This is a genomic window from Aminipila butyrica, assembly GCF_010669305.1.
Classification (GTDB): domain Bacteria; phylum Bacillota; class Clostridia; order Peptostreptococcales; family Anaerovoracaceae; genus Aminipila; species Aminipila butyrica.
Map to the genome: position 1 here is coordinate 288,357 of NZ_CP048649.1, position 115,343 is coordinate 403,699.

The following is a 115,343-nucleotide window of genomic DNA, read 5'->3' on the forward strand; positions in this document are numbered from 1 at the left end:
AAAGAACTGGGCAAAAGACTCGGTTTTGACGGGTCAGATTATGGATGCCCTGGAAGCGACCGATCAAGAAGATTTCATCTACACATGTTCTGTTCAAGGTCACGGAAAATATCCGACAGAACAGGTAATTAAGGACCCAGAGATTACCGTTACTGGAGCACCGACGGAAGAACTGAGATGGCAGTACGAATATTACGCAAATCAGATACATGAGATGGACCAGTTCATCGGGCAACTGACAGACCGACTGAGCAAATATGACGAGGACGTCGTACTCGTTATCTATGGAGATCATCTGCCAGTGCTGGAAATGACCGAAGAAGATATGAAGACGGGGTCCCTGTTTGAGACTCAATATGTAGTCTGGAGCAACTTTGACATGAAGAAGCAGGACAAGCCGATGTATTCTTACCAGTTGGGTGCAGATGTGCTGAATCGGCTGGGCATACATGTAGGAGTTTTAAACAAATACCATCAGAATCATCAAGACAGCCGTACGTATAAAAGAGATTTAGAAATGCTGGAATATGATATGCTCTATGGAAAGCGGTATATCTTTGACGGCAAGAATCCATATGAGCGGGTGGATATGAAGATGGGCATCAAGCCGATTACCATCAAGGAAGTGGTGCAAATTGGCAACAAGTTCTATCTAAAAGGAGAAAACTTTACGGAATACAGTAAGATTTCTCTGGATGGAGAAATCCTGAAGACCATTTTCCTGGGATCCTCGATCTTGGGATTGCAGGAAGAGGTGGATCCAGATGCTGTCAGCCGCATGAAGGTCAGTCAGGTAGAAAAGAATAATGACGAGATATTGAGTACCACAGAATAGTGCAGCATAACATCTACCTTGTCAGGGACAGAGCTGACAGAGAGTGTTTAACGTTTATGATTCACATAAGGAGGGAGATTCAATGAAAATTCTGGAAACCGAGAGATTACGCCTCAGGCCATTTGAGCTGGGAGATGCAGAGGGGCTGTATGCCTACGCTAAAAATCCCAACGTCGGACCTCACGCAGGCTGGAAGCCTCATGCCGATGTGGCAGAATCCCGTCAGATTATTGAGGACCTTTTTATGGTGAATCAAGCTTGGGTCATCGTCCAAAAAGAAACAGGCCGCTTGGTAGGCAGCATCGCTTTAGAGCCGGACAAACGCAGACCGGAAGTAGCCAGCAGAGAGCTGGGATATTCTCTTGCGGAGGACTGCTGGGGTCAGGGGTTGATGACGGAGGCGGCTCAAGAGGCTATCCGCTTCGGCTTTGAGGAGCTGAAATTAGAAATTATCGCCATTTGCACCGGTCCCACCAATGAGCGTTCAGCAAGAGTTATTGAGAAATGTGGATTTCAGTATGAAGGAATTACCCGGCATTGCTATAAAATTTATGACGGCAGTGTGCGGGATTCCAGATGTTATTCTCTGCTGAAGTCCGAGTGGGAAGCTCAGCGGTAAGACCATGGGCGGGAAGATAAAGGGGCTGGCAGTCATTCGGGACCGGGACAGAGCGGTGTCGACTTTGGCTGCGGCTTTTGCGGACTATCCGCAGCTTAAGTCTGCTTTTCCAGACAGAAGTCGGCGATTGGCAGTTACAGAAGCCGTGCTGCGCTTTCAGGTAAATCTCAGTATGCGGTATGGAGGCGTTTATGCGCTGACCAGGGAATGCCAGGAAGTGGCTTTGGTCCTGCCGTCTTCCCGCAAAAAGGTCTCTCGGCTCCGATTGCTCTTAGCAGGCAACGAGGCAGGCCGATATCGACAGGCCCTGGAGCGGCTGACCGAGCAGGAGCGTCGCACAAAAAAAGAGATTTTTTCAGAAATGGGCCAGATGGAATCGGAGATTGAGTTTCCCTCTAGATACCTATATATCAGCTATATGGGGGTCCATGGAGACTATCAGAAACAGGGGAGAGGCCGCCGTCTCATGGAAAAGATTTTAGCTCATGGGGAAAGAAAAGGACTACCCTTGGTGCTTTCTACCAGCAAGCCGGAGCAAGTAGCGTTTTTTCAAGGCTTGGGCTTTCAGGTCATGGGAATAACCAGTTCCCGGCACTTTCAATTTATTAATATTTATCTTATTAAATCGTAAAAACTGCCAATCTTGTTATAATCGGGAGTAATAGCTATGCCAGAATTCGTGGTGTTTATCATCTGCATCTTAATCATAACCGTATTCTTTATCATCGAATTAAGTTCGTCGGAACGGAAACCAGAGTCGCCAAAGGAAGAGGTGGTCATTCCAAGTTCGATACAAGAGGCTTTCAGCTCTTTTACGGAGGCGCTGCTGTCTCAGAAGGGGATACTGGTGGAATCCGCTCAGATTACGGACTGGTCACCTTTGGAGGAAGTGGCTTATAGGGAAGGTATCTTTTACTGCTATAAGGTGGATTACAGTGTCACCACAGAGACGCCCGTGGGAACTGCTCAAGGCATGATTTTAAACTCCCGGGAGATTTTTGAAAAGTTTGGTCTTGGGGGAGAGCTGACGGTGGTGTTCTATGAGGAGAAGGAGCAGATTTCGGAGGTGACTTTTCAGCCAGCGGAACAGATTGCCCTGACTGGAGGATGCAAGTCTTACGTGGAAAAGCGTTACAGCACCCCTAAAGAGTGGCAGCCTCGGCCAGAGTACAGTGTGTATCTGGATGGAATATCTTTGTCTCTGTGGGAAAATATTGCGGGAAAGACGCTGCCAGAGGGGCTTATCAGGAACAGAACTTTGGCGGAAGGGCATATCGCTGATCGAGCCCAGTATGTAGACACTTTGGAAAACGATCACATTAAGGTGGATTCCTGTATTCAGTTCGGCGGCAAACAGGAACGCGTCTTCCGTATAGAGGTTCGAGGAACTATGGTGGAGAACCGGCGGGGGATTCACATTGGCAGCACGGTTCAGGAACTGAAAGAGGCCTATCCGGAGGGCCTGGCTTATGAGGAAAACTGGCAGGAGCAGGGCGCACATTACGGATACATCGCTGAAGACGAAAGCACCTGTTACATAGCATTTAAGGTAGAGGATGGAGTAATCAGCCAGATTCTCTTGACTGACGGATTTGGGCAACGGCCCTTTACTCCTTATGACGGGTATGTGGACCCGGATATTCGCTGGGTGGAAGTGGAGAACCCAGAGCAGCTGTCAGAAAAATATGCGAGAGAGTTATATTTGGGTCAGCACAAGTTGGACTCCGAGCCGGAGCAGGTAGTGACTCAGTTTCTGGCCCGAAGCATGGAGGGCTATACCGTTATTAAGAAAGGCTTGCTGCGTGAGGAAGACCGTGGACAGATACAAATTTATTTTGCCGCCTGCAAGATGCCAGCAGAACCGGGGGTTCTTCACCTGGAACTAAAGTTGGAGTACACGCGAATCGATAATTACATGAATGACACCGCTGTCTGGGTGGTTACACATCACAGAGGTCAAAAAAGGGAAGGGTAGATATGCTTTTATTAATATTTCTGATTGCCTGTATGCTGCTTGTCATTGCCATTTACTTTAGCTTGGCTATTGTGAACAAGCCGCCGGAGAAGAAGAGTATGCCCGAGAATCTAGAAAAAGACTTCTTGCAATACTGTGAAATTCTTTTGGCGCCCTTGAAGCTGAATATCAGAGAGGTGGAGATGAGCCAGTTTAAGCAGCTGGCAGAGGTTCCTTTTGAGGATGGCATCTTTGAGTATTACAGCTTTGATTACAACATTATACCAGAAAAGGCCGTGGTGGATAGCAATGGTATGCTGCTCAATACCCGGGAGCTTTTTAACAAGGTGGATATAAAGGGTAAGCTTTTCCTGCTGTTTTTCCGCAAAGAAGAGGAAGGTATCTTTGAGGTTTCTTTTCCAGAGGATCGGGAAGTGGCGGCCAAGGGATATAAGGGCTACATTAGCGCTCGTTACAGCAATGTAAAAGGCTGGTCTCTGGACGAGGAATACTCTTTGAAGGTAGCGGATAAAAACATCGTCCTGTGGGAGAACTTAAAAGGGGATGCGCCGTTTCCTTATGCGGTACAGACTAGGGAGCGGACTCGGGACTTTCTGAGCTACACGGCCCAGTTTACGGATACCTGGGAGGGTAAGGGCATCAAAGTGAGCAGCTGGATTCAGTTTGAAAAAAAGCGGGAGTTGGTCTATTGGATTAAGAGCACCAATCCCCAGGCGGAGACCTTTAGAGGCATTCACGTGGGCAGCACCGTCCAGGAACTGAAATCCCAATATCGAGGAGACTTGGGGTACGACGAAGAATTTAAAGGGGCTGGAGCTTGCTACGGCTTTATCCCTAGAGATAATACAAACCGATACATCGCCTTTTTCGTGCAGAACAATCAAGTGACGGAAATCTGGATTACGGATGGCTTTGATGAACGGCCTTTTAAAAGATCTACCGGATATGTAGAAGATGATGTCAAGTGGGAGACCTGCGACTATTCCGACAAATTGTCCGAGCGATATGCCCGGGAAATTTATGTAGGCCAGCATAAATCCGATATGGACCCCGAAAAGGTGCTGACCTCTTTTGTCGCTCACCAACTGCCGATGGCTACCGTGCTGGAACACGGGTTGTTGAAAGAAGGTCCTAAAGAAAAGACCTATTATCTAATCTGCCAGAAGCGAGAGAGCGACGAGAAATTTCAGGCAGAGGTTCTGCTGCGGCGGATGGATCTGCAACACTCCATCGGCGGAGAGTCCATTTGGGTAGCAGATCGATATCGATGCCAAGAGATGTACGAGTCTTAGAGGACAAGGAAAGACCGAATGCTGGGGGGAGGAGAAAACGATATGAGTAAGACTGGAAAAGTCAAGACAAATGCCTTGCGTCAGTTGGATGCAAAGAAAATTAACTATAAAGCTTATGAGTACGAAGCTCCAGCGGGGTTTTTGGACGGAATTTCCGTGGCCAAGGCAACTGGCATGGACGTGAATAAGGTATATAAGACTCTCGTTACTCAGGGAGCCAGCAAGGAATATTATGTATGTGTTATCCCTGTAGTAGCGGAACTGGATTTGAAAAAAGCAGCGAAGCATTTCCACGAGAAAAAGGTGGAGATGATTCCTGCCAGAGAGATTACCGCGGTCACGGGATACATCAAGGGCGGTTGTTCCCCCGTAGGCATGAAAAAAGCCTTTCAAACGGCCATTCACCTGGCCGCTTCTGAGTTAGAGCTGATGGTGGTCAGTGCTGGAAAGGTGGGCCTACAGATGGAGCTAGCAGTAGGAGACTTGCAGATGGTGACGGGAGCAGCGTTAGCTGATTTGACAGTGGAAGAATAGCCGTCCTCGGGAAGAACGGGTTTTAGCAGGAAATCAGCAAAAAAGAATGTCTCGGAAAATGGAGCAGGAGTCTCTCTGGCGGCAGGAATAGCCGACAGCACCTTCTCATTTTCGGAGACATTTTTTTCTTTGTTTAAAGCTGTAGGTTGATTTTACAGATAGGCAATGGTTTCGATTTCCACCAGCACATCCTTTGGCAGACGAGCTACTTCTACCGCTGACCGAGACGGGTAAGAACCCTCTGTGAAAAATTTAGCATACACTTCATTCATTTTCCCAAAACTGTTCATATCTTTAATAAATACAGTCGTTTTTAATACCTTGTCCAGAGAACTGCCAGCCTCCTCCAGGATGGCCTTGATGTTTTTAAATACCTGTTCGGTCTGTTCTTCTACAGTAGAGCCTACGATTTCTCCAGTAGCTGGGTCCAGAGGAACCTGTCCAGATGTAAACAGCAAGTTGCCGAAGATGTTTCCCTGAGAATATGGCCCGATAGCAGCTGGAGCCGCTGTTGTTGCAACAATTTTACGCATGTTAAAAACCTCCTTAAACATATACAACTTTCCATAATTTATAAATTTATTAAACCAATATCTGGTTTAATTGGGTGACAACACCGCTATTTTTATTATAAATCTTTATGTGTAGGGATTCAAGTATAGATGTTGGTATAAAAATACTTAAAATTGAATAAATATTCAAAAAAAAAACTAGCATAAAAATAAGCGATATGCTAAAATATACTCTATTGTTAATTCACTATGGTGAAGCAGGCCAGCGAAGGAAAGAAAGATGAAAAACTTGAACAGACATGTCTTTTTAATCGGTTTTATGGGCACAGGAAAGTCCGCAATCTCCGCTCAGCTTGGAGAAATGATGATGCTTGACGTATGGGACACAGATAAGTTGATCACAGAAAGCAGGGGGATGAGTATCCCGGAGATTTTTGAGCGAGAAGGGGAGGACTATTTCAGAGACCTGGAGACCGATACGCTGAGGTTGCTATCAGCGGCAGAGGGACACATCATTTCCTGCGGGGGCGGCATTGTTCTGCGAGAGGAAAACATCCGCATGATGAGAGAGCTGGGACAAGTAGTCCTGTTGACGGCAAGGCCCCAGACCGTTTATGAGCGGGTGAAAGCCGATACCCAAAGACCGTTGCTCAAAGGAAACCTAAACGCAACATACATAGAAGAATTAATGACAAAGAGGCAGTCTGCATACGAGAGAGCGTCGCACATCTCCGTTGCCACCGATGACAAAAGCGTGCTGGACATATGCAGAGAGATTCTATTTGACCTTGAAAAGCTGGAGGACACTTGATGATAACCTATAGAAATAGTATTACGGTGGATGATTATTTGCAGTTGAGAGATGCGGTAAATTGGAAGAAGGTGCCCCGGGAACAGGCGGAAAGGGCCCTAGCCGGGTCTGTCCACATGTTGGTGGCCTATGATGGAGAAAAGGCCGTAGGCATGGCCAGAGTAGTGGGAGACGGGGTATATATGGCCCTGATTTCAGATGTAATGGTACATCCCGATTATCAGCGGATGAAAATCGGCTCCTACATTATGAACAGCCTGATGAACACTCTGGAAACCTCAGTTACGGGGGATGACATCATGATGATTAACCTCATGTGTTTGCCGGGAAAAGAAGCTTTTTACGAACAGTTTGGACTAGCTGCCCGACCAAATGAGAACATGGGGGCAGGCATGTGCCGGTGGATTAACGTAAAGCCAGCCTAATGAACTGAACATCAACGAAATAAAACACAAAAAACGCTTGAAAGCACAGATGTCCCCTTCCTTCATCAGTAAAGGAAGACGTTTGGACACGCCAACTTCCAGGCGTTATTTTTTTTGTGTTTATTCGGAACGAAAAGATATGGTAAAACTGTGGCTAAAGACCGTTGAATTTGGCCTAAATTAAGCGACACAGCCTGCTTTCGCTGACAAAACTGGAATAAAAAGTAACAAGTTTGCGTTTGTTTATTTTTTATCCAGGTGTAAATTGCTATGAATAATATTCAAAATGGTATTTAAATCTTCTACAGGAATCTGTCCTGGAGCTGAACTGTTGGAAACAGAGCCAAAGGTGACTGCGGAACCGAAATATTCCCCAGCCAGCCTGCTGATTCCCCCCAGAGAGGACATGGCCATCGTGATGATTGGTCCCCCGCCGTTGGTTTGCATTTCTGCTGTGGTTTCCAGCAAGGTCAGCACATCTTGGATGGAGCTTGGCATCACCGCTATTTTAGAAATATCAACGCCTAGAGCTTGCATGTTGCGAAGCAGGGAAATCATTTCACCTTTAGGCGGTGTACGCTGAAAGTGATGGCTGGAACCGACCACCGCTGTACCATGGCTGTGAGCTTCCTGGATGATCTGGGTGGCCCACGTCTTGCCAACAGAAACTTCTACATCAAGCAGATCCGCGAATGTAGAAGCTGCCGCCGCCTGATTTAGCCGAGTATAGTTTTCTGGAGACAAAGCATTTTCTCCTCCTTCTGCTGTTGTGCGGAAGGTGAAGAGCAGAGGCTTGTCTTGGAGGCAGGCTCGCAAGGCGGCTAGGATATTTAATACTTGATCCAGGTAAGATTCCAGCTGTTGGTCCAGCCGGTCCTCTGTGATCGGCTGTAAAAAATCTACTCGCCACTCGGCCATGTCCGCAGGAAGCTTATAGATTGCCTTGGCCTCTTCTAAAATTTCCGCCTTGGTTTTCCCCACGATAGGGGCACAGATCTTCGGGCGGCCTGCTCCTAAGGTTAGATTTCTGATTTCAAGGGTTTTCATATGCGCGTTTAGCTCCTCTTCTCTTCTGTTACCGTCTGTGGCAAGAATGTTTTTTTCAAATCAGCTATAATATCTTGATTGCTTGCTTCAAAGTCGGTTTTACCGGTGAAGTATCCCGCAGCTGCAGTGGCTTGGGCCACCAGCATGGCTAAGCCGCTGGCGTAGGGGATATTCAAGTTCTTTGCCTGCTGAATAAAGTTGGTGTAATAAGGGTTGTAGACTACGTCAAAAACTCCATCGCAGGCTGGAAACTGCTGTAGGTCCGCAGGCTGACCTGCTGTATGAGGCCACATGCCTACAGGGGTGGAATTGATGAGGATTTCTCCATCTCGGTGACTATCCAGATCCCTGTAATTTAATGTGGTACAGGGTACTTTTTCGTAGGGAGCACAAGGAGATGTGGTGCTTATTTCCTCCATTCGGAGGTCTTGTGTTTTTCTGGAGGCAATAATTAGCTCTCGGGCACCTAGGTCCAAGACTGCCTGGCGGATTGTCTTACATGTAGCACCATCTCCTAAGATAATAACCTTTTTATGGGAAATGGAAATGTTGGCCTGTTTTAGTGCATAAAGTACGCCCTGGTAGTCTGTGTTGGTTCCGCACAGGCGGCCTTCTTTATCAAAATATAGGGTATTAACGGCACCAATTTCTTTCGCCAAAGGCGAGATCCAATCACAGTAGGGCATGACCGTCTGCTTATAGGGGATGGTCACATTAAGGCCTTTAAAATTTCTGGTCTTTAAAAAGCCATCCAGAGCCTCCGCTGTCAGCGGACATAAGTCATAGGTATAGGCGCCCAGTTTTTCATGGATAATTTTGGAGTAACTGTGGCCTAGCTTTTCGCCAATCAGTCCGTACATCATAGGCTTTCTCCTTCCGGTAAATAGGGGATTAGTTTTCCGTGTAGTTGCCCAAGAAGACAAACAGCTCTGGCTGGGCAGAAAGTTCGCAGAGAAGACTAATCACTTCTGGGGATTGGAGCGAAGCTTCCATGTCGAAGTAGAACATAAATTCAAAATCACTGCCGGGAATAGGCCGAGACTCTAGCTTAGTTAGATTCAGGCCAAGAGACGCAAATTTTGCAATCATATTGTATAAAGACGATGGGCGATGAGGCACTGAAATCATCAGACTTAGCTTGTTGGCTCCTGGATAAATTTCTAGGTTTTTAGATATACAGATGAAGCGAGTGTAATTGTTGTCACTGATTTGAATATCCTCAGAGAGAACCTCCAGCCCGTAGAGCTCTGCACATTCCTTGGAAGAAATTGCAGCCAAGTCTTTTCTCTGGCTGTTGGCTACCAGTTCGGCAGCCATGGCGGTATTGTCGCAAGAGGTAATTTTCACATCCTTCAGGCCTTCAATAAAAGGAGAGCACTGGCCCAGCGCCTGATCGTGAGAAATGATTTCGGTAATATCTTCTAGCTTGATGCCAGGCTTTGCCAACAGCTTATGGGCGATACGGAGCTTAAACGCTTTGGCAATGTAAAAATGGTGGTTTTTCATCAGGTCGTAGACAGGGCCTACAGAACCATAGGAGCTATTCTCAATAGGCAGAACGCCGTACTGACAAAGGCCTTTATCCACGGCATTAAAAACGCTGTCCCAGTTGTTGAAATACATGATGGACGGAAATTCAAAGAGTTTTTCTGCCGCCAGCTGGGAGTAGGAGCCTTCGATGCCCTGACAGGCGACAACTGCTTTTTTAGGAAAGAGGGCAGGCGTCTGGCTGATGGCCTTGTCAATTTCATTCTTCAAAGGGGAGTCTGTATAAAGAAACCGGGTCTGATAGGAACGGCTCACATCGAACATGGTGTTGTAGAGAATTCGGGCATAGCCGCCTAGGGCGTCCCCTACCTGATCTGATATTCGGGACAAGATTTCCTTTTCCCGTCGGATGTTCCATAGGGGAGTGCCTGTATCCTTTTTTTCTCCGGCGATTTGAGCCGCAATTCCCATGCGCTTAGCAAACAGGTCGGCTATCTTTGTATCAATTTTGTCAATATCCTCTCGTAAATGTTTTAAAGGCATATCTTTTCCCTCCATATTCTTTCAAGTATATGATATAAAGTCTAATTAAACCATAAACTAATTTGCTAAATTCACTATGTTTTGCTGTAAGGCCTTCTCTCCAAGGAACAGATCTAATAGACCTATTCCTAAAGCGGCTTCTACGATGGGCACGGCCCGCACCACTACACAAGGGTCGTGGCGGCCTGCCACCTGTAGACGTTCTGTTGTTCCACGGCTGAGGCTTACCGAGGACTGTTCTCGATAAATCGACGGAGTCGGCTTAAAGGCTAACCGACAGATTAGCGGCATACCTGAAGAAATACCGCCTAGGATACCGCCATGATTATTGGTGACTGTTCGGACCGTCTGGCCCTCCATGCAGAAGGCATCGTTGTTCTGAGAGCCAAAAAGGGCTGCACACTGAAACCCATTGCCAAACTCCACTCCCTTGACAGCAGGAATCCCGAAAAATATCTGAGAGAGGCGGCCCTCTATGCCGTCATACATGGGGCCGCCCAGACCTGCTGGAAGCCCTAGAGCACAGCATTCTACCACCCCTCCTACAGAATCGCCATCCGTCATCGCAGCTCGGATAACCTCGCCCATGGCCTCGCCTTGGGCCTCATCCAGCACCGGGAACGCTCGGTTCTGGGCTAAAGCAAAGTCCGCCGGGCTGACCCGCACTGGATCGAAAGGCCGATCCTGAATGCCCCCCACGGAATAGATATGAGCCCCCAGGTGGATACCGCAGCCCCCTAGCAGCTGGATGGCTATTGCGCCAGCGATACAAAGGGGTGCTGTCAGCCGGGCAGAAAAAGGACCCCCTCCGGCCATATTGACAGAGCCGCCATATTTAACGGCTGCTGTATAGTCAGCATGGCCTGGACGGGGCACATCTCGAAGGGCCCCGTAGTCTTGGGAGCGGATATTTGTATTTCGGATAATAGCGATTAGCGGCTGATTTGTAGTCCTGCCACTTTCAAGCCCGGAAATAATTTCGGGAATATCTGGTTCTTTGCGAGGTGTAGCGAAGATGCTGTTGCCGGGCGCGCGACGAGCCAGAAATTGGCTGATTCGATCTAAATCAATAGGTATACCAGCTGGCAGTCCGGCAATGGTGACGCCAATATGCGGCTCGTGAGAACCGCCAGATATGGTAACTCGCAGGTTTGTGCCAAAAGAGGAAGAAATGGTCGTATAGGCTCGCGCTCCTTGGTCTTCCGTTTTTTTATAGTTGTCAGCACTCATGGCAAAGCCCTCCTAGTTGGGTAAAATCTGTAAAGAAAGCGGGATAAGATTTATTGACAGCCTCAGCTCCCGTAATCGTAACTGGCTGAGTGCAGAGGATGGAGGCAATCGCAGCAGCCATGACGATGCGGTGATCGTTGTGTCCGTCTGTCGTGCCCCCTCGCAGGGTGCCCGTGCCAGAGATAATCAGTCCTTCTGGCAGTTCTTGAACCTGACCCCCTAGATTTTCCAAGAGCTCTCTTACAGTGGCCAATCGGTCACTTTCTTTGATACGCAATCGGCCAGCATTGGTGATTTCTGTAATGCCTTGTCGGGAGGCGGCCAGGACTGCCAGTATAGGTACGAGATCTGGTACATTAGACACGTCGAAAGTCAGCAGCTGTCCGGATTTCGCTTGGGTAACCTGCTGGATAAAGGCAAGGATTTCTTTGTCTCCCTGGGCGGACTGAGCGTTTAAGCTCTCACAGATGACAGCTGAGCCAATAGATGGACAGCTCTGGGCTGATAATGCATCTGCTACAAGCCAGAATGCAGCGTTAGACCAGTCTCCTTCAGCAGTAACTTCGCCTGGTGAGTGATAACCTTGATTTCCTTTTATATGGAAAGAAAAGTTCTCTTCCGTCGGAGAGGCTTGGAGTATGGATATGGCTTGGGCGGTTAGATTATCTAGGCCTTGATTTGCTGATTTGCTAGCGGATTGGCCTTCGCAAAAAACTTGAATCTCAATGCCAAAAAGAGTTAGCACTTCTAGAGTCAGCAGTACGTAACCCAGGGATTCTAATCGGGAAGTCAGCTGGATGATACTGTCGCCTTTCAGCAAGGGCAGGGCGAAGAGCAGCCCGGTAATATATTGGGAGCTAATATTGCCTGGAAGGTGAAATCTTCCTGCCTGTAAGGGACCTTTCACCGTGAAGATGTGTTGCGCTGTTGAATGCAGGGAAACTCCTAGTTTATCTTCGGCAATAAAGGAGCAGCCGTGGTTCTCCATTTGCTCTTTCAGGGGGGATAGGGGGCGCTGAGGCAGTCTCCCTGAACCCAGAAAGACGGCTTGGGTTTTCAGGGCCATGGCTACAGGCAACAGGAACCGTAGGGTGGAACCGCTTTCGTGGCAGTCCAGCAGAGGAAGGGAATGCTTGAGTTGTTCCAGACAGTGTTGGGTGGCTGTCAGGTCTTCGTTCATGTGAGAAATCTGCACCGAGCAAGGCTCCAAGCAGAGGGCTGCTGCCAGCATCAGCCGATGAGCGTGAGATTTGGAGCTGATGGCGGTCAGCCTTCCTTTGAGGGGGGTTGGTTGAATCAGTATATTCATAAGAGGTCTCCCGTAGTCAGCAGGTTAAAATAGAAATAACGAAATAAGGTTTTTTCTCTCTCGTGCCCGTGTCAGCCTAGAGGCCGGCCTGGATAAAATCCACCAGCTGGTTTACCGGCAGCGGCATGAGATTGCAGTGGCCGATTGTCTCCGGCACTACTAGGGTGATTGTATCACCGGTCCGCTTTTTGTCTCGAAGGGCTATATGAGTCAGGTCTTCTGCACTGAATGGACAGTCCAGAGAAAAGCCAAAGGCAATCAGAAGTTTTTCCAGCTGCTGAGCGCAGTCTGAGGAGCAAAAGCCTAGTACAGATGAGGCTTTGGACACAATCTTCATGCCGATAGCTACAGCGTGGCCGTGAGTGATTTTATAGCTGCTACAGGTTTCAATGGCGTGGCCGATGGTATGACCAAAGTTAAGTAGCTGGCGCACTCCGGTATCTCGTTCGTCGGCCATGACGATGTCCCGCTTGCTAGATACGCATTGAGCTACGATATCGGCAAGGATTGAATGGGGATCATCGGTATGGGCAGCGGTGAAGAGGTTGCTGCTATTGGCTGCCAGCAGGTCAAAAAGAGAGCGGTCAAAGATGACACCGTATTTAATGGCTTCAGCAACCCCATCCAGAAAAGTGTCATGAGATAGGGTCGAAAAGGCCTGGCAGTCACAGAGCACCAGAGAGGGCTGCCAAAAGGCTCCGGCCAGGTTTTTTCCCGCTTTCAGATTAACGCCGGTCTTGCCTCCCACCGAGGAGTCCACCGCTGCTAAAAAAGTAGTGGGAATCTGAATAAAAGGAATGCCCCTCAGGAAAGAAGCAGCGGCAAAGCCAGCTACATCACCCGGGATACCTCCCCCTAATGCGGCCAAGGCATCACTGCGGGTAAATTCCTTTTCGGCCAGATATTCCAAGATTGCCTCAATTGTAGCCAACGTCTTGGAGCCTTCTCCTGGTTCAAAGACAAACTGATGGATGTCAAATCCCGCTTCTGACAGGGATTTGCTCACCTGGGAGCCGTAGAGCTTAGCTACAGTGCTATCGGTAATGATACACAATTTGCAAGGTTTTAAAACCGCTGAAACTGTTTGACCCGTATGGCCAAGAAGGCCTCTATCGATGTGAATGTCATAAGTTTTAGATGCATGGATTGCAATCGTTTTCATTAGAATTTCTCTCCGTCTATTTCCATTTTCCGCTCCCGGCCCTCCTTCAGCAATTGGCAGAGGGCATCGGCATCTTTTTCTTTGATGGCCGTACTATACTGACTCAGCCGGTCGATGATGCCATCGATTTCTTCCGCTAAAAATACGGGATTATCCAGGAACAGTTCGGTCCACATGGTTTCGTTGAGCTTGGCTACCCGGGTCAAATCTTTATAACTGCCAGCAGAAAAACCTTTGTGAGTTAGGGCCGAAGGGCTTTTGATATAGGCATTGGACACGACATGAGCCAGCTGAGAGGAAAAAGCGATAACGCGGTCATGTTCTTCCGGGGTGGAAATCTGTGTGTTAGTAAAGCCAATATTTTCACAGAGTACTTTTATTTTCTGCACATCCTCAATAGGCGTGCCTATAGCAGGAGTCAAAATCATGGAAGCGTTATTAAAAAGAGCTTTTTTGGAATGAGTGAAGCCTGCGTGGGCTACTCCTGCCATCGGATGCCCGCCCATAAAGAGAAAACCATGTTTCTCAGCGATAGGTTCCAACTCATGGCAGACTACCTGTTTGACACCACAGCAGTCCAGGACAGTGGCGCCTTGTTTAATTTGCCCCGCATGGCTTTTAACAAAGTCAATGGTAGCCTGAGGGTAGAGTGCTAGAATCAGCAAGTCACAATCGGCGATTCGCTCTTCTGTCAAAGGTTCGTCGATAGCACCAATCAGCAGGGCTTTCTTTATAATGGTGTCTTGGCGGTCGAAGCCTAAGACAACGTTGTCCGTATTTTGTTTTATGGCTTTGGCCATAGAGCCTCCGATGAGGCCCAGGCCGATAATTCCAATATTCATTTAATTGTCCCCCTTAAAGCTGTGAGGCAGGATGGCATTTATGGCTTTGACCACATCCTGGAAGGCCTCTGGTGTTAGAGACTGAGCTCCATCGCAGAGGGCATGAGGCGGATCGTTGTGAACTTCAATCATAACGCCGTCAGCGCCGCAAGCTGCCGCAGCCATAGCCATCGGCTTTACCAACTTGGCGATACCAGTGGCGTGGCTTGGGTCTACAATAACCGGCAGGTGCGTCATCGACTTTAAGAGTGGAATACTCGCCAAATCCAGTGTATTTCTGGTGGCTGTTTCAAAGGTTCGGATACCTCGTTCACAGAGGATGACATTTTGATTTCCGCCTGCCAGGAGGTATTCCGCACTCATAAGGAATTCTTCCAAGGTACTGGAAAGGCCGCGCTTTAGCAGAATGGGTTTTCGTAGGGTACCCAGTTCTTTCAGCAGTTCAAAGTTCTGCATATTTCTGGCGCCTACCTGGATAACATCTACATCTTCAAACAGTGGAAGATGGGAGATATCCATAACTTCGGTGACGATAGGCAGACCGGAAATCTTTTTGGCTTCCAGAAGAAGTTTGATTCCTTCTGCCCGCATCCCCTGGAAAGCGTAAGGAGAAGTTCTAGGCTTGAAAGCACCGCCTCTGTATAGGCCTGCGCCTGCTTCCTTTACCGCCACGGCCACCTGAGAGACTTGCTCTTGGGACTCCACGGAACAAGGCCCGGCAATAATCTGAAAGTTGCCTCCTCCCAGCTTGACGCCAGCAATATCTACCACGGTGGAATCTGGGTGGAACTTACGATTAACGTTTTTGTATGGCTCCTGAATCCGCTTGACCGTTTCCACAATATCCAGCGCATTAATCAGTTCGATGTCAATACCGGAGGTATCTCCGATGAGACCAATTAAAGTGGTGTTGGCTCCTTGGCTCATGTGAATGCCCAAGTCCATGCTCTTTAACCAAGACAAAAGATTGTCTAACTGTTTTTGATTTGGGTTATTCTTTAAAATAATTACCATATTATCATCCTCCATATTTCTCTGCTTAATAAAAAAAGTCCGCAGGTGAATTTCACCTGCGGACTCTAATTTTCTTGTTGTTTTCCAGCGAAGCCTTTAACTCCGCTAGACTAGAGTGTCCATATTTGCAGTGAAATTCAAAGAAGCCTTACTTCTAAAGTAGAAAGTAAAGCTAAAGTACAAATATTCAACTGCCCAGCTGATAGCGTTTCTCATGGACTTACCCTTTCGTTTTTTTTGTTTCGGTTCACTAAAAAAATGTAATAATATGTTTGATTATACAACAGGTCTGCGAAAATGTAAAGATATTTTTGAAAATTATATTTTTTTGTTCGTTGACGGTGCTTACAAGTCAACAGTATAATTTGAAATAGAGTATAAGGGAACGTTTATGCTTAGATTGAAAGGTAATCAGGTCATGCCATATCAAAAATTACAGGTACATATCATTGCACTAATGATGACGCTGATTCTTGCCATGTCAGGGAGTTTTTTTGCCTATCAGGTTTACGCGGAAGATGAAGAGTCCCAAAAGGTACGAGTCGGATATTATCAATTGGACGGCTTTAACGATATATCCCAAGATGGGTATTACAGCGGCTACGGCTACGAATATTTGATGGAGATTGCTAAATATACTGGCTGGGAGTATGAACTGGTCGGTCAGGTTCAGGATCTTGAGTCAGGCATCACCCGGCGAATGACCTACGAAGAAGCCCTGAATCAACTAGAGGAAGGCAAACTAGACTTGGTCTGTCACGTGGAGAAAACGGCAGTTAACCAGGGTCGTTTTTTGTTTCCTGATTTTCCACTGGGAGAGGATTATGGCCTCTTGACGGTAGCGGCAGAAGGGGACATTTCTAGTTTGGAGGAATTACAGCAGTCGAAAGGGCTGCGAGTGGGCATGCTGACTGGTACGTCTAGAGACGGACAGCTTCAGGAGTATGGGAGGAAGCTGGAATTTTCTTTTGAGCCGGTTTTCTTTTCTACGGTAGAGGCCCTGAAGGAAGCTTTGCTGGAGGACCGCAGCATAGATGCCATTTATGCCACCAATATGCGGCAAATTAATGGGGAGCGGGCACTTCTGCGTCTGAATGCTCAAGATTTTTTTGCCGTAACTAATAAAGGGGCGAAGCAACTGTGCGGTGAGTTGTCTGCTGCATTGGATCAAATTGCAGTGCAAAATCCACAGTTTTCAGCAGACCTGTACAAAAAGTATTATACCCGCTTGCAAAGAGAGAAGGTGAACTGGACCCAGGAGGAACAGGAATATTTGGCAGCCCATCCGGTGATTCGTGTTGGTGTGGATAAGGCGTTTATTCCCATTGAATATTACGATGAAAAGAAGGGGCAGATCGCGGGCATATCAGGGGATATTCTGCAGCAAGTGGCTGACATGATGGGTGTGCAAATTGAGGGAGTACCTTACAGCAGTTTTCGGGATTTATTAAAGGAGGACGGTAGCTATAAGATTGATCTCTTGCCGGCTTTTGGAGCGGACTACAAGTGGGCGGCCGAGCACCGAGTCCGGCTGACCTCGGCTTATTTGAATCTGCCGGTCAGCGTCATATCTCAGTACTATGTAAAAAACTATGAGGACCCGAAACTGAAAGTGGCAGTAGTGCGTGATAAGTTTCTCACAGCACAAATTCAGGATACCATGAGCTATGAGCAGCTGATTTACTGCAATTCTTTAAAGGAATGTGTAGAAGCCGTCAACGATGGTAAAGCGGAGCTTACTTACATACCTACTTATAGTGCCAATTACTTTGCTTCTCAAGCAGCCTATACCCGTATAAGAACTTATGCGGTGCCAGATTTTAATTATCAAGTCTGTTTCGCCATACCGATGGAAAGTGATGTGGTCTTTTATAAGATTTTAAACAAGGCGATTAATAGTATATCGCCTAAAGAAATCGACAATATTGTTTTTAGTAATATCATCTTTGATGGATACCAGGAAAGTTTTTTTGACTATGTATATAAATATCCCATACTGACAGCCCTCGTTATCTGTTTTCTCTGGATGGGTATCTCTCTAGTGCTGTATTTCAGCAAGAGATTGGAGAAGGACGTTAAGCAGGAATTAGAGCTCTGCGATGAGCGGATGTATCTGGCTTTGGAGCAGACCAATATGGTGGTTTGGGATTATGATTTGGCCAGCAATTCGGTTATTCGTACCCGAGGGAGCAAGTCCTGGCTGGGCGCCGATGACCGCATAGACAACGCACCGGAAACGTTTATCCAATCGGGTTATGTACACCCAAATTCAGTGGGAGACTTTGAGACCATGTTCCAGCAAATCCAAAAGGGTGATAAGTTTGCTACAGGGCTGTTTCAATTTAAGAAAGCAGAGGAGGATGGTCAGTGGACAAATGATCACATTTGGGTAGAGATTAAGATGACCAACATTTTTGACGGACACGGAAAGGCTGTCCGGGCTGTGGGGCTGGCAGAGGATGTAACGGAGAAATTACAAGAAGCCATAAGCTTGAGGGAAAAGGCTTCCAGAGATCCGCTGACCCACTTGCTGAACCGTACTTCTTTCCAGGTTTGTGTGCAGGAGTTTCTAAAAAAAGACTACCGGGAGGATTTGGTCAGCGCCTTGATTATTCTAGATACGGATGATTTCAAGCAGGTCAATGATACCCATGGTCATGTATATGGGGATGAAGTGCTGATGGAGATTGCGACCCGTTTGACCGGTCTTTTTCGGACCGAAGATTGCGTCGGGCGATTGGGAGGCGACGAGTTTATCATTTTTATGAAGAATGCCACCTCCTATGAGGGAGTCCTCAAGAAAGCAGAACAGATTTGTACTAGTTTGGTCTTTGAAAAGGATGGTCTGGTGACCACCTGCTCAGTGGGAGCAGCCATTGCACCTAGTAGAGAGGTCGACTACGCTGTGTTATATAAGTATGCAGATGAAGCCTTGTACGAGGCCAAGAAGGATGGGAAAAGGCGGTATGTAGTTTATAATAAGAATCAAATTCATTAAAATCAATTGTTATCAAGGATAACCGGACCTATGCATCGGTTCGCTATTTAGCTGAAGCTTATGGGTATAAGGTGACTTGGGATCAGGCTACCAACACGGTAGTTCTCAACAGCGAAACCGAATAAAAAGTACATAGATAAAAATTGCAAATAAAAAAGCTGCCGGCTGTGGTGTACAGAAGGCAGCTTTTTCTGTTGGGGGAGGAAGAAATGTTAATCCAGCCCCTTATTTTAATTAGAAATGTGAAAGTCATATTTTTTACGGCGGGGTGATTTCCCCTTTCAGGGCTGCCATGGCGGCAGACACTGGAGAGGCTAAATAAATCTCCACCTTGGAGGTCCCCATACGCCCTAGGAAATTGCGGTTGTTGGTTGCAACCACTCGTTCGCCGTCGGAGAGAATACCTCCGGCCCGGCCGCAGCAGAGGCCGCAGCCGGGATGGGTGACGATGGCCCCCGCGGCAGTTAAGGTTTTAATGATGCCTGATTGTGCGGCTTCCGTGAAAATCTGGCGGCTGGCCGGGGTGACAATCAGCTTGACAAAAGGGGAAATGGTCTTGCCCTGAAGAACCTGAGCCGCAGCCTCTAAATCTTCGTAGCGGCCATTCGTACAGGAGCCGATAAAGACTTGATCAATCTTTGTTCCTGCCAGCTGGGATACGGGCTTAATCAAGTCCACTTGAGATGGACAGGCCATCACTGGTACGAAATCTTCTGCTTTATATGTTATGGTCTGGCAATAGGTGGCATCGGTATCCCCCTTTAAGGCGGTTTCCTGTTCCGTCAGCGAAATCTGGCAGTAATCTGCCGTCTTCTCATCCGGGGTAAAGAGAGCACATTTTGCGCCGGCTTCTACGGCCATGTTAGACATAGTCATACGGCTGGCTACGGTCATATTTTCAATCGTGCTTCCTGAAAATTCTAAAGCCTTATAGGTGGCTCCGTCAGCGCCTAAATCGCCGATTAGGGTTAGAATAATGTCTTTAGACGTTACCTGCGCTGGGAGCACTCCCTCTATTTTCACCTGGATGGTCTCTGGCACTTTTATCCACATGGAGCCGGTGCCCAAGATGCTGGCCATTTCGGTGTAGCCGATACCAGATGAGAAAGCGCCCACACAGCCGTAGGTGGTGGTATGGCTGTCTGTGCCGAAGACCACGTCGCCGGGCTTTACGTATCCGGCCTCGGTCATGAGCTGGTGGCAGATGCCGTCAGACCGATGCACATTTTTCATGCCGTACTTTGCTGCAAAAGCGTCGCCGATTTTAAAGTGCCGTACATCATCTTGCTGGCTGGCCGGTACCAAGTGATCATAAATCAGCACCACTTTATCTGGATTCCATATTTTGGGGAAACCCATCTCTTCAAATTTTTCAGCCACAAAAGGAATAAAGATATCGTGAATCATCACTCGGTCTACAGAAACGGTGACGATGTCTCCAGCTTTTGCAGCGGTGACTGAATGTATTCCGGTCTGCTCTTCATGGCGTTGGATATTACGGGTTACTAATTTTTCTATCAATGTCTGTCCCACTGTGCACCTCCTATTCCAGCGGCTCCAGGCCGTTCCGCTTGCGCATGGCCTGTACGAGGCCTCCAGCCTGAATGATATCCACTAGATTCTGAGGCAGAGAAGCGATTGGATACTCCTTCCCGTTGCACTTGATACAGTGGTTAACGCATACTTCTATCTCTTGGCCTTCCTCCACTTGCTCCGTGAGGTCTGGGGTTTCAATAAGTAGAAGGCCATTATTAATGGCGTTTCTGAAAAAAATCCGGGCAAAAGATTTGGCGATGACGCACCTCACCTGAAGTGCTTTTATAATTTCAGGAGCTTGCTCACGGGAAGAGCCGCAGCCGAAATTCTTTCCTGCCACAATCACATCTCCCGGCTGAATCTGTCCGGCCAGTTCCGGCCTCAGAGGGGAAAAGGCGTATTTCTTCATATCGCCGATGGTTTTTAGAGCCAGGTAATCGGTAGGAATAATTATATCGGTGTCGATATCATCCCCCAATACCCATACTTTACTTTTAAATGTTTCCATTGGATACTCCTCGCTTTGATACTTTTCCTCCTGAAGTTACAGTTGATCTTCGGTGGCAATAAAGCCCTTGATGGCTGAAGCCGTTACCGTAGCCGCTGAGGCGAGGTAAACCTTTGAGGAAGGATGGCCTGCCCGGCCTTTGAAGTTTCGGGTTCCGGTGCTGATGAGCACTTCATTTTCCCCGATAACTCCTTGACAGCTGCCCCAACAGACACTGCAATTTGCGTTCATGACGATGGCACCAGCTTCCATGAATGTTTCCATGAGGCCTTCCTCTAAAGCTTGCAAATACACGTCATTGCTGGCAGGAACGATAAGAAAGCGAACGGTGTCCGCCACTTGCCGACCTTTTAATAGACGGGCGGCTACCCGCAGCTCGTCTATACGGCCATTGTTACAGGAGCCTACAAAGGCTTCGTCAATTTTTGTACCGCAGGCTTGAGCAGCCGGAATGACGTCATCGACAAAATCTGGCCGGGCCACTACAGGCTGGATATCGTCTAAGTTAAAGGTATATTCGCAAATATAATGAGCATCTTCATCGCTGGTAAAGACTTGCTTCGGCTGGCGGCCGTGGTCTTTTAACCAGGAAAGCGCTATCTCGTCCGCCTCAAAAATGGCTGACTTTGCCCCAGCTTCCACGGCCAGATTACATAGCACCATGCGGTCATTGACACTGAGGGTTTTTGCCCCTTCACCAGAAAACTCCATGACCTGATAGTTGACTCCGTTGGCTCCAATTTGACCGATGATATGCAGCATCAGATCCCGGGGATAAACGCCTTTTCTCAGCTTGCCTGTCAGGTTAAATTTGACCGTTTCAGGTACCAGCAGCCAAGAAGTGCCGGTGACCATGCCATATAAGAAGTCCGTACAGCCTACACCGGTTCCAAAGGCCCCTAGTGCGCCGTAGGTGCAGGTATGGCTGTCTGCGCCAAAGATTAATTCCCCTGGGCGGACGTAGTGTTCCATCATAATCTGATGACAGACGCCTTTGCCTTCCCAGAAATCAATTTGATGTTCTCGGGCAAAGTCTCGCATCTTCTTGTGGGTGGCAGCTGTCTTGGGATTGTCAGCAGGCACGTTGTGGTCGACGATGAATACCAGTTTTTTGGAATCGGCTATGGCTGGATGGTCCAGCTGCTGGTGGTACATGTCGATGGTTAAATGGGTTGTTCCGTCATTGCTCATCATGCGATCGAGGGTGACGGTGTGGATGTCGCCGGGTTTTACGGATTCCACCCCGGCAGCGGCAGCAATAATTTTTTCTGCAATGGTCATGCCCATATTACTGTTCACCTCCCTTCGTTGACTTTTCAGCCTCATTTAAGGAGGCGATCAGGCCCCCTTTATCCAAGATGGCCTGCATGTAGGGCGGCAGCTTGGTGCAGGAATATTCCTGGCCACCAGCTTTTACCAAGCCCTCAGACAGAAACAGCTCCATCGTTTCTCCAGTGGAAACCTGTTCATATAAATCTTTGCATACGATGACCGGCAGGCCGATGTTAATAGCATTCCGATAAAAGATTCGAGCAAAGGACTGGGCTACCACCGCTTTAACCCCAAGGGCCTTGAGTACGCTGGGGGCCTGCTCCCTGGAAGAGCCGCAGCCAAAGTTGTCGCCCCCTACCACAAAGTCACCAGGCCGAACTTTCTTAGAAAAGTCGGCATCCAGTGATTCAAAGGTGTGGGCCTTCATTTCTTCAATAGTGGGCAAGAGCAAATATTGAGAAGCAATGATCTGGTCTGTGTCCAGGTCATGGTGAAATTTAAATATAGTACCCATCGGAACCTCCTTGCTAAATGGCAGCGGCAATCAGGTCACCGGCCTCTTTCGTGCCTATGGCTTTCTTGCCATCTGTATAGATATCCGGCGTTCGGTAACCTTCAGCCAAAATCTGTTTTACCGCAGCTTCGATAGCTTCCGCTTCTTCTGAAAGGCCGAAGGTGTAGCGGAGCATCATGGCACCGGATAAAATGGTAGCCATGGGATTGGCCTTGTTCTGTTTTGCAATATCTGGGGCAGAGCCGTGTACCGGCTCATACATACCGAAGTTGCCCTTTGCCAGACTAGCGGAAGGGAGCATGCCGATCGATCCGGTAATCATGCTGGCTTCGTCGGAGAGAATGTCACCAAAAATATTGCTGGTGACGATGACGTCAAACTGCTTTGGATAGCGCACCATCTGCATGGTGGCATTGTCGATGTACAAATTGTCTAAGGCTACTTCTGGATAGTCCTTAGCTACTTCGGCCACCACTCGCCGCCATAATCGGGAGCTTTCCAGCACGTTGGCTTTATCGACGCTGGTCACCTTCTTATTTCTCTTCATGGCCATGTCAAAGGCTACCACGGCAATGCGGCGTACCTCTTCCTCCGCATACTGTTCCACATCGTAGGCAGCAGGACCCAGATCGGTATCCTTAAACCCTTTTTCCCCAAAGTAAATGCCGCCGGTAAGTTCCCGGACTACCACCAAATCCAGACCGCCTTCTACGATTTCTGGTTTCAGGGGGCAGGCATCGGCTAATTCGTCGAAGAGCAGAGCTGGCCGTAGGTTGGCAAAGAGACCTAGCTCCTTGCGCAGACCCAATAACGCTCGCTCTGGCCGTTGATCACCAGGCAGGGTATCCCACTGCCAACCGCCGACGGCGCCTAAAAGGACCGCATCGCTGGCCTTGCAGATATCGATGGTCTCTTGGGGCAGGCAGGCGCCGGTAGCATCGATGGCGCAGCCTCCTGCTAACACTTCTGTATATTCAAAGGTGTGGCCGTACTTCTGGCTAACCTTCTCTAAAACCTTTACCGTTTCAGCCACTACTTCTGGGCCAATGCCGTCTCCAGGTATTAATGCGATTTTATAATTCATACTACTTCTCCTTATTAACATTCTGCCCAGCACGTCAGTGATGTAGACAGAATCTACACGATTAGCCTACTACTTATTTAACGGACGAATTTTGTTCTGACGGTTGATGGCGCATACCAAAGCATTGATAGATGCGGCAACGATGTCATCGTGGATGCCAATACCCCAGTAAAGCTTGCCGCTCTGATCGGTGATGGCGATATAGGCGCAAGCACGGGAATTAGAATCTGCATCCAAAGCATGTTCCGAATAAGTAACGAAGGTATAGTCGAAGGAATAGGGAGTCTTTTTTAAGGCGTTGCTCACCGCATCCAAGCGGCCATTACCAGCGGCAGACACATCGTAAGAGTGACCATCGATGGTCACATTAAGGTCTACGGTCATACCATCGTCGCTCTTATAGGTAGAAACCTTTTTGAAAGTAGCATCGTTGATGTCCACCGGAGTAAACACGTTGATGTATTCGTCTTTGAAAATTTCATAGATTTCTTCTGCTGACAGTTCCTTGTGGGCGTTGTCGGAAATATCCTTGACTAAGTAACCAACTTCTTCCCGCATTTGCTTTGGTATGGCATAACCGTAGGTCTGCTCCAGAATGTAGGCAATGCCTCCCTTACCGGATTGGCTATTGATTCGGATAACGTCAGCATCGTATTTTCGGCCCACATCGTGAGGGTCGATTGGCAGATAAGGCACCATCCATTCATCTAACTCGTGGGCTTCCAGGTAGGCCATGCCCTTGGCAATAGCGTCCTGATGGGAGCCGGAGAAAGCGGCAAACACCAGCTGTCCGCCGTACGGCTGCCGAGGGTGGACAGACAGGCCGGTAAATCGCTCGTAGGTCTCTACGATAGAAGGCATATCAGAAAAATCCAACTTCGGATCTACACCGTGAGCATACATATTCATGGCTACGGTAATAATATCTACATTGCCGGTTCGTTCGCCGTTGCCGAAGAGAGTCCCTTCTACCCGGTCACCGCCTGCCAGAATACCCAGTTCCGCGTCTGCTACAGCTGTACCCCGGTCGTTGTGAGGGTGCAGAGAGATGCGGATATTTTCTCTCTGATGCAGATGGTCGTTCATATATTCAATCTGGCTGGCGTAAACGTGGGGCATAGACATGGAGACTGTGGCAGGCAGATTGATGACGACCTTGTTGTCCGCAGTAGGCTGCCAGATGTCAATGACCTCGTTGCAGATGCGCAGGGCAAAATCCATCTCCGTACCGGTAAAGCTTTCTGGCGAATATTCGAAAGAAATATGACTTTCCGGCATCGTCTCCCGGTATTGCTTGAGCAGCTTGGCACCGCTGGTAGCAATTTCTACAATTTCGTCTTGAGACTTTTGGAAAACCTGTTCCCGTTGAGCTAGGGAAGTGGAGTTATATAGATGAACAATAGCCTTTTTCACGCCTTTTAGAGATTCAAATGTCTTTTTGATGATATGTTCTCTGGATTGGGTAAGTACTTGAATCGTCACATCGTCAGGAATCAGGTCATGCTCAATGAGTGTCCGTAAAAAAGTATATTCTGTTTTGGAAGCGGCAGGAAAGCCCACTTCAATTTCTTTGAATCCGAGGTTTAGGAGGAACTTGAAAAATTCAATTTTGTCTTCTAGGCTCATGGGAACGATCAGCGCCTGGTTGCCATCCCGAAGGTCTACACTGCACCAGTCAGGGGCAACTTCTACGTGATCCTTTTTTGTCCATTTCATTTCGTTGACAGGCGGCATAAAGTAGCCGACTTTGTACTTTTCATAATTTTTCATTTTAAATTCCTCCTCGTTTTGCCTCGTAAGCAAATTTTTCATTTCATTTAAATAAAGCACAGAAAGGCGCATCGTGAGATTCGCCGCTGAACACTTATTTATGTTTCTTCATGTTAATAGAAGTTTTGTGTTTTGTCAATAAGAAACAGTAAAAAAGTTTGTGAATTTAAACAAAAAGTGTTGACTTTTTTGGTGATATATATATAATAAGCAGTATATCGCCTTTATAATAATGAAAAGAAAAGTCACAGGCTGATGTTGTGATTTTAAACACCTAGCTGTGAAGACGCAGGACAGCGTGGCTCTGGAGTACACATTCCAATTCCAAAGGAAAGAACATGTGTAAATTTTTAGAAAGAAGGGAAGTAGACAACATGAAATTAACAGGATCTGAAATTGTGGCAGAAGTATTGCTAGAGCAGGAAGTCGATACCGTCTTCGGGTATCCCGGAGGCACCATCCTCAACATCTACGATACGCTCTACCATTATCAGGATAGGATCAAGCACATCCTTACTTCTCATGAACAGCATGCTGCACACGCAGCTGACGGTTACGCAAGAGCCACTGGAAAAACAGGAGTCGTTTTCGCAACGAGTGGCCCGGGTGCTACCAATTTGGTCACGGGCATCGCCACAGCCTTTATGGATAGTATACCGATGGTAGCCATCACTTGTAATGTACCGGATACTTTAATCGGAAGAGATGCGTTTCAAGAGATTTGCATTACCGGCATAACTATGCCGATTACAAAACATAATTATTTTGTCAACCGGATTGAGGATTTGGCGGATGCCATCCGCAACGCTTTTCGCATTGCGCAGAGCGGCAGAAAAGGGCCGGTATTGGTAGATATCACCAAAGATGTGACGGCAGCAATCATGGAACACGAAAAGAAAGAGCCGCTGACCGTAACACCAATGCCTAAGGCAGACATAGAAGATATTAAGAAAATTGCAGAGATGATTAACAAGGCAGAACGGCCAATCGCTTATTTTGGCGGTGGTGTGGCAGCTTCCTCGGCCTCTGAGGAACTGGCGGAACTGTTGCAGAAGGCGGATATGCCAGGCACTTACACCATGATGGCTGCTGGCGTATTGAGCTACGACGACAAGAAAAATCTGGGGCTTATCGGGATGCACGGAAGTGTTGCTTCCAACCGGGCTGTAGATAAAGCAGATTTTGTGCTGGCACTGGGTACTCGGTTCAGTGACCGAGTTGCCTTAAATGTAAGTAAATTTGCAAAGAATGCCACAATCGTACAGATTGATATCGACCGGAGCGAAATTAATAAAAATGTACAGGTGGATTTGAGCATTGTCAGCGACGTAAAGGATGCTTTGGAGAAATTGATTCCCTTGGTGGAAGAGGTGGACCGCAGCCAGTGGATTGACAAGATGCAGGAATGGAAGAAGGTTCGAGGAGACAAGAAAGAAGGGGAGGCCCCTCTTCGCCCGGTGGACATCGTTACTGCCGCTTGCGATTTGACGGATAAGGAGACCATTTACGTAACAGATGTAGGCCAGCACCAGATGTGGGCGGCTCAATACTTAAAGCATAAGAATACCAGGAGCTTTGTGACCAGCGGTGGGCTGGGAACCATGGGCTTTGGCTATGGTGCAGCGGTAGGCGCTCAAATCGGCTGCCCTCAGAAGAGAGTCATTCATTTTACAGGAGACGGCTCTTTCCACATGAATCTGACAGAGGCTTGTACAGCTATCAGCAATAACTTGCCAATCATTACCATTATCATGAACAACAGCGTGCTGGGCATGGTATATCAGTGGCAGACCACTTTCTATGGGAAGCGGTATTCTTCTACCACGCCTGAGAGAAAAACGGACTTTGTGAAGGTCATCGAAGGTTTTGGGGGAAAGGGCTATAGGGCCACTACACCGGAAGAGTTTGGCGCAGCTTTTAAGGAAGCACTCAAAGCTGATGGTCCTGTTTGGATTGATTGCGTGATTTCCAGAGAAGAGCGGGTACTGCCGATGATTCCAAATGGCGGCACGGTCAATGACATGATAGTAGGTTAGAAAGGGGAATAGGGTGATGACAGAAAAAAAAGAAGTAATCAGTATTTTTGTAGATAACCAGGCGAATGTTCTCAGCAGGGTAGTCAGCCTGTTTGGAAGACGCGGCTTTAACATCGACTCCCTGACCGTATCTGCCACCAACAATCCGGCCATCTCCAGAATTACTATCGCATTTACGGGCAATGACCAGGCCTTAAACCAGATTATTACCCAGACAGAAAAGCTAGAGGTGGTAAAAGAAATCTTTACGTTGGAAAAGGAAGACAGCGTGTACAGAGAATTACTGCTGATAAAGATTCGGTCCAACAAAAGCAACCGCACGGCCCTTCGGGAGGTGGTGGAGATTTTTAGAGGAAAGATTATTGATCTGTCCAAGGAAAGCGTAGTTGTGGAGATGACTGGTGCACCCGAGAAGATTGACGGCTTTATGAACATGGTCAGCTGCTATGAGATTATCGAAATGTGCCGCACTGGTGTAACCGGCATCAAGAGAGGCTTAGCCACTCCGGAATGCTGCCAGGAAGGTCATGAGATTTATTCTGGAGATTTATTCGATTGATAGGTTTATAACATATAGTCATATTTATTAGATAAGAATATAAAGGAGATAAGAAGAAAATGATTAAAAAGTACTACGATACGGATTGTAATTTGGGATTGTTAGACGGTAAAACTGTTGCAGTAATTGGATTTGGCAGTCAAGGTCACGCCCATGCAGAAAATCTGAAAGACAGCGGCGTAAACGTGGTAGTAGGCCTGAGAAAAGGATCTGCACACACAGCTAAAGCAGAGGCTGCTGGTCTAAAGGTCGTTGAAATTGAAGAAGCGGCAGAAGCTGGTGATGTAGTGATGATGTTGGTACCAGATGAACTGGCAGCCAGCATTTACAAGAATCAGGTTGCTAAACATATGAAAGAAGGCAATGCACTGGCATTTGCTCACGGTTTTAACATTCACTACAACCAAATTAAGCCCCAGGCAGATATCGATGTCATCATGATTGCGCCAAAGGGCCCAGGACATACAGTAAGAAGCCAGTATCAGGAAGGCAAAGGCGTTCCATCTCTTATCGCTATCCATCAGGATGCTACAGGAAAGGCTAAAGACATCGCTCTGGCTTACGCTTCCGGCATTGGTGCAGGCAGAGCAGGTATCCTGGAGACTACTTTTAAGGAAGAGACGGAAACCGACTTGTTTGGTGAACAGGCTGTCCTGTGCGGCGGTGTTACCGAGCTGATGAAGGCCGGTTTTGACACCTTGGTAGAAGCTGGATACCAGCCGGAAATGGCTTACTTTGAATGTATCCATGAGATGAAGCTGATTGTTGATCTGATTAACGACGGCGGCTTTGAGAAGATGAGATATTCCATCTCCAACACGGCAGAGTACGGCGATTACAGAACCGGCAGAAGAATGATTACAGAAGAGACTAGAAAAGAAATGAAAAAGGTTCTCTCTGAAATTCAGGATGGTACTTTTGCCAGCGAATTCATTCAGGAATTCAATGCAGGCGGTCAGGCTAAGTTCTTAGCTACCAGAAGAAAAGAAACAGAGCATCTGCTGGTTAAAGTAGGCAGCGAACTGAGAAAGATGATGAGCTGGCTGAAAAAATAGATAAGGAGAGTGCGTATGGCGCGAAGAAGTGCAAACGTGACTCAAGGTGTAGAAAAGGCTCCCATGAGAAGCCTTTTTTACGCTATGGGTTATACGAAAGAAGAATTGGATCGGCCCCTGATTGCTGTGGTTTCCGCCCACAGTGAGATTGTACCGGGCCACTATCACTTAGACAAGATTACGGAAGCGGTAAAAGCCGGCGTGCGTATGGCTGGGGGAACGCCAATCATGGTACCGGCTATCGGCGTTTGCGACGGCATCGCCATGGGCCATATCGGCATGAAGTACAGCCTAGCTAGCCGAGAGCTTATCGCTGACAGCGTGGAGACGATGACTCAAGCCCATGCCTTTGACGGACTGGTGCTGGTGCCAAACTGTGATAAGATTGTACCGGGCATGGTGATGGCGGCGGTCCGCATGAACGTACCAACTGTAGTCTGTTCCGGCGGTCCGATGATGGCCGGGCTGGTAGATGAAGAGGACATCAGTCTGTCCAAGATTTTTGAAGCGGTGGGCGCGAGAAAAGCAAACCTGATTGATGATCAGAAGTTGGAAGAGTTTGAACAGGGCTGCTGCCCAGGTTGCGGCTCCTGTGCAGGCATGTACACGGCAAACAGCATGAACTGCCTGTGCGAAGCTTTGGGTATCGCCTTGCCGGGCAATGGGACGATTCCTGCTGTCCACAATGGCCGAATTCGCTTGGCGAAGTATGCGGGGGCGGCCATCATGAACTTGGTGGAAAAAGACATTAAGGCTCGTGATATTATTAACGAACGGTCTGTCCGCAACGCGCTGCGCTGTGATATGGCTTTGGGCTGTTCCTCTAACAGCGTACTGCATTTGTTGGCCATAGCCAACGAGGCTGGTGTACCGCTGGACTTAAAGATGTTTAATGAAGAAAGTGAGCGGACTCCGAACCTGTGCCATTTGGCTCCGGCTGGGGAGACTCACATGCAGGACTTAAATATTGCTGGCGGTATCGCAGCTGTTCAGAGCGAACTGGCGAAGAAAGATATGCTGGATTTAGAGGTGATGACCGCTACTGGTAAGACCTTAGGAGAAAACCTGCAAGGGGTGAAGAACAAGAAGCCAGATACCATTCGGCCGATTGAAAATCCGTACAGTGAGACTGGTGGCATCGCTATCCTCTTTGGGAACGTGGCTCCAGAAGGTTGTGTGGTAAAGCGAAGTGCAGTAGCTCCGGAAATGCTGAAGCATAGCGGGCCGGCTAGGGTATTCAACTGCGAGGAGGAAGCTATTGCAGCTATTTATGATGGTAAGATTGTGGCTGGAGATGTCGTGGTTATCCGCTATGAAGGGCCGAAAGGCGGACCGGGTATGCGCGAGATGCTTAACCCGACTAGTGCGCTTGCCGGCATGAAGCTAGATAAGACGGTGGCGTTGATTACCGACGGGCGATTCAGCGGAGCCAGCCGAGGCGCATCCATCGGGCATGTATGTCCGGAGGCGGCCAATGGGGGGAATATTGGGCTTCTTCAGGAAGGCGACATCATTGAGATTAACATTCCGGAATATTCTATCCAGGTGCGGGTTTCAGATGCAGAATTTGAAAAACGCAGGAGCAGCTATGTGGCACCAGAGCCGAACATTAAGACCGGCTGGCTGGGACGTTACGGCAAGCTGGTGGATTCGGCAGCCAAGGGCGCCATCATGAAGCAGGATTTTTAAAAGGTAAAAGAGACGGGATTCAATTATAGGTATAAATTATACAAAAGCATGAAAACTTTCATGCTTTTGTGTTTTTTGCTCTTAAATAAGATTTAGTTAGATGGTTAAAGCGTAGCTGGCTTGCTTTTGATATTTTTATCAGATATGATTAAGTCATAAAGTGTGCAGATAAAGCTGTGAGAAAAGACGACTATAACTTTAAGTTATGAGTTGTCCTAGAGCCCAAGCTATAAGAGGAGAAGAACGCTTTGCTAAAATTTTATAGTAGACATTTTATGTCAGAAATTAGATTGCTTAATAAGATAAACATTATAATGTTGTGTACGTTGGCTGTCCTCACTACAATCAGTATATTTTCTGGATTTGGTCCATTCCAAACAACAATGTTTTTGCTAGTATGGTCATATGTTAATGCTGTTTTAACAATAATCTGTTTGGTAAAGTTTAAGGATGGAGAAAATGTTTAAAATGTGTCATAAAGCTGTAAAGATATTTATATTATTGTGTATTTTAGCATTATGTTTCGCCGGTTGTCAAAAACATGAAGAAACGGCTAAATCAAATGTACAAGAAGTTTTATCTGTATATAAAATAGAACTTCCACTGAAAGAAGAACTTGATTCGACTTGGGATGCTGAAATTCAAAAGCAGCTAGAAATAGAGTATGGGCTAAAGGAACTACAGAGAGAACAACAAAATAAGCGTGCAAGTTTTGAATTATACAAGATCAAATACCATGGAGAACAGGAATATCAAGGCGATGTTTATCCATATGTGATGACATCCGATATGATCATTTGGAAGTCGGATGATTTTTATGCAATTTGTAAAATAAAGTGCAATGATATAAAGGGAACGGAAGAGAAACCAGTTGTAAGTAATAATCAAGATAAATTAATGTGGAATGAGGATGTTAAATTATTAGACGTTATGCCTATTAATCAAGCTACATTATTTACAGTAGGGGGATACGCCACATTCCAGAATGATGAAGATGAAGTTGGTCCTTTTACATTAGTTGAGTCATTTTATTTTGCTTGCCCCTAACTAAGGGTCGTTAATAGAATTAAGACTATTTTATAATAGAGCATTGGAATTTTGAGTTAATATTTTAACCTCTTTATTTACATCGTCCCATTCAACAGTGTAAAGTAAAGCTTCAGATATAAATCTGACTGGAATCATTGTTCTGTTATTTTCAATAACAGGATTCACTTACATATCGATGGGAAAGTCATCGTTTGTAAAATTGATAAAAGTTCCATCTACACTAACTTTTATATCTGCCGATGTTTGTGAAAAACCAGTACCTGTGGTAATTGCAGCAAAAGCTATAATTATAGTGATTATCAACCAAATTTTTTTCATCTTTTTGACTCCTCTATTTTTGATATTACCATAAATACATAAAAACGTATGATTATTTGTGTAAAAAAACTGTAGCAAAGAGTGATCTCCTTGACTACAGTCTGATGCTAGGTTATTTTAACCTAGTATATTGTATGTCTTTTAGGCTACTTTGCAAGGGGCTTGTGGCGGCACTTTTGGGAAACAACCTGTGTCGCTTGGGAAAGGGCACTTAGCAGGTCGGCCTCGTATTGCATGGAAAGAGCGTTGAGCTTTGAATACATTTCGCCCTCGGGAGTAACCACATATTTGGAGGGCAGAAGATTTAAAGCATAAGACGCAATATCCCGTCTGCATTCATCGCATGTGCAGCATCCAAGCTTATCAACTGTTTCATCCAGTTTTTGAAGCACGATAGATTCCATAATATTTTTTAAAATCACTTTCATTGAATATCTCCACTTTAGATTAAATATAGCTGGTATTCGGAAGCAGCTGAAGCTGCAACTCAAATATCCGTGCACTCAGTACAGCTGGATTGGCGGCATTCAGATTGGCCATGTAGCTCTGAGGAGCGTGTGCCCCGATTGTATTTGTACTAGGGGTTCGCAGGTTCTCCTGTAGAAACAGAAGGGAGGACTTTGCTTTATAAAAATCTTCAACCGTTGGGGCTAAAGTTATAAGCTTTTCTAGCAAGAGACGGGTGGCAGCCAGTTCGGAAGCAGGCAGTTGATTCGGTTCTGGCAAGTCGTAGCTGACTCCGTATCGGCTGTATCCCCATTTTGCCAAGGGAACCTCTGTGACAATATCTGCTGGATTTACATCATTAAAGATATTCAGATAGGGGTTCTCGTTTATTTTTGCTACGTTAGGGGTAGCAAACGTGTAGGCGTAGATGTTGGATGCATCAGCCCAGCGCTCTGTTCCGGACAAGTCTGCCGCCAACAGATTGGCGATGGCAGCTCCCCGGCTATGGCCGGTGATAAGGAATTTGGTGCGGGTTCGGTCAAGGGCGAGGTCATCCATGTATTGATTTAGAGAGCTAGACAAAACATCGGTTGCGTTTTTAAAGCCTTCGTGAACCAAGGGGCTGTTGCCAGAATTATTGATGTTAAAATTACTCAACCACTCCGCTTCTCCGCTGGTACCCCGGATGACTACGGCGACTAAAGTATAATCCTTGGACCCGATGGAGATTGGCTGGTGGGCAAAGGTATAGGCTGCGGTATCGTTCCCCGAGAGGCCAGACTTTTTATAAGAGTTGGTACTGTAGGCGGTATCGGGAATGAAGCCGTAGGAGATCAGAGTACGAAGCATATTTTCGTTGGTATCTCCATAGGCTGCCGCACTTAGATTTAAGGAAAATTTGGCTAGATCCAGGTTGAATTCTTGGGACGGCTGGGTAAAGAGTTCTGTTTCCCAGCTACGCCCAGAAGCTGATGTGGCTGAAGCCATCGCCTCTGCTGTACCAGTGGTTGATGTGACCAACAAAACGACGGCAATAATAAAAAATAAAGAATTAATTGGTTTCATGCTCTTCTCCTTCTAACTGCATGACCGCCTGAACTTGAACAAAATGCTTAGCTGTACGAGGACTGCGTCCGCCGTTGCGGATTGCAAAGGCCTCCGCCCGAACACAAAGCTCTGATTCTGAAAGCGCCAGACTATATTCTTGAGCTAAGTGCTTCACAATATCCAGATAATGATCTTTATCCGGTGCTTGGAAGGTAACCGTCAACCCAAAGCGGGCCGATAAGCTAAGGGTTTCCTGCATGGTATCGCTTCGGTGCAAATCGTCGCCTTCTCGGTCTGACATGTTTTCCTTGACTAGGTGCCGGCGATTGCTGGTAGCGTAAATCGCCACATTCTTGCTTCGGGAAGCGACACTGCCCTCCAACACTGCTTTTAAGGCAGAAAAGCTGTCATCATTGCCGTTAAAACTTAAATCGTCAATAAACAATATGAACTTCAGAGGATTGACAGACAGTACTTCCAGCAGGCTGGGCAGTTCCAGCAGCTGTTCTTTCTTAATTTCAATGAGACGCAGGCCGCGGTCTTTATATTCGTTCAAAATAGCCTTCACCGTGGAACTTTTGCCCGTTCCAGCATCTCCGTACAGAAGCACGTTGCTGGCACCTGCGCCTTCTAACAGGGATAAGGTGTTTTGCAGGATTAAGCTTCGTTCTCGTTCATAGCCTGGAAGCTGAGAAAGACGCTGGGGATCGGGGTGAGCAATTGGGGTTACTCCGTCGGCGGTAAGCGCAAAAGCGTAATGCCGGGCATAAATACCGTAGCCGCTAATTGGCAGATTAGCCAGCCGTTTCATATATAAGTCCGTCAGGTCCAGGGGTTCATTGGTCCACATGGGCAAGAATCCCTTATAGTTAATGATGTCACGTGCATCCTCAGGTGTCAAAGCCGCCAGTCGGTTTAGAACATCCAGCTCATTTTTCAGGCTGGCTTCCACCACCGGATGAAAGGTTTTGCCTGCCCCTTTGCCGATAATGTAAAAATTCTCGTGGCTAAAGACCAATTCTGCGATGTAGTGAGATAAGGACTCGGTCTTTTTAAACAGCGTTGCGACAAAGCTGCCGTAAATGCCTATAATACAATCTTTGGATTCTAAGGAATAGGTGGAGGTGGCTAGCTGTTGAAAGTTTTGAATCAGCTCATCCTCCAGAAGACTGTGAAATATAGCCATAGTATTCAATTCGGTGGATAAATCGTGCAGTTTATTCATAAAAATACTCCTTCTGTCTATAGGTATGTGATATTGATAAACTGGTGAAAAAATGATATTATTAACTATTAAGTATATCACAGATATTAGATAATTTTAAGACGTATCGGTAAAAAATCCGGGAGGGAAAAGCCTATGCTTACGTTAGATAAAATATATCATGCCGCTTATGTTCTGCGGGAGACCGCCAGGAAGACGGATTTGATTTTAGCCCAAGGGCTCAGTGAGGACAACACCATCTATTTGAAGACGGAGAACTTGCAAGTTACGGGAAGTTTTAAGCTCAGAGGAGCCTATTACAAGATTAGTCAGCTCAGTGAAGAAGATAAAAAGCGAGGCATCATCGCCTGTAGTGCGGGCAATCACGCCCAGGGCGTAGCCCTGGCCTCTCAGAAAAACAATATTCCGTGTATGATTTGTATGCCGGACGGAGCCCCTTTGAGTAAAGTAGAGGCTACCAGAAGGTATGGTGCAGAGGTTTGTCTGGTTAAGGATACGTATGACGATGCCTATGCCCGGGCTTTAGAGATTCAGCAGGAAGAGGGGCGGACCATGATTCATCCCTTTGATGACGATGATGTAATCGCTGGACAAGGCACCATTGGCCTGGAAATTTTAGATCAGCTTGCCGACGCCGATGCTGTTATCGTTCCCGTAGGCGGCGGAGGGCTGATCAGCGGGGTCGCCTTTGCCATTAAAAGCCTCAATCCTTCTTGCAAGGTCTATGGCGTGCAGGCGGCTGGTGCGCCAAGCATGTATCGGTCTGTGAAAGAAGGCAGCATGATTACGCTGGATTCTGTCAATACCTTTGCAGATGGTATCGCAGTCAAGCACCCGGGAGATATCACCTATGAGATGATTTCCAAATATGTCGATGACATGGCTGTGGTTTCGGAGGATGAGATTGCAGCGGCTATTTTGGCTTTGATGGAAAAGCAAAAACTTATTTCTGAAGGCGCAGGAGCGGTTTCGGTAGCTGCGGCCATGTTTAATAAATTTGACTTACATGGAAAAAAGGTTGTATGCCTGGTGAGCGGGGGAAATATCGATGTAAGCTTTTTAAATAGAGTGGTTACAAGAGGTTTAATCATGAGCGGCCGAAGAACCACCATCACCATAGAGCTGGCAGACCGCCCGGGACAACTTCTCAGCGTCAGTGAGATTATAAGTCAGTGTGGAGGAAACGTTGTGGCGGTATATCATGACAGGAGTGACCCCAATATGGCAATTATCAGCTGCTTCCTGAGGGTAGTCATAGAAACCAGAGACAGGCAGCAGGCAAGTCAGATTAAACAGGAGTTAGTGAAGGCTGGCATGCAGCTTGTGGGCGAGAAGTTGTAAACCAAATAGAATGCAGAAGTATGGTTTCGTTTGGTAGCACCGTCGGAAAATGTTGAAATTAAAAAGATATTGACACCGCCAGAGAGCTGTGATATTCTGAAGACAAAATTACAATAGAATATTTTACCACAGATGAGTGCTCGCATAAAGTATGTATGCGAGAGAATAGGGAAGAGGGTGAAAATCCCCCGCGGAGCCGCCGCCGTAAGCGTGGAGCTGCTTTATATTTACCACTGGATTTTCCGGGAAGGTTTAGAGCAGCAGAGATACGTAAGCCGGAAGACCTGCTCAGACTGAATACATCAGATTTCGTCGGATTTTTACGAAGATGTGAGACAGGATAGGCTGTCATATAAATTTTGTTGCAAAACGGGCATCAACCGTATTTTTGGTTGATGCCCGTTTTTTGTTTTTGTCATATTGAAAAGGGAGGAAAAAAATATGCAATTCAATGAGAGAATCAAAAATTATTGGGAAGGCGAAGCCGAAGGGTACAACGAAGGAATTGAAAGGGAACTAAAAGATTTTCACCGCAAAGCATGGCGGGAATTAGTACTGGAATACGCTCCGACAAAGGAAAAGTTAGATATTTTGGATATCGGTACAGGCCCAGGCTTTTTTCCTACTATTCTGGCGGATGAAGACCATAAAGTGACGGGGATTGATTTGACAGAAAACATGATTCATTTTGCTAAAAAGAATTTGCAAGCTGAAGGCAAAGAGGCAGAGCTTCTTTCCATGGATTGTCATCATCTAACGTTTGAAGATTGCTCCTTTGATCTGATTATTTGCCGGAACTTGACGTGGACTCTGGATGACCCTTCTCGTGCATATGAGGAGTGGATGCGGGTGCTGCGGCCCGGTGGAAGGCTTTTAGTGTTTGATGCCTGCTGGTATCTGCATTTGTTTGATGAAGAAAAAAAGAAAGCTTATCAAATCAGAGAGCAAGAAATCAAACAAAAGTATGGGCGTAAATTCCATGAGCACAAAGACCAGAAGGAAGGGGATGAAATCAGCAAAAAACTATTTATGAGCGACAAACTCCGGCCTCAATGGGATTTGGATAAGATGTTAGCCATGGGATTTTCAAAAGTATTTGCAGATTCCACGATTAATCAGAGAACCTGCGATGAAATGGAGATGGAATTGAACTCGCTGACACCGGCCTTTCTCGTTGGAGGTGAAAAATAAAAGTTATGGGAATGTATTTGCGCCTGGCATCTTTTCTTAAAACGACACCGAAAGAAGCACTGATAAAGGTATGGATTGGCTTATCCATTGTGGCCACCGGTTTTTTACAAGCCTTTATGATTGCTGGTGCAATCACGGCTATCTTTGAAAGGAAAAGCTATCTTGAGATTATTCCCTATATTGTCGGGGCACTGCTGGCTATAATGGCTAAAGCGTTTTTGATGCGGTACCAAGAGGGGTTTGTAAAAAAAATGGGGGCCAAAGTAAAGGGGAATATTCGCCAGACGTTGATTGAAAAGCTGCTTTGCCTTGGCCCAGCGTATCAAGATGGACGGCGAAGCGGCAATCTTCAGTCCCTTGTTACCGATGGAGTGGAATCCTTTGAAGTTTTTCTTGTCCAGTACATTCCGCAAGTATTTGTGGTGATGATTTCGGTAAGTGCTGCTATCCTTTACATTTTTACGGTTGATTCGGTTGTAAGTATATTGATTTTTTTAGCAGCTATACTGGCTGTAATCATTCCCCACTTGTTTATGCCAGCGATTTCAAAACTAATGATTGAATACTGGCAGTCCTATGCCCACTTAAATGCACAATATATTGATACCATGCAGGGCATGAGTACCTTAAAGGCTTTTCAGGCCAGCAAACGAACCGAAAAGGCTTTAGAAAAGGATGCCAAAAGTTTTGCCAAAACCTCTATTGACAACACTGGCATGTCTTTACTGGACTCAGCTATCATTATTTTTCTTTGTGCCGTCGGGACTTCTTTGGCCGTAGGAATTGCCGCTTGGCATGCCAGCCAGGGTCTGATTTCCCCGGCAGGGCTGCTGGCCATTCTATTCTTGGCGGGAGAGAGTATGAAACCGCTGTATGAACTGAATGTATATTGGCATGGCAGTTACCTGGGATTTTCGGTCGCAGAGGAGTTTTATGAAGTGTTGGATACCCCTGTAACGTTGAATATTTTAGAAGAGGCGAAAGCAAACCATACGATGAAGAACCCACCAGAAATTGAGCTGACAGAGGTGTCTTTCCGTTATCGTCAGGAAGCTAAGAAAGCGCTGGATACCGTGACCATAAAAATTGAAGGTGGACAGAAAGTGGCGGTGGTGGGAAAGTCTGGTTCGGGAAAGTCTACATTAGTTAATCTGCTTCTGCGGTTTTATGATCCCCAGGCGGGGCAAATTCGTATTGGTGGTCATGAGCTTTCTGCGTATACATTAGACTATCTTCGCAACCAAATTGCCGTGGTTTTTCAGGATACCTATCTGTTTTACGGCACGGTGCAGGAAAATTTGATGATGGCAAAGCCGAATGCCACCTTGGAAGAATGCATAGAAGCAGCAAAAGGGGCCAATGCCCACGAGTTTATTATGGCTCTTCCTCAAGGGTACCAGACTATGGTAGGAGAGCGGGGCGCTACTTTATCCGGAGGGCAGAGACAACGGCTTTCTATTGCACGAACCATCTTAAAGGGGGCACCGATTTTAATTTTAGATGAGGCGACCTCCAGTGTAGACATTTCGGGAGAAAGCCAGATCCAAGAAGCACTAGAACGTCTGATGAAGAACCGGACAACCTTAATCATTGCTCATCGTCTATCTACGATACAGACGGCTGACCTTATTTATGTTTTAAATAAAGGCAGGCTGTGGGAGGCGGGGACCCATGAAGAATTAATCAAAAAAAAGAATGGTGTGTATAAGCAGCTGGTTCAGGCGCAGGAGAAAGCGAGGTATGAGATTTGAATAAAAAAGAACATTATCGTTTTAAGTCTCTGTTGCAGCTGATGGGCAATTTGCGCCAGCATTATGTGGGTATGGTTTGTGCGGTAGTATGCGGCATTTTTAATCACCTGTTTACGATTGCGGTATCGGCACTTTGTGCATACATGGTGAGTCTGGCCTTAGAACAACATTTAATGCAAAGCTGGAAACCATTGTTTCTCTCGCTGGGAGTCCTTATTCTGCTGCGGGTAATTTCATATTTTGCAGAAATGTGGTTTGCTCATGATGTGGCATTTAAAGTGCTGGCAGATTTGCGCATTTTATTGTTGGAGGCAGTCGAGCGGGTTTCACCGGCTATTCTTCTCAACAGGCGTTCCGGCCAGCTCGCTTCTACTTTAATGAGTGATGTGGAACTGCTGGAATGGTTTTTCGCCCATTCTTTTGGCAGTGTTTTTGTTGCAGGTTCAGTTTCTGTAACCTTGCTTATCTTTTTAGGGTGGCTTCACCCGATTTTGCCGATTATTATGTTAGCCTTTTTGGCTGTACTTGTTATCATTCCCTTCCTCATGAAGAAAAAAGCGGATGAGCAAGGGGCTAATGTCCGCAAGGAATTGGGAGATGCCAATTCTGTAACCGTTGAAGGCTTGCAGGGCATGAAAGAAATCCTCATGCTCAATAATGTGGAAGCCTATCAAGATAAAAACCGCAGGTACATGGAAAAGATGTATGTCAGCCAATATCATTATGGCAGAAGATTAGGCACGGAGGGGGCTCTGCTGCAATTGACGGTTGGCCTGAGCTCTTTATGTATGTTGGGTGTGACAGCAGTTCTGGTTTTTAAAGGGCAGCTGGCATTTACTTATTATCCGGTAGTCATGATGGTAGCTGGTCTGGCCTTTAATCCAGTTTTGGAACTCTGCAATACTGCCCGCAATTTCGGCTTAATCTTTGCTGCTGCCAGCAGAGTTTTTCAGGTAATCGATGCAAAACCGCTGGTTGAAGACAAGGGAACGCCTGTGGATACCAGCAAATTGGAATCAAGCGTTACTTTTGAACAGGTTTCTTTTCGCTACAGAGAAGAGTTAGAGCCTGCGGTGAAGGACATTTCCTTTACCGTAAAGCCGGGACAAAGGGTGGCCCTAGTGGGTCATTCCGGCTCTGGCAAATCTACCTGTGTCAGCCTGTTGCTCCGGTATTGGGATCCAGAGAGCGGTGCCATTCGAATTGGCCAACGGGATATACGGCAAATGACCATGGACAATCTGAGAGAATTGATTTCGGTTGTGTTGCAGGATGTGTATCTGTTTAATGTTTCTATAAAGGAAAACATCCGGCTGGGAAGAGTTGACGCCACCGATGAAGAGGTAGAAAAAGCAGCCAAAACGGCGATGGCGCATGAATTTATTGTAGAGCTGCCAGAGGGATATGATACGGTGGCAGGGGAAAGAGGCTTATCCCTTTCGGGAGGGCAAAGGCAAAGAATTGCCATTGCCAGAGCCATCTTAAAGGGATCGCCTATTTTAGTATTGGATGAGGCGGTATCCAGTCTGGATTCAGAAAATGAAGCGGAGATACAAAGAACCATAGAACGTGCCTATAGTGGTTTCACGACCTTGATTGTGGCACACCGCATCTCCACGATTATGTCTGCAGATTTGCTGGTTGTGTTGGACAAAGGCTGCATAGCAGGAATTGGTACACATGAGGAACTGTTTAATACCAATAAAATTTATCGTGAACTGGTGCTGCCGCAAATTTGCGTGAAAGGTACGGAAGGATGAAAAGGTTTATTATAAAAAGATTAATCCTGTTGGTTCCCATGTTGTTGGTCGTTACTATGGCGACCTTTGCGCTCAGTACCATGTCAGCAGGGGATCCGGCCGCTATTATAGCTCGGGCAGAAACCGGAACCAATTCACAGAAGGCAGTAGAGCTGGTCAGGGAGGAATTAAACTTAAATCGTTCCTACCCACAGCAATATGTACACTGGCTGGAAAAAGTGGTGCGGCTGGATATGGGCACCTCGTATCAGACAAAGAAGCCTGTTTCAGAGGAACTAATGCAGCGATTTCCAGCCACCTTGCTGCTGACGGTGTGTGCAACCGGGATTATGTTTACGCTTTCCCTGATTTTAGGGATCTTGTCTGCATTGCATCCCAATTCACTCGTCGATCGAATTGCAAAAATCTTATCCTTTATTACGGTATCCGTGCCCCCTTTTTTGTTTGGCTTGCTGCTGCTTTATCTTTTCGGTGTTCAGTGGAAGCTTGTTTCCGTGGTGGGCAGTGCTGGGGCGGGAGCAGTGTGGCTGCCAGCTATAACCTTGGGCGTCAGTCATTGCGGACCCTTTATCATGCTGATAAAAAGCAATATGCTTCGCGTGCTCGGAATGGGATATATTAAAGCCGCCCGGGCTCGAGGTATTAAGGAAAGGTCGGTTGTCCTCCATCATGCCCTGCGCAATGCTATTTTGCCAGCGCTGACAAAGCTGGGGGTGACTTTTGGCAGTATGTTGGGCGGATCAGCCGTCGTGGAATCTATTTTTTCCTGGCCGGGGCTTGGACAGATGGCGTTAGATGCAATTTATAATAAGGATATTCCTGTTTTACAGGGGTTTATGCTGGTTGTGGCTACTATGATTGTACTGATTAATCTACTGGTTGACATCGTTTATAAATCGCTCGACACGAAAATAAGTATCGCTTAGAAGAGCAGAAAGGAAAAGAAGCAGGATGACGAGTTTACCGGCAGCAGAAAAAAACAGTATAAGGCAAATCTGGCGAGATGGAAACAAACAAATGATAATCGGGGGGATTCTGTTGGCGGTGATTATTCTACTGGCAGTGCTTGCACCTGTTATTGTTCCTAACGATCCATATGTTTCTAATCCGGCCAATAAATATGCTTCTTCCAGCTTGAAATACTGGTTTGGCACAGATAATCTTGGACGGTGTATGGTTTCTCGTGTCCTTCTAGGGGCACATACTTCCTTGGCATATGCCTCTGTTGTACTCAGTTCAATCCTTTTTATCAGCTTTGTTCTGGGGCTCATATCCGGGTACTTTGGCGGCATGGCGGATACGTTAATTATGCGGGTTACAGACATATTTTTAGCCTTGCCAGCCCCGGTCATTGCACTAGCCATTGCTGGGGCCTTGGGACCGAGTGCAAAAAATCTACTGATTGCCATGGTGATTACTTCCTGGGGAGATTTTACGAAGCTGGTAAGGGGAATGGTTCTGGAGGTGAAAGAAAGAGACTTTATTATGGCAGCCAGAGCCTCTGGCTTTTCTCACAGAAAAATTATTGTACATCATATTTTTACAAATATCATTCCGCCGATGTTGATTTTGGCAACGCTGGAAATGGGGAAAATCATTTTGGCTATTGCGGGGTATTCGTTCATTGGGCTTGGAGCGCAGCCGCCCACAGCAGAATGGGGCGCTATGATCAGCGATGCTAAAAATTACGTACAAGTGCAGCCTCAGTTAATTTTATATCCCAGTGCGGCAGTCGTTGTGACGGTGGTGTCTTTTAACCTCTTTGGAGACGGTTTAAAGAAATTTATCAGTAGGGGGACGGTCAATGAATCAAATTAAAGCAGACAGACCAGTTCTAGAAGTGAACCAACTTAAGGTGGATTTTGCCTGTAAGGACCATCTTGTGCATGCGGTAAAGGGAGTAAGCCTGAAAGTGATGCCGGGAAAGATAACGGCATTGGTGGGAGAAAGCGGATCGGGTAAGTCGGTAACGGCTATGGCTATCATGAACTTGCTGGACCCTCCAGGGGTTATCGCCGAAGGGCAGGTGATTTTATCCGGCCAAGATTTTTTGCAGCTGTCTCCTCGTCAGCAGCGAAAAATTCTGGGCAAACAGGTGGGGGTGGTATTTCAGGACCCTTTTGAATCGCTGAATCCTCGGATAAAAATCGGTAGCCTGCTGATTGAAACCATTTGTACAAATCAGAAGGTTTCTAAAAAACAGGCAGAGGAAATAGCTGTAGATCTGTTGATAAAGGTGAAGCTTCGACATGTAAGGAAAGTAATGAAGGAATACAGCCATCAGTTGAGCGGCGGAATGTGCCAGCGAGTAATGATTGCCATGGCCATGGCTCAAAAGCCGGCGCTGCTAATTGCCGATGAACCGACCACCGCTCTGGATGTAATGGTGCAGGGTCGCATCTTGGAGGAAATTCTGCAATTAAAGGAAAATCACAATACTGGAATCTTGTTTATTACTCATGATTTAGGTGTTGTTGCCGAAGTGGCGGATGATGTGTACATTATGCGGCAAGGCAAAATCATAGAAGAAGGCGATGTTTTTCAGGTTTTTGATCAACCTCGTCACCCCTATACAAAAGAATTGATACAATCCATTTTAGCGGTGTAGGAAAACAAAAGAGGAGAGTAAATCATGCTGCCATTGCTTGAACTAAAAAATATTTCAAAGGACTATGGGTGCTCTGAACGCTTGACAGGTAAGGAGGACTCTGACTTCCATGTTCTTCGGAACGTAAACTTTGCGATCAATCCGGGGGAAAGCATAGGCCTAATTGGAGAAAGTGGCTGCGGTAAGACCACACTGGCGAAAATCGCAGCTGGTTTGGTGAATCCTACACAAGGTCAAGTTCTGTATAGTGGTAAAAATATTAAGAGTTTTAATTTTGAAGACATGCAAAGGGTTCGAAAAGATGTACAGATTATCTTTCAGAGCAGTCAGTCTATCTTTAATCCGTATCATACTATCGGCAAGAGTTTGCGCCAGGCGCTGGAGAATTTTGAGAAGCTATCGAAAAACGAGATGGAAAAAAGAATTACCGCCATACTGGACAAGGTCGGCTTGGATTCTTCGTTTGCACTCCGTTATCCAGAAAAGTTAAGTGGCGGACAGCGGCAGAGAGCTAATATTGCCAGAGCACTAATCGTACAACCCCGGTTGATTATCTGTGATGAACCGGTGGCAAGCCTGGATTTTTCTATTCGCAAGAAAACATTGGATATGTTAAAAGGGCTAATTCAAGAAATGTCGCTTACCTGTCTGTTTATCTCTCATGATATTTCTACCGTATACTATACCTGTCAGAAAGTTGCGGTCATGTATCAAGGGGTGATGTTGGAATGGTTTCCTTTGACGCCGGACCGACACTTGGGACCAGTACATCCATACAGCCGTTCGTTACTGGATTGTGTGCCCGTATCCCATCCTGCCAGAAGAATAAAAGGCAGGGAAAAAAGGCTGGCAGAGCCAGAACAAAAGGTCCTGTTCCGAAAAGGCTGCGTTTTTTATGAGCGCTGTCCGCACAGTCAGCCTGGCTGTGGAAAGCAGGCTCCTGCGTTGCAGCCCCTGGCAGAAGGACACTTTGTCGCCTGTCACCGATATCATTTGCAGGAGAATATCAGTGTTCAACAGGTTGTTTTATAAAGTATTCGTTATTTCACTAGGATTTACTATTAGTTTGTGGAGGGTAAAATGTGTCACAAGAACAAGATGAAAAAAGCAGCATGTCTATTGCTGATCCTGTTGCTGGCTTTGGGGGTTACCGGATGCGGCAATTCGTCTGGAGAACAAGAAAACAAAGATTCTAAAACAGTTGTCGTGGGGGTGGCGGATCTCCGTGAAATTGGCATGCTGGATGCGATGTATGGATCGGGAGATATTCTTCATCAGGAACTTATTTATGAACCGTTAGTGGTGTTTGGCAAGGGGGGAGACATCCAGCCAGGTCTGGCAGAAAGCTGGCAAATCAGCCCCGATGGAAAGGAATATACCTTTACTCTGCGGCAAGATGTAAAATTCTCTGACGGAAGTGACTTTAACGCGGATGCCGTTTTATTTAATGTTAACAGATGGAAGGGGGCATCTTCTACCGCATCGCTGGATGTCGTCAATAATTTAATAAAAACAGACAAACTAAATGATTATACTGTAAAAATGACCTTTAGTAAGAGCTACTATCCGTATCTGACAGAATTAAGTTATCCGCGGCCTTTGCGTATGATGAGTCCAAACTCCGTAGATGCTAAGGGTGAATTTATCAAACCAATTGGCACAGGCAGGTGGATGGTAGAAAGCTATGATAAGAATAAAAGCGTGCTGATTGCCAATCCATATTATTATGGGGAGAAACCGCAAATTGAGAAGATTGTGGTGAAATTAATTACAGATCCTCAGGCCCGCTTAATGGCCATGGAAAGCGGGGAGGTCGACTTTCTAGCTGCGCCAATTTCTTCTGAAAACGTAGCTGCCATTGAGAAGGCTAAAGACCTGTCTATCTTAGAGGCAGACGGAACTGAGACGTATCATTTCATGTTTAATTATGAAAACCCTATTCTCCAAGATATCAATGTGCGAAAAGCTATTAATTATGCGATTGATAAAGATAGTATCGTAAAAAACCTGTTGGATGGTCACGGTGAGATTGCGAAGGGCTTGTTTTCAGAAAGAAACCCGTATGTAACGGCAGAAAACAATCTGGGATATGAGTTTTCTACAGAAAAGGCAAAGATTCTTTTAAAGGAAGCTGGCTATGAGGACTCCAACGGAGATGGCATCTTAGACAAAAACGGAACACCCCTTCGGTTAAACCTGGTCTTTCAAAGTGAGGAATTCCCGGATTGGAAGCCGGTTTGCGAATATGTTTCATCCGAGTTGAAGAAAATTGGTATTGATATCAACTTGAAGCTTCAGGAGACTAATGCGTATTATGATTCCATCTGGACCACAAGAGATTTCGATATGATTATCTATAGGACGTATGCTGATTCCTGGAATCCAAATGGATTTCTAACTTCTCTCTATTATCCGCCGACAGATGGGCAGTCTATCGCATGGAGCGATTCGGAATTAAATCAGCTTTTGGAGCAAGTGCTGGCGTCTACGGATCAGACGAATCGGCAGCAGCTTTATGATCAAATTTTTAAGCGCATGTATGATGAGGCCATGTGTGTTCCTCTTTATTACCCACAGAAGTTATATGTATATAACAATCGCCTCAGTAATCTGGAACTGGCCCCTACTTCCTATGAAATTTTAAAATGGGAGAAGTTGCAGATTAAATAAAAAGCCTTTGAGATGAAATAGTAAAAGAGAAGTCCATAATTAGAAGAAAAGAGCCTTTGGCATCCCTTTTTTAAGGAAGCCAAAGGCTTTTTTTACTATAGAGTATAATTATGCACAGAAAAAGCGATAATTCAGTAACGCATTACAAGGATAAAGTGATAGAAGGAAAAGCACAATGTTGTCTTTTTTCGGTAACAAATTCAAAAAATAAAATTGTATGCAAAACCGCTGAAAAATACAATATCGAGCGAAAAGAAGGATAAAGCAATAAATAAAGTATTGTAAATTTAATAACAAATTTGGTATAATAAATTGTAGTTTTTAATAAAAAAACTAATGAGCATAAATATTCATATTGATGAATTATTATAATAAAAGAAGGAATGAAAGGAAAAAGTAATGAGTATTTTGATTAACGGAGCGAAGCTGACGGTTGACGAGGTCATCCGAGTAGCTCGATTAAATGAAGAGGTGGTTATCACCCCAGAAGCCCAGGCAGCTGTCAAGAAGGCCAGGGATTATGTAGATAAGAAGCTGGCTGAGGGGGCCGTAATATATGGATTGACTACGGGTTTTGGCAAATTTGCCGACACCTTTATCTCCAGCGAAGAGACGGCGGACTTGCAGAGAAATTTGATTATCAGCCATACCTGCGCGCTAGGGGAAGGCCTGCCAAGAGAAGTGGTGAGGGCAGCTATGCTGCTGCGATGCAATGCCTTGTCTAGAGGAAATTCCGGTATTCGGCCAAGTACATTAAATACCCTGGTGGACATGCTGAACAAAGGTGTTCATCCAGTTATTCCAGAGAAAGGCTCTTTGGGGGCCTCGGGCGATTTGGCTCCCCTGTCTCACATGGTGCTGACCATGATTGGGGAAGGGGACGCAGAATATAAAGGCGAGATTCTGCCAGGGGCAGAAGCCATGAAGCGGGCTGGCATTCCGGTAGTAGAATTAGCGGCGAAGGAAGGCTTAGCCCTCATAAATGGTACCCAGATTATGACGGCTATCGGCGTCAATGTGCTCTGGGATGCCATGAATCTGTTGAAGGTGGCAGATATTGCAGCAGCCATGACGGCGGAGGCTTTAAACGGCATCAAGAAAGCTTATGATCACAAGGTTCACGATGTGCGGGGGCATCAAGGACAAAAAGATGTAGCAAAAAATCTGCTGGCCCTGCTGGCGGAAAGCAATAACGCTCAAGATATTAATCCGAACAAGGTTCAGGATCCGTATTCCTTGCGGTGCATTCCTCAGATTCACGGAGCATCCAGAGATGCTATCCAGTATGTTTATGAGGCGGTGACACGAGAAATCAATGCGGTGACCGACAATCCGCTTATCTTCCCAGATGAAGATGAAGTGATTTCTGGCGGAAATTTCCATGGACAGCCCATGGCCTTAGCCTTTGACTTCTTGAAGATTGCCATTTCGGAGTTGGCTGACGTATCAGAACGACGGACAGAGCGGCTGGTAAACCCTCAATTATCCGAAGGACTGCCAGCATTTTTGACCAAGTATGGCGGAGTGTGCTCCGGTTTTATGATTGCGCAGTATGCAGCGGCTTCCATGGTTTCAGAAAATAAGATCTATGCCCACCCGGCTTCAGTGGATTCTATTCCATCTTCAGGGAACCAGGAGGATCATGTGAGCATGGGTACGACGGCAGCCAGAACGGCAGCTATGGTGCTGGATAATGCACAGAAAGTACTGGGAATTGAGTTGTTTGCTGCTTCTCAAGCTGTTTGGCTGAGAGGGGCCACTGGTTTGGCAAAGGGCACCCAGGCAGCTTATGACTGCATCCGCCAGCAAGTAGAGCCAGTGGAAGAGGACGTAATTATGCACTATGAATTGAAAAAGTTTGATGAGATGATTAAAGACAACGTCATCGTGGAAGCAGTAGAAAAAGCAGTGACATTGTTGTAAATAAATGAAAACGTTTATCGTATATAAACGATTATGAAAAGTGGGAGGTAAATAGATGTTGGATAACAGAAAAATAGCAGAGGCCATGACCATCAAGCTAGGGGCTGAGTTGCCGGACTACCCGGCTTTTGAAGAGGACAAGCGCAGGGCTCCGGACCGGGGCTTTCGGCTGACTCCTGCTCAGACAAAGCTGGCTTTAAAAAATGCCCTGCGGTACGTGCCGGAGGAGCTGCATGAGACCTTGGCACCAGAATTCATGGAAGAATTGAAAAATTACGGGCGGATTTACGCTTATCGGTACAGACCGGTTGGGCGGATTTACGGCAAACCTATTGAGGAATATAAGGGTAATTGCCTGGAGGGCAAGGCCTTTCAGGTGATGATTGACAATAACCTGGACTTTGAAATTGCACTGTATCCTTACGAGTTGGTGACTTACGGTGAAACCGGTCAGCCTTGCCAGAACTGGCTCCAGTACCGGCTGATTAAAAAGTATCTGGAAGAACTCACCGACCACCAGACTCTGGTGGTAGAATCCGGACATCCTTTAGGGTTATTTCCCTCTAAGCCGGAAGCTCCACGGGTTATCATTACCAACGCCATGATGATTGGTATGTTTGACAATTTAGATGACTGGGAGATTGCTGAGGAAATGGGCGTAGCGAACTACGGGCAGATGACCGCAGGGGGCTGGATGTATATTGGACCTCAGGGAATTGTTCACGGGACCTTCAATACCATCCTCAATGCAGGCAGAAAATACCTGGGGGTGCCGGAGCAGGGAGACCTGACGGGGCACACCTTCGTCTCTTCCGGTTTAGGCGGCATGAGCGGTGCGCAGCCAAAAGCAGCGAATATTGCCAGAGCGGTAGGTATCTTTGCCGAGGTAGACTTATCCCGGATTGAGACCCGACACAAACAGGGATGGGTGGATGTGATTCTGGAAGATGTGAAAGAAGTATTGGCACTAGCGGCAGAAAAGTTGGCAGCAAAAGAATCTATTTCCATTGCCTATCACGGAAATATTGTGGATCTGCTGGAAGAGGCTGCGGAGAGCGGCTTTAAAATTGACTTATTATCCGATCAAACTTCTTGCCATAACGTGTACAATGGTGGCTACTGTCCGGCAGGATTGACTTTTGAAGAACGAACACAGCTGCTTCGTCAGGACAGAGAAACCTTCTGCAAGAAGGTGGACGAATCGCTCCATCGGCATTTCCAGGCCATTAAAAAGCTGACGGCGGCAGGAACGTATTTCTTTGATTATGGAAATTCCTTTATGAAGGCCATGTATGACGCAGGCATTCAGGAAATCTCCAAGAATGGAACGGACGAAAAAGACGGATTCATTTGGCCTTCATACGTGGAAGATATCATGGGCCCGATGCTGTTTGATTATGGTTATGGACCTTTCCGCTGGGTGTGCTTGTCTGGACAGGAAGCCGATTTGGATGCCACCGACCAGGCCGCTATGGACTGCATCGATCCGAATCGACGATTCCAGGATCGGGATAACTGGGTTTGGATTCGGGATGCCAAGGAAAACAAAATGGTCGTGGGCACTCAAGCTCGAATCCTTTATCAGGATGCAGAGGGCCGGTCTAACATTGCCCTGCGGTTCAATGAGATGGTGCGGGAAGGAAAGATCGGACCAATTATGATTGGACGAGACCATCATGATGTGAGCGGAACGGATTCGCCGTTTAGAGAAACTTCCAACATTAAGGACGGCAGCAATGTGATGGCAGATATGGCTGTACAGTGTTTTGCAGGAAATGCCGCCAGAGGTATGAGCCTATGCGCCCTTCACAATGGCGGCGGTGTAGGCATCGGCAAGTCCATCAATGGTGGGTTTGGCTTGGTGTTGGATGGCAGCCAGCGCATTGATGAGATCATTAAATCCGCCATGATGTGGGACGTTATGGGGGGCGTGGCCAGAAGAAACTGGGCTAGAAATGAAAACGCTTTGGAGACCTCGGTGGCGTACAATAAGAATTATGCTGGAGCCGGACACATTACGATTCCATACGTGGCCAGTGATGAACTGGTGGACAGCGTTGTGGAAAAATATATGAAGTAGGTGAAGAGATGAAAAACACATTGCTGATAAAGAATATTGGGCTATTGCAGACTCCTGTAGGCAGTTTCAGCCATAAGGGGGCTCAGCAAGGCGAAAATCTCAAGCTTCAACAAGCTGCCGTGCTGATAGAAGACGGCATCATCAAGGAAATCTCTCAGGATGGCATGCTGCCTATAGGTGGAGAAGAGGCGGAGACAATCATGGATGCGGAGGGACAGTTGGTTACTCCGGGGCTAGTGGAAGGCCATACCCACTTGGTCTTCGGCGGTTATCGCCAGCATGAGATCCCTTTGAAGCTGAAAGGAGCAACCTACTTAGAAATTCTGAAAGCAGGAGGCGGTATCCTGGATACGGTACGTCATACCCGCCAGGCTTCCTTCGACCAGCTATACCAGAAGTCTTTTGATTTTCTGGACGAGATGATGGCCCTAGGGGTCACCACCTGCGAAGCTAAGAGTGGCTATGGCTTGGATTTGGAAAATGAGCTGAAGATGCTGAAGGTAGTGAAATCCTTAGATGAAAACCATCCGATGGACATGGTTTCCACCTTTATGGGGGCCCATGCCATACCGGATGAGTATAAAGGCAGAGGAGACGAGTTCATTCAAATGCTCTGTCAGGATGTGATTCCGGTCGTAGCAGAGCAGGGCTTGGCAGAATTCGCTGATGTGTTCTGTGAAGACTCCGTCTTCGATGTGCCTCAAAGCCGCACCTATATGGAATGCGCTAAAGCACATGGTTTGGGGCTGAAAATTCATGCAGATGAGATTGAAGAAATCGGCGGTTCGGAGTTGGCTGGAGAATTGGCAGCCGTTTCCGCAGAGCACCTGATCGCCATTGGTGAAAAAGGCATGGCGGCTATGGCCAAGGCGGGAACCACCGCTATGCTGCTCCCGGCCACGTCCTTCTATTTGGGCAAGACCTTTGCTCCGGCCAGAAGGATGATTGAATTAGGAATACCGGTAGCTATGGCTTCGGATTTTAACCCGGGGTCCTGTCCATCGCTGAACCTGCAATTCGCCATTAATCTGGGATACCTGCGGTATAAGCTGACCCCAGAGGAAATTCTCACAGCGGTAACCATCAATCCAGCCTGCGCTATAGGCAGAGGCAGTCGAGTAGGAACCTTGGAGGTTGGTAAACAGGCCGACTTGGTTATCTGGGATGCGCCGGACATGGAAATGCTCTGCTATCGGTTTGGATCCAACATGGCCACTCAGGTAATTAAAAAAGGTATGCTGGTTTAAGAATCGCCGTAAAGGCGTGGAAGAAGGGGAGAAGAACGCATATGAAGTTGATAGATATGAGAGTAACGGACTATTTGGACGTGTTGAAATCGGATGCTCCGGCTCCGGGGGGCGGGTCGGTCAGCGCCTTAGCAGGAGCACAAGGAATGGGCCTGCTGCTGATGGTTTGCGACTTGACTTTGGGCAAGGAGAAGTTTGCGGAGTATCAGGAAGTTTGTGCGCAAGCTAAGACTGAAGGCCAGCAGCTTTTCCAAGAACTTCGGGAAGCCGTGGACAAGGATACGGAGGCTTTCAACTTGGTTTCAGCTGCCTTTAAAATGCCAAAGGGCACGGATCAGGAAAAGGCGGAACGCAGTGCGGCTATTGCTGCTGGTACACTGGTGGCTACAGAGGTTCCTTTCCGCTCCATGGAGCTGGCTTATGACGGTTTGCTTACTGCTCAGAAACTGATAGGGTACTCCAACCCCAATGCCGCCAGCGACCTGGGGGTAGCGGTGCTGAACCTGATGGCCTGCGTCAAAGGTGCTTGGCTCAACGTAAAGATTAACCTGCCTGGGGTTAAGGATTTGGCTGCTGCTGCCGATTTTCAAGAAAAAGGCCAGAAGATTGTATCAGAAGCGGAGTTTTTAGAAAAAGAATTGTATAAGCAGATTGAGCAGGCGTTATAGCGTTTATTAAAGTAAAGGTATAACATAGAGGAAAAGAGAGAAAGACAGAGGAGGAAAGATTGAGATGGCTAAAATTATAGAAAGCGTGCCAAACATCAGTGAGGGCCGCAATCAAGAAGTAATCGAAGCGTGTGTGGATCAAATCAGAAATACAGCGGGGTGTACGCTGCTGGATTACTCGTCTGACACCAGCCACAACCGTACCGTCATTACCTACATGGGAAGTCCGGAAGCCTGTGAGGAAGCCAGCGTTAAACTGGCCAAGAAGGCAGTGGAGCTCATTGATCTGACCAAGCATACAGGGGAGCATCCAAGAATGGGTTGTGTCGATGTAATGCCGTTTATTCCTATTAAAGATGCGACAACGGCGGACTGCGTGGAACTGTCAAAAAAAGTGGGCCAGCGGATTGCCGAGGAAGCTAATCTGCCGGTATTCCTGTATGAACAGTCTGCCAGTGCTCCTCACCGGGAAAACCTGGCTGCTGTTCGTAAAGGCCAGTTTGAAGGCATGGCCGAAAAGGTTAAGGACGATCTTTGGATTCCAGATTTCGGTGGACAACGGATACATCCCACTGGCGGTGTGGTAGCAGTAGGCTCCAGACCTCCGCTAATTGCTTTCAATATTAACTTAAGTACCTCCGATGTAGATATCGCCAGCAAGATCGCTAAGATTATCCGTCGGTCTAATGGCGGGTTTGATTGCGTGAAGGCTATGGGTGTGCTGCTGGAAGAACGGAATACTGCTCAAGTATCCATTAACATGACCGACTTTACGAGAACGCCTCTTTACCGGGTAGTGGAATTGACAAAGGCTGAGGCAGCCAGATACGGAGTCCACGTTATCGGTACGGAGATTGTCGGTCTCTGCCCGATGAATGCCTTGTTTGATGCGGCAGAATATTATCTTCAGATTGAGAACTTCGATGCCGCCGTGCAGGTCATCGAAAATCATCTGCTATAGCAATTGACACAAAAAACAGACTGCTTGCCAAGAGCAGTCTGTTTTTGCGTTGGAATATTTTGGAACAATCTCAGGAAAAGTCTGCAAACTCTGAAAACTCCCCCAGTATACTTGCAGAATTCCTATGATATATGTTAAAATAAAAATATCACGATTTGTTGGAGGTGAAGAGATGGCAATTTATGAATCTGGAGAAGATTATTTGGAGACCATTTTAATTCTGCACAAGCGGAATGACGTGGTCCGTTCCATTGATGTGGCATCCGAATTGGGATTTTCCAAACCCAGCGTCAGCCGGGCCATGGGTATTCTTAAAAAGGATGGTTATATTTTCATGGATGAAAAAGGCCACATTACCCTTTCGGAAAAGGGTTTAACCGCCGCAGAGGGAATTTATGAGAGACACAACAATATTTCCAAGTTTCTCATAGATGTACTGGGAGTTAGCGAAGAAAATGCTGCTAAAGATGCGTGCAGAATTGAGCATGACCTGTCCAACGAGACGTATCACAAGATTTGCGAAGCACTGGAAAGTCAGTAAACTATAGTTAACCATTGCATTTCATATATAAAAACGGAGATTCTCGAGGCCGATCCCTTCGAGGATTTCTCTATGGTTGGGCAAAACCGAAAAAGAAAGGATTGAAGCATGTTAAAAGAAGCAATTAGACCAGTATGGGCAGAAATTAATTTATCAAATCTGGACTATAATATCAAGAATATCATAGCTAAGGCAGGGGCAGATAAAGAAATCATCGGCGTTATTAAGGCCGATGCCTATGGACACGGTTCTGTAAAGGTGGCAGAGGTGCTGCGAGAAAACGGTGTGAAGACCTTTGCTATCGCTACCTTGCAGGAAGCTATCACTCTGCGGGAAGCAGGGGCCCAGGAGGAGATTATCATGTTGGGCTTAACGCCGGACATGTATGCCAATATAATTGTTGAATATAACATTACCCCGGTAGTATGCAGTTTGGACAATGCGAAAGCGATTGCAGAAGCGGCTAAAGGGGCAGGTAAGACGGTGGAGGCTCTGATTGCTGTTGACACGGGAATGGGGCGAATCGGTTATTTACCAGAGGACGAGCAAGCTATTCAGGAAGTGAAGGCGATGAAAGCGCTTTCCAACTTCCAAATCAAGGGCTTATTTTCCCACATGGCTACCGCCGATGCTTTGGATAAGGAATTTTCCAAAGTGCAAGAACAGCGATACATGGGTTTTTATGATAAGCTCAAAAGTGTTGGTGTGGATATTCCGTTGCGGACTTTTGCCAACAGTGCTTCCATCATGGAAATTCCCTCGGTTCACTATGATGCGGTGCGTCCGGGTATCATCCTCTACGGTTGCTATCCTTCCGATGAAGTGGATCGGAAGCAGCTGGACATTAAGCCAGTTATGTCAGTAAAGGCTAATATTATCCACTTGAAGAAAGTGGGAGAAGGGTTTTCTGTTGGCTACGGCAGAAAGTTCATAGCTAAGCGGGAAAGTGTGATTGCTACGATAGCCTTGGGTTATGCAGATGGCTATCCGAGACCTTATTCTGCCCATGCGAAGGTGCTGGTAAACGGCGTGATGGCACCTATTGCAGGAAATATCTGCATGGACCAGTGCATGATCGATGTGACGGATGTGCCCAATGTAAAGCTCGGTGATGAAGTTATCGTCATGGGTAGTGACGGGAAAAATACTATTTTAGCCGATGACATTGGAAATGCTACGGGTACGATTAATTATGAAATTGTTTGTGCTTTTGGTCAGCGGCTGCCAAAGATTTACGTGAGGTAATAAGGCCAAGTGCCACAGGGGACAAGTAAAGGCGGAAGAGAGGGAAGTACAATGGTTTTTGGACTATTTAAAAAAGATCGCTCAGCAGATACCATATTTGTCAACGGGAAGATTTATACCCAAGACAGAGAACACCCCTGGGCAGAGGCGGCAGCTTGCAAGGATGGAAAATTCATCTGCGTGGGAGACAACCAAGATGCTTTGGAATATGAAGGCTCGGACACCTATGTAATAGATTTGGGTGGAAAGTATGTTCTGCCGGGTTTGATAAACACCCACAACCATGTGGCCCGGCGGATTTTCCAGGGTCTGTATCTCCCCCTATCTGAAAACCAAGATATAGATGATGTGTTGGGAGCCCTGTGCGATTATATGGAAGAGAACCCCGAAGAAGAGGTTTATTTTGCCTACGGATTTCGGGAAGACCTGCTGGTGGAGCTGACGCAAGAGGAGGCCAGCCTGCGGCTGGATGAGATTAGCCAGGAAAAGGCGTTGGTGCTGCTGAGTCTAGGGGAACAAGTGCTCTGGGTGAACAATCTGGCCTTGGAGCAAGCGCGGGCGGCAGCGCAGGAGGACGGAATGCTTACCATTTCCGTGCCTTATTTCATGGAGACCGTGGCGCCATTTCCGTACGAAGAACTACAAAATCGGACGATAGAGCTAGCTGCTGAATACTGTGCCAGAGGCTTTACCAGCCTGCTGGATGCCGGAGCGCCACTCTTTATGGATAGGGTTTACCAGGAAATGCTGCTGACCATGCACCAGCAAGAGCTGATGAAGCAGCGGTATTTTGGCTGCCTTGAGGTGGTGGGCAGTGTTATGGGACGCCGAGAAACGGTGATGAAGCGGTTGGTGCAGAAGAAAACCCACGCTACGGAGCTGGACGAGTTGATTCACTGTGATATCTTGAAACTCCACGTAGGGGGTGAAGGCATTTCGGATATGGTTCCAGTGGAACGTATCCAAGAACTTTGCTTAGAAGCTTCCGACAGGGGCTTCGACGTACACGTGGATGCTTTGGATCGGCAGGCTTTTCAGGACTGCATGGAGATGGTGACGGAAATCCGCCATAAGGGTTACCGGAAAAATCGCTTTATTGTAGCATCTGAGGAGGCTTACCGCCAAGATAGCGGCAATTTTAATTTCAGAGATATGGGCACTGAAAATGTATTCTTTCAGCCCTCTACCAGGAGGGAACCAGAATACGAGTACGGAGCCATGGAAGAAGCGAAGAGTATAGAGGAGGTCATCGATCTGTACACCTTGGATGCAGCGGCAGCTTTGGGCATGGGCCACAAGCTGGGAGCCGTTCAAGCGGGCATGCTGGCAGATTTAGCGGTCTTCGATAAAAATCCTTTGGAATTGGCCGGGCCGGGACTGTTTAAGAAGCTGGAGGCCGATATGACCGTAGTAAGCGGTCAGGTGGTTTACGATGGAGAGGAAGAGACGATGCAGGAATGGTATGATCTCATGAGCGGTATGCAGCTGTGAGTGGAGTTTGATTTTAAAGAGATAAAGTTTTCCTAAATAAAGAGGGTTATCTAACAGGGCTTTGGAGTTTTGTGAGGTGACCTTTTTTCTTGTCAGTAATGTCCGCCAGATTGTTAGCATGTTATAAATAAGGAAATTGTGGTAAAAATAAAAATAAGACCTTTAAACGAAGGAATAGGAGGAGAAAAAATGAACAGTATTTTTCATAGAACCAGTGTAAGACAGTATGAAACTCGGCAGGTAGAGGAGGAAAAGATTGAGCGGATTCTACGGGCCGCTATGGCAGCTCCATCCGCAGGAAACCAGCAGCCTTGGGAATTCTACGTCGTGACAGACAAGGAGAAACTGGAACAGTTGTCTAAGAGCAGCCCCTATGCTGGCTGTACGAAGGATGCCCCGATGGCTTTTGTGGTTTGCTCTCGCAGAGAGTGTATGATGCCGGCCTGTGCGCCTTTAGACCTTTCTGCTGCTGTGGAGAACATGCTGTTGCAGGCGGATGAATTGGAGCTGGGAGCCGTTTGGCTGGCGGTTATGCCAGTAGAGGATCGCATGAACCAGGTTCGGGATATCCTCAGCATTCCAGAAGCACTGGAGGCTTTCGCTATCGTTCCTTGCGGCTATCCCCTGAAAGTAAAGCCTCAGCAAGAGCGTTTTGACAGCACCAGAATACACTATGTAAGATAAAAATGGCCTGGTGAAGCCCATCTTAAGAATTTGTTAAGGAAATCAATAAACTTTCCATAAAACCGACACATAATCATCACAATCCTTGTCTATAATAACTCTTGTAGGGGATATTGGGACCCTGAAATATGCCTTTGAAAAAAGGCAGGTTTCCTTCTTTTATTAGATACACACACTAACACAAAACCTCCCGGGTAACCGGGAGGTTTTGTGTTAAGCTATTTTTTTCCTGGAAAGAAAATTGACAAAAGGCAGCATGCCGATAAGGCAACCTACCACGGACGGAAGCATCCAGCCCAAATTTACATCAAACAAGGGCAGTCTGGCGAGGATAGGAGCTAAAGGCCCCAGTGAAATCCCAGCGGCTTTCAGCCCATCGAAGATGCCTATAATAAAGGCAAACATCAGCGCTAAGGCATAGGCCTCAGACTTGCCTTTAATCCAGCGGTTGCAGAAAGAAAGCAGGATTAAGGCGATTGCTGGCGGGTAAATCATCACCAGAGCTGGAAGAGTAAGTGTAATCATGGTAGTCAGCCCGATATTAGAGATTGCAAAACTGAATAGACACACGACGGTTAGAATCTTCCGATAGGATTGGTTTGGCAGAAGTGTATGGAAATAATCTGCAAAAGAAGTTGCCAAGCCGATGGATGTGGTCAGGCAAGCCATCAGCACTGCCAAACCGAGGATGAGATTTCCCGATTTGCCTAAGAGCTGGTAAACTACCGCGGCTAACAGCTGACTGCCGTTTTCAAACAGTGCCATGCTGGAGGTCTGCGCACCTACATAGCCTAGAGCCAGGTATACCACTCCCAGACCTACGCCGGCAAAAACCCCGGCTAGCAGCGTATACTTGACGATAGCCTTTGGCTCTGAAACACCGAAACCTCTGACGGCATTGATAACTACAATGGCAAAGGCCAGAGCGGCCAGACCGTCTAACGCTAAATAACCTTCAATCATTCCTCGGAAAAATGGAATTTCCGCATATTCCCCGGTAGGGAGACCAATCTCGCCTACAGGGTTAAGGAGACAGGACACGAAGATTACGGCAATAGACAGAAGCAGAATCGGTGTAAGGATTCTACCCACGATATCGACTAACTTGGTTGGATTCAAGCTGAGCACATACGTAACAATAAAGAATATTGCTGTAAAAATCAGGGACAACACGACCTTGGGCATGCTATCTGGTGCGAAAGGCATGACAGCTAGTTCAAAGGACACCGTGCCTGTCCGGGGAAGGGCGAACAAGGGCCCAATGAGTAAGTAAATCAGCACCCCCATAAAGATGGAAAAGCGGGGGCCAATCAGGCCTACCAAGTCGTCCAGTTTGTCACCGGCCAAGACTACGGCAGCTACGCCCAAAATGGACAGCCCTGCATCGGTGGCGACAAAGCCCATGACGCTATGCAGAAAATTGACGCCGGATAACTGCCCTAGCATAGGTGGGAAAATCATATTGCCCGCACCGAAAAACATGGCAAACAGCATCAGGGATAAGGAGATTAATTTGCCAAAACTCAGTTGTTGTTTCATTTTTTACCTCTATAGTTTCATTTGTATTCGTTGTTATAGTCTTTCACTTAGTTGGGAATTTACTCAATTTGATCGGATTCTTCTCGGTCGTTGGTAATCCCCAGCTTGTCGAAAATGTAGAACAAGGTGCTCAGAATCATACCTGTCACGCAGGCCAGAACCATACCCTTCAGTTCAATGCCGCCGAAGTTAACCGCTACGCCGGACAGGCCTGTTACGAAGATTACTGAGGTCAGAGTCAGATTTCTGGATTTACCGTAATTGATCTTAGCATCTACCAGGATACGGATGCCGGAAGCACCGATCATGCCGTATAGTAAAAAGGATATGCCACCGATAACCGGGCCTGGAATCGTGCTGATCAGTTCAGACAGCTTTCCGACGAAGGAGCAGATAATTGAAAGCGCTGCCGCGCCGGCGATAACCCGAACGCTGTATACCTTTGTCACTGCCATCACGCCGATGTTTTCACCGTAGGTGGTGGTAGGGACAGAACCGATAAGGCCGGATAATGTGGTAGAGAAATAGTCTGCAAACAGACTCTTATGCAGACCGGGGTCTTTAATTAAGTCTCGGCCTACGATTTCGCTGGTCACAATCTGATGGCCGATATGCTCAGAGGTAACCACCAAGAGCACAGGCAGGAGCATCAGAATGGCCTCCGGGCTGAACTGAGGGGTGGAAAAATTTGGCATGGACAACAGCGGTGCAGCGATAACCTTATCAAAGTTGACGATACCCACACAGAGAGCAGCTACATAGCCCGCTACGATAGAGATCAAAATAGGAATTACTGCGAAAAACTTTTTAAAGAGCACGTTGCCGAGGATTGCTGTCGCCAGCGTGATAACGAAGACGATGACATTTCTGGAATCCATCGGGGTTACTACTTGCTGAAAAGTAGTAGTGCCCTCAATTAACTTATAGGAGACGGTTTCAAAGAGGCCCGCTGTGCTGGCTGCTGTTCCAGCCAATTCCAGGCCGATTAGGGCCACCACTGGTCCCATGGCTGCCGGAGGGAGTACCACGTTTATCCACGCTACCCCGAACTTATAGACCACCAAGGAAAGTAGAATCCCTACTAAACCTACGGCCACGAAGCCTCCCAAAGCGTATGAATAACCAAGATCCTGTCCATACTTTTCAATCAAGGTAATGACAGGCGCAATAAAAGCAAAGCTGGAGCCTAAGTAAGCTGGTGCTTTGCCTTTGGTAATTAATATAAATAATAGGGTACCAATTCCGTTCATCAGGAGGACAACCGCAGGGTTGATTCCAAACAGGAAGGGTACTAGGACAGAGGCACCGAACATGGCGAACATGTGCTGCAGGCTCAAGGGTGCCATCAGCGAAAATGGAACTTTATCTTCCACTTGAATAATTTTTCTTTCCATAAAAAGACTCCTTTCATCAAGACCAAAAGAAATTATAGCATTTTCTATAGATGGGGGCAAGGAAATTGTATTAATTTACGAGAAAATTTGTATAAATAAATAAAGAAATGGAATAATTTGTATTGATTTTACCTAATTGAATGGTGATATTTTCTCCATAAATATCAGAATTTTTGCATTGTTACTTGAACTGAAGGAAGAAAAAAGCCATAATAGATAGAAACAAGATAAATCCACAAGAGGAGGCGGGTAGATTGAAGACCATAAGTAAGGAAGAAGCCCTAGGGCTGTTAAAGGAGTATAATAAGGAAGAATTTCACATTGTCCACGGCTTGACCGTAGCTGGATGTATGAGATATTTTGCACAGAAACTGGGCTATGGCGAAGACGCAGATTTTTGGGAGGTAGTAGGCCTTCTCCATGATATTGACTTCGAGCTGTACCCAGAAGAGCATTGCGTAAAGGCTCAGGAAATCCTCAAGGAAAAAGGTTTTGAAGCAGATTTTATTCGGGCGGTGGCCAGCCATGGATACGGTTTGTGCTGCGATATTAAGCCGGAGCACCAGATGGAGAAGGTCCTCTTTGCAGTGGATGAGCTGACAGGGCTTATTGGTGCAGCGGCGCTGATGCGGCCATCTAAGAGCGTTCAAGACATGGAGCTGAAATCAATCAAGAAGAAATATAAGGATAAACGGTTTGCCGCAGGATGTTCCCGGGAGGTTATCGAAGAGGGTGCTCAAATGCTGGGCTGGGAGCTGGATCAATTGATGACAGAGACGCTGGAGGCTATGAAGAGCTGCGAAGCCGAAGTTGCTCAGGGATAAGGTTTAATACCGGCAAGACAAGGGTATTCTATATATGGCAGAGGCCTTTTTATTAGGAAGGAAATATCGCCAAAATAGAATACCTTGTTTTTTTGATGTTTTTCTATTAAATCGCTATACAATATATAGTTGTTGGGTGTACAATATATACAAGATAATGTTAAAATATAATTTATATATAAATGGGAGGAAGATAGCATGAGTATTAAGATTACTGGTAATGTAAGTGAAAAGGAAGCAGAGGCGTACGTAGCGTATTTGCAGAACAAATATAATAGAAAGCTGGAGAGTTTAGATGTAAAAGTAGATGGAGACTTCGTCGATTTAAACTATGAGTTTGAACATGTGAATTTTGACCGTATTCGGCGGATCACCGGATATCTGGTGGGCAACATGGATCATTGGAATGATGCCAAGGCTGCGGAGGAGCATGATCGATTAAAGCACGGTGTAGAGGGCTGCAATGGAAATTGCGGGATGGAGCACCTTTAATAACAGGACCGTCATTTTAAGATGAAGGGATCAGACTGTAGGCAGAGAAAGAAACGTTGCCTACAGTCTTTTGTTGTTTTAATGCGCAAATGGATTCCTATTTTTGGTGCTACATATGGACCAAAAGGTTGCTAAAGCAGAAAGAGAATTGTTTTAAGCATAGGTTGTTTTTTGAAAAATAAAATATTTTGTTGAAATAATAAATGATATGTGATAATGTTTGAATATAAATAAACGTTTTTGAAATTTGTTTTAAAATTATTTCCCAAACCTAATAAGAGGAGGGGTTAATATGAAGTTAACCGAATTGGAGAATTACAAAAACTTTAAAGATCTTTCTATTGAAGAGTTAAAGAACGGATATATTAAAAAAGAAGAAACCGGAGAGTACGCCTGCATTTATTGCGGTGAAAGTTTTGAAGAAGGCGTTATTTATCCCCATGGTGAGCGCCTGCTGACGGCAGAGAAAGCTGTATCAGAGCATATTTGGGAAGAACATGGGGGTGCTTTTCACTCTCTTGTTAATTTGGACAAACAGATTTGCGGCTTATCAGAAATACAAAAAAGCATGCTTTATTATCTATATGAAGGAAATGATAATAAAGATATTTGTGATGAAATGGGCATCAGCGCAGCAACAGTTCGAACGCATAAATTTAATTTGCAAAAAGCAAAACGAGAAGCAAAGATTTTACTGGCATTGCTTGAAACGGCAGAGGATGAAACAGCGGGTAGTCAAAAAAGGCCTTTAGAAATAAAGAAGGATATCGATCAAAGCAATACTTCGAGATTTGAATTAAACTCTTTACATCCTTTTTTTACACAATTTAAGTATAAATAAAACTATTAATGAGAGGTGCTAACTATGATTTTTCCCATGGAAGGCAAAGAAGTTCATCGAAACCGCTGGAATATAACGATGTTTATCATCAGCTTCGTAATCAGTAATCTAGTAAGCGGTATTATCTATGATACCTATGTAAATTATTTGCAAGAAGTAGCTGTAAGGATTGCGACCTCTTTCTGGGCCTTCTATGGGTATGCTACTTTTCTTAGTGCCTTTGCGCTGTTTCTTGTTCCTAAGATTGGATATAAGAAGTTAATTATATTTTGCTCTTTTTCCTGCACGGTATCTTTAGTTTCAGTAATTTGTTTGGACACGCCAAAGGTGTTTTATCTAACTACTTTATTGGCGTTGATTGGGTTACAGCTCCACTATACGATGCTGTCTCCTTATGTAGCCACTTTTACAGAAGGTATGGGAGAAGGCCGGATTAAATGGTATACAAGGGCGTACTATATGGGTTATGTCGGTTACTTTTTGGCCACGTACCTTGGCGGAGTATTTACGGTAAAAATGTTTTCTTTTCGAGCAGATCTCACATATGCAGCCGCCAAAAAGGCTACAGAGTATATTGCGGAGATGACACCATTTTTAAAAAATGCTTATTTGCAAGGGAATAGAGATGTCCTTTTTTTCACCGCGGTAATTTCGGGGGTGGCCATTTTGCCAGCACTGTTTATTCAGGAGAAAAAAGAAGATTATGCTATGCAGGCAAAGCAAACAAATAAAGAAAGCCTTTTTCATAACTTACAGCAGATTGTGCAGATTCTGTTAAAAAAAGATGCTCTTTTGTATCTGAGCTATTGGGCAATGGTCTCTTTTGGCATGGGATTATTCTCTTCCTACTTTACCATATACCTCAATAGAAATCTTCATATAGATAAGGCGACCTCTTCTCTTATGGTCTCCATTTCCTATTTGGCGATTGTCATCTTTATGTTGTTTACTCCTTTTATCGTAAAAAAATTAGGACAGGCGGTTACAATCAGTACGATGCTGCTTTTCTCCATCCCTTTTATGCTTATCATTGCAAATGGAGAAAAATTTGGAGCTTTTACGATTCCGGTTGTAGGTGCGGCACTTTTTATGCGGGCTGGCATTGCAAATATCAGCAGTCCTGCGGACAATTCCCTTGCCATGTCTATTGCTGATAAAGAGTTTCGGCCAATTTATGCTTCAGTTGTTAACTTTACTGCGGGGCTTGCAAGCATTGTAAGCGGATTATTTACTGGAAATGTCTTATTTGTGACACAAGAAGGTTACAAGAATGCCTATTATTTGGCGGCAATACTTTATTTTATCGCGAGTGTAATTGTATTGTTTGGCCTAAAAAAATATAACCGTATCCCAACCACAATGACGGATGAGGAGGAGTAAATGAGCAAACAAAGTGATAAGTATTCCAGAATGCTGGCAGAATTAAAGGAAAAAGTAAAAAGAATAGAGTACCTGAAATATGGTCTGAACTCTTTGATTTATTGGGATAAGATCACCAAGATGCCTAAAAAGGGAATCGAATATCGAAGCCAAGTCATGGGGTTCTTTGGTGAAGAGCTGTATAAATTTTTATCCGACCCACAGTTGAAGAAATATTTAGCTTACTTCGATGGCAATAAGCAAAACGACGAGGTGGTTGACGGCATGATTGCCAGAATGAAACGAAATAATTATTATGTAGAAAAAATTCCGGAAAAAGAATATCGGGAGTATATTTCGTTGATTGCAAATGCAGAGCAAGTATGGGAAACAGCCAAAGAAAAAAATGATTTTCAGTTACTTCAGCCCTATTTAGAGCGTATTGTAGACAAATTTAAGTCCTTTGCAGAATATTGGGGCTATGAAGAGAACCCTTATGATGCATTGATTGGTTATTATGAAGAAGGGGTCACGGTTAAAGAAATTGATCAGTTGTCTACAGAACTGAGAGATTTTATTATTGAACTTCTGAATCAGATTAAAGCGAAAGAAGCAAGTTGGAAGGAAAATACTTTGGAGTATGTCATTCCGCTGGCAGTAGAGAAACAAGAAGACTTGGCGCGATGGGTTTTGTCCACGATTGGCTTCGATTTTGATGCAGGAAGATTGGACCAGGGAGCACATCCGACGACGTTAGCCTGTTCGCCTGATGATGTGAGAATCGTCACCTTATATAATGAAAAAGATGTAAGGACTGGAATCTTTAATGCGTTGCATGAGGGAGGAAAAGGACTTTATGAACAGGATATTGATAAAAATCTGTTAGGTACCCTTTTAGCAGAAGTCGCCTCGTTTGGCGTGGAAGAGGCCATTGGCAGGCTTTATGAAAATATCATCGGTCGGAGCAGAGGTTTCAGCGGGGCGGTTTATAAAAAGCTGGAAGAATTATCATCGCAAGATTTGCCGTTGAATTCTCAACAGTTTTATCAATGTATTAACCGGGTTAAGCCTTCTCTAATTCGTATCGATGCAGATGAACTTACGTATATGCTGCACATTATTATTCGATATGAGATAGAAAAAGAATTGATAAATAACAAGATAACGGTTGGAGAGTTGCCTGAAGTTTGGAATCACAAGTATAAGGAATATCTGGGTATTGAGCCAGATACAGACCGTGAAGGTGTGTTGCAGGACATTCACTGGGCAGCAGGATATTTTGGCTTCTTTCCGAGCTATTTTCTGGCAAATATTATGGCAGCACAATTTACAGCAAAGATGGAAAGAGAAGTCGGATCAATTGATGAGCTCATTTCGACTGGCCAATTTGACGCAATTCATAAATGGCTGGCTGAAAATGTTCATAGAAGAGGTGCCGTATCCAGTACCTCGGAAGTAATTAAAAAAATTACGGGAGGTGCTATGTCGTCAGAATATTATATTGATTATCTAAAGAAAAAATATTGTAAAGTATATGATTTGTAAAGGAGAAGAACAATGGGAACTGGATTTTCAAAGCTAAAACTTGGCGAAAAAATGTCAAAAAACTTTCTTGTTATTTTATTGATTGCAGCAAGCGGCTCAATCATATATGGGTTGCCATATTTTCGATATGACTACTACGATGTTTATTTAGAGACCTATCATCTGACAAATACTCAAATGGGCTTCTTCGGCAGTATACTCGGTGTATTTGGTATGATTTCCTATCTCTTTGGTGGATTTATTGCAGACAGGTTTTCCATTCGGACCATCCTATCCCTTTCCTTAATCGGAACTGGAATCGGTGGATTCTTTCACCTATTACCGCTTAACTTCACTGCACTGGCTTGCCTCTATGCTTTTTGGGGCATTACCTCCTTGTTTGCTTTCTGGCCGGCATGTGTAAAAGCGGTTCGCGTTCTTTCCGATTCAGATGACCAGGGCAAAGCCTTTGGCTGGTTTGAAGGAGGAAGAGGTGTTGCGGCTGCTATTATGGCGCCTTTAGCAGTTGTCGCTTTCCAGATCGGTGTAAAGCAGATGGATGATGTTACAGGAATGAAATACGTGATTATTTTCTATTCTGTTTTGACTGTTTTATGCGGACTTTTAGTATTCTTTAAAATGGGAAATGAAAGGATGGGCGCTGGAGAACGGATTTCCTTTAAAGATATTGGAAAAGTACTTCGTTTGCCAGCAGTATGGATTATCGGTATTGTAACGTTCTGTAATTATGTGTTTACGTTGTCTCTGTATTACTTTACACCGTATTCCACAGGTATTTTAGGCGCAACGGTTACTTTTGGCGCGATATTAGCAGCAGTAAAAAGATGGATAAGCCCAGTTTCCAATATTGGCGGAGGGTACTTAGCCGACAAAGTCGGTACTGGAAATTTATTATTAGTATCGTTCTTGGTTATGGCGGCAGGAACTGCCGGAATCTTACTGCTCCCGACTAACAGCAGTATGCTTGTGGTATTTGTCGTATTATTCTTGGTTATTTATTTCTTCTACAATGTAAACTATGCCATGACATGGGCTATGATGGATGAAGGAAATATTCCAGCGGAATATTCCGGCACTGCAGCCGGCGTGATTTCCACCGTAGGCTATCTGCCGGAAATCTTTTGTTCCCTGCTTGCAGGAGCGTTAATCGATGGGTATCCGGGAGTAACTGGGTTTAGATATTTCTTTGGATTCTTGATTGGAATGCTGCTGCTGGGTGCAATCTTTGTACTTGTTTGGAAAAAATATTTAGGGGGCCAGAATGTCAACGACGGAAATAAACAACTTAAATCAAATTCCTAATTTAATTAAAAATAATAGAACACAGCCAATTTTAGACTATAAAGAATGCTTATTTGAAAAGGTCTATGTAGAAACACCAGTAGATACAGATGGAGATGGGCAGCTGGACTTAATTGCTGTATACCTCCGAAGACCGAAAGAAACCCTTTTAGGGCATCAAATACCGGCAATTTATGTGGCAAATCCTTATATGTTGGCTTGCAACGAAGATTGGTATGTAACTTATAACGTAGACAAAGATATTGAGGTTTTTCCACAACAGGAGATTACAAAAGAGCAGACGGCTGCACCCAATCGGCTGCCGTTAGGCAGTAATACTACCCACCGAAGAGGAACAAAAGGCTTTGCACAAACAGCGGAAACTGAAGAAATTCCGCTAGAGTGCATTTCAGATTGGTACAGTTACTTTAATTGTAGAGGCTATGCTTCCGTTTTTTGTGGTGGTTTAGGGACAAGAGGATCGGATGGCCTGACGATAACGGGCTCAAACGAAGAAGTGCTGGCGTTTAAATCGGTAATTGATTGGTTAAATGGAAGGGCTAGAGCTTTTACAAATAAGACCGACAATATTGAAATAAAAGCCGATTGGTGTACCGGAAATGTTGCCATGTCCGGGAAGTCTTATCTAGGAACCATGTGTATTGCGGTAGCAGCCACAGGGGTAGAAGGCTTAAAAACAATTATCCCAGAAGCGGCAATTTCTAACTGGTATGCGTACGATCGATACAATGGCTTAAATGTGCCGCCTCTTGGCTGGCAGGGTGACGATATTGCTTTGCTGTCAAAATATTGTTGTAGCAGGGCAATGGATCAAGACGACTATGCATCTATTCAGGAGCGGTATGAAGAGGTTCTGGCAGAAATGGAAATTAGTCAAGACCGGGCAAGCGCAAACTACAATTCTTTTTGGGAGGAAAGAAATTATCTGCATAGAATGGATGACTTAAAGGCCTCTGTTTTTCTGGTTCAAGGCTTGAATGACTGGAACGTAAAGATGAATCAGGCTATTCCATTCTGGAATCAGTTGGTAAAACGCCAAATCCCAAGGCGAATGATGCTCCATCAAGGCGATCATATTTATATTCACAATTTAGAGAGCTCCGGGTTTAATGAGCTGTTGCATTCGTGGCTGGACTATTGGCTCTATGGCATTGAAAATGGCACGGATATCGTAAGCTCTAAGGTTTTCGTCCAGAGCAATCTAGATCAAAGGCTTTGGCAAGAATCTTCTGATTGGAGTCCGGAAGGAACCCTACTGGCACAATTCCCTATCCCTGAATCAACCCACAAAACTTTTACAGATGATTTGTCTTTAACAGGTTTTGACAGAGAAAAAAATAACTTCGAAGAGTGGCGGAACAGGCTGATTATAGAGGATGGAGCAGAGGCGTATTCGCTGAAATATTTATGGCCGCAAGAAGAAGACCTCCGAATCTGCGGCACGGTGAGCGTATCTTTTTCCGCCGCAATTAATAGAGAGACCGCAATCTTAAGCGCCATGTTAGTAGACTATGGCAGTGAAAAAAGGCTGCTGGAGAAACAGGAGATTGCAGAAAAAGAAGGCTTAATCTGGGGGAAGAATACGCCGATTGCTGATTGGGTGCGATTTGCAAAAGAAGAGAAGCCATCTGCCTATCGGATTATTTCACGAGGGTGGATGAACGCACAAAATCGAACCAGCAATTGTTGCAAAGAGGAAATTGAAAGTGGTGAATTCTATTCTTATACTTTTGAGATGGTGCCGATGGATTATACGGTAAGAAAAAATCATCAGCTGGGATTAATCCTATATAGCACAGATCCAGAAGCGACAGAAAGACCTTTTAAGATGACAAAGATAACTATAGATGAAAGCACAATTGATGTGCAGGTTCCCTGTATCAAACAGGGACAAGCCAAGACAAAATAAAAGGCAGTAAGACATATATCCTGAGGGGAAGGTAGAAAATCCTACGTTCTTCTCAGGATATTCTTTATTTTAAAAAGAGGCAAGGCTTTATCCTGTCTATTTTTTGGGTGCTAAGCATGGCAAAAAAGTAGGTGGTATGCGGAAATGCCTTGTAATTGAAAAGAGATGATGATAAAATATATGGGTTCAAAACGTAAGTTGTTGAAACATGCAGACGGACAAACAAGCGTAAAAGAAAGGATTATAGTAGATGAAAACGAATTATACCAGCCCTTTGTCGGAGCGTTATCCGAGCAAGGAAATGAAGTATATTTTTTCACCGGAAATGAAGTTCCGCACCTGGCGGCGGCTTTGGATTGCCTTGGCCGAGACGGAAAAAGAACTGGGCCTTCCCATTACGCAGGAACAAATTGACGAACTGAAAGAACATGCACTTGAGATAAATTATGATGTAGCCAAAGAACGGGAAGCTGTGGTTCGCCACGATGTGATGGCACACGTCTACGCTTATGGCCAGCAGTGCCCGAAAGCCAAGGGGATTATCCACTTAGGAGCTACCTCTTGCTATGTAGGCGACAATACCGACCTGATTGTGATGACAGAGGGGCTGAAGCTAATCCGGACGAAGTTGATTAATGTTATTGCTGGATTGGCCAAGTTCGCAGGTCAACACAAGGACTTACCGACCTTGGGGTTCACCCATTTTCAGGCAGCTCAGCCTACTACTGTAGGCAAGCGGGCGACCTTGTGGATGCAGGATTTGCTGCTGGACCTAGAAGACCTGGAGCATTTAATTGGTTCCATGAAGCTATTGGGCTCCAAGGGAACTACTGGTACCCAGGCCAGCTTTTTAGAATTATTTGATGGAGACCAGGATAAGGTGCGCCAAATTGACGGCATGATTGCTGAAAAGATGGGCTTTAGCTCTTGCTACCCAGTTTCCGGACAGACTTACAGCCGAAAGGTGGACAGCCGGGTGCTGAACGTGCTCAGCGGCATTGCCCAGAGCGCCCACAAGTTCTCTAACGATATCCGCTTGCTGCAACACCTGAAAGAGGTGGAAGAGCCTTTTGAAAAGAATCAGATTGGCTCTTCGGCGATGGCCTACAAGAGAAATCCTATGAGAAGTGAGCGCATTGCTTCTCTGGCCAACTACGTGATTGCCGATGCGGCCAACCCGGCCATAACAGCGGCAACTCAATGGTTTGAGCGGACTTTAGATGATTCTGCAAACAAGCGAATCAGCATACCCGAAGGCTTTTTAGCCGTAGACGGCATTCTGGAGCTATACCTGAACATTACCGACGGATTAGTTGTATATCCGAAGGTGATTCATGCTAGGCTCATGCAGGAGCTGCCGTTTATGGCTACGGAAAATATCCTTATGGATGCCGTAAAAGCAGGCGGAGACAGACAAGATCTTCACGAACGCATCCGGGAGCATTCCATGGAAGCGGGCAAGATGGTCAAGGTAGAAGGAAAAGAAAACGACTTATTAGAGCGAATAGCGAAGGACCCTGCATTTAACATGACCATCCAACAGCTGCAAAGCCTCATGAACCCTGCCAACTTTATAGGCAGAGCGCCGGAGCAGACCAGCGAATTCCTTGAAGAAATAGTATTGCCTATTTTAGAGAAGAATAAGGATACATTAGGCATGACAGGAGAAGTCACTGTTTAGTGTTCAAATCGATTTTGAACAGTATACGCCAGAGGTCGGTTTGATCTGGTGAAAATATTTCTCCGATTAAGCCGGCCTTTTTGAATGAATAAATTAGGTGAATAGAAGAAAGAAGAAGGTGTTTTTATGGTAAAAGCAATCGTGGGCGCTAATTGGGGCGACGAGGGAAAAGGAAAGATCACGGACATGCTGGCGAAGGAGTGCGACATCATTGTGCGTTTTCAGGGAGGAAGTAATGCCGGGCATACTATAGTCAACGACTATGGAAAGTTTGCACTGCACCTGCTGCCATCTGGCGTGTTTTATAATCATACCACTAGTGTTATCGGCAACGGTGTAGCCTTGAATATTCCATATCTGCAAAAGGAAATTGATTCCCTGGTGGAAAAGGGTGTACCAAAGCCGAAGGTGCTGGTTTCAGACCGGGCGCAGATTTTGATGCCTTACCATATTTTATTTGATCAATATGAAGAAGAACGGCTGGGCGGCAAATCCTTCGGATCCACGAAGTCCGGTATTGCGCCTTGCTATTCAGACAAATACGCCAAGATTGGTTTCCAGGTCAACGAATTGTTCGACGATGATACCTTGCGGGAGAAAATTGACAACGTCTGCGAGCAGAAAAACATCATTTTAGAGCACCTGTATCATAAGCCGGCCATTGATAAAGAAGAGCTGTATAAGACTATGGTGGAATACCGGGAACTGGTGCGGCCATATGTGTGCAATGTTTCTGCGTATTTGTATGATGCTATCAAAGAGGGCAAGAATATTCTGCTGGAGGGTCAGCTGGGTGCGTTGAAGGATACGGACCACGGCATTTATCCAATGGTGACTTCTTCTTCTACGTTGGCCGCCTATGGCGCCATCGGTGCGGGCATTGCTCCTTACGAGATTAAGGATATTATCACTGTGGTGAAGGCTTATTCCAGCGCAGTAGGTGCAGGAGCCTTTGTCAGCGAGCTCTTTGGCGATGAAGCAGAGGAATTGAGAAAGCGCGGCGGCGACGGCGGTGAATATGGGGCCACAACAGGACGACCGAGAAGAGTAGGCTGGTTTGATGCCGTGGCTACTAGATACGGCTGCCGGATGCAGGGTGCTACCGAGGTGGTTTTGACGGTTCTGGATCCCCTGGGGTATTTAGAGGAAGTACCGATTTGTATTGGCTATGAGATTGACGGCCAGGTAACGAGAGAATTTCCTAACACTACTCAGCTGTACAAAGCTAAACCAGTATACAAAAAGTTGCCGGGATGGAAGTGTGATATTCGCGGAATCAGAGAATTTGACAAGCTGCCAGAAGCTTGCCAAAATTATATAAAGGAAGTTGAAAAGGAGATTGGTATACCAGTAACCATGGTTTCCAATGGACCGGGCCGAGAGGACATCATCCTGCGCTAAACGACAGCTCGATTGCAAAAAATTGGTCCTATTGAAATGATTGAGCCTTCTCATAAAGTTTCGCAAAGAGGACAGAATATACCTGGAAAGGCAGGTATATTTGATGAAGGATTTGGATAATTTATGGGAGACCTCTAACATGGATCAGGCGGATAGCTTTAAACCAGAAGGCGAAGACTTGTGGTTTGGAAATGAAGCCTATGCAGAGCAGCTAGTGAAAAACGGAAATTTGCCGCCAGGAAGCTTTGAGCATCAAAACCTGGGCCACAATGCCAAGAAAGAAGGCCTAGGGCCAAACACCAAAAGGTAAATTAAGACATGCCGGAAAATTTTAAACAGACTCGAGAAAAGAATTTTTTTCGAGTCTGTTTTTGTGTACTGGGCCTGTATTGGCAGTATAATTTATTTATGAAAGAAATTTTTGAAAAGACTGAACCAATTTGTGCCCCCAGGGCTCTTATATATAGGTGCACCAAACAAGGAGGGGGTTTTATGAATGAATCTGAATTGATTATAAATATCCAGCAAGGGGACCGGGAGGCCTTTGGAACACTTTTTCGGCTTTACGAAGCAAAAGCTCTCCGGACGGCCTTTCTCATCACTGGCAATCAGGCCATGGCAGAGGATTTAGTTCAGGAGGCCTTTGTGAAATGCTATTGTGAAATTGGAAAGCTAAAAAATCCAGAGAGCTTCAAGCCCTGGTTCTATCGGCTGCTGGTTCGAATGGGGTGGAAGCAGACCCGGCAGGAAAAGAAATACGTGCCAGTACCAACCTTTGAAGACAGAAAACAGATTGGTCAAGCAGTCAGCTGTGAGCAAACGTATTTGGAGAATGAGTTCTCTGAAATTCTTTACAGTGAAATACAAAAGCTGGAGCAGAAGAAGCGGACTACGGTGCTGTTGTACTATTACAGCGAGCTAAGCGTAAAGGAGATTGCCCAGGTCATGGGTTGCCTGGAGGGTACCGTAAAGTCCAGGCTCCATACTTCCCGTAGAACGCTGAAAGCTAGTCTGGAAAATTTAAAGATCAAGGAGGACGGATATTATGGAAAAACTGGATACGAAGCGGGCCTTTGACGGGCTTATAAAAGAAGCATTGGAAAGCAAAGCGCAGGAAGCTGTGAATCCGGCATTCCTGTTGGAGAAAATCAATCGGGAAATTATGAATAGAGAAGAGGAGAATCAGACGATGAATAAAGAAAAGAGATTACGAGGCATCAAGCCTTTGGCAGTCGCTATGTTGATTGTGGTGGTTACTGCTGCCACCAGTTTTGCTGCAACGCATATGGGAGGATATTTGCTTTCATCTACCAAAGATTCTTTTGAGAAGCTACCAACAGAAAGACAGATGGAAAAAGCAGTGGGTTATGTTCCAGACTATTTGGAATCCTTCTCCAACGGATTTTATTTTAAGGATGCTTCCGTAGTAAATACAGAAGCCTTTGATGATGCTAAGAGTAAGAAAGGCGAATATGATGGTATTCATTTTAATTATACTAAAAAGAATGCGTTAAGAGAACAGACATTAAGTCTGAGCGCCGATCCTGTGAATCCATCTTTAGAACGTGAAGAAGTCGGAAAAAATGAAGAGGTGATAACCATAGATGGGCTTGAGCTGATTTATTCCAAAGTGACTTTTAAGGTGGTTCCAGTAGGCTACGTTCCTACCGCGGAAGAGCAAGAGAAGGTAGCGAAGGAAGAAATGTGGATATCGGAGGGTTCCGACGAAGTGGAAGTTTCAGAGCTGCAGTATGTAAGATGGATTAAAGATGAGGTTTCCTACAACCTGATGGAAGATGGCTGGGGCTTGGAAAAAGAAGAGTTGCTGAAGATGGCAGAGGAGGTTATAAACTCCCGTTAGAAGCTCTTTTTCGTAAATCCACAGAAGGGACAGGGATTAGAACAATTAGAGAAAATGCAAACAGACTTGGAAGGGAAATCCTTTTAAGTCTGTTTTTTCGTGCAAAATACACGGTATCTTCACCAAACGTACACCTTCGATTCAAGGCTGCCCCATATCTTTCCAGTAAGATAAAAGTGACAAATAGGAAAGCGAGGAAAAGAACCAGTGGTTGATGGAACAAACAGCAGCAAGGGGAAAGGAGCAGTAAAAGCCGTTTTCTCAGGAATTGCCAAAGAGGTCCAACAGGCAGGTATAAGACTGGAAGGGCTGTTCAGCAAGATTCCGCTTCTGAAAAAACTGACGGTGATGCCTGGGAAAAAAAAGAGGGTTGTCTATACCGCTTTAGCATTGGCCGTGTTAGTGCCGGCAGGGTATGTGGTGAACAATCTGGCCTTTGGCAGAACCGCAGAGGCAGAGGTCGCCAAATACACGGTGAAAAAAGGCAACGTGGAAGTAGCTATAAGTGGCTCAGGTACGGTGACACCGGTAGAGCAGTATAATATTTCTACGCTGGTAGAGGGAGATGTTCTTCAGGATACCTTTGAAGAGGGCGATGATGTGCAGGAAGGGGATGTGCTCTACGTAATCGATTCGGAGGAAATGGAGAATTCGTTGGAAAAGGCGGACATCGCTCTAGAGAAACAGCAGATTAGCTATAGTGACAGCGTGAAGGCTTATGCGGGCTTAAAGGTCACCTCGCCAATCAAAGGCATGATTGATGAACTCTACGTGGCAAAGGGCGATTCCGTTCAAAAGGGCACCAAGATGGCTAAACTGGTGAATAACGACACCATGACTGCTCGAGTGCCATTTAGTGAAATTGATGCAGAAGGGCTGTATGTAGGAGAAGTCGTCACGGTCACCGTAGAAAACACCTTTGAGCAGTTGACGGGAAAAATTAGTAAGCTGTATAACTCTAAACGCGTGCTAAATGGATACATAACCGTTACCGATGTGGAGATTCAGGTAAGCAATCCTGGTTATTTGCAGACTGGCACCTACGTATCCGTGACAGCGGACGGAAAGGCCTGCTATTCTTCGGCAGCCTTGGAAGGCTCTGGTGAGAAGATTGTCTTGGCAGAGACGGCCGGGACGGTAAATTCTATCAACGTGGAGGGCGCTTATCTGAAACAAGGAGATGTAATTGCTACCCTGGACAGTGATAATGCGGACGATGATTTGCGGAACAGCCAGCTATCTCTGCGGGAATCTCAGATTTCATATAACAACACGCAAAAACAGCTGGACAATTACACCATCACCTCCCCAATTTCGGGAACGGTCATCTCCAAGACTATAAAAGCTGGGGATACCATGGACGAAAATACGTCTACTACCATGGCAGTCATTGCTGACATGTCTAAGATTACTTTTGAGATTAGCGTAGATGAGCTGGATATTGCCAGCATGAGTACAGGGCAGACGGTGGATATTACCGCGGATGCCCTGCCAGATCAGGCGTTTACCGGCTATGTGGAGAAAATTGGGCTGCTGGGAACCGCCACAGAAGGTGTGACCTCCTATCCGGTGACGATTGTTATCAATGAGCCAGAGGGGCTTTGGCCGGGCATGAACGTGACGGGGAATATTGTTATTGATTCGGCAGAGGATGTTTTAGTCGTACCAGTAGATGCAGTAGCCAGAGGCAATAAGGTGACCATGGAAGATGGCACAGAGCAAGAAGTGTCCATTGGTTTGAGTGATGACAATAATGTAGAAATTAAAAGCGGGCTTGCAGCCGGTGATGTCATTCAGGTTAAGATGCAGGTCAAGGAGTCCAGCAGTCAGAATGATATGATGGGCAATCCTAGCATGGGCGGCGGCCCACCATCTGGGGGTGGCGGCGGCGAAAACCGAAGCGGCGGTGGCGCACCGGGCGGCGGTGCTCCCGGCGGAATGTAGGAGCGTAGCCATGATTAAGTTAGAAGATATTTATAAGATTTATCAGATGGGGGACACGGAGGTCCGCGCACTGGACGGAATCTCGCTGGAGATTCATCAGCAGGAGATGGCGGCTATTATTGGCCAGTCCGGCTCAGGCAAGTCTACTTGCATGAACATCATCGGCTGTCTGGATGTCCCCACTAGAGGGAAGTATTACTTGAATGGAGTGGATGTCAGCACCCTGAATGATGACCAGCAGGCAGAATTCCGCAATAAGACACTAGGATTTATATTTCAGCAGTATAATCTGATTCCTAAGCTGAACGTCATTGAAAACGTAGAACTTCCCCTCATATACAAAGGGATATCGGAGGAATTGCGGAGGGAAAAAGCACTGGAAGCCTTGAAGAGGGTAGGCTTGGATCAAAAGACAGGCAATATGCCTTCGCAGCTTTCTGGTGGGCAGCAGCAGCGGGTATCTATCGCTAGAGCATTGGCCGGGGACCCCTCTATTATTCTTGCCGATGAGCCTACTGGAGCGTTAGACAGTAAGACCGGACGAGAGGTGCTGGAATTCTTGCAGCAGGTTAATGCGGAAGGGAATACCGTTATTCTGATTACTCATGACATGGGGGTAGCAGAAAAAGCAAAACGAATTATTCGAGTTTCGGACGGGCGGATTATTGAAGACAGCGGTCAACCGGCTAAACGGCGAAAAGAAACAAGGGGCGAAATCTCCATGGCAGGAGGTGGCCGCTGGTGAATTTCAAACAGTCTTTTACACTGGCTCTGAAAAGCCTGAGAACCAGCAAGATGAGGGCTTTCCTCACCATGCTGGGCATTATTATCGGTGTAGCTTCGGTTATCGTCCTTATCAGTCTAATGAATGGACTGTCTTCGGATATGACGTCTCAGTTTGAGAGTATGGGCACCAATACCATCACCATCAATCTGGTGGGCAGAGGCGGTAATCGAACGGTACAAGTAGAAGATATTCAGAAGATGGTAGAAGAAAATCCCACCTATCTGGACCAGTATAGTCCCTTAGTATCTTCTTCGGTTACTGTAAAAAGTGGCACAGAGTCTTTAGATACCACCACGGTCAAGGGGGTCAATGAGAGCTATCAAGAGATGCAGCACATAGAGCTGGACCAGGGACGGTTTGTTCAGTATCTGGATACCAGTCGCAGACAGCGGGTCTGCGCAGTGGGCAGCTATGTAGCGAAGGAACTGTTTGGTCAAGACAATGCCATTGGACAGACCATTAAAATAAACGGTACAGAATATACCATTGTCGGTTTACTGACGGAGACGGCGGATTCGGAAGAGAGCTCCGATGATGATGTAATCTATGTGCCGTATTCGGTGGCTACCCGGTTGACGGGAAGCGGCAATATACGCAGCTATTACGTTACAGCCGTAAACACAGATAACATCGATACAACAGTAGCAGTAATTGAAAATACCCTGTACAAGATTTACGGCAGCGAGGATGCATATCGGGTGACCAGTATGACGTCTATGATTGAGCAAGTCAATGAGATGACCGGGTCCATTGCCACCGTACTGGTAGGAATCGCTGGTATCTCTCTGGTTGTAGGCGGGATCGGCATTATGAATATCATGCTTGTGTCTGTTACAGAGCGAACCCGGGAGATTGGTATTCGTAAAGCTTTGGGAGCTAAGCGAAAGAATATCATGGAGCAGTTCATCATCGAGGCGGCTACCACTAGTGCGCTGGGGGGGATTATTGGCATTCTATTTGGCGTGATTGTTTCTGCGGTAGCCGGGCAGGTGATGGATATGTCTGTAGTAGTTTCTGCCAACGCTATTCTGCTAGCCTTTTCTGTATCGGTGGGCATTGGTATTCTTTTCGGCTACTTTCCGGCCAACAAGGCGGCCAAGATGAATCCAATCGACGCGTTGAGGTATGACTAAGGCGGGAGAAAAATGAGCGGAATGGTGACTTAACAATAAAAGAGGAGATATGTGATGAAGCAAGCAGATCAAGCAAGCGGAAAACCGTTTGAAAAAACATATATGTGCAAAGGGATAGCTGTATTCTTGGCCCTTTGTTTGTTGGTGGGAATTGTCGGCACACCCCTGGAGGCAAGGGCGGCTGTGGATGATTCCACCAGTGCTACCATGATGCTGGAGGCTATGGGCGTTATTTCAGCAGATAGCTCAGGAAATTACAATTTAGGCACTAACGTAACCCGGGCTGAGTATGCCAAGATGTTGGTTATGGCATCAAAATATAAAGATCAGGTGGCCGCCTCTTTTTATTCGTCTTTATTTAGAGATGTAAACTCCAGCAACTGGGCTTCCCCCTATGTGAAGTTGTCGGCATCCAACAACTTGCTGTCCGGATACAGCGACGGTACCTTCCGCCCTGATAGCAAGGTGACTTTGGAGCAGGGGGTCAATAGTGTCCTGCTGCTGTTGGGCTATACTTCCACCGACTTTACCGGAGCTTTCCCTTATGCACAGATGAATCTATATTCCTCCCTGGGCCTGTCTTCGGGTATTGTGGGCGGTATTGGCACCCTGATGACGAAGGGAGATGCGGTGCAGCTAATTTATAATACCTTAAAAACGGATTTGAAGGATGGCAGCCAAACCTATGCAGAATCTTTAGGATATTCCGTTAACGATAATGGAGAGGTAAACTATGCTGGAGTGGTAACGGATAACATGAATGGTCCGTACACCGTCACCGCTTCCGACTGGTACAGTAAATTAGGGATCAACTCAGGTGCAGTAGTATACCGAAATGGCAGTAAGATTAGCCTGTCGGATGTAGACCTGTACGACATCATCTATTATTCCAAGGCTAAAAGTACGGTTTGGGCTTATAACGACCGAGTGACAGGAATTTATGATAAGGCAACCCCGAGTCAGGATGCGGTGACCAGCATCACCCTGTCTGGGAAGGCTTACACGCTGGAATCCACCAAAGCATTTTCGGCTTTGTCCTCCAGTGGCAGTCTAAAAATAGGTGATGCCATTACGCTGCTGCTTGGCAAGGACGGCCTGGTAGCCGATGCTGTCTCAAGCACCGTGTTGAAACAAGAGACTATTTTCTACGTGACTTCGGCAGATACAACCTCCGTCGAAGGGGTGACGCTTACTGGTACTGAAGTCGCTTACACAGTGGATAAAAATGGCACCATAGAGCCTGGGGATGTGGTGAAGGTGACCTTTGATTCCAGTGGAAATTTGCAGATTTCGTCCGTTTCGGGTAGTTTGTATGGCACTGTGGATTCAGCACTGATGACCATAGGCAGCAATAAAATTTCTAGCACGGCTACCATTTTGGATACGTATGAAGGAGCCTATACGGCTACTTCGGTTAGCCGCTTGGATGGGTTGCAGCTAGACAGCGGCGACGTACTGTATTATGAAGCGAAAAGCGGCTATATTACCAGTCTAGTGCTGGAGAATGTCACTGGTGATGCGCTTCAATACGGTGTTATTACCTCGGCCAAGTCTTCCAGCAAGGACAGCACCAGCGTCAGCGGCAGCTATGTGTATAATATTAAGGGAAGCAGTTATTCCTTGAACAGCAGTAACACTAAGTTTAATGTATCTGCTGGCCCCGCCATGTTCTATGGAACGGGGGGCAATGTTGAAAAGATGAAAAATCTAACTCGCGCCAACGCTAAAGTTAAGTCGGTGGATAGTTCCACGGTGACCTTTACAGATGGCACCGCTTATAAAATTGCCGCAGATGTGGCGGTGTATGAATATAAGACCTCTAGTCAAACCTACAGCTATGAAGGGTCCGTTAGTGACGCGCTGGCTGCATACAAATCAGGTAAGACGATGACCTATTGCTATGATAAAGAGCCATCTAAAGGCGGGCAGATTCGGGTCATTCTCTACCAGTAGAGAAATATTAGAAAGACGGCATAGAATCTGTAAAAGAGGACCCGGGAATGTACCGGGTCTTTTTTTCATGTTTGTGCTTGACACCACAAAAGAAGCCTGCTAATATGAAGTTAACTTCTTGTGAAGTATGCTTCATGTTTAAGGGGAAGGAACTTATGAAAACAAAAGTAAAAGAGTTGAGAAACAGAGCTAATTTAACACAGCAGCAGCTTGCGGATTTAGTTTATGTTTCATCGAGAACCATTATATCTATCGAAAAAGAGCAGTATAGCCCTTCCCTCATGCTGGCATATCGAATGGCGGAAATCTTTGAAATAACGGTGGAAGAGTTGTGTTGTCTGAAAGAAAACAAGGAATTGGAGGATCAGCAACGTGAAAATTTATAATAAAAAGGGGTTGGTTTTTGGGGTTGTGTGGATCGCATTAGGTGTCTGCAATTTAATTATCAATATTGTTTCCCCTGAGGAATTTTTATCAAAGCAGATTAAAGATGTACTTATTGCTGTTGTGGTGATTATGATTGGGAGTAGTGGTTTTATTCGTGCCTTCTCCAAACAGGCCACAAGAGAAGATCGAATGGAAGACCAGGATGAAAGGAATCAACTTTTAGCACTTAAAACAAAAGCGTTGACATTAAAAATTTTTTATGGCTGCCTTGGCATGTCGGCAATCGGAGCGGTGGCTGGATATAAACTGACAGACAATCCGGCGTGGATTCCGATCTTCACTGTAGCTGCAGTTTTGCTGGGGCTTCTATTGCTAGTCGAATTGATTGTCAGTATTTACTATGAGAGATCTATGTAGAAAAAGGGGGGCAATATGAAGATTTATGACAAGAAAAAATTTGTTTTTGGGATGATGTCACTTCTTTTAGGGATATGTCTGCTTGTACTTGGATTTTTAAAAGGATTTAATAGTACACGCATTATTTTGATGATTCTGCTGCCGATAATCGGTATCAGTGAGATTTATCTCGGCATCAATCAGGAGGCTGTAAAGCGGGAAAAGTTTGAAGGAACAGAGGAACGCAATCGTCTTATCTCTTTAAGTTCGAAAAGCAAGGCTTTTGATGTAGTTCAAACCATTAACTTTGCGCTGATTTTTTTGTTTTTAATTTTAGGTAAACAATCGGGTGAGGAAAATTTCATTGCTATGGGTGTGTCTTTTTCCTTTATTTTTGCAATTTCAAGGTTTGTGAACTTTTTTTCAGAGATTTATTATGAGAGAAACATGTGAAAGGAAAAGGTAAATGAATGAACGCACTTCGTATTTTATTACAGAATCCAGGCTTTCATATGCACGACTGCTATATAACTAGAGCGGTGTTGTCTCAACAGTCTTTGAGCTTTGAATTGGCGCAGGGCTTGTATATCTTAAAAGCTGGGGAGTATGTACGCACCGGACCTGCCAAATTGACATTTTCTAAACTGATTAGTCCGGGATATGAAATTCAATATCTTCGGGACAGTCGCAGAGAAGGTGTGGGTTTTGAGGTATTACAAAAAGACTTACAAAGTGGATATATAGATTTGATTTATGAAATGTATAACGAAACCAGTGCTTATTTTGAAGGGATTTTGATTCAAGAATCCGGGTGGAAGACTGTTGAAATCAAAGTTTTCTTTCACGGCTTGGAAATTCTATATGAGGAAGGAGTAGCCACAGAAAATGAGTAAAAACACATACTTAAAGCGGCCGCTCAAAGACGAGCGCGACAAACAAATCGATACCCATGCAAAAAGCTATGCCTTGGAGTTTATGATAGCGGCTAGCCAGGTTCTAACCGTGATCTGCTTTGTCAAAGGAAATTCGGCATGGAAAGGGAGTCTAGCGCTACTTTTTATCGGGATAGCGACGATTTTCTTCTACAAGGCTGACAAATATAGTGAGAGGACATATGGTAAAATCGGTTTTGTTGTGGGATTCATGGGTGCTGCCCTGCTTGTGTGGTTTGGAATCAGCGGATAATGAGTAATAAGGAAAAAGTAACGAGAAAGGGGGAAATATTGACATGGGTGTTATAAAGATAATTTGCAGCTTTATTGTGGGCATAGGCTTATTGCTAGCAGGGATTTATGAGTGGAAACAAGCCAAATACAAATAAAAGAGAGGAAAGGTATAGGCAAAAATAAATAGTTGATAAGGAGATTTTAAAATGTATGAACCATCGGATGAATTTGAACTGGCAAATGAAAAGTTGCACAAAATGAAAGAAACATTAAATTTTGACGAACTACAATTTCAGCGGATAAAATCCGTAATCAATAAAGCAGCGATATGGAGTGAAGAGATCGGCACCATGCTTCTTGATTTTATGAAAGAGTTTGAAGAGGATGAAGAGACGAAAGAAGAGCTGACCTTTAGATATGAAACGGCTAAACAGGCCAGTCTATCGGCAGATGAGTTGTGGAACCAGGTAAACATATGTGCAGATCAGGAACTATCAAAGGAAACCCTGCTTATAATTTTAAAGGGGTTTATTGAGTATTATGAAGTATTGGCAAATCATCTTAATGATGGAGAGGATACGGAGATTCTTACAAACTTAAGAAAAACCTTAATGGATATAAAGGAATTGAAATGACACCAAAAGAAAAACTTCAGAAAATATTAAAACAACATAAACCTTCGCCAGAGGTCCTAGACAGCCCTTTGTTTATGCTGCGTTTCCCCTATTGTTTACACACAAATCTGGCAGAAGGAAGCCCTTATTTGGCGGAGGGGAATCAAATGAATGAAGCTTATGTGGCAGAATGTTTGAACCTTGCTGAGAACATGTATAATGGGTTACATGTTGGCACAGATCTTCTTATCGTCTATGAGGATTGTTATAGTGAAAGAGAACAAGAAAACATATTTTTTTTCGAGAGTTGTCTCAAAGGAATCGGGCAAACGGAAAGCTACTGCTTTTTCTGGAAGTTTAGTCCTATGAAAGAAACCTATCCTGCTGCGCTGGCCAACAACCAAGAGGTGCATGTCTGCACCCGCAGGCTGTACGAAGCAAAGGACATTGACACGAGGCGTTTGTTTTTAGAAATCATTTGTTCCGATATAGGTGGTAAATATGATTTGGCCTCTAAAGTTTTCATTCTGGACATGGCCACCAGCTGTCTCTTTCACCTTTATGATGACAGAGGGCTATGGGTCAGTAAACCGGCAGAAAAGAGAGCAAAATAGAGACAATGGCGTGCCCCCCAGCGGGAAGAAGCTCTGCGGACCAGTCTGTGTCTGCTATAAAAAACCCCCATACTAGGTAAGCATAGGGGTTAGCAGAAATTAAATGCCGATTTTAAGGCGTTAATCTTTCCTGGTGTTATCTTATGGAGCTTAGGTCAATAGAGATCTGCTTCATGTGCCACTCTCCTGGAGTAACACCTTCCGGCAAGGCGTCAAGAGTAAAGTGTGTTTCTGTCCCATCGTCCTCAATGGCTACACCACCTCCCTGCATATTTCCCAGCTGTAAGATTGGTGTGACAAACAAGGTTTTAGCCTCGGGATTAAGACGTTGAATGGTAAGGCTGGAGTTCATTTTAAGGATCTTTTCATGAGTTTCTCCTGACCCGCCGTTGCCATCATATTCATATATATTGCCCAAATCGTCTTTGATTTCCCAGTCTAGACCTACATAATCGGACAACTGCTTAGGAGATTCCTCTGAGTAGTAAAGAATCGTGTTAATTGGCGTCATGGTGAGACGCTCTATATTGATACGCACCTTTTGAATGGTAGAATGATTATCAGCTAGCTCCAGACTTTTGCTGTCCATGGCCTTGAGCGTTACGTTGTAATTGAAATTGCAGTCAACGGCTTTTTCCTCTGAAAACCCTTCTTCGCCCAGACTTTCAATAGAGGAAACGACCCAACGGAAAGAAAGGGCATTTCGTTCTTCCTTTTCAGTAAAAAGGTTGTAATTGCTCTGTCCCACATAGACACCAGGGCTGACCTGCTTAAGTTGCTGACTGCCGCCATACCCGGTGACGGAAGGCACTTCGATATCTTCTCGGAGATACAAGTCCTCACCAAGATCTTTTCCAGTTTTAATGGTATAGGTGAGGGATAGAGTCCTTCCGTCATAAACCCCCTGATTCAGGGTTACTTCTATGCCCTTGGCAGCCTTTGTCATGTCGATGTTTAAGGCCTTTTCCTGGTACAGATCATAGATTCCCGTGGTGCCGCCATCTAGAAAACGGAAAATATCACCGATGACAGGTACTTCCTTGGCATAGGAAGGGAACGCCCAGCCGAAACACCCGATGCCTGTGGCAAAAAGAACCGCTGCTGCTGCTACTTTACCGTGAATTCTCTTTTTTGATCCGCTTTCGGGCGAATGTTCCTGAATCTTCTCGCGCACTCTTTTTTTGATTCTGGATTTTTCCAGTTCATCGGCCTCCATAGGCTGAAACTCATTTACCTCAATATCCACGTCATTAAAAAAATCATAAATATCTTTCATTTTACAGCCCCCCAGCTTCTAATTGCGTTACTTCGTTCACCAATTGTTTTTTTCCCCTGTAAATACGGTTGTCCACGGCAGATTTGGTCATACCTAATTTCTTTGAAATTTCTTCAGAAGTCATACCCCAAAAGAATTTCATGATAAGAATACTACGGTCGGCGGAAGAAAGGCTGTTTAGCAATTTCTCCAGTTCCCTGGTACCCTCATTGAAAATTGCCTGGGCCTCTGCCGAAGCTCCCGGCGAAGACGTATAGTCCGATTCCCCTTCAGGGAACAAAATTTCCGTCCGTTTTATTTCTTTACGGTAATAGTCAATGGACTTGTATTTGGCTATGGCACAAACCCACTTGCGGAAATCGTTTTCGTTCTCTCCTCTGAATTTTTTAGCGTGATGCCACAGGGATAGGAAAATATCACTAATACATTCTTCCACCAGCTCCCGGCTGCCCACAGGGCGCAGCACCTGACTGGCAATGCCTTTTACTAAAGGGAGGTATTCCTCCATGATAAATTCCAGCGCGTCTTCTTTTCCCTTTTTTAATCGCCGTATATAATTTTCACGACCGATCTTCATATATCTACTCCTTTTCGGTACCTTAAACGGTACTGAGCCTTTCGAATCCTTATCAGAAGGGTAAGGTCTCAAACGTGTAAAAGCTTTTACACTATATAAAACGAAAGATAAAACAATTTTTCGCAAAAATAAGTAAAAATTTTTGGTGAGGACGTACTTTTATATGGGACTTAGTTTTATTTAATCATGAAACACAAAAAAGTATCACCAAGAGAAACTGTACTCTTGGTGATACTTTTACATTGGTGGAGCGTAGGGGACTCGAACCCCTGACCCCCACACTGCCAGTGTGGTGCGCTCCCAGCTGCGCTAACGCCCCAAAGGGATTCAAAGATGGCTGTTACAGCCTTCTTTGAAGGCGATTTTACATAAATCAGCCTTACCTTTGACATTGTACTATAAAATATTAGGAGTGTCGAGTCCTATTCTTTAAGTTTTGTGAAAAAAATCGACAAGGTTAGACAAAAAAGGAGAATTTTGTATATTTTTTTCACTTTTGATATGGTACAATAATCGTGATTGTTTTGTTACTCGTATCATGGAGCGACGCAGCTCCTGTGATTTGATATCGAGGAATTAGTGTATGTGATACCGTTGAAAGGAGACTTTGCACATGATATCCCACAAAAGTATTCGAACTGATTTTGTAAGAACTATAGCCATTCTCTTCACCGTTGTAATCGCCATATTGGCGACTATGTCTATTTATTTTATTTATGAATCTACGAAGCAATCGCTGGTAAAAAGTATGAGAGAAACCAGCGATTTAGTTTCTGAAAAGATAACTTTACAAATTGATGGCTTTGGCATGTTGGCTGAAGCAGCAGGAGATTATTATACGCTGAATGGATCGGATAATAGTCAGATAACAGTCTATTTGTCAAAATTATGTGAAATGTATGGACTTGAAAGCATCGATATCGTCAATGAGGGGGATAAGCGTTCGGTGCTCACTGGCCAGGTTTATGATGAAGATTCAGCAGTGGCAAGTGTAACCGGTGAAACTGGCTTGTTAAGCAATCCGCTGGTAACGGGAGAAGACGTGTCTTTTCAGTATGCCTATCCTTGCGGCCAATATATTGTGGCTATGACTATTCCGTATTCCACGTTTGAAGAAATTATCAAATCTGTACAGGTAGGAACGACTGGAAGTACGTATATCTTGGATCGGACAGGGGCTAAGGTTGTCCATAATGACAAATCGCTGGTAGCATCTCGCCAGAATAATTTAGAAGAAATAAAGAAAGACCCAAAAACGTACGAAGCTGTGGCAGCGGTGGAAACAGAAATGGTCAATGGCAAGTCAGGCTTTGGATTTTATACCTGGAAAGGGGATAAAAAGTTTGGTTCCTATGGCCCTGTTGCAGGTACCGATGGGTGGTCGGTCAACGTGACCGCTTTAGAATCGGAATTTATGTCAAAGCTTCAAATTTCTCTGATTTGCATGGTGGCACTGGGCCTGGCTATGCTAGTCTTATCTATTTTTGTTACCTGGAGAAAGGCCAATAAGATTGTAGGACCGATTCAGGATACACTGGAAGCCATCGACCGGATTTATGAAGGGGACTTGACTGTGGAATTGGCGGTGGTGAGACGGGACGAAGTAGGGCTTATGGCTGAACGCCTCAATGGCATGGTGGACAATTACCGGATATTAATTGGAGATATTTCCAACGTGCTGGAGGCTCTGGCAGAAAAAGATCTGACTGTAGAATCTCAAGCCCAATATCCAGGTGCTTTTCATAAGATAAAGGAGTCTTTGGTTGTCATCACGGAGGGTCTTAACGAGACCATCGGACAGTTTGCGGTAGCTTCTTCACAAGTGCGTACAGGCTCAGAGCAGGTGGCAGCTGGGGCACAGGCCTTGGCTCAGGGTTCTATGGAACAGGCCAGCACCATAGAGGAACTGTCAGCTACCATGGAGATGGTTTCCAAGCAGATTATGCTTACAGCTCAGGATGCCAGCACCAGCGACGAGAAAATGAATCTGGTCAGTCAGGACTTGCAGGAATGTAATGGCAGAATGCAAGAGATGGTCGCGGCTATGGGGGAAATCAGCGATACGTCTGGTCAAATCGGTCTGATTATTAAAACCATTGAAGACATTGCGTTCCAGACAAATATTTTAGCGTTGAATGCGGCGGTAGAAGCAGCTCGGGCAGGTGCAAATGGGAAAGGTTTTGCGGTAGTAGCCGACGAAGTTCGAAATTTAGCAGGAAAGAGTGCGGAAGCAGCCAAGAGCACTACCGCATTGATTGAAAAATCTATTACGGCTGTAGAAAAAGGCAGCTTTATTGCAGATGATACGGCATCTTCGCTGTTTAAGGCTGTAGCCGTGGCGGAGGAAGTTTCTGTTTTGGTTAAACGGATTTCTGTGTCAGCATCGGAGCAGGCTTCGGCAGCCGGCCAGATTAATGAAGGCATCGACCAGGTATCGGCAGTAGTACAGACCAATTCTGCTACCGCAGAGGAAAGTGCGGCTTCCAGCGAGGAATTGTTGGCGCAGGCTGATGGGCTGCAAGAGCGGGTAAATGGTTTTCTGCTGAAATAAGAACAGGGAACGACACGTTAAATAGAATAGTAACACGGAAAGGGAAGGCCCTCGGCACATTGTCTGCTGAGGGTTTTTTACCATCCAGAGAAAAAGTCTTTTTACACCTGATTTTTTCTTCTTCCCGAAGATTCACATGATCTGAATGGAGTAATTACAATTATTTTGGGGGACCCCTTTTTTTTCTTCTTGAATTTGGTATAATTCTATTAAGGAAGACAAAAAAGAACCGCTGCAAGGCAACGGTTCCTGTCTTGGTATCCCCGGTGGGAATCGAACCCACAATTAAGCTTTAGGAGAGCTTTGGTATATCCATTTACCTACGGAGACATATCAGATAACTTTCTAATACTAGCACATTTTATGGGTATTTTCAAGAGCCTTTTGCTGACCTTGAAATAAAGACCTGCACCTGCCTCTGAGTAGGTGGGTTATGGTCGCAAAATTCAAAATATTATGCTATACTATTGTCGTGAGAAAAAGCAAGTAGCAAGATTCATATAGAGGCAAATACATAAAGAGATGAAAAGTGCTGAGAAACAGGTGCGGAAAGGATGCAAAAAGATGAAGAAGAATGTACTGGTAATGACCGGAAGTCCACGAGACGGCGGAAACAGTGATTTACTGGCAGAAGCGTTTATAGAAGGCGCGGTATCGGCAGGCCACACCGTGACCAAGTGGAAAGCAGCAGAAAAGAATGTCGGCGGCTGTCACGCTTGTGATACCTGTTTCAGTACAACAAAAGCTTGCAGTTTTGATGATGACTTCAACGAGCTAGCGCCTCTTTTGAGTAAGGCAGATGCGCTGGTCCTGGTGACCCCGGTCTATTGGTTCAGCTATCCGGCCAAGTTGAAGGCCGCCATCGATAAAATGTATTCTTTCTACATGGGACAGCAGCCATTAAACGTTAAAGAGTCGGTACTGATTACTTGTGCGGAGATGGATGAGATGTATGTTTTTGATGGGCTGAAAGCAACTTATGATAATATCGTAAAGTTTTTACAGTGGGAGAATCGGGGCTATCTGCCGGTGCCGTCGGTGCAGAAGCCTGGAGATGTAATTTCTACGATGGCCCTGCACAAGGCCAGAGGCCTGGGCAGGGAGTTGTAGGAGCAGGTTATACGGATTGATTATTCAACCCGTAGTAGGCTAGCAGCAAGTCCACCATCTGCCCGTAGCTCTGGATTCCGTTGGCCTGAGCGTTAGCCTTCAAGTAGGTATCGTTAGCCGCGGCGGAGAGCCGGGAAGCACTCCCCTGGTACTGGTCCCAATATTGATTATTCTCAGTCAGATCAGCCAGGGCACGTTCCGGCAGCTGGAGAAGAAGTTGCTGGTATTCCTCCTGAGAGCTGTCCTCATACAGAGCGGCCAGCACATAGCTTAGAGCGTTCAGAGTTCCGCTATAGCGCAGCTCTGGCGAAGAAGAGCGGCTGCAAGCCAGGTAGGCAATGAAGCCGGCTTCGTCTTCTCGAATGTAGCCTTTTAAGTGGGCTAGTTCATGACAGATGGTGTAAGGCTTTATGTAGGCAAGCACGTCATTGTTATAGTTCGCCTCAATCGTATAAGGCGAAAACAGGCCGGTCAGGTTGAGCTGGGACATCCAGGAGGACATGAGTACAGGTTTTGGTTTTGGATAATAGCCGCTTAAAGTGGGGTATCTAAACCCTAGATTCTCCATTGCCAGGGTGGATTCCCTGTGGAGGGAATCGGTGTCCAGACTGGTGTCTGATAGTAGGGGAATGGTTTCTTGTAGGTCAGCGATAAGCAGACTGGATAGCTGTACCAGGTCCTGGTGGGCGGCTGGTGCAGGAAAAATACCGATGTCGCTGGCGATACCCTCTCGGGAATAGTTGAGGCCACAGGCCAGAGTCAGCATCAGTATGGCGGTACTAGCCAGACACAGGAGCAGGATCAGAGCCTTGGGCACAGCTCGCAGAATAGCCAGGGAGACGAAAGCATACAAACCGGCTTTTTTATTAATGGCTTGCAGCATATAGGCTGCAAAGGCAGTCAGCAGGAGAACAACTCCAGCAGTTAGAATGGAGACCAGCAAATATAAGTCCATTTCTAAGACAGAAAAAGGGAAGAGGGATAAAATTCGACCCAGACTGTTGGGAAAGAAGGGAAAGATGTGAGCTGCATACAGCTGACCTAGCTGAGGCCAGGTTCGGACAAGCAAAATCAACCCGGCACACAGGAGAGGTGTACCGAATCCGTAGAGCAGGGCATATGGATAAATTTTAAAAAAAGTCAGCAGTTTACGGCTCATAGCGGTTCCCTCCCTCCGTTTTTATACTAATGGTTCTATCATACGACAAAATTTATAACTGTTCGAGTAAATAATTAAATTGTAATCTTGTAATTTTTGACATGTTTTTAAACGTAAGGATGCTATACTGAAATATATGGGAGTTACTCAAACAATCATTCGCAGAAACTGTGCAGGACCAGCTTGTGCAGCAGAGTGGGAATATAGAAGTGACAGGAGGAAATAACTGAATGGGCCGTTTTTTTAGCATAAAGTATGACCGGTTGAGGCCATATGAGCCGGGGGAGCCGATACAACAGAAAAAAACCATTAAATTAAATACCAATGAAAGCCCTTATCCGGCCAGTCCCTTTGTCTACCGTTCCATTGATCAATTTGAAATCGACAATCTGAGACTATATTCAGATCCTAGTGCAGAGAAGCTTATAAAGGCCATTGCCAAAAATTTCAGCTTAGACGAAAGTCAAGTGGCGGTAGGCAATGGTTCAGACGAACTGCTGGCCTTGGTCTTCATGGCTTTTCAAAACCAAGAAGGAAGAGTCTATTTTCCTGAACTGACCTATGAGTTTTATAGCACCTGTGCAGAGGCTTTCTGCGGCAGTAAAATTGAGGTACCGCTGGGAGACGAACTGACTATTGATCCGGCGGATTACTGCGGACTAGATGGGACTATTGTGCTGGCGAATCCCAATACACCGACGGGCCTCGCGTTGACTAGAGCTCAGGTGGAGGCCATCCTTCGAGCGAACTCAGATAATCTGGTAGTAATCGATGAGGCGTACGGGGATTATGGTGCAGAGAGCTGTGTTCCGTTGATTGAGCAGTTCAGCAACCTGCTGGTTATTCAGACCTTCTCCAAATCAAGAAATCTGGCAGGAGCTCGCATCGGCTTTGCTATGGGCAGCCCAGAGCTTATCCAAGACATGAATCGGATTAAAAGAGCGTTCCATCCTCATAACATCAACAGGCTGTCGGTTATTGCAGGGACTGCGTCCATGAAAGATCAAGATTATTTTAAAAAATGTATAAACGATGTAAAGCGCACCAGAGAGGCCGTTGCCAAAGAGCTGAGAACCTTGGGCTTTACCGTTTTAGATTCCCAAGCAAACTTTCTGTTTGCCAGGTACCCTTCCTTGGGTGGAGGGGCTTACTGCCAAGCGTTGAAGGAGAAAAATATTCTCGTAAAACACAGCGACTCACCAAAAATTGTCGACTATGTCCGCATTACCATAGGCACTCCAGAGCAGATGGAACAACTGCTGAAAGCCACTAGGGACATCCTCGGCATTGAAGAACTGAGAGACAGTGAAAAGTAAAAGAGGAAGTCTTTAGAGGTAAGGAAATGTACATATCACTGAAAGAAATTTTGAAAAATAATATGTTTAAAGGAGCAACTGTTTTAGCTGGAGAACCAGGAACTGACCGGGAGGTCAAGCGGGTCATGGTATTTGATTACCCGGCTAACAGCGAAATCTTAGACCGGAACATCCTCACCAGCGGCGATTTTTTTATCACTGATCTGCATCAATTCAAGGAGGATGCTGAGGGGATTTACGATTACATTCATGCCCTAATCGATACCGGAAGCAGCGGGCTTTTAATTGTCACCGACGAGAACATCCGAGTGGTCACGGAGGACGTTTTAAAAATTTGCGATGACAGCAATTTCCCGTTGATTTTTATGAAGGAAGATCCTTCCTATGCTGGTATTATGGACACGATAAATCAGTATATTTCCATCGAGAACTTGAATGTAATCAACAACCTGAAGCTGGATAAAATCATGTATGGAAATATCTCTGAGGAGGAAAAACTGGACATTCTATACAGCATAAAGCCTGATGTACAGCAATATGTGCGGACCATCTATGTGGATGGTACCTTTCGTTCTGAAATGGATGAGTTGAAGACTCATGGGGCCTACTTAAATAATACTCAGGATATTTACCTGCGAAATAAAAGCTATAAAATATTTATCCTCAGTGCAGGCAAATTGAAACAGCTCCAGGAGCACTCGGATTGGACGGCAGAACAGCTTCGCAATGCTATTGACAAACCTAAGGTGGGATTTAGCCGAATCTACCCTAAAGAAGAAATCGGAATAGCACTAGAGGAAGGTCGGCGCTCCCTGGAAACAGCTAAGACCATGAACATTGATTTTCGAATATACAATCCCTTATCGGTTATGCAGTTGCTGGTGTCTCTAAAGGATACCAAGGAGGCTCAGGATTTCTATGAAGCCTATATCAATGCAGTAAAGGATAAGGTCTCTTCGGAAAATGCCCGGGAGGTGCTGCTGACCATGGAGACGTATGTGGCTAACGCGGGAGATTACAAAGCGACGGCCAAGGTCATGAACCAGCATGAGAACACCATTCGGTATCGAGTCAACAAAGTAAAATATGCGTTGGATATGGAGAATGACGACATTAAGTTTAAGGAAACCATTGCCCTAGCTGTAAAGCTGCGCATTCTCATGGATAAAGCCCTTGATTAGAGGTGTGAGGCGCCCCACGGAAGTGCCGCCAGCACCACATCTGGGGTTTTGTCCGGAAATAAGTCCTGCATAATTAGCAGAATCAAATTGTTATTATACAGTTCACCGGCCAGATGGGAAGCGTTCAGATTTTCTGTGAGCAGGGTCAAGGCTTCCGGGAAAAACAATGAAACGGTTGGAATCATCAGAGCTAACAGCACAAAAACATAAATGATGCCCTTGATGAAACCAAAGAGCATACCTGCCGTTCCATCCAGAAGACCGCTGATACCGTCATTGTGCTCTCTGGAAAAGAGCGAGATGATGGTATGAAGGACAACCTGAACGGCCAGTACCACAATCAGAAAACAGGCGATTGTAAAAAATAAATTAGATAAACCGGCTGAAATCGAGCCGGACAGGGTGTGGACCATGTTGGTCAGCGGTTCCTGTATAATAGTCGGCATACTTCCCTGCATCTCAGCAGGGGACATCGTGGTGCTGACTTTTTTATTGACATTTTCGTAAATGGAATCATAGCAATTGGTATGCTCCAAAATAAAGTCATTGAATTTTGGTGACAGAATGAAGGCTGCGCTGAGAGAAGCCAGCCATCCGGCCAGACGAACAAAGCTGCGCAGCAATCCGTGGTGGAATCCTCGCAGCATGCTGCCGATAACTACAGCGGCAATGATGGCATCAAGTATCATAAATGGATCTCCTTTCCCATATATATAGTATGGTACTAAAAATAACGGGGGAGGGCAATATGGAATATACAAAATATAACAAAGCCATGGTACTTCTTTCTGAGGAAAATCGCGATTTTGCGGCAAAGTCAGAACAGCCCATATATGGAAACTTGAGAATAGAGACAGGCAACGGCAAGGGCGCGATTTCTTTGAGCACCCAGAATCTGCGTTTTTTTGAGCGCAACCGCTACATTTACAAATTAATTTTATTTGGGGAGAAAAAGGAGCGGACGATTCATGCAGTAGTGGGATCACTGATTTTAAACCGATTTGGGACAGGAGAGAATTATTTTCGTTTTGAGCCAGGAAATGTAGATGGTCGGGGAGGCCAGCTGAGCGATTATTCTGTGGCTATTGTGGCAGCGGTGTCCATGAGGGACAACAAGGAACCACTGCATCCAGTGTTGAAAGGAAAGCTGGCTTTTGCCGGAAGCACTGTTATGGCAGCGGGTGCAGAGCGAGTAAATCGCAACGAGGAGGAATCCATGGAAGAGCAGGAAGAGTCGGAACAGAAGCGAGAGCGTCGTTTGGAACAGCCGCCAAAGGCAGGAAAAGATGTATTTGACGAAGCTCTGGAAGCAGGACCTTATGACACAGGGGATTTTGTAACTAAAAAAAGGGCTAACTATAACCAGTTTTACAATCAATATGTCAAGGAAGCCTGTGAGAAGACCGCTAAGACGGCGGAGCTTGCTGATCTGGTCTACCCATTCAGCAAGGACAAGACAGGTGCTCGGTGGCGGCGTGTTGCCAACGTGAAGCATTTGCCGTTGGTATCACCAGGCGCCATGTGGGGAGCTACGAAATACCGCCACTACATATTGGGGGAGGATGCCAATATGTACTACTTGGGTATACCGGGCCGCTTCATTCAAGAGGAGCAGCCGGAGGGGGGCCAGTCTGGCTTCGTCCTTTGGCAGCCTATCGCTGGAGCCGAAGGCTTGGAAGCTACCAAGGCAGACTGTTCCATGGAAAATCGTATGACAGCGTATGGCTACTGGATTACAGCCATAGATAAGGATACTGGAGATATCGTGGAGCCTATTCCGCTTGAAACCCGCAGCCCTAAGGGGAGAAGGGGATGATGCCTATGCCTGTCAGCTTCTGGCAGCGGTGGGGCCATCTCCCCAAAATAACTCATAAAAAATGACAGAGATTACTCTGTCATTTTTAATAAGCCTTTGCGGTCTACAATAGCGATACCCTTGCGGGATACGGTGATGTAGCCTTCTCCGGAAAGATATTTCAGGATTCTAGTGACTACCTCTCGGGCTGTGCCCAAGTGACCTGCAATTTGCTCATGAGTTAGGGCAATTGTATCACTCTGATCCAGGGCGGATTGTTCCAATAAAAACAATGCTAGTCGTTTATCCATTTTCATAAATAATACCTGTTCTACTATCCACATAACTTCGGAAAAGCGCATGGAAATAATATCGTTCATAAACTGTTCTACTCGAGGGCTTGTTTTGGCAATTTTATCATAGATAACAGGGCTGATGATAGCCAATTGTGTAGGAGTCTCTGCTGACACGTGGACATCAAAGGAAATATTCTTAAGCATGCAGGAGGCGGATAACATGCAGTTGTCCCCTTCTACTAGGCGAAACAAGGTTATTTCCTTGCCTTCGTCGGACAGCATAAAGGTCCGAAGGCGGCCGCTGATAACACCTAAGACTCCCGTACATTCTTGCCCGCCTCCATGGACGATGTCTCCCGGTTTAAAGGTGCGGAGCACCGTATTGGCAGATAGTTCTGCCTTGTGGGGAGGCGTAAGCTGCGCCCAAAAAGGATATAATTCAGAAAGCATTTTTTCATCAATCACACCGATCACCTCGAATATCTATTTGAATTTTCTGAAAACAGTGGTAAAATAAATATATTATAAAGTCTATAAATTTAGTATACCATACGCTTTAAAAAAGTGTGACTTTATCACTGAAACATTTTGTAAAAGCCGCTAAAATGACATTACTAATGAAAGATGGAGGATAAGTAAATGGATAGAAAGAAAGTTGTTATTATAGGCGGAGTTGCAGGGGGAGCTACCACTGCGGCAAGACTTAGAAGACTTGATAAAGATGCAGAAATCATTATCATGGAAAAAGGCGACTACATTTCTTATGCTAACTGTGGTCTCCCTTACTATATAGGTGACGTGATTAAGCAGCGGGAAGCTTTGCTGCTCCAGACGCCGGAAGCCATGAAGCAGCGATTTAACATAGAAGTGCGCACAGGCAACGAAGTCCTGTCTATTCAGCGACAAGAAAAGAAAGTGACTGTCAAGCGGGCAGCGGATGGCAGTCAGTACCAAGAAGACTACGACGTGCTGGTGCTTGCTACCGGATCTACGCCAATTGTTCCGCCAATCAAAGGCATTCAGGGAGAAGGGATTTTTACCCTGTGGAATATTCCGGACACCGACCGGATTAAAACTTACATCACAGAAAAGAAACCGAAGACGGCCGCGGTCATTGGCGGCGGATTTATCGGCTTAGAAATGGCCGAAAATCTTCGGCAGGTGGGCTGTCAGGTAGCCGTCATCGAAATGCAGGATCAGGTTATGACCCCGTTGGATTTTGAAATGGCGCAGCTGGTCCATGAGAATATGAAGCTGAACGGCGTGGAGTTGATTTTGTCTGATGGTGTTCAGACGTTTGAACAGGTTGCGCAGACCCCTGTGCCTACAAACCGGGTAACGCTGGCCAGTGGACGCCAGGTAGAAGCGGAGTTAGTGATTCTGTCCATCGGCATCAAGGCCAACAGTTCTTTGGCGAAGGAAGCTGGTTTAGAGTTGAATCAGCGAGGGGGTATTCTGGTCGATGACTATTTGAAGACCTCAGATGAATCTATCTATGCGGTAGGCGATGCCATTGAGGTAACGGAGTTCATCGAAAAGGGAAAAACCATGATTCCGCTGGCAGGTCCGGCGAACAAGCAGGCTCGCATTTGTGCTGGCAATATTGCAGCAGGCTTCGGCACAGTGAAAGGAAACCCAGAGACCTATGAGGGTACCCAAGGGACATCTGTAGCCAAGGTCTTCGATTTGACGGTAGCAGCCACAGGGCTTAACGAGAAAGCGCTGATTCGTATGGGGAAAAAGCCAGAGGTAGATTATTTTGTGGCAACGATCAGTCAAAAGTCTCACGCAGGCTACTATCCGGATGCAACGACCTTGACTATGAAGCTGTTGTTCGGACTGTCGGGTAAGATTTTCGGTGCTCAGATTGTGGGAGTGGATGGAGTGGATAAGCGGATTGACGTGATTGCTACTGCCATTCGGCTGGGGGCTACCGCTACAGACTTAAAGAAGCTGGAACTGGCTTATGCTCCACCGTACTCCTCCGCCAAGGATCCGGTGAACATGTTAGGCTTTGTCAGTGAGAATATCTTAAACGGATTGGTGCGATTCGTGCCTTGGAATGGGCTGGAAAAGCGGGAAGAGCTGGCAGAACAAGCTGGGGTGCCAGCTGTGACGGTGCTGGATGTGCGGGAAAGCTTTGAGCGGATGGCTTTTGCTCCGACAGATTCAGTTCATATTCCATTTGGACAGTTGAAAGAACGGTTGGGTGAGTTGGACCAGAATCAATTGATAGTGACTTTTTGTGCAATTGGTGTTCGGGCCTATAACGCGGCTCGGATTTTAATGAATGCTGGGTTTAAGCATGTTGCCGTGTATCCGGGAGGTGCGGGATTCTATCGGTCAGTCTTTCACGATACCTTATGTGGAAAGGAGGACGGGTCCTGCGGGACCCCCTTTCCCTCGGGGGGCGGGACGGTAACGGATAGCGGTGATGTGCAGAAAGCAACTTCGTTGGGCTTAGAAAACCTGGTTATCACTAAAAATGTGGATTGCAGCGGTCTCCAGTGTCCGGGACCTATTATGAAAGTGTACAATGCAGTCAACGAAATAGAGGAAGGGGACCTTATCAAGGTTTCTGCTACGGATATGGGCTTTGCCGCTGACATTGAGTCCTGGTGTAAGCGCACAGGCAATACCTTGGTAAAGAGAGAACGAGAGGGCAAGCAGAATGTGGTGTACCTCCAAAAAGGAGCAGCTCAGAGCGGTGGTATAGGAGAAGGGGAAACCAAAGTGGCAGAGTTGCCTCAGGGAAAGACCATGGTGGTATTCAGCGGGGATTTAGATAAAGTGCTGGCTTCTTTCATTATCGCTAATGGGGCCGCAGCCATGGGCCGTCCGGTAACCATGTTCTTTACCTTCTGGGGATTAAACGCCTTGCGGAAGCAGCAGAAACAGACGATACAAAAGCCGTTTATTGAAGGTATGTTTGGACGGATGATGCCAAGGGGCGTATCTAAATTAAAACTATCCAATATGAATATGGGCGGTATGGGCACCAAAATGATGAAGAAGGTTATGAATGACAAGAATGTGGATTCGCTGGAGGCCTTAATGAAGAAGGCCATGGAGAATGGTGTTAAACTGGTAGCCTGCACCATGTCTATGGACGTGATGGGTATTCGCAAAGAGGAGCTGATCGACGGTGTGGGGCTGGGCGGTGTAGCGGCCTACTTGGGGGATGCAGAGCAAGCCAATGTAAATTTATTTATCTGAGATAAAAGATATAGAAAAGCTAAGCGCAGGAAAAAAGGTGCGCTTAGCTTTTTTGATTCTTAATGTTTAATTGCAGCGAATGGCTAAGTTATTTTCGGGTTTCTGATAGACAATTTTTCCCCCGACCATGGTGAGCTCTGGAAGGATATCTTTAATGTCCATGGGGTCAATAGTAAAAATATCCTTATCCAGGATGACCATATCTGCATAATAGCCTTCTTTGATTCGGCCTTTTTTATCTTCCATGAATTCCGCATAAGCGCTGCCCGTAGTATAGGCATCGATGGCGGTATAGATGTCTACGCACTCCTGGGGATAAAAGCCTTCCGGCGGATTGCCTTGAAAATCCTTTCGGGTAACTGCACTGTAAAGGTTGGGAAACGGATTGCAGGATTCCACAGGACAGTCTGTTCCGTAGGAAATGAGACCGCCTAAATCATGAAGGGTTTTAAAGGCATAGGAGGTGGAAGAAAGTTCTTTACCGCAGCGGTCTTCTACGATGTGCATATCATAATCCAGAAAAACGGGCTGATACAGGACCAGGATTCCTAAGCGAGCAATTCGCTCTAGCAAGGACCTATCGGTAATCTGACAGTGTACGAGAGCGTGGCGAAGCTTATTCTTTCCGTCGATAAAGGCTTTTTCATAGCAGTCGATGGTCTGTTCGATGGCAGCATCGCCGATGACATGCGTGATGACCTGCAAGTTGTTTTCCGCGGCTAGTTGGCAATATTGCTCCATTTCTTCTTTGGTAACCCATTCCAATCCGAAGTTGCCGGAATCATCGGCGTATTCTTGCCGCATGAAAGCCGTCCTAGCCCCCAGGCTGCCATCCTTAAAGAGCTTTAAGGGACCGAGGGTCAGCCAGGAGTCCTCTGGATAGCTTCCCCGAGCATATTCGCCAGTTTCTAGGTATTCTTTGAAATCGGCCACCCGGTTAAAGCACACTTGATGACGGTAGCGAAGAAGGGCTTTGTCTTCATCAAATATCTGATGGAACATAGAAAAGTAAGCGGTTGCATCTAGCACGGTGCTGCCAATATCGTTACTTTGTATACTGGTAAGACCATGAGCAACAGCATATTCCATGGTGCGAATGAACAATTGAGCCCTTTCGGCTGGAGAAAACTCTGGAATAATCTCTTTAACAAAATTACAGGCGTTTTCTGTAAAGATCCCATTGGGGTACCCGTCTGAACCCAGCTCAAAGGTGCCTCCCGGCCACTGAGGAGACTTTCCGTCGATACCGACTGTCTCAATAGCCTTTGTATTGGTAGAGATGATATGACCGCAGATCCGTTCCAACACAATAGGAATGTCCGTGGAAATCTTGTCTAAATCAAACCGGTTGGGATTTCTCTTTTCATCCGTGAAAAGATCTTGATTCCAGCCGATCGCGTGAAGGCCGTGTTGAATATTTTTCGGGTTTTCGGCTATAAACGTTTTACATCGGTCAATTATATCGCCGATGGAGGTGCAGTCCATGAGGGATACTTGGGCCATAGAATCTGCAAAGAGAAGAATGTGCAGATGAGAATCGTTTAAGCCTGGAATAACTGTTTTTCCTTTGCAGTCGATGAATTGGCAAGAATCATCTGCCAGAGCTAGAATTTTCTCATTGCTGCCAACCTTGCCAATCAAGCCATTCTCGATAAAAACAGCTTCTGCAAATTTTTCTCTTTCAAGATAGACTTTGCCGTTATGTAATATAGTGCTCATGTGTTAAGACCCCTCTCTTACATTTGTAACGTAATTAGATTTTCTCCATTGCCGGTCGAAGTATAGATTGAATATGTAAAATTATAAACTAAAAATGGTATCGATAAAATCTTATTCCCTTGAATTTTTAATAAAAGTAGTTAAAAACAAAAGATATGTGTCCTAAAGTTTATTTATACAGACCTTTTATCTAAGTGGACCAATAAGGCGAAAACCAGACTAGTAAAAGGCGACGATAAAAGGCTTTCAGGAATTGTTTTTTTCTTGAATAATACAGGCAATTGTGATAACATTGTAAGGTATATGAGAAATTTCATGATAGACGCGCTGGATGAAGCGAGAAAAGCTTATAGCTGCGGGGAAATCCCCATTGGTGCAGTGGTGGAGAAAGATGGACAGATTATCGGTCGAGGTTATAACCAGACAGAGACCTTGAGAGATCCTACGGCTCACGCAGAGATGATTGCCATACGGGAGGCAGCGAAGACTTTAGGCGGCTGGCGGCTGGCGGGCTGTGAACTGTACGTAACCTGTGAGCCTTGTGCCATGTGTGCAGGAGCCATGGTTTGGTCCCGGATTCATAAGGTGCATATTGGTACCATGGACCCTAAAGGAGGCGCTTGTGGGTCTGTATTTAACATTATTCAGGAAGAAAAATTAAATCATTTTGTAGAAATAGAAACCGGTCTGATGGAAGCGGAATGCGCCAGTCTTTTGAAATCTTTTTTCAGGGATTTGCGCCAAAGAGGTTCTCGGTGGAAGAAACAGAAAGAATCAGAACTTACGAAATAGAAAGTAGAGGAACGCACATGAAAAGATCCATTGGTGCAATAGCGGCACTGGTATTGTTAATGGTTATGATGACCACATCTTTTGGTTTTGCAGGAACTTTAAAGCTGGAGGATTCTTATCCTAGAGATGGGGATAAAGGCATGCAGGTGGAAAATTCCGGTGTCAAGTTGTACTTCAATCAAAAGATGATTGCTAAGAACAATATAGAGGAAAATTTGGAAAGCTTTAAGCTGACCGATGCCAAAGGCAAGGCCCTGCCTATCCGCGTGCTTTACAGCCCAAAGGAAGAGGGACTGGTTCTTGTTCTGGTAGATAATCAAACCCTACTTTCAGACAGTACCTATAAGCTGTCTATCTCCAAGGATGTGATGGCGGCCTCTGGTGATACTTTAGCCAAGAATCAGTCCATCACTTTTAACACGGTAGATACCAGCTCCGCTATGAAGGCTAACATGGCCATGATGGGTATCATGGTGGTGGGTGTAGTCTTTATGTCCAGCAGAGCGGCTAAGAAGCAAATGGAAAAGGATAAAGAAGAAGCGGGCGTAGAAGAGAAAGTCAATCCATATAAAGTAGCTAAGGAAACGGGAAAGTCCGTAGAAGAAGTTGTTGCTTTGGATCAGAAGGATAAAGAGAAGCAGCGGCGAAAGCAAGCGAAAAAGCTAGCCAAGGAAGCCGAAGAATGGACCGATGAAGATGAAGACGCTGTCTTAAATGACAACAAGCGGGTGAAAGGTCCTCGTCCAATTGCTGCGGGAGGTAGTGCATACCTCACCGGCAGAAAGGCGGCGGCAGAGGAGAGGGCTAGAAAGCAAGCTCAAGCAGGAACGACTCGTCCGAAAAATAAAGGCAAGAAAAAGAAATAAGCGGAAATTTTTCAGCTCACTTTATGCTAGGCCATAAGGTGAGCTGTTTTGATAAGCGGGGAGATGAGATGAAGGAGATCAGCGTAAAATCTTATGCGAAGATCAACCTGTCCTTGGACGTGTTGGGCATCCTGCCCAGCGGGTATCATCAGGTAGAAATGATTATGCAGCAACTGGACCTGCACGATGTGGTGACAGTAAGGTGGACGGAGAATCCGGAATTGCCAGGAGTGGAAATTCGAGTGGAATCTAATCGGGCAGACTTGCCGGTGAGCTCGGAAAACCTGGCCTATAAGGCGGCAGAGCGGATGGCTCAAGAATTAGGTAAAAGAGGAACGGTCTACATATTTTTACAAAAGAATATTCCGGTAGCTGCGGGGTTAGCGGGAGGAAGCGGTAATGGTGCTGCGGTCCTCCACAGTTTGAATGCGCTGTGGGAGGCGGGGTTATCAGTGAAAGAGCTTTGCCGTATAGGGCTTTCGTTGGGAGCCGACGTGCCTTTTTGCATCATGGGTCAAGCTAAGGGAAATCCGCAGCTGGGAGACGCCATCAGTGGAGACCCGCTGGCCTGTACCTGCGCCTATGCAGAAGGCATTGGTGAAAGGCTAACGCCGCTGCCGGCCCTGCCTGCTTACGTGTTGCTGAGTAAGCCCCCTTTGGGTGTGTCTACGGCAGAAGTATACCGGGGCATTGATGAAGAATTAGGGTTGGAAAAGCCTGAGGATGGAGAAAAACTCCTTGTATTACAACGACATATGGACACAAAAGCGCTTATAGAGGGCATAAAGTCTCATAATTATGAAAAAATAATCGAGATTATGGCAAATCTGCTTGAATTATTCACCATAAAGCAGTATCCTATCATTATGTATACAAAAGACAAGATTGTCGAAAGGGGCAATGCCGCTAAAGTGCTTATGAGCGGAAGTGGTCCCACCGTATTTGCCCTTTATTTTGAAGAAGATAAAATGAATCAGGATTATGAAGCTTTATGTGACGTGAATGAGGAGACGTATGCAACGAAAACATTGAGATAAAATAAGAAGATGATGAGGTGAAATATGCTAAACTTTGATATTCAAAACCATAGACCGTTGAGGGAAATTGTCTATGAGGAATTGAAACTACAGATCTTGACAGGAAAGATTGCTCCTGGCACGAGAATGATGGAGGTAGAACTGGCAGAGGATATGGGCGTGAGCCGGACTCCCATCCGCGAGGCGATTCGTAAGCTGGAGAAAGAAGGCCTGGTCATCATAGAGCCCCGCAGAGGTGCCTACGCATCCCAAATTTCTACAGAGGATATGGTGGAGATTTTAGAGGTACGGCAGAATATGGAGGGGCTGGCTGCTTTTATCGCTGCCAGCAAGATGAAACCGGAGCAGCTGAAATGTATTGAGCAAGCAGAGGAAGAATATAATCGAGCGGTAGAGACGGGTAGTACGGCGGATATGATCTACTACGATTCTCAGTTTCACAAACTAATCGTGGAAGCCAGCAACAACAAGACGCTGTTGCAGCTTATCGAGCCACTGCAAGAAATGGCACTGCGCTTTCGTTACTTATATTATGACGATTTTAAGCGGGCGGAAAACATGCCCCATGAGCACCAAGTTATCATTGACGCCATTGCGCAAGGCAATGCCGAGGCCGCCAAGGAGGCAGCTGATACCCACATAAAGAAATTGAAAGAGCTGGTTATGACCGAAGGCGTCTAGCTTGCCGTGTAAATTTAAAAACAAAAAAGCGGTACTTTTGAGAGAAAATACATCTCAAAGGTACCGCTTTATAATTTTTTGTAGTTGAATCATTGATTATGTAATGGGATGCATCCGCCGCATTTCATCCAAGATGGTCTGGAAGATGTCGTCACTCATGACGGTTACAAAATTAGTTGTTAAAAAATCTTTTATTTCTAAGGTAAAAGTGATCGTCATAACGGAATGAAACCGACCATACATGAATTCCTTGTAGGAGTTGGTATCCAGTACTTCACCGAGCTTCGGCGTAGAGATATCAATTTCTTTATTAAGAAACGTGGCCAAAGCCGTAGAAGAGGAGCCCATCATCTGGTTCATCAATTCACAGATAGCGCTCTTGGAAAGTTCATCGATTTCGGTAATCTCCATAGAAGTCATTTGGGATACCATCCGCAAAATATCATCCCGTTTCAGTAACAGGGAATTGGTTCCCTTCAATCCCTTTACGTAGTCCACGCTGATACCGTAAGCTGGCTCCAGGTAAGTGATATCCAGCTCTTTTGGGGAGACAATGTCTATCTTGGGAATGGAGATGTTGACTGTCTTGTTCAGTATGATGGATAAGGCTGTTGCTGAAGAGCCAATGCCAATATTAAAAAGCTCACCAATAGCATCTATTTCTTTTTTTGTTACATCCATGTCGCACACTCCTTGTATATGACGCACTGACTACTAAAATAAAGAATTAATGCATTTAGAGTACCACAAAAGCTGTAGGGATTCAATTGTTTTTGGAGATTGGCAGACAGGTTTTCCTATAGTCTGGATTCAGAAGGAAACCCGACCGCAGATGGTCGACAAGGGGGTAACCTCCAGGCAGATTTGCCAGAAACAAGTTGTAATACAAAGAGAGGACTAGGAATAAACTGTATTGTGTTCAAGTATGCAGATGCGGACAACGCCGCAGAATACGCGTTGCAAATCTAACGTATAAGGGGGAATCAATCATGACCTATGATAAGAATATACCTGATTTTGCACTTCAGCCGGCAAGGGAGCCTGAGGAACCGGATGTTTTCGATCCATCACCTTACGACCGGCTGTTGAACCTGCACAATCAGGAGAAGAGTGTAGGAGACTTGCCAGACGAAGCAGAAGGAACAGAGGAATACAGCTTCTTTCCATTCAACAAGGCAGAAGAGGACCAAGCAGAGAACGACCTGGCCGGCACAGGATTTCCAGGCCGGGATTTTCAGGGCGGAAGTTTTGCTGCATCGGAAACGGATGCTCCAGCAGGGACCTCTGGTGAAGAGGCCGTATTTGGGAAGCCGGAAGGGGACAGCCAGAAACGTCGGCAGGATTTAAAAAGAGTTTTGGAAAGCCGGAGCACTGGCACGAGAACTCTGCCAGAGGATGTTTGGGCTCAGTTGGAAGCTCAGCTTGTGCAAGAACTGATGCCTCAGGCCAAGCCACCGACAGACCTGCAAGCTATAGAAAATACGGAAGCTGATTTGCTGACAGCCGCTTGGGCGCCAGAAGAGCTGCCTGACCTTGACGCGGAGTCTGTTCTGGCAGAAGTCCGGACAGAAGCAGCTGAATCGGAGGTTGAGCTGGAGTCCGAAGCCGTTTCCGCAGGAGCAAAGCTGGAAGCTGAAGCGGAAATAAACAAAGAAGAAACTGCATCGGAACCAGAAGCGGTTATAGCGGTCAATGAAGCAGAAGTGGAAGCAGATGCGGAGACCGTCTTGGCCGTCGACCAGCCAGAAGCAGAGGCAGAGCCGGAGACGGTTGCTGTCATCGGACAGCCGGCACCTGAATCAGAGCAGGTGCTGGAAACCTGGGCCCCCGCAACGGAAGCGGAAGAGGTGCAGGAAGAAAGTTCGGAACAATCTGTAGAAGCGTGGGTACCGGAAGAAAGGCACCAAGATTCACATCGAAGCCGGCAGGGAACTCAGGAAAAGTCGGCTGTGACAGCACCTGCCGCAGGAGCAAACAGCGAAGCGGCTCTCATTGTGCCAACGGCAGGCTCGCTGCTGACCAACGAATTAAAGATGACCGATATCCGGGAAAAGCCGGAGACCCGTGTCTATATAGAAGAAGATATCTTGGTGCCAGATACCAAGGAGGACTTGGCTTCCATCCTTTCCATGACCGGAAAAGCCAGCCTCAGCGACTCGGAAATCCGGGTAGGACAGCTGAGTCAGGATTCGGTTAAGATTAACGGAGAGGTTGAGCTGCATACCCTGTACATTCCTGAAAATTACACTGGGGAGCACCATATCATCAATATCCAGTCTCGACTGCCTTTTAAAACCGAGTGGCCGGTGGCAGCGGAGCCTCTTTCCAGGCTGGCTATTCAACCGACGATTGAGAGCGTAGACTATACGGTAATCAATGAACGAAAATTCCGGGCAAAGTTAACAGTTCGGCTGACCATGCGAGAATATGCCAATGTAGAGATGCAAGTATTCCAAGGCATAAGAGGAGAAAAACTCCAGCTGCTAAAGGAAAAGATCCAGATGACTCACGTGTCAGAGCGAAAAACAGATGTCATGGAGATCAACGAAACCTTGGCACTAAAAGATTCCCAGCCTAAGCCAGAACGGATTTTAAAATATGACATTGATATCGTGGAGAATCACAAACAGGTTACGGAGGATAAGGCGGTAGTCAATGCCACCATCTATTGCAACGTGTTGTATCTAGGCAGTGTCAGCGATACGGATGGGGAGGCCGGAGAGGGCGCTACTGTGACGAGGCTGTCGCCACAGCTGTTCCAGGGAAAGACAGAGTTTACCCAGTTTATTCCTATTGCAAATCCGGCAGAGGGCAGCAAGATTTCTTTCCATTACAATAGCTTGAATGTACACATCAAAGAGCCGTCGGAAGACGATGGGCCGGAAAATGCTTTTTCTCTGGATGGTCGAGTAGAAACTACCATTGAAATTTACAAGAATCTGGAGCGGGAGATCGTCACCGACATATACCACCGGACCAGAGACGTGGTTTGCGACAAGGTAGAACTGGAAGCCATGTCCTTGGGCGGCAGCGGAGTAACCGAAGCGGCAGTCCGGGAGATTATCAATGTGCCAGAAAAATATGGGGAAGTTAAGCGGGTTATTTATATCTACGGAGATATTCAAAATAGCCGGAGCTTTTTAGAACAGAACAAAAATATTGTTGAAGGCACTATTGCTATTACGCTGCTCTGTCTGCCGGAGGATGAGAGTAAGGCTGCATTCCGTCTGAATAAAGAACTGAATTTCCGCGGATCGATGGAGATTCCTATGGGTCGGGGCGACACCAAGGCGAACAGCGAAATTGCTATCAAGGAACTGTGGTTTGACCGCATTAATGCCAAACAGATTGAGGTTAACGCCAACTTGTTTATTTCTTCCTCTGTATACGGGCAGGATAAGTATCAGGTCATTCAAAATGTCTGCTTTGTGGAAGCGAAAGAAGACGGCGGTGTAAAGCCGGGCATGGTGGTATATATCACTAAAAATGATGATACGCTGTGGAATATTGCAAAGAAATACCGGACTACAATGGAGATGATTACGGAGATTAACGATCTGTCTGGAGAGCAGACTCTGCCGGAGGGCATGAAACTGTTAATTGTGAAATAAAAAAAGGGTGATATTTTCTACATAATAAAAGAGATGTTGGGCAAAAGATGAATAAAAAGCCTCCTGTTGGCCATACTTCCAAATAAGGGAGTGAGCGGACAGGAGGTTTTTATGAAATTTGATAAACGACAAATGCAGGCCATGTTATTTATTTTGATTTGCATGATTGCATATACAGGATGGTATACTCAAAACGCAGAAAAGCAGAAGGTTCATACAGGAATCATACGCTTTCACGTGCTGGCCAATAGCAATTCACCGGCAGACCAGCAGTTAAAACTGAAGGTTCGGGATGGCGTATTGGAGGCGGTGAACCAGGAACTGGTTCGGGAGACCATGGAAAAGTATGATTCCTTAGAGGATGTCAATCCGGGGAATCAAGAGCTGCCAGCAGTACAGCCTTCCGAGGCGGGACAGAGCAATGTGGAAGGGGAGCTCGCCAAGGAGACTATGGCTGTAGTAGATAGCAGAAATAGTGCACAAGTATCCTTGGGGGTGCAGGAGTCCCGAACTTATCTAGCCACACATCTCGACTTTATTGAAGAGGTGGCCGAACAGATTATCCAGGAAAATGGTTATGGATATCAGGTTAATGCAGAGCTGGGAGTTAGGTGGATACCAGAGAAAACATATGGTGACATGACTTTCCCCGCAGGGAATTATGAGGCCTTAAACATTACTATCGGTTCGGGAGAGGGAAATAACTGGTGGTGTGTACTCTTTCCTCCCCTATGTCTAATTGATGGTTCCGATGACCCCGATCAGTTGAATGCTTTTGAAACGACAAGTTCTGCAGCAGTGGGAATGACGGAAGATCTGCTGAAGCTGCGAAAGTCTAACAAGGAAAGCGTTTCCACGCAAGCAGCTATTAAATTGAAGTTTAAGACCTTAGAGCTGTTGGAGCAAAAGGGCGAATAATTTATAAAATAAAAGTGACTAAATATAAAGAACGAGCAGGGGCTGATTGATTCAGCTTTCGCTCGTTCTTTTGGTGTTGAAGATTTATATGAAAATCCAAAGGATTAGCTGCTGGTCTTCTCCCCTAAGGTCAGGGTGAGTTTTTTCATCTCGTTGTCGTTGTTGCGGACAATGGTGATTTGCACCTTGTCGCCCACTTCATAGCCGTCAAAAGCACTGGTCAGATCGGAAGCTGCGCTGATTTTCTTGTCTCCTACGTAGTAAATCATGTCACCACTTTTAAAGCCGGCTGCTTTAGCGAAGTCGCTGTCCACACTTTTCACATAGATGCCCAGACTGGTGGCCCCATAGAATACGGCGTTGCGCATAGAAGTCAGATCAATGAAGGTCATGCCCGTATCAATACGGCCGCGCACATAGCCATAGTCGGCCAGTTCTTGTGCAATCTTCTTTACTTCGTTAACCGGAATGGCAAAGCCTAGCCCCTCCACGTCAGAACCGGAGGATTTGGCAACGATGACGCCTACCAGCTCGCCGTTCTGATTAAACATACCGCCGCCGGAGTTGCCCGGATTGATAGAAGCATCGGTTTGAAGAAGAGTCATATTTTTACCGTCAATGGTAATGGAGCGGTCTAACGCACTGACGATACCGGCTGTTACTGTACCGCCCAAGCTGCCTAATGGGTTGCCGATGACTACGGTTAAATCTCCCACTTCCAAGGCACTGCTGTCTCCATAAACAACGGGGGTCAACCCGCTGGCATCAATTTTTAAAACGGCAATATCGGTTTCATCATCTGTCCCAATTAAGGTTGCGGTATAGGACTTGCTGTTTTTTAGTGTGACAGTAATCTTGTTGGAATTTTCAATGACGTGATTGTTGGTGACAATGTAGCCGTCAGAGGAAACGATAACGCCACTGCCGGCACCTTCTGTAACGTATTGCTGCATCCAGGAGTCTGTCACCATAGCTTCTGTCTTAATCTCTACCACCGAGTTGGCGTTTAGTGCGGCGATCTCCTTGATGGTCAGATTGCTGTCAGTAGACTGCTCTAAGGTCGTGCCGGTCTTGGAAACACTCAGTTGCTGAGAAGCTTGGGACCGAGTGCCGAAGCTGCTGCTTTCACTGGACAGACTGTTGGCCAGCAGGGCCCCGCCAAAGCCAAATGCGGCAGATGTCAGTAAGCATAAAACCACCACCAGGGCAATTCCCATTCGAGATTTTTTAAAGTGAAACTTGCGTTTATGTGGCGAGCCGTGATTTGTCTCTGAGCCTGCCCCAGAAGATTCCTCTATGATGACAAAGTTCACGTCTTGTATCGGTTCGCGATTGTTATTCTCCCCTGAATAATAATGGTTAAAATGATTCATAAACAAATCCCCTCCTATTTCTGTATTAGATTTCTCCGGTGGGATTTGAGCTCACACCGAAGGTATAAGCATATATTACTGCTCTATTGTGAACTTTTGGTGAAAAAAAGATGTTTATGTGGTAAAATATATTGTTAATAGTGTAGAATGACCTATAAAGCTGCAAATTATGCAGGATACGGGAGATTGTGTAATGAGAGACAAGTATAATCGTTGGCAGAAGTTCCTGGAGGAACAGACTGTGCGAATTGACAGCTCAGAGGAGCTTGGGGAGATAAATCGTCAGCTGCTGGAAGAGCTGAAAGCCTGCGATAGGATGGAAAACGCAGAAGAAGAGATTTACGAGCGATTTTATAAAGAAGTGGAGTTTGGTACAGGAGGGCTTCGGGGAATCTTGGGAGCTGGAACAAACCGGCTAAATCTTTATACCGTGGCTAAGGCTACTCAGGGAATTGCCAATTATATAAAGGCTGGAGAATATTTAGTGGATTCGCCGCTGAATAAGAAGAAAAGCGGTAAGAACCCAGCGGTGGCTATTGCTTACGACAGCCGCATCTATTCCGCAGTCTTTGCAAAAATCGCCGCAGAAGTGTTGATGGCTAATGATATCAATGTTTATTTATATGAGGAATTGATGCCTACACCGGCACTCTCTTTTGCTGTACGGCACTTTGACTGCGCTATGGGCATTATGATTACCGCTAGCCATAATCCGGCTAAATATAATGGCTATAAGGTATATGACAATTCAGGGTGCCAGGTGACTCTGGCCGCGGCGGAAAAGCTTTTTACTTATATAGATCAACTGGATATTTTTGAGGATATTAAAGCTGCGGGTGGTCGTGGTATACTGAAAGGACTGGGAGAAGAGACGGTTGAGGCGTATCTGGATGCGGTTCAGTCTGAACGGGCCTTGCAGTCAGAAGTGGATCAAAAGGCTTTGCAGGCGCTCTCTGTGGTGTATACACCTCTGAATGGAGCGGGCAATAAGCCGGTACGGCAGATGTTGGACCGGTTGGGGGTAGGAAAGGTGGCCGTAGTTAGGGAGCAGGAGCTGCCAGACGGCCGTTTTCCTACTTGCCCGTATCCAAATCCAGAAAAGAAGGAGGCTTTAGCCTTAGGCTTGGCTTTATGCACCGAACTGGCTATGGAGGCCGAAGCTGCTGGACGGGGAGAGGATGCTCCGGACTTGCTGCTGGCCACGGATCCCGACTGCGACCGAATTGGCTTAGCTGCCAGACGACCAGTAGACGGAAAACTGGCATCCTATCAGCTGTTGACCGGTAATGAAGTGGGCGTTTTGCTTTTGGATTTTCTGATTGATACCAAGGTGAAGAGCGGCAAGAAAAAAAATCCGATTTTTGTCACGACCATCGTCTCTACCAGGATGGCTGGTGTCTTAGCAACTTGCCGGGGCGTGCAGCAGCATCTGACCTTGACGGGTTTTAAATTTATCGGTGAGCAGATTGGATTATTGGAGAATCAGGGGCGTGAGCAGGAGTTTTTGTTCGGATTTGAAGAAAGCTACGGCTATCTCTCCGGGGCCTATGTGCGAGATAAGGACGCGGTCAACGGAGCCATGCTCATCTGCGAGATGGCGGCTTACTACAAGGCTAGAGGCGTAACCCTGATAGAACGATTAGAGGAGCTATATCAGGAATATGGCTATTTCCGGGATCAACTGATTGATTTTACCTTTGAAGGGGTAAAAGGTATGGAGACCATGGCTAATCTTATGGAGACATTCCGCAGTAGACTGCCCGAATCTTTTATTGGTCAGACGGTGGTGGAAGTGGCAGATTACCAAAAACAGCAGCGGACGGTTCTAGGAGGGGCAACTGGCTCGCCGATGACGACCGATACAGGGCTGCCTGCTTCTGACGTAATTCAGGTACTTTTATCAAAGGGCTGTTCCTTTACAGTGCGGCCTTCGGGAACGGAACCAAAGCTGAAAATTTATTTATCGGCTAAAGGAACGACGGCTCAGGAGTCAGAAGAAATAATTGAGGCGTTAGGGAAAGAATTGACAGACATCGTTCATAGCAGATAGACGATGGTCTGGGCGTAGAAAGCGGTTTGAGGTTTGTGGAATCAAGGCAGGCGCTATCCAGTCGTTTTTGGGTTATCGCTAAATAGGAAATAAAATTGTTAAACATAAATAGACGATATGGAATCCTATCTATACGGGTGTTGGCTGGCATGATATTGTGATGGGTTTCGTCGGCTATGTTGCATATATAAAGAAAAGGAGAAATTTTATAAATGGGAAAAGCATTAATTGCTATAGATAAAAGTAAAATGTATAGAGTCTATCTGACTATCAGTACAGATATGGTAGAGGAGGCTAGACAGGTACACGGAACTACACCGCTGGCGACGGCTGGATTAGGCCGGGTATTGACTGGAGCTGGTCTTATGGGCATCATGTTAAAAGGTCAGCGGGATCGGCTGACCCTGAGCTTTACAGGAGACGGGCCGGCTAAGCAAATTTTGGCTACAGCTGATGCTGCGGGCAATGTAAAGGGTTATATCACTAATCCAGATGTGGAACTTCCGCTGACTCAGGCAGGCAAGCTGGATGTAGGAGGCTCCCTTGGTATAGGTGATTTGAAGGTCATTAAGGATTTAGGCTTGAAGGAACCTTATATGGGCAGTATTGCTTTGGTTTCAGGAGAGATTGCAGACGACCTGACTGCTTATTTCTTTATTTCCGAGCAGCAGAATTCCTCGGTAGCCTTGGGCGTTAAAGTTGCCCGAGACCAGTCCGTTCTTTGCTCAGGGGGCATGATTATTCAGATGCTTCCTGGATTTGAAGAGGAGGCGGTGGATGCCCTGGAAACGTTGCTGGATCAGATGAAGCCGCTGACTACGCTGATTGAGGAAGTTCTTTTACAATCTGCGGGCAAGACGGAAGAAGGATTACTGGAAGCGCTGTTGAGTCACATCTTCCAGGGAATACCGGAACAGTATAAGCCAGAGCCGTTGGAGTTCCGAGAAATCAAGTGGCAGTGCGATTGCAGCCAGGAACGGCTGGAGCAAGCGCTTATGACCATCGGCCGTAAAGATATGACAGAGATCATTGAGGAAGACGGTCAGGCAGAACTGGTTTGCCAGTTCTGTGAAAAAAAATATTTCTTTGACAAGGAACACTTGGAAGACATACTTTCAAGAATGTAGGGGGCATAATAAAATGATTAAAATAGGCGTTATATTTGGCGGCCGTTCCGGGGAGCATGAGATTTCCCTTATGTCTGCGGCATCGGTAATCAATGCGCTGGATAAACTGAAGTTTATACCGGTTTTTTTCGGCATCACCAAGGAAGGTCGCTGGAAGCACTTTGAAGGGACGGTTTCGGAGATTGAAAGCGGCCAGTGGGAGCGGACGGCGGTGGACTTCAATCCGGGTAGGCTGAAAGAACTGGTAGACTTTGCACTGCCTATCCTTCACGGCCCTTACGGGGAGGATGGGACCATCCAGGGTATGTTTGAAATGCTGGATATCCCCTATGCAGGTTGCGGTGTGCTGGCCTCGGCAGTAGCCATGGATAAGGCGGTGGCTAAAGATATTTTCGCCAAAGCGGATCTTCCTATCTGCAAACACGCCTTAGTCTACCGGGAAGACTTTTCTGATGAAGCCGGCAAGACAGACGAGAAGCTGATAACGGTTGTAGCAGAGCGCATTGAGGCACAGGTGCCCTATCCGCTGTTTGTAAAGCCTGCTAATATGGGCTCCAGCGTGGGCATTACCAAGGCGAAGGACGGAGATGGTCTGCAAAAAGCCTTGATGGAAGCTGGAAAATATGATAGACGTATTGTTATTGAGGAAGGTATCGACTGCCGGGAGTTGGAGACGGGAGTCATTGGAAATCATCAGCCTTTAGCGGCCGAAGTGGGAGAGATTTTGCCTTCAGCAGAATTTTATGACTACCGGGCCAAGTACTTCGACGGGGGGCAGTCCAAAATCTGCGTACCGGCAGATGTGCCGGCGGAGGTCAGTCAGGCCGTTCGGGAAATTGCCGTTAGAGCCTATATGGCACTGGATTGCGCCGGATTTGCCAGGGTGGATTTCTTTTTAGAGAAGAAAACGAATAAAATTTATATAAATGAAATAAATACAATACCGGGCTTTACGAAGTTCAGCATGTTCTCTAGATTGTGGGAAGAGGCTGGCGTTTCGTATTCCCAGTTGATTGAAAGGATTGTGGATTTCGGTTATGAAAGATATCATGCTAAAAATAGTCGGTAGGCAGATCTCAGAGGATTCAGGCGTCGAGGATGAGATTGAATTTGTCACCGAGGGAAAGATCTATAAGAGGAACCAAGCCACCTACCTAGTATACGAGGAAAGCGAGGTTTCTGGGGTGCCGGGCTGCAAGACCAGTCTGAAACTATTGGGAGACACCATCAAGATGAAGCGGTTTGGAGAACGAGTAGGTTTGGATACGGTCATCGAGTTTGAAAAAGGGCGGCGCTATGAAGGCTTTTATGATACCCCTTACGGAGCGATTGAGATGGAGGTGTTAACCAACGACCTGGTCAACAACTTGACGCCCGATGGGAAAGGGTCCATTGATATTGATTATCATGTGAGCTTGAAGGGGCTGTCGGAGGGCCGGAGCAAGCTGAATATACAAGTGATTTAAAGAGAATAAAAAGGGGAAGAAACATGGATAAAAAAACAGTCAAAGTAATCGCCTGGATTATCGTTCTGACGATGATCCTCACCTCCTTTTCCTTTGTGATATTCTTGCCTGCGGCCTTCGCAGACACAAAGGAAGACACCACGTCTAAGGAGTACCTCCTAAACCGGCTGGTGGAAATGCAGAATTACATGGAATTTCTCAATAAATACTACAAAGACCCGGTCAATTATGATCAATTGATGGATGCTGCGATGGACGGAGCTACCCAGTCTTTGGAAGACCCTTACAGTGTATTTTACACCACTGATGCGGAAAGTCAGCAGTTTGTAGAAAACGTGTCTGGAGAGTACGCAGGGGTAGGGCTTACCATGACTACGGCGGATAAGAAGCACGAGGTCGTTTCCGTCAATGGAGCGGGGCCAGCCTTGAAAGCTGGTGTAGAAGCAGGGGACCAAGTAATAAAGGTGGACGGCAAGGATGTCAGTGCTTTGAATACCAATGAATTGGTTCAGCTTATGAGGGGAGAAAAGGGTACAAAGGTGACGTTAACCATTCTGCGGGATGGCCAGCAGAAGGACATCACCATTACCAGAGAGATTGTTACGACCGCCAGCATTTCCTATGAGATGAAGGGGGCGCATGTGGGTTACATAGACATATCCGGATTTGATTCTGATGTAGCTACAGAATTCCGCATGGCGAAAGCCGCTTTGGTTAATAAGGGGGCTGAATCCCTGATTATCGACCTGCGGGACAACCCGGGAGGATACATAGATGGAGCGGTGGAAATTGCTAACGAGATTCTTCCCAGCGGCTATATTACTCACTTTATAAACAAAGATAACGTCTTTGAGAGTGAAAAGGCCACGGGGATTGCCGGACCAACCATGCCGATTGTCCTCTTGGTCAACGAAGAGACCGCCAGCTCCTCGGAGCTGCTGGCAGGGGCATTGCAGGACAATAAGGCTGCTACCTTGGTGGGCACTACGACTTTTGGTAAAGGTATCGCCCAGCAAATCGTAACCTTATCTGCCGGGGACAAGGCGAAGGTGTCTGTGTTCTATTTTGTCACCCCAAATAAAAAGACCATTCACCACGTGGGTATTACGCCGGATTACGTCGTACGGAATGGTACCGTCGGCAGTGAAGAGGCCAAGGCAAAGTACCTTACCTTTGCACCGATGAGTGAAGACCAAAAGCCTAAAGCTGGAGATACTGGGCTCAACGTGTACGGCGCTCAGCAGCGGCTGTCTCTGATAGGCTATTATACCGGTGACATAACGGGTACCATGGATGAAAACACCGTAGCAGCAGTAAAGAAATTTCAGAAAGATGAAGCCCTTTTTGCCTATGGTGTTATCGATAACACCACCAAGAACCGATTGGAACTGGCTGCTTATAGTTTAGCCTATGGGAATACAAAAGCTGGGGAAGACTTACAGTTAGCTAAGGCCTTGGAACTGCTGGGTAAATAAGCAGAACCGTATTAGGCAGTCTTTGCTAATAGACAAGAGAAAAGATTTTATATGAAGACAGAAAGCAGGATATCGTTGGTGTCCTGCTTTTAGTTTGCTTTTTCGATTTCGTTCTTAATAAAAAACATAATTAAGCAAAAAAAATTATTTCAAATTGTTCTCTGCCGTGATATAATATTGGCTATTGTTTTAAGAAAAGAAAAAGTTTAGAAAGAGGTGAGGACTATGAAAAAAGTAGGATTTAGTGCAGAAAAGTACATCGAGGAGCAGTCGCAGCATATCTTAGAGCGGATTCATTGTGCAGAATCGGAGAGACTGTATTTGGAGTTTGGTGGCAAGCTGGTTCATGACAAACACGCTATGCGGGTTTTACCAGGCTTTGACGAAAATGCCAAGATAAAGCTGCTGGAAAAGATGAAGGATCATGCGGAAATTATCATTTGCATCTTTGCAGGTGATATTACTACCAATAAGACCCGTCAGGATTTTGGTATTACATATGATTTAGAGGTCCTCCGTTTGATTGACACGTTCAGAAAGTATGATTTGGCCATTAACAGCGTAGTGGTGACCAGATACGAAGAGCAGCCGGCAGTAGATATGTTTATCAACAAGCTGAACCGCCGGGGCATTAAGACCTATAAGCATAAATTTACGAAGGGCTATCCTACAGATGTAGAGGTCATCGTTAGTGAAGAAGGATACGGAGCCAATCCGTATATTGAAGTAACCAAGCCGTTAGTAGTGGTTACCGGTCCGGGAGGAGGCAGTGGAAAATTGGCGACCTGCCTGTCTCAGTTGTATCATGACAACCGGCGTGGGGCCAAGGTCCGCTATGCCAAATTCGAGACATTTCCAATTTGGAACCTGCCCTTGAAGCATCCGGTAAATGTGGCCTATGAGGCAGCGACGGCAGACTTAAAGGATGTGAATATGCTAGATTCTTTCCATTTGGAAGCTTACGGAGAAAAAGCCGTTAATTATAATAGAGACCTGGAAGTCTTTCCAGTGGTCAAGCGAATTATTGAGAAAATTACTGGAGAAGAATCCGAATACCAGTCTCCTACGGATATGGGGGTAAATCGCGCTGGATTTGGCATTGTTGATGATGAGATCTGTAAAGAAGCCGCTAAACAGGAAATTATTCGACGGTACTTTATCGCAGAATGTAATTATAAAAAAGGCAAGATTGACGAAGGGGCGTTGGAACGGTGTAAGCTGCTCATGGAGGAGCTGGGATTGAAGCCGTCAGACAGAACTGTCGTACAGCCTGCTCGAGATTATGCGGAAGAAAAGCGAGATTGCGATCCGCGGTATGAGAATGTGGTTATCATGTCTATCGAGCTGGAAAATGGAAAGATTATAACGGGCAGAAGTTCTCGGCGAATGGTCGCTGCTGCCGCTGCGGTGCTCAACGCCATCAAATATTTGGCCGGCATTGCAGACAACATGCCACTGATTTCCCACACGGCGTTAGAAGCTATACAGCATCTGAGAAAGGACATCCTCAAGCAGGATCGATCCAGCCTTAACTGCGAAGAGATTTTAAGTGCGCTGACCATTTCTGCCACGACGAACCCTCCAGCGGAGATTGCCACAGAGAAGCTGCTGCTGCTCAAGGGCTGCAAGGCTCATTGCACCGCGATTCTCAGCGATAAGGATGAGCAGCTGCTCAATTCCTTGGGGCTGGATGTGACCTGCG

Annotated in this window: 105 protein-coding genes, 2 tRNA genes and 1 riboswitch (2 of these 108 cut by a window edge); of the genes, 75 read left to right on the forward strand and 32 right to left on the reverse strand. The window is 45.9% G+C overall.

Features of this window, described 5'->3' with window-relative positions; translation table 11 throughout:
- The 6 genes from Ami103574_RS01345 to ybaK form a co-directional block, all read left to right on the forward strand.
- Positions 1–835, forward strand: the final stretch of a protein-coding gene (locus tag Ami103574_RS01345) for an LTA synthase family protein (protein ID WP_163064956.1). Its footprint begins 1,148 nt before the window's first position; 835 of the gene's 1,983 nt are visible here — the last part of the coding sequence; the start codon falls outside the window, past its left edge; it ends in the stop codon at positions 833–835.
- A gap of 82 nt (positions 836–917) precedes the next feature.
- Positions 918–1,454 carry a GNAT family N-acetyltransferase gene (locus tag Ami103574_RS01350; RefSeq protein ID WP_163064957.1) on the forward strand — a complete coding sequence of 179 codons (537 nt, stop codon included), beginning with the start codon at positions 918–920 and terminating at the stop codon, positions 1,452–1,454.
- Positions 1,455–1,458: 4 nt separating this feature from the next.
- A complete protein-coding gene (locus Ami103574_RS01355; protein WP_163064958.1) occupies positions 1,459–2,085 on the forward strand; it encodes a GNAT family N-acetyltransferase in 627 nt (208 codons plus the stop codon).
- 36 nt (positions 2,086–2,121) lie between these two features.
- A complete protein-coding gene (locus Ami103574_RS01360) occupies positions 2,122–3,429 on the forward strand; it encodes a hypothetical protein (RefSeq protein WP_163064959.1) in 1,308 nt (435 codons plus the stop codon).
- Positions 3,430–3,431: 2 nt separating this feature from the next.
- Complete coding sequence (locus tag Ami103574_RS01365) at positions 3,432–4,721, forward strand: hypothetical protein (RefSeq protein WP_163064960.1); 1,290 nt, start codon at positions 3,432–3,434, stop codon at positions 4,719–4,721.
- Between the two features lie 42 nt (positions 4,722–4,763).
- A complete protein-coding gene (ybaK, locus tag Ami103574_RS01370) occupies positions 4,764–5,255 on the forward strand; it encodes a Cys-tRNA(Pro) deacylase (RefSeq protein ID WP_163064961.1) in 492 nt (163 codons plus the stop codon).
- 152 nt (positions 5,256–5,407) lie between these two features.
- On the opposite strand, the gene Ami103574_RS01375 is transcribed toward ybaK, so the two are convergent.
- A complete protein-coding gene (locus Ami103574_RS01375; RefSeq protein ID WP_163064962.1) occupies positions 5,408–5,788 on the reverse strand; it encodes a RidA family protein in 381 nt (126 codons plus the stop codon).
- A 259-nt stretch (positions 5,789–6,047) separates the two neighbouring features.
- Here Ami103574_RS01375 and Ami103574_RS01380 point away from each other — a divergent pair, with 259 nt between their 5' ends.
- Positions 6,048–6,578 carry a shikimate kinase gene (locus Ami103574_RS01380; RefSeq protein WP_163064963.1) on the forward strand — a complete coding sequence of 177 codons (531 nt, stop codon included), beginning with the start codon at positions 6,048–6,050 and terminating at the stop codon, positions 6,576–6,578.
- Positions 6,578–7,003: a GNAT family N-acetyltransferase gene (locus Ami103574_RS01385; protein WP_163064964.1), complete on the forward strand. Its 426-nt coding sequence runs from the start codon at positions 6,578–6,580 to the stop codon at positions 7,001–7,003. Before Ami103574_RS01380 ends, Ami103574_RS01385 begins: the two co-directional genes overlap by 1 nt.
- 243 nt (positions 7,004–7,246) lie before the next feature.
- Here the strand turns inward: Ami103574_RS01385 and aroD are convergent, their stop codons facing one another.
- From aroD to aroF, 8 genes are all read right to left on the reverse strand, one after another.
- Positions 7,247–8,050 carry a type I 3-dehydroquinate dehydratase gene (aroD, locus tag Ami103574_RS01390; protein WP_163064965.1) on the reverse strand — a complete coding sequence of 268 codons (804 nt, stop codon included), beginning with the start codon at positions 8,048–8,050 and terminating at the stop codon, positions 7,247–7,249.
- A gap of 8 nt (positions 8,051–8,058) precedes the next feature.
- Positions 8,059–8,913 carry a shikimate dehydrogenase family protein gene (locus tag Ami103574_RS01395; RefSeq protein WP_163064966.1) on the reverse strand — a complete coding sequence of 285 codons (855 nt, stop codon included), beginning with the start codon at positions 8,911–8,913 and terminating at the stop codon, positions 8,059–8,061.
- Between the two features lie 28 nt (positions 8,914–8,941).
- A complete protein-coding gene (locus Ami103574_RS01400) occupies positions 8,942–10,081 on the reverse strand; it encodes a bifunctional chorismate mutase/prephenate dehydratase (protein ID WP_163064967.1) in 1,140 nt (379 codons plus the stop codon).
- A gap of 57 nt (positions 10,082–10,138) precedes the next feature.
- Positions 10,139–11,311, reverse strand: a complete 1,173-nt coding sequence (gene aroC, locus Ami103574_RS01405; RefSeq protein ID WP_246213179.1) for a chorismate synthase — start codon at positions 11,309–11,311, stop codon at positions 10,139–10,141.
- The gene (locus Ami103574_RS01410) at positions 11,301–12,620 is read right to left on the reverse strand and encodes a 3-phosphoshikimate 1-carboxyvinyltransferase (protein ID WP_163064968.1); all 1,320 of its coding nucleotides are present in this window, start codon (positions 12,618–12,620) and stop codon (positions 11,301–11,303) included. Before Ami103574_RS01410 ends, aroC begins: the two co-directional genes overlap by 11 nt.
- A 76-nt stretch (positions 12,621–12,696) precedes the next feature.
- Positions 12,697–13,782: a 3-dehydroquinate synthase gene (gene aroB, locus Ami103574_RS01415; RefSeq protein ID WP_163064969.1), complete on the reverse strand. Its 1,086-nt coding sequence runs from the start codon at positions 13,780–13,782 to the stop codon at positions 12,697–12,699.
- Positions 13,782–14,624 carry a prephenate dehydrogenase gene (locus Ami103574_RS01420; protein WP_163064970.1) on the reverse strand — a complete coding sequence of 281 codons (843 nt, stop codon included), beginning with the start codon at positions 14,622–14,624 and terminating at the stop codon, positions 13,782–13,784. Before Ami103574_RS01420 ends, aroB begins: the two co-directional genes overlap by 1 nt.
- Positions 14,625–15,638 (reverse strand): 3-deoxy-7-phosphoheptulonate synthase, encoded by a 1,014-nt coding sequence (aroF, locus tag Ami103574_RS01425; protein WP_163064971.1) that lies wholly within the window; start codon positions 15,636–15,638, stop codon positions 14,625–14,627.
- A gap of 391 nt (positions 15,639–16,029) precedes the next feature.
- Here aroF and Ami103574_RS01430 point away from each other — a divergent pair, with 391 nt between their 5' ends.
- Together Ami103574_RS01430 and Ami103574_RS16135 are read left to right on the forward strand one after the other, a co-directional pair.
- Entirely contained in the window at positions 16,030–18,636 is a 2,607-nt protein-coding gene (locus tag Ami103574_RS01430; RefSeq protein WP_163064972.1) for a diguanylate cyclase, read from the forward strand.
- Positions 18,637–18,647: 11 nt separating this feature from the next.
- Complete coding sequence (locus Ami103574_RS16135) at positions 18,648–18,761, forward strand: stalk domain-containing protein (RefSeq protein WP_408609101.1); 114 nt, start codon at positions 18,648–18,650, stop codon at positions 18,759–18,761.
- Between the two features lie 133 nt (positions 18,762–18,894).
- Here Ami103574_RS16135 and Ami103574_RS01440 read toward each other — a convergent pair whose 3' ends face one another.
- The 6 genes from Ami103574_RS01440 to Ami103574_RS01465 all read right to left on the reverse strand — a co-directional run bounded on the left by Ami103574_RS01440 (position 18,895) and on the right by Ami103574_RS01465 (position 25,320).
- Complete coding sequence (locus tag Ami103574_RS01440; protein WP_163064973.1) at positions 18,895–20,169, reverse strand: 3-isopropylmalate dehydratase large subunit; 1,275 nt, start codon at positions 20,167–20,169, stop codon at positions 18,895–18,897.
- Between the two features lie 10 nt (positions 20,170–20,179).
- A complete protein-coding gene (locus Ami103574_RS01445; protein ID WP_163064974.1) occupies positions 20,180–20,680 on the reverse strand; it encodes a LeuD/DmdB family oxidoreductase small subunit in 501 nt (166 codons plus the stop codon).
- Positions 20,681–20,716: 36 nt separating this feature from the next.
- A complete protein-coding gene (locus Ami103574_RS01450; protein WP_163064975.1) occupies positions 20,717–21,967 on the reverse strand; it encodes a 3-isopropylmalate dehydratase large subunit in 1,251 nt (416 codons plus the stop codon).
- Between the two features lies 1 nt (position 21,968).
- On the reverse strand, positions 21,969–22,466 hold the full coding sequence (locus tag Ami103574_RS01455; protein ID WP_163064976.1) for a LeuD/DmdB family oxidoreductase small subunit: 498 nt from the start codon (positions 22,464–22,466) through the stop codon (positions 21,969–21,971).
- Positions 22,467–22,479: 13 nt separating this feature from the next.
- Positions 22,480–23,550, reverse strand: coding sequence for a 3-isopropylmalate dehydrogenase (leuB, locus tag Ami103574_RS01460; RefSeq protein ID WP_163064977.1), 1,071 nt, complete (start codon positions 23,548–23,550; stop codon positions 22,480–22,482).
- A 69-nt stretch (positions 23,551–23,619) separates the two neighbouring features.
- Positions 23,620–25,320, reverse strand: a complete 1,701-nt coding sequence (locus tag Ami103574_RS01465; RefSeq protein WP_163064978.1) for a 2-isopropylmalate synthase — start codon at positions 25,318–25,320, stop codon at positions 23,620–23,622.
- A 374-nt stretch (positions 25,321–25,694) separates the two neighbouring features.
- Here Ami103574_RS01465 and ilvB point away from each other — a divergent pair, with 374 nt between their 5' ends.
- The 5 genes from ilvB to Ami103574_RS01490 all read left to right on the forward strand — a co-directional run bounded on the left by ilvB (position 25,695) and on the right by Ami103574_RS01490 (position 31,706).
- The gene (gene ilvB / locus Ami103574_RS01470) at positions 25,695–27,356 is read left to right on the forward strand and encodes a biosynthetic-type acetolactate synthase large subunit (RefSeq protein ID WP_163064979.1); all 1,662 of its coding nucleotides are present in this window, start codon (positions 25,695–25,697) and stop codon (positions 27,354–27,356) included.
- Positions 27,357–27,372: 16 nt separating this feature from the next.
- On the forward strand, positions 27,373–27,915 hold the full coding sequence (gene ilvN, locus Ami103574_RS01475) for an acetolactate synthase small subunit (RefSeq protein WP_163064980.1): 543 nt from the start codon (positions 27,373–27,375) through the stop codon (positions 27,913–27,915).
- A 59-nt stretch (positions 27,916–27,974) separates the two neighbouring features.
- Positions 27,975–28,970, forward strand: coding sequence for a ketol-acid reductoisomerase (ilvC, locus tag Ami103574_RS01480; protein WP_163064981.1), 996 nt, complete (start codon positions 27,975–27,977; stop codon positions 28,968–28,970).
- A 15-nt stretch (positions 28,971–28,985) separates the two neighbouring features.
- A complete protein-coding gene (ilvD, locus tag Ami103574_RS01485; protein ID WP_163064982.1) occupies positions 28,986–30,659 on the forward strand; it encodes a dihydroxy-acid dehydratase in 1,674 nt (557 codons plus the stop codon).
- Positions 30,660–31,118: 459 nt separating this feature from the next.
- The gene (locus Ami103574_RS01490; protein ID WP_163064983.1) at positions 31,119–31,706 is read left to right on the forward strand and encodes a hypothetical protein; all 588 of its coding nucleotides are present in this window, start codon (positions 31,119–31,121) and stop codon (positions 31,704–31,706) included.
- A gap of 30 nt (positions 31,707–31,736) precedes the next feature.
- Here Ami103574_RS01490 and Ami103574_RS16140 read toward each other — a convergent pair whose 3' ends face one another.
- The 5 genes from Ami103574_RS16140 to Ami103574_RS01515 all read right to left on the reverse strand — a co-directional run bounded on the left by Ami103574_RS16140 (position 31,737) and on the right by Ami103574_RS01515 (position 34,746).
- A complete protein-coding gene (locus Ami103574_RS16140) occupies positions 31,737–31,874 on the reverse strand; it encodes a stalk domain-containing protein (protein ID WP_163064984.1) in 138 nt (45 codons plus the stop codon).
- Positions 31,875–32,027, reverse strand: coding sequence for a hypothetical protein (locus Ami103574_RS01500; protein WP_163064985.1), 153 nt, complete (start codon positions 32,025–32,027; stop codon positions 31,875–31,877). It lies immediately after the preceding gene.
- Positions 32,028–32,173: 146 nt separating this feature from the next.
- The gene (locus Ami103574_RS01505) at positions 32,174–32,455 is read right to left on the reverse strand and encodes a late competence development ComFB family protein (RefSeq protein WP_163064986.1); all 282 of its coding nucleotides are present in this window, start codon (positions 32,453–32,455) and stop codon (positions 32,174–32,176) included.
- 19 nt (positions 32,456–32,474) lie between these two features.
- Entirely contained in the window at positions 32,475–33,539 is a 1,065-nt protein-coding gene (locus tag Ami103574_RS01510; protein ID WP_163064987.1) for a lipase family protein, read from the reverse strand.
- Positions 33,526–34,746, reverse strand: coding sequence for an ATP-binding protein (locus Ami103574_RS01515; protein ID WP_163064988.1), 1,221 nt, complete (start codon positions 34,744–34,746; stop codon positions 33,526–33,528). Before Ami103574_RS01515 ends, Ami103574_RS01510 begins: the two co-directional genes overlap by 14 nt.
- Before the next feature lie 135 nt (positions 34,747–34,881).
- Between Ami103574_RS01515 and ilvA the strand changes: the two genes are divergently transcribed.
- From ilvA to Ami103574_RS01605, 18 genes are all read left to right on the forward strand, one after another.
- On the forward strand, positions 34,882–36,087 hold the full coding sequence (gene ilvA / locus Ami103574_RS01520; RefSeq protein ID WP_163064989.1) for a threonine ammonia-lyase: 1,206 nt from the start codon (positions 34,882–34,884) through the stop codon (positions 36,085–36,087).
- 117 nt (positions 36,088–36,204) lie between these two features.
- Positions 36,205–36,393, forward strand: a riboswitch (cobalamin riboswitch).
- Between the two features lie 135 nt (positions 36,394–36,528).
- Positions 36,529–37,278, forward strand: a complete 750-nt coding sequence (locus Ami103574_RS01525) for a class I SAM-dependent methyltransferase (RefSeq protein WP_163064990.1) — start codon at positions 36,529–36,531, stop codon at positions 37,276–37,278.
- Between the two features lie 5 nt (positions 37,279–37,283).
- On the forward strand, positions 37,284–39,029 hold the full coding sequence (locus Ami103574_RS01530) for an ABC transporter ATP-binding protein (RefSeq protein ID WP_163064991.1): 1,746 nt from the start codon (positions 37,284–37,286) through the stop codon (positions 39,027–39,029).
- Positions 39,026–40,789 carry an ABC transporter ATP-binding protein gene (locus Ami103574_RS01535; protein ID WP_246213180.1) on the forward strand — a complete coding sequence of 588 codons (1,764 nt, stop codon included), beginning with the start codon at positions 39,026–39,028 and terminating at the stop codon, positions 40,787–40,789. Before Ami103574_RS01530 ends, Ami103574_RS01535 begins: the two co-directional genes overlap by 4 nt.
- Complete coding sequence (locus tag Ami103574_RS01540; RefSeq protein WP_163064992.1) at positions 40,786–41,715, forward strand: ABC transporter permease; 930 nt, start codon at positions 40,786–40,788, stop codon at positions 41,713–41,715. Before Ami103574_RS01535 ends, Ami103574_RS01540 begins: the two co-directional genes overlap by 4 nt.
- 25 nt (positions 41,716–41,740) lie before the next feature.
- Positions 41,741–42,607 (forward strand): ABC transporter permease, encoded by an 867-nt coding sequence (locus Ami103574_RS01545; RefSeq protein WP_163064993.1) that lies wholly within the window; start codon positions 41,741–41,743, stop codon positions 42,605–42,607.
- On the forward strand, positions 42,594–43,397 hold the full coding sequence (locus tag Ami103574_RS01550) for an ABC transporter ATP-binding protein (RefSeq protein ID WP_163064994.1): 804 nt from the start codon (positions 42,594–42,596) through the stop codon (positions 43,395–43,397). Before Ami103574_RS01545 ends, Ami103574_RS01550 begins: the two co-directional genes overlap by 14 nt.
- Before the next feature lie 24 nt (positions 43,398–43,421).
- Complete coding sequence (locus Ami103574_RS01555) at positions 43,422–44,429, forward strand: oligopeptide/dipeptide ABC transporter ATP-binding protein (protein WP_163064995.1); 1,008 nt, start codon at positions 43,422–43,424, stop codon at positions 44,427–44,429.
- A 48-nt stretch (positions 44,430–44,477) separates the two neighbouring features.
- The gene (locus Ami103574_RS01560) at positions 44,478–46,067 is read left to right on the forward strand and encodes a nickel ABC transporter substrate-binding protein (RefSeq protein ID WP_163064996.1); all 1,590 of its coding nucleotides are present in this window, start codon (positions 44,478–44,480) and stop codon (positions 46,065–46,067) included.
- A 399-nt stretch (positions 46,068–46,466) separates the two neighbouring features.
- Complete coding sequence (gene hutH / locus Ami103574_RS01565; RefSeq protein WP_163064997.1) at positions 46,467–47,990, forward strand: histidine ammonia-lyase; 1,524 nt, start codon at positions 46,467–46,469, stop codon at positions 47,988–47,990.
- A 55-nt stretch (positions 47,991–48,045) separates the two neighbouring features.
- The gene (locus Ami103574_RS01570) at positions 48,046–50,070 is read left to right on the forward strand and encodes a urocanate hydratase (protein WP_163064998.1); all 2,025 of its coding nucleotides are present in this window, start codon (positions 48,046–48,048) and stop codon (positions 50,068–50,070) included.
- Positions 50,071–50,078: 8 nt separating this feature from the next.
- On the forward strand, positions 50,079–51,317 hold the full coding sequence (gene hutI / locus Ami103574_RS01575; RefSeq protein WP_163064999.1) for an imidazolonepropionase: 1,239 nt from the start codon (positions 50,079–50,081) through the stop codon (positions 51,315–51,317).
- A 41-nt stretch (positions 51,318–51,358) separates the two neighbouring features.
- Positions 51,359–51,985 carry a cyclodeaminase/cyclohydrolase family protein gene (locus tag Ami103574_RS01580; RefSeq protein WP_163065000.1) on the forward strand — a complete coding sequence of 209 codons (627 nt, stop codon included), beginning with the start codon at positions 51,359–51,361 and terminating at the stop codon, positions 51,983–51,985.
- 64 nt (positions 51,986–52,049) lie between these two features.
- Entirely contained in the window at positions 52,050–52,946 is an 897-nt protein-coding gene (gene ftcD, locus Ami103574_RS01585) for a glutamate formimidoyltransferase (protein ID WP_163065001.1), read from the forward strand.
- A gap of 172 nt (positions 52,947–53,118) precedes the next feature.
- Positions 53,119–53,487, forward strand: coding sequence for a metal-dependent transcriptional regulator (locus Ami103574_RS01590; RefSeq protein ID WP_163065002.1), 369 nt, complete (start codon positions 53,119–53,121; stop codon positions 53,485–53,487).
- 108 nt (positions 53,488–53,595) lie between these two features.
- Positions 53,596–54,732 carry an alanine racemase gene (gene alr, locus Ami103574_RS01595; RefSeq protein ID WP_163065003.1) on the forward strand — a complete coding sequence of 379 codons (1,137 nt, stop codon included), beginning with the start codon at positions 53,596–53,598 and terminating at the stop codon, positions 54,730–54,732.
- 51 nt (positions 54,733–54,783) lie between these two features.
- Positions 54,784–56,223 (forward strand): amidohydrolase family protein, encoded by a 1,440-nt coding sequence (locus Ami103574_RS01600; protein ID WP_163065004.1) that lies wholly within the window; start codon positions 54,784–54,786, stop codon positions 56,221–56,223.
- A gap of 189 nt (positions 56,224–56,412) precedes the next feature.
- A complete protein-coding gene (locus Ami103574_RS01605; protein WP_163065005.1) occupies positions 56,413–56,907 on the forward strand; it encodes a nitroreductase family protein in 495 nt (164 codons plus the stop codon).
- A 213-nt stretch (positions 56,908–57,120) separates the two neighbouring features.
- On the opposite strand, the gene brnQ is transcribed toward Ami103574_RS01605, so the two are convergent.
- Positions 57,121–58,446 (reverse strand): branched-chain amino acid transport system II carrier protein, encoded by a 1,326-nt coding sequence (gene brnQ, locus Ami103574_RS01610; protein ID WP_163065006.1) that lies wholly within the window; start codon positions 58,444–58,446, stop codon positions 57,121–57,123.
- 59 nt (positions 58,447–58,505) lie between these two features.
- Positions 58,506–59,840, reverse strand: a complete 1,335-nt coding sequence (gene uraA / locus Ami103574_RS01615) for a uracil permease (protein ID WP_163065007.1) — start codon at positions 59,838–59,840, stop codon at positions 58,506–58,508.
- A 254-nt stretch (positions 59,841–60,094) separates the two neighbouring features.
- On the opposite strand from uraA, the gene Ami103574_RS01620 reads away from it, so the two are divergent.
- From Ami103574_RS01620 to Ami103574_RS01730, 23 genes are all read left to right on the forward strand, one after another.
- Positions 60,095–60,664: an HDIG domain-containing metalloprotein gene (locus Ami103574_RS01620; protein ID WP_163065008.1), complete on the forward strand. Its 570-nt coding sequence runs from the start codon at positions 60,095–60,097 to the stop codon at positions 60,662–60,664.
- A gap of 198 nt (positions 60,665–60,862) precedes the next feature.
- Positions 60,863–61,156: an anaerobic ribonucleoside-triphosphate reductase gene (gene nrdD / locus Ami103574_RS01625; protein WP_163065009.1), complete on the forward strand. Its 294-nt coding sequence runs from the start codon at positions 60,863–60,865 to the stop codon at positions 61,154–61,156.
- Between the two features lie 292 nt (positions 61,157–61,448).
- The gene (locus Ami103574_RS01630; RefSeq protein WP_163065010.1) at positions 61,449–61,997 is read left to right on the forward strand and encodes a LuxR C-terminal-related transcriptional regulator; all 549 of its coding nucleotides are present in this window, start codon (positions 61,449–61,451) and stop codon (positions 61,995–61,997) included.
- Between the two features lie 24 nt (positions 61,998–62,021).
- The gene (locus Ami103574_RS01635; protein ID WP_163065011.1) at positions 62,022–63,377 is read left to right on the forward strand and encodes an MFS transporter; all 1,356 of its coding nucleotides are present in this window, start codon (positions 62,022–62,024) and stop codon (positions 63,375–63,377) included.
- Positions 63,378–64,901: a carboxypeptidase M32 gene (locus Ami103574_RS01640; RefSeq protein WP_163065012.1), complete on the forward strand. Its 1,524-nt coding sequence runs from the start codon at positions 63,378–63,380 to the stop codon at positions 64,899–64,901.
- 12 nt (positions 64,902–64,913) lie between these two features.
- Complete coding sequence (locus tag Ami103574_RS01645; protein WP_163065013.1) at positions 64,914–66,203, forward strand: MFS transporter; 1,290 nt, start codon at positions 64,914–64,916, stop codon at positions 66,201–66,203.
- On the forward strand, positions 66,163–68,112 hold the full coding sequence (locus Ami103574_RS01650; protein WP_163065014.1) for a Xaa-Pro dipeptidyl-peptidase: 1,950 nt from the start codon (positions 66,163–66,165) through the stop codon (positions 68,110–68,112). The genes Ami103574_RS01645 and Ami103574_RS01650 overlap by 41 nt, the downstream gene beginning before the upstream one ends.
- A 250-nt stretch (positions 68,113–68,362) precedes the next feature.
- Entirely contained in the window at positions 68,363–69,793 is a 1,431-nt protein-coding gene (gene purB / locus Ami103574_RS01655) for an adenylosuccinate lyase (protein ID WP_163065015.1), read from the forward strand.
- Between the two features lie 126 nt (positions 69,794–69,919).
- A complete protein-coding gene (locus Ami103574_RS01660) occupies positions 69,920–71,194 on the forward strand; it encodes an adenylosuccinate synthase (RefSeq protein ID WP_163065016.1) in 1,275 nt (424 codons plus the stop codon).
- Positions 71,195–71,333: 139 nt separating this feature from the next.
- A complete protein-coding gene (locus Ami103574_RS01665) occupies positions 71,334–71,504 on the forward strand; it encodes a hypothetical protein (RefSeq protein WP_163065017.1) in 171 nt (56 codons plus the stop codon).
- Positions 71,505–71,686: 182 nt separating this feature from the next.
- Entirely contained in the window at positions 71,687–72,271 is a 585-nt protein-coding gene (locus Ami103574_RS01670; RefSeq protein ID WP_163065018.1) for an RNA polymerase sigma factor, read from the forward strand.
- Entirely contained in the window at positions 72,240–73,055 is an 816-nt protein-coding gene (locus Ami103574_RS01675; protein WP_163065019.1) for a hypothetical protein, read from the forward strand. The genes Ami103574_RS01670 and Ami103574_RS01675 overlap by 32 nt, the downstream gene beginning before the upstream one ends.
- Positions 73,056–73,262: 207 nt before the next feature.
- Positions 73,263–74,999 (forward strand): efflux RND transporter periplasmic adaptor subunit, encoded by a 1,737-nt coding sequence (locus Ami103574_RS01680; protein WP_163065020.1) that lies wholly within the window; start codon positions 73,263–73,265, stop codon positions 74,997–74,999.
- A gap of 10 nt (positions 75,000–75,009) precedes the next feature.
- The gene (locus tag Ami103574_RS01685) at positions 75,010–75,744 is read left to right on the forward strand and encodes an ABC transporter ATP-binding protein (RefSeq protein WP_163065021.1); all 735 of its coding nucleotides are present in this window, start codon (positions 75,010–75,012) and stop codon (positions 75,742–75,744) included.
- The gene (locus tag Ami103574_RS01690) at positions 75,741–76,919 is read left to right on the forward strand and encodes an ABC transporter permease (RefSeq protein ID WP_207710516.1); all 1,179 of its coding nucleotides are present in this window, start codon (positions 75,741–75,743) and stop codon (positions 76,917–76,919) included. Before Ami103574_RS01685 ends, Ami103574_RS01690 begins: the two co-directional genes overlap by 4 nt.
- 54 nt (positions 76,920–76,973) lie before the next feature.
- Positions 76,974–78,872, forward strand: a complete 1,899-nt coding sequence (locus Ami103574_RS01695) for an S-layer homology domain-containing protein (RefSeq protein WP_163065022.1) — start codon at positions 76,974–76,976, stop codon at positions 78,870–78,872.
- Between the two features lie 155 nt (positions 78,873–79,027).
- Positions 79,028–79,258, forward strand: a complete 231-nt coding sequence (locus Ami103574_RS01700) for a helix-turn-helix transcriptional regulator (protein ID WP_163065023.1) — start codon at positions 79,028–79,030, stop codon at positions 79,256–79,258.
- Positions 79,245–79,676 carry a hypothetical protein gene (locus Ami103574_RS01705; protein ID WP_163065024.1) on the forward strand — a complete coding sequence of 144 codons (432 nt, stop codon included), beginning with the start codon at positions 79,245–79,247 and terminating at the stop codon, positions 79,674–79,676. Before Ami103574_RS01700 ends, Ami103574_RS01705 begins: the two co-directional genes overlap by 14 nt.
- Positions 79,677–79,691: 15 nt before the next feature.
- A complete protein-coding gene (locus Ami103574_RS01710) occupies positions 79,692–80,108 on the forward strand; it encodes a hypothetical protein (RefSeq protein WP_163065025.1) in 417 nt (138 codons plus the stop codon).
- Between the two features lie 17 nt (positions 80,109–80,125).
- Positions 80,126–80,548: a hypothetical protein gene (locus Ami103574_RS01715; protein WP_163065026.1), complete on the forward strand. Its 423-nt coding sequence runs from the start codon at positions 80,126–80,128 to the stop codon at positions 80,546–80,548.
- Positions 80,541–80,840, forward strand: a complete 300-nt coding sequence (locus Ami103574_RS01720; protein WP_163065027.1) for a hypothetical protein — start codon at positions 80,541–80,543, stop codon at positions 80,838–80,840. Before Ami103574_RS01715 ends, Ami103574_RS01720 begins: the two co-directional genes overlap by 8 nt.
- A 187-nt stretch (positions 80,841–81,027) precedes the next feature.
- Positions 81,028–81,456, forward strand: a complete 429-nt coding sequence (locus Ami103574_RS01725) for a hypothetical protein (RefSeq protein WP_163065028.1) — start codon at positions 81,028–81,030, stop codon at positions 81,454–81,456.
- The gene (locus tag Ami103574_RS01730; RefSeq protein ID WP_456298135.1) at positions 81,453–82,049 is read left to right on the forward strand and encodes a DUF3885 domain-containing protein; all 597 of its coding nucleotides are present in this window, start codon (positions 81,453–81,455) and stop codon (positions 82,047–82,049) included. Before Ami103574_RS01725 ends, Ami103574_RS01730 begins: the two co-directional genes overlap by 4 nt.
- 136 nt (positions 82,050–82,185) lie before the next feature.
- On the opposite strand, the gene Ami103574_RS01735 is transcribed toward Ami103574_RS01730, so the two are convergent.
- From Ami103574_RS01735 to Ami103574_RS01745, 3 genes are all read right to left on the reverse strand, one after another.
- On the reverse strand, positions 82,186–83,325 hold the full coding sequence (locus Ami103574_RS01735; protein WP_163065030.1) for a DUF4179 domain-containing protein: 1,140 nt from the start codon (positions 83,323–83,325) through the stop codon (positions 82,186–82,188).
- A gap of 1 nt (position 83,326) precedes the next feature.
- Positions 83,327–83,902, reverse strand: a complete 576-nt coding sequence (locus Ami103574_RS01740) for a sigma-70 family RNA polymerase sigma factor (protein ID WP_163065031.1) — start codon at positions 83,900–83,902, stop codon at positions 83,327–83,329.
- A 243-nt stretch (positions 83,903–84,145) separates the two neighbouring features.
- Positions 84,146–84,221 (reverse strand) — tRNA-Ala (locus Ami103574_RS01745).
- Between the two features lie 294 nt (positions 84,222–84,515).
- Between Ami103574_RS01745 and Ami103574_RS01750 the strand changes: the two genes are divergently transcribed.
- The gene (locus Ami103574_RS01750; protein ID WP_163065032.1) at positions 84,516–86,453 is read left to right on the forward strand and encodes a methyl-accepting chemotaxis protein; all 1,938 of its coding nucleotides are present in this window, start codon (positions 84,516–84,518) and stop codon (positions 86,451–86,453) included.
- A 255-nt stretch (positions 86,454–86,708) separates the two neighbouring features.
- Here Ami103574_RS01750 and Ami103574_RS01755 read toward each other — a convergent pair.
- Positions 86,709–86,783: transfer RNA gene (locus tag Ami103574_RS01755), tRNA-Arg, on the reverse strand.
- A gap of 234 nt (positions 86,784–87,017) precedes the next feature.
- Between Ami103574_RS01755 and Ami103574_RS01760 the strand changes: the two genes are divergently transcribed.
- Positions 87,018–87,563, forward strand: a complete 546-nt coding sequence (locus Ami103574_RS01760) for a flavodoxin family protein (RefSeq protein ID WP_163065033.1) — start codon at positions 87,018–87,020, stop codon at positions 87,561–87,563.
- Between the two features lie 7 nt (positions 87,564–87,570).
- Here Ami103574_RS01760 and Ami103574_RS01765 read toward each other — a convergent pair whose 3' ends face one another.
- A complete protein-coding gene (locus Ami103574_RS01765; RefSeq protein WP_163065034.1) occupies positions 87,571–88,722 on the reverse strand; it encodes a DUF3810 domain-containing protein in 1,152 nt (383 codons plus the stop codon).
- A 230-nt stretch (positions 88,723–88,952) separates the two neighbouring features.
- On the opposite strand from Ami103574_RS01765, the gene hisC reads away from it, so the two are divergent.
- Positions 88,953–90,038 (forward strand): histidinol-phosphate transaminase, encoded by a 1,086-nt coding sequence (gene hisC / locus Ami103574_RS01770; RefSeq protein WP_163065035.1) that lies wholly within the window; start codon positions 88,953–88,955, stop codon positions 90,036–90,038.
- 26 nt (positions 90,039–90,064) lie between these two features.
- A complete protein-coding gene (locus tag Ami103574_RS01775; RefSeq protein ID WP_163065036.1) occupies positions 90,065–91,219 on the forward strand; it encodes a PucR family transcriptional regulator in 1,155 nt (384 codons plus the stop codon).
- Here Ami103574_RS01775 and Ami103574_RS01780 read toward each other — a convergent pair.
- A complete protein-coding gene (locus Ami103574_RS01780; RefSeq protein ID WP_163065037.1) occupies positions 91,216–91,908 on the reverse strand; it encodes a CvpA family protein in 693 nt (230 codons plus the stop codon). The genes Ami103574_RS01775 and Ami103574_RS01780 overlap by 4 nt on opposite strands.
- Positions 91,909–91,967: 59 nt before the next feature.
- Between Ami103574_RS01780 and Ami103574_RS01785 the strand changes: the two genes are divergently transcribed.
- Entirely contained in the window at positions 91,968–93,035 is a 1,068-nt protein-coding gene (locus Ami103574_RS01785) for a hypothetical protein (protein WP_163065038.1), read from the forward strand.
- 71 nt (positions 93,036–93,106) lie between these two features.
- On the opposite strand, the gene Ami103574_RS01790 is transcribed toward Ami103574_RS01785, so the two are convergent.
- A complete protein-coding gene (locus Ami103574_RS01790) occupies positions 93,107–93,775 on the reverse strand; it encodes a Crp/Fnr family transcriptional regulator (RefSeq protein ID WP_163065039.1) in 669 nt (222 codons plus the stop codon).
- A gap of 174 nt (positions 93,776–93,949) precedes the next feature.
- On the opposite strand from Ami103574_RS01790, the gene Ami103574_RS01795 reads away from it, so the two are divergent.
- Positions 93,950–96,526, forward strand: coding sequence for an FAD-dependent oxidoreductase (locus tag Ami103574_RS01795; RefSeq protein ID WP_163065040.1), 2,577 nt, complete (start codon positions 93,950–93,952; stop codon positions 96,524–96,526).
- A gap of 66 nt (positions 96,527–96,592) precedes the next feature.
- Here the strand turns inward: Ami103574_RS01795 and Ami103574_RS01800 are convergent, their stop codons facing one another.
- Entirely contained in the window at positions 96,593–98,245 is a 1,653-nt protein-coding gene (locus Ami103574_RS01800) for an amidohydrolase (protein ID WP_163065041.1), read from the reverse strand.
- Between the two features lie 315 nt (positions 98,246–98,560).
- Here Ami103574_RS01800 and tadA point away from each other — a divergent pair, with 315 nt between their 5' ends.
- The 4 genes from tadA (at position 98,561) to Ami103574_RS01820 (ending at position 101,621) form a co-directional block, all read left to right on the forward strand.
- Positions 98,561–99,037 (forward strand): tRNA adenosine(34) deaminase TadA, encoded by a 477-nt coding sequence (gene tadA / locus Ami103574_RS01805; protein ID WP_163065042.1) that lies wholly within the window; start codon positions 98,561–98,563, stop codon positions 99,035–99,037.
- A 17-nt stretch (positions 99,038–99,054) separates the two neighbouring features.
- Complete coding sequence (locus Ami103574_RS01810) at positions 99,055–99,903, forward strand: Ig-like domain-containing protein (protein ID WP_163065043.1); 849 nt, start codon at positions 99,055–99,057, stop codon at positions 99,901–99,903.
- Between the two features lie 68 nt (positions 99,904–99,971).
- Positions 99,972–100,940: a 4-(cytidine 5'-diphospho)-2-C-methyl-D-erythritol kinase gene (gene ispE / locus Ami103574_RS01815; RefSeq protein ID WP_163065044.1), complete on the forward strand. Its 969-nt coding sequence runs from the start codon at positions 99,972–99,974 to the stop codon at positions 100,938–100,940.
- A 24-nt stretch (positions 100,941–100,964) separates the two neighbouring features.
- Positions 100,965–101,621, forward strand: coding sequence for a GntR family transcriptional regulator (locus Ami103574_RS01820; protein ID WP_163065045.1), 657 nt, complete (start codon positions 100,965–100,967; stop codon positions 101,619–101,621).
- A gap of 96 nt (positions 101,622–101,717) precedes the next feature.
- Here the strand turns inward: Ami103574_RS01820 and Ami103574_RS01825 are convergent, their stop codons facing one another.
- Entirely contained in the window at positions 101,718–102,302 is a 585-nt protein-coding gene (locus Ami103574_RS01825; protein WP_163067894.1) for a chemotaxis protein CheC, read from the reverse strand.
- A gap of 99 nt (positions 102,303–102,401) precedes the next feature.
- Here Ami103574_RS01825 and Ami103574_RS01830 point away from each other — a divergent pair, with 99 nt between their 5' ends.
- The 3 genes from Ami103574_RS01830 (at position 102,402) to Ami103574_RS01840 (ending at position 106,150) form a co-directional block, all read left to right on the forward strand.
- Positions 102,402–102,590, forward strand: coding sequence for a hypothetical protein (locus tag Ami103574_RS01830; RefSeq protein WP_163065046.1), 189 nt, complete (start codon positions 102,402–102,404; stop codon positions 102,588–102,590).
- 20 nt (positions 102,591–102,610) lie between these two features.
- A complete protein-coding gene (locus Ami103574_RS01835; protein ID WP_163065047.1) occupies positions 102,611–105,232 on the forward strand; it encodes a DUF3794 and LysM peptidoglycan-binding domain-containing protein in 2,622 nt (873 codons plus the stop codon).
- Between the two features lie 111 nt (positions 105,233–105,343).
- On the forward strand, positions 105,344–106,150 hold the full coding sequence (locus Ami103574_RS01840) for a stage II sporulation protein R (RefSeq protein ID WP_163065048.1): 807 nt from the start codon (positions 105,344–105,346) through the stop codon (positions 106,148–106,150).
- A gap of 104 nt (positions 106,151–106,254) precedes the next feature.
- Here the strand turns inward: Ami103574_RS01840 and Ami103574_RS01845 are convergent, their stop codons facing one another.
- Positions 106,255–107,523: a S1C family serine protease gene (locus Ami103574_RS01845; protein WP_163065049.1), complete on the reverse strand. Its 1,269-nt coding sequence runs from the start codon at positions 107,521–107,523 to the stop codon at positions 106,255–106,257.
- A gap of 193 nt (positions 107,524–107,716) precedes the next feature.
- Between Ami103574_RS01845 and Ami103574_RS01850 the strand changes: the two genes are divergently transcribed.
- The 6 genes from Ami103574_RS01850 to Ami103574_RS01875 form a co-directional block, all read left to right on the forward strand.
- Positions 107,717–109,573: a phospho-sugar mutase gene (locus tag Ami103574_RS01850; RefSeq protein WP_163065050.1), complete on the forward strand. Its 1,857-nt coding sequence runs from the start codon at positions 107,717–107,719 to the stop codon at positions 109,571–109,573.
- A gap of 212 nt (positions 109,574–109,785) precedes the next feature.
- Entirely contained in the window at positions 109,786–110,700 is a 915-nt protein-coding gene (hslO, locus tag Ami103574_RS01855) for an Hsp33 family molecular chaperone HslO (RefSeq protein ID WP_163065051.1), read from the forward strand.
- A gap of 13 nt (positions 110,701–110,713) precedes the next feature.
- A complete protein-coding gene (locus Ami103574_RS01860; protein ID WP_163065052.1) occupies positions 110,714–111,769 on the forward strand; it encodes a D-alanine--D-alanine ligase family protein in 1,056 nt (351 codons plus the stop codon).
- On the forward strand, positions 111,738–112,166 hold the full coding sequence (locus Ami103574_RS01865) for a DUF1934 domain-containing protein (protein WP_163065053.1): 429 nt from the start codon (positions 111,738–111,740) through the stop codon (positions 112,164–112,166). The genes Ami103574_RS01860 and Ami103574_RS01865 overlap by 32 nt, the downstream gene beginning before the upstream one ends.
- A gap of 23 nt (positions 112,167–112,189) precedes the next feature.
- Entirely contained in the window at positions 112,190–113,641 is a 1,452-nt protein-coding gene (locus tag Ami103574_RS01870) for a S41 family peptidase (RefSeq protein ID WP_163065054.1), read from the forward strand.
- 225 nt (positions 113,642–113,866) lie between these two features.
- Positions 113,867–115,343: the 5' portion of a DUF1846 domain-containing protein gene (locus Ami103574_RS01875; protein WP_163065055.1), read on the forward strand. The gene runs 38 nt beyond the window's last position; only the first 1,477 of its 1,515 coding nucleotides appear in the window; it begins with the start codon at positions 113,867–113,869; the stop codon falls past the right edge of the window.

What these genes read in the sequence shown, in the direction of transcription:
- Ami103574_RS01525 (WP_163064990.1), top strand. Translation starts at nt 36,529, where the DNA reads ATGCAATTCAATGAGAGAATCAAAAATTATTGGGAAGGCGAAGCCGAA.
- Ami103574_RS01500 (WP_163064985.1), bottom strand. Translation starts at nt 32,027, where the DNA reads ATGAAAAAAATTTGGTTGATAATCACTATAATTATAGCTTTTGCTGCA.
- ilvB (WP_163064979.1), top strand. Translation starts at nt 25,695, where the DNA reads ATGAAATTAACAGGATCTGAAATTGTGGCAGAAGTATTGCTAGAGCAG.
- Ami103574_RS01420 (WP_163064970.1), bottom strand. Translation starts at nt 14,624, where the DNA reads ATGAATATTGGAATTATCGGCCTGGGCCTCATCGGAGGCTCTATGGCC.
- aroB (WP_163064969.1), bottom strand. Translation starts at nt 13,782, where the DNA reads ATGAAAACGATTGCAATCCATGCATCTAAAACTTATGACATTCACATC.
- Ami103574_RS01750 (WP_163065032.1), top strand. Translation starts at nt 84,516, where the DNA reads ATGATATCCCACAAAAGTATTCGAACTGATTTTGTAAGAACTATAGCC.
- Ami103574_RS01820 (WP_163065045.1), top strand. Translation starts at nt 100,965, where the DNA reads ATGCTAAACTTTGATATTCAAAACCATAGACCGTTGAGGGAAATTGTC.
- aroF (WP_163064971.1), bottom strand. Translation starts at nt 15,638, where the DNA reads ATGGTAATTATTTTAAAGAATAACCCAAATCAAAAACAGTTAGACAAT.
- ybaK (WP_163064961.1), top strand. Translation starts at nt 4,764, where the DNA reads ATGAGTAAGACTGGAAAAGTCAAGACAAATGCCTTGCGTCAGTTGGAT.
- Ami103574_RS01385 (WP_163064964.1), top strand. Translation starts at nt 6,578, where the DNA reads ATGATAACCTATAGAAATAGTATTACGGTGGATGATTATTTGCAGTTG.
- Ami103574_RS01445 (WP_163064974.1), bottom strand. Translation starts at nt 20,680, where the DNA reads ATGGAAACATTTAAAAGTAAAGTATGGGTATTGGGGGATGATATCGAC.
- Ami103574_RS01865 (WP_163065053.1), top strand. Translation starts at nt 111,738, where the DNA reads ATGAAAGATATCATGCTAAAAATAGTCGGTAGGCAGATCTCAGAGGAT.
- Ami103574_RS01660 (WP_163065016.1), top strand. Translation starts at nt 69,920, where the DNA reads ATGGTAAAAGCAATCGTGGGCGCTAATTGGGGCGACGAGGGAAAAGGA.
- Ami103574_RS01430 (WP_163064972.1), top strand. Translation starts at nt 16,030, where the DNA reads ATGCTTAGATTGAAAGGTAATCAGGTCATGCCATATCAAAAATTACAG.
- Ami103574_RS01795 (WP_163065040.1), top strand. Translation starts at nt 93,950, where the DNA reads ATGGATAGAAAGAAAGTTGTTATTATAGGCGGAGTTGCAGGGGGAGCT.
- ispE (WP_163065044.1), top strand. Translation starts at nt 99,972, where the DNA reads ATGAAGGAGATCAGCGTAAAATCTTATGCGAAGATCAACCTGTCCTTG.
- Ami103574_RS01775 (WP_163065036.1), top strand. Translation starts at nt 90,065, where the DNA reads ATGTACATATCACTGAAAGAAATTTTGAAAAATAATATGTTTAAAGGA.
- Ami103574_RS01410 (WP_163064968.1), bottom strand. Translation starts at nt 12,620, where the DNA reads ATGAATATACTGATTCAACCAACCCCCCTCAAAGGAAGGCTGACCGCC.
- Ami103574_RS01700 (WP_163065023.1), top strand. Translation starts at nt 79,028, where the DNA reads ATGAAAACAAAAGTAAAAGAGTTGAGAAACAGAGCTAATTTAACACAG.
- hutH (WP_163064997.1), top strand. Translation starts at nt 46,467, where the DNA reads ATGAGTATTTTGATTAACGGAGCGAAGCTGACGGTTGACGAGGTCATC.
- Ami103574_RS01840 (WP_163065048.1), top strand. Translation starts at nt 105,344, where the DNA reads ATGAAATTTGATAAACGACAAATGCAGGCCATGTTATTTATTTTGATT.
- Ami103574_RS01350 (WP_163064957.1), top strand. Translation starts at nt 918, where the DNA reads ATGAAAATTCTGGAAACCGAGAGATTACGCCTCAGGCCATTTGAGCTG.
- aroD (WP_163064965.1), bottom strand. Translation starts at nt 8,050, where the DNA reads ATGAAAACCCTTGAAATCAGAAATCTAACCTTAGGAGCAGGCCGCCCG.
- Ami103574_RS01845 (WP_163065049.1), bottom strand. Translation starts at nt 107,523, where the DNA reads ATGAATCATTTTAACCATTATTATTCAGGGGAGAATAACAATCGCGAA.
- Ami103574_RS01375 (WP_163064962.1), bottom strand. Translation starts at nt 5,788, where the DNA reads ATGCGTAAAATTGTTGCAACAACAGCGGCTCCAGCTGCTATCGGGCCA.
- Ami103574_RS01685 (WP_163065021.1), top strand. Translation starts at nt 75,010, where the DNA reads ATGATTAAGTTAGAAGATATTTATAAGATTTATCAGATGGGGGACACG.
- Ami103574_RS01810 (WP_163065043.1), top strand. Translation starts at nt 99,055, where the DNA reads ATGAAAAGATCCATTGGTGCAATAGCGGCACTGGTATTGTTAATGGTT.
- Ami103574_RS01675 (WP_163065019.1), top strand. Translation starts at nt 72,240, where the DNA reads ATGGAAAAACTGGATACGAAGCGGGCCTTTGACGGGCTTATAAAAGAA.
- Ami103574_RS01710 (WP_163065025.1), top strand. Translation starts at nt 79,692, where the DNA reads ATGAAGATTTATGACAAGAAAAAATTTGTTTTTGGGATGATGTCACTT.
- ftcD (WP_163065001.1), top strand. Translation starts at nt 52,050, where the DNA reads ATGGCTAAAATTATAGAAAGCGTGCCAAACATCAGTGAGGGCCGCAAT.
- Ami103574_RS01760 (WP_163065033.1), top strand. Translation starts at nt 87,018, where the DNA reads ATGAAGAAGAATGTACTGGTAATGACCGGAAGTCCACGAGACGGCGGA.
- Ami103574_RS01600 (WP_163065004.1), top strand. Translation starts at nt 54,784, where the DNA reads ATGGTTTTTGGACTATTTAAAAAAGATCGCTCAGCAGATACCATATTT.
- hisC (WP_163065035.1), top strand. Translation starts at nt 88,953, where the DNA reads ATGGGCCGTTTTTTTAGCATAAAGTATGACCGGTTGAGGCCATATGAG.
- Ami103574_RS01570 (WP_163064998.1), top strand. Translation starts at nt 48,046, where the DNA reads ATGTTGGATAACAGAAAAATAGCAGAGGCCATGACCATCAAGCTAGGG.
- Ami103574_RS01580 (WP_163065000.1), top strand. Translation starts at nt 51,359, where the DNA reads ATGAAGTTGATAGATATGAGAGTAACGGACTATTTGGACGTGTTGAAA.
- Ami103574_RS01450 (WP_163064975.1), bottom strand. Translation starts at nt 21,967, where the DNA reads ATGGGCATGACCATTGCAGAAAAAATTATTGCTGCCGCTGCCGGGGTG.
- uraA (WP_163065007.1), bottom strand. Translation starts at nt 59,840, where the DNA reads ATGGAAAGAAAAATTATTCAAGTGGAAGATAAAGTTCCATTTTCGCTG.
- nrdD (WP_163065009.1), top strand. Translation starts at nt 60,863, where the DNA reads ATGAGTATTAAGATTACTGGTAATGTAAGTGAAAAGGAAGCAGAGGCG.
- Ami103574_RS01605 (WP_163065005.1), top strand. Translation starts at nt 56,413, where the DNA reads ATGAACAGTATTTTTCATAGAACCAGTGTAAGACAGTATGAAACTCGG.
- Ami103574_RS01510 (WP_163064987.1), bottom strand. Translation starts at nt 33,539, where the DNA reads ATGAAACCAATTAATTCTTTATTTTTTATTATTGCCGTCGTTTTGTTG.
- Ami103574_RS01505 (WP_163064986.1), bottom strand. Translation starts at nt 32,455, where the DNA reads ATGAAAGTGATTTTAAAAAATATTATGGAATCTATCGTGCTTCAAAAA.
- Ami103574_RS01645 (WP_163065013.1), top strand. Translation starts at nt 64,914, where the DNA reads ATGGGAACTGGATTTTCAAAGCTAAAACTTGGCGAAAAAATGTCAAAA.
- Ami103574_RS01560 (WP_163064996.1), top strand. Translation starts at nt 44,478, where the DNA reads ATGTGTCACAAGAACAAGATGAAAAAAGCAGCATGTCTATTGCTGATC.
- Ami103574_RS01635 (WP_163065011.1), top strand. Translation starts at nt 62,022, where the DNA reads ATGATTTTTCCCATGGAAGGCAAAGAAGTTCATCGAAACCGCTGGAAT.
- Ami103574_RS01395 (WP_163064966.1), bottom strand. Translation starts at nt 8,913, where the DNA reads ATGATGTACGGACTGATTGGCGAAAAGCTAGGCCACAGTTACTCCAAA.
- Ami103574_RS01630 (WP_163065010.1), top strand. Translation starts at nt 61,449, where the DNA reads ATGAAGTTAACCGAATTGGAGAATTACAAAAACTTTAAAGATCTTTCT.
- Ami103574_RS01825 (WP_163067894.1), bottom strand. Translation starts at nt 102,302, where the DNA reads ATGGATGTAACAAAAAAAGAAATAGATGCTATTGGTGAGCTTTTTAAT.
- Ami103574_RS01785 (WP_163065038.1), top strand. Translation starts at nt 91,968, where the DNA reads ATGGAATATACAAAATATAACAAAGCCATGGTACTTCTTTCTGAGGAA.
- Ami103574_RS01850 (WP_163065050.1), top strand. Translation starts at nt 107,717, where the DNA reads ATGAGAGACAAGTATAATCGTTGGCAGAAGTTCCTGGAGGAACAGACT.
- Ami103574_RS01720 (WP_163065027.1), top strand. Translation starts at nt 80,541, where the DNA reads ATGAGTAAAAACACATACTTAAAGCGGCCGCTCAAAGACGAGCGCGAC.
- Ami103574_RS01725 (WP_163065028.1), top strand. Translation starts at nt 81,028, where the DNA reads ATGTATGAACCATCGGATGAATTTGAACTGGCAAATGAAAAGTTGCAC.
- Ami103574_RS01835 (WP_163065047.1), top strand. Translation starts at nt 102,611, where the DNA reads ATGACCTATGATAAGAATATACCTGATTTTGCACTTCAGCCGGCAAGG.
- Ami103574_RS01400 (WP_163064967.1), bottom strand. Translation starts at nt 10,081, where the DNA reads ATGCCTTTAAAACATTTACGAGAGGATATTGACAAAATTGATACAAAG.
- tadA (WP_163065042.1), top strand. Translation starts at nt 98,561, where the DNA reads ATGATAGACGCGCTGGATGAAGCGAGAAAAGCTTATAGCTGCGGGGAA.
- Ami103574_RS01555 (WP_163064995.1), top strand. Translation starts at nt 43,422, where the DNA reads ATGCTGCCATTGCTTGAACTAAAAAATATTTCAAAGGACTATGGGTGC.
- Ami103574_RS01515 (WP_163064988.1), bottom strand. Translation starts at nt 34,746, where the DNA reads ATGAATAAACTGCACGATTTATCCACCGAATTGAATACTATGGCTATA.
- ilvD (WP_163064982.1), top strand. Translation starts at nt 28,986, where the DNA reads ATGGCGCGAAGAAGTGCAAACGTGACTCAAGGTGTAGAAAAGGCTCCC.
- Ami103574_RS01740 (WP_163065031.1), bottom strand. Translation starts at nt 83,902, where the DNA reads ATGAAGATCGGTCGTGAAAATTATATACGGCGATTAAAAAAGGGAAAA.
- Ami103574_RS01380 (WP_163064963.1), top strand. Translation starts at nt 6,048, where the DNA reads ATGAAAAACTTGAACAGACATGTCTTTTTAATCGGTTTTATGGGCACA.
- ilvN (WP_163064980.1), top strand. Translation starts at nt 27,373, where the DNA reads ATGACAGAAAAAAAAGAAGTAATCAGTATTTTTGTAGATAACCAGGCG.
- purB (WP_163065015.1), top strand. Translation starts at nt 68,363, where the DNA reads ATGAAAACGAATTATACCAGCCCTTTGTCGGAGCGTTATCCGAGCAAG.
- hslO (WP_163065051.1), top strand. Translation starts at nt 109,786, where the DNA reads ATGGGAAAAGCATTAATTGCTATAGATAAAAGTAAAATGTATAGAGTC.
- alr (WP_163065003.1), top strand. Translation starts at nt 53,596, where the DNA reads ATGTTAAAAGAAGCAATTAGACCAGTATGGGCAGAAATTAATTTATCA.
- Ami103574_RS01590 (WP_163065002.1), top strand. Translation starts at nt 53,119, where the DNA reads ATGGCAATTTATGAATCTGGAGAAGATTATTTGGAGACCATTTTAATT.
- ilvC (WP_163064981.1), top strand. Translation starts at nt 27,975, where the DNA reads ATGATTAAAAAGTACTACGATACGGATTGTAATTTGGGATTGTTAGAC.
- Ami103574_RS01355 (WP_163064958.1), top strand. Translation starts at nt 1,459, where the DNA reads ATGGGCGGGAAGATAAAGGGGCTGGCAGTCATTCGGGACCGGGACAGA.
- leuB (WP_163064977.1), bottom strand. Translation starts at nt 23,550, where the DNA reads ATGAATTATAAAATCGCATTAATACCTGGAGACGGCATTGGCCCAGAA.
- Ami103574_RS01455 (WP_163064976.1), bottom strand. Translation starts at nt 22,466, where the DNA reads ATGGGTACTATATTTAAATTTCACCATGACCTGGACACAGACCAGATC.
- Ami103574_RS01490 (WP_163064983.1), top strand. Translation starts at nt 31,119, where the DNA reads ATGTTTAAAATGTGTCATAAAGCTGTAAAGATATTTATATTATTGTGT.
- Ami103574_RS01650 (WP_163065014.1), top strand. Translation starts at nt 66,163, where the DNA reads ATGTCAACGACGGAAATAAACAACTTAAATCAAATTCCTAATTTAATT.
- Ami103574_RS01870 (WP_163065054.1), top strand. Translation starts at nt 112,190, where the DNA reads ATGGATAAAAAAACAGTCAAAGTAATCGCCTGGATTATCGTTCTGACG.
- Ami103574_RS01365 (WP_163064960.1), top strand. Translation starts at nt 3,432, where the DNA reads ATGCTTTTATTAATATTTCTGATTGCCTGTATGCTGCTTGTCATTGCC.
- Ami103574_RS01540 (WP_163064992.1), top strand. Translation starts at nt 40,786, where the DNA reads ATGAAAAGGTTTATTATAAAAAGATTAATCCTGTTGGTTCCCATGTTG.
- brnQ (WP_163065006.1), bottom strand. Translation starts at nt 58,446, where the DNA reads ATGAAACAACAACTGAGTTTTGGCAAATTAATCTCCTTATCCCTGATG.
- Ami103574_RS01780 (WP_163065037.1), bottom strand. Translation starts at nt 91,908, where the DNA reads ATGATACTTGATGCCATCATTGCCGCTGTAGTTATCGGCAGCATGCTG.
- Ami103574_RS01735 (WP_163065030.1), bottom strand. Translation starts at nt 83,325, where the DNA reads ATGAAAGATATTTATGATTTTTTTAATGACGTGGATATTGAGGTAAAT.
- Ami103574_RS01550 (WP_163064994.1), top strand. Translation starts at nt 42,594, where the DNA reads ATGAATCAAATTAAAGCAGACAGACCAGTTCTAGAAGTGAACCAACTT.
- Ami103574_RS01360 (WP_163064959.1), top strand. Translation starts at nt 2,122, where the DNA reads ATGCCAGAATTCGTGGTGTTTATCATCTGCATCTTAATCATAACCGTA.
- Ami103574_RS01765 (WP_163065034.1), bottom strand. Translation starts at nt 88,722, where the DNA reads ATGAGCCGTAAACTGCTGACTTTTTTTAAAATTTATCCATATGCCCTG.
- Ami103574_RS01800 (WP_163065041.1), bottom strand. Translation starts at nt 98,245, where the DNA reads ATGAGCACTATATTACATAACGGCAAAGTCTATCTTGAAAGAGAAAAA.
- Ami103574_RS01545 (WP_163064993.1), top strand. Translation starts at nt 41,741, where the DNA reads ATGACGAGTTTACCGGCAGCAGAAAAAAACAGTATAAGGCAAATCTGG.
- Ami103574_RS01530 (WP_163064991.1), top strand. Translation starts at nt 37,284, where the DNA reads ATGGGAATGTATTTGCGCCTGGCATCTTTTCTTAAAACGACACCGAAA.
- Ami103574_RS01640 (WP_163065012.1), top strand. Translation starts at nt 63,378, where the DNA reads ATGAGCAAACAAAGTGATAAGTATTCCAGAATGCTGGCAGAATTAAAG.
- ilvA (WP_163064989.1), top strand. Translation starts at nt 34,882, where the DNA reads ATGCTTACGTTAGATAAAATATATCATGCCGCTTATGTTCTGCGGGAG.
- Ami103574_RS01715 (WP_163065026.1), top strand. Translation starts at nt 80,126, where the DNA reads ATGAACGCACTTCGTATTTTATTACAGAATCCAGGCTTTCATATGCAC.
- Ami103574_RS01695 (WP_163065022.1), top strand. Translation starts at nt 76,974, where the DNA reads ATGAAGCAAGCAGATCAAGCAAGCGGAAAACCGTTTGAAAAAACATAT.
- Ami103574_RS01730 (WP_456298135.1), top strand. Translation starts at nt 81,453, where the DNA reads ATGACACCAAAAGAAAAACTTCAGAAAATATTAAAACAACATAAACCT.
- Ami103574_RS01860 (WP_163065052.1), top strand. Translation starts at nt 110,714, where the DNA reads ATGATTAAAATAGGCGTTATATTTGGCGGCCGTTCCGGGGAGCATGAG.
- aroC (WP_246213179.1), bottom strand. Translation starts at nt 11,311, where the DNA reads ATGAGTGCTGACAACTATAAAAAAACGGAAGACCAAGGAGCGCGAGCC.
- hutI (WP_163064999.1), top strand. Translation starts at nt 50,079, where the DNA reads ATGAAAAACACATTGCTGATAAAGAATATTGGGCTATTGCAGACTCCT.
- Ami103574_RS01465 (WP_163064978.1), bottom strand. Translation starts at nt 25,320, where the DNA reads ATGAAAAATTATGAAAAGTACAAAGTCGGCTACTTTATGCCGCCTGTC.
- Ami103574_RS01670 (WP_163065018.1), top strand. Translation starts at nt 71,687, where the DNA reads ATGAATGAATCTGAATTGATTATAAATATCCAGCAAGGGGACCGGGAG.
- Ami103574_RS01665 (WP_163065017.1), top strand. Translation starts at nt 71,334, where the DNA reads ATGGATCAGGCGGATAGCTTTAAACCAGAAGGCGAAGACTTGTGGTTT.